This window comes from Mesorhizobium sp. M1C.F.Ca.ET.210.01.1.1 (assembly GCF_004791585.1).
Classification (GTDB): Bacteria; Pseudomonadota; Alphaproteobacteria; order Rhizobiales; family Rhizobiaceae; genus Mesorhizobium.
This window is the reverse complement of sequence record NZ_SRUU01000001.1, coordinates 331381-412500: the sequence shown is the minus strand read 5'-3', so window position 1 is coordinate 412500 and position 81120 is coordinate 331381. Positions and strand designations below refer to the sequence as shown.

Annotated in this window: 79 protein-coding genes, 1 tRNA gene and 1 riboswitch (2 of these 81 cut by a window edge); of the genes, 41 read left to right on the top strand and 39 right to left on the bottom strand. The window is 65.1% G+C overall.

Features of this window, described 5'->3' with window-relative positions:
* Positions 1-1958, top strand: partial view of a M23 family metallopeptidase gene (locus tag EN853_RS02075; RefSeq protein ID WP_127857635.1) — the 3' portion only. The gene continues 22 nt to the left of window position 1, outside the view; only the last 1958 of its 1980 coding nucleotides appear in the window; the start codon falls outside the window, past its left edge; the stop codon is at positions 1956-1958.
* Here EN853_RS02075 and EN853_RS02070 read toward each other — a convergent pair.
* Positions 1955-3511 (bottom strand): MFS transporter, encoded by a 1557-nt coding sequence (locus EN853_RS02070; protein ID WP_127857601.1) that lies wholly within the window; start codon positions 3509-3511, stop codon positions 1955-1957. The genes EN853_RS02075 and EN853_RS02070 overlap by 4 nt on opposite strands.
* Before the next feature lie 155 nt (positions 3512-3666).
* On the opposite strand from EN853_RS02070, the gene EN853_RS02065 reads away from it, so the two are divergent.
* Positions 3667-4299 (top strand): TMEM175 family protein, encoded by a 633-nt coding sequence (locus tag EN853_RS02065; RefSeq protein ID WP_127857600.1) that lies wholly within the window; start codon positions 3667-3669, stop codon positions 4297-4299.
* Here the strand turns inward: EN853_RS02065 and EN853_RS02060 are convergent.
* From EN853_RS02060 to EN853_RS02015, 10 genes are all read right to left on the bottom strand, one after another.
* Positions 4273-5790 (bottom strand): L,D-transpeptidase family protein, encoded by a 1518-nt coding sequence (locus EN853_RS02060; RefSeq protein WP_127857599.1) that lies wholly within the window; start codon positions 5788-5790, stop codon positions 4273-4275. The genes EN853_RS02065 and EN853_RS02060 overlap by 27 nt on opposite strands.
* A 139-nt stretch (positions 5791-5929) precedes the next feature.
* Positions 5930-6289, bottom strand: a complete 360-nt coding sequence (locus tag EN853_RS02055; protein ID WP_127857598.1) for an MmcQ/YjbR family DNA-binding protein — start codon at positions 6287-6289, stop codon at positions 5930-5932.
* A 135-nt stretch (positions 6290-6424) separates the two neighbouring features.
* Positions 6425-9031, bottom strand: coding sequence for an ATP-dependent chaperone ClpB (clpB, locus tag EN853_RS02050; protein ID WP_127857597.1), 2607 nt, complete (start codon positions 9029-9031; stop codon positions 6425-6427).
* A 258-nt stretch (positions 9032-9289) separates the two neighbouring features.
* Positions 9290-9811: an SRPBCC family protein gene (locus EN853_RS02045; protein WP_127857596.1), complete on the bottom strand. Its 522-nt coding sequence runs from the start codon at positions 9809-9811 to the stop codon at positions 9290-9292.
* Positions 9789-10154 (bottom strand): metalloregulator ArsR/SmtB family transcription factor, encoded by a 366-nt coding sequence (locus EN853_RS02040; RefSeq protein ID WP_127857595.1) that lies wholly within the window; start codon positions 10152-10154, stop codon positions 9789-9791. Before EN853_RS02040 ends, EN853_RS02045 begins: the two co-directional genes overlap by 23 nt.
* Before the next feature lie 194 nt (positions 10155-10348).
* The gene (locus EN853_RS02035; protein ID WP_245517036.1) at positions 10349-11392 is read right to left on the bottom strand and encodes a DUF4167 domain-containing protein; all 1044 of its coding nucleotides are present in this window, start codon (positions 11390-11392) and stop codon (positions 10349-10351) included.
* A gap of 309 nt (positions 11393-11701) precedes the next feature.
* Positions 11702-12571, bottom strand: coding sequence for a peptide chain release factor N(5)-glutamine methyltransferase (gene prmC, locus EN853_RS02030; RefSeq protein WP_127857594.1), 870 nt, complete (start codon positions 12569-12571; stop codon positions 11702-11704).
* The gene (gene prfA, locus EN853_RS02025) at positions 12564-13643 is read right to left on the bottom strand and encodes a peptide chain release factor 1 (protein WP_127857593.1); all 1080 of its coding nucleotides are present in this window, start codon (positions 13641-13643) and stop codon (positions 12564-12566) included. Before prfA ends, prmC begins: the two co-directional genes overlap by 8 nt.
* Positions 13644-13782: 139 nt before the next feature.
* Positions 13783-16053 (bottom strand): phosphoenolpyruvate--protein phosphotransferase, encoded by a 2271-nt coding sequence (ptsP, locus tag EN853_RS02020; RefSeq protein ID WP_127857592.1) that lies wholly within the window; start codon positions 16051-16053, stop codon positions 13783-13785.
* Positions 16054-16136: 83 nt separating this feature from the next.
* On the bottom strand, positions 16137-17390 hold the full coding sequence (locus EN853_RS02015) for an aspartate kinase (protein WP_095804440.1): 1254 nt from the start codon (positions 17388-17390) through the stop codon (positions 16137-16139).
* Positions 17391-17612: 222 nt separating this feature from the next.
* Between EN853_RS02015 and EN853_RS02010 the strand changes: the two genes are divergently transcribed.
* Positions 17613-17927 carry a hypothetical protein gene (locus EN853_RS02010; protein WP_127857591.1) on the top strand — a complete coding sequence of 105 codons (315 nt, stop codon included), beginning with the start codon at positions 17613-17615 and terminating at the stop codon, positions 17925-17927.
* Between the two features lie 6 nt (positions 17928-17933).
* Here EN853_RS02010 and EN853_RS02005 read toward each other — a convergent pair whose 3' ends face one another.
* Positions 17934-18494 carry a putative glycolipid-binding domain-containing protein gene (locus EN853_RS02005; protein ID WP_348631555.1) on the bottom strand — a complete coding sequence of 187 codons (561 nt, stop codon included), beginning with the start codon at positions 18492-18494 and terminating at the stop codon, positions 17934-17936.
* A 225-nt stretch (positions 18495-18719) separates the two neighbouring features.
* Here EN853_RS02005 and ubiG point away from each other — a divergent pair, with 225 nt between their 5' ends.
* Positions 18720-19469, top strand: a complete 750-nt coding sequence (gene ubiG, locus EN853_RS02000) for a bifunctional 2-polyprenyl-6-hydroxyphenol methylase/3-demethylubiquinol 3-O-methyltransferase UbiG (protein ID WP_127857589.1) — start codon at positions 18720-18722, stop codon at positions 19467-19469.
* A 24-nt stretch (positions 19470-19493) separates the two neighbouring features.
* Here the strand turns inward: ubiG and EN853_RS01995 are convergent, their stop codons facing one another.
* Positions 19494-20408, bottom strand: coding sequence for a DMT family transporter (locus EN853_RS01995; protein WP_127857588.1), 915 nt, complete (start codon positions 20406-20408; stop codon positions 19494-19496).
* A gap of 106 nt (positions 20409-20514) precedes the next feature.
* Here EN853_RS01995 and EN853_RS01990 point away from each other — a divergent pair, with 106 nt between their 5' ends.
* On the top strand, positions 20515-21000 hold the full coding sequence (locus tag EN853_RS01990; RefSeq protein WP_127857587.1) for a MarR family transcriptional regulator: 486 nt from the start codon (positions 20515-20517) through the stop codon (positions 20998-21000).
* A gap of 7 nt (positions 21001-21007) precedes the next feature.
* On the opposite strand, the gene EN853_RS01985 is transcribed toward EN853_RS01990, so the two are convergent.
* From EN853_RS01985 to EN853_RS01970, 4 genes are all read right to left on the bottom strand, one after another.
* Complete coding sequence (locus tag EN853_RS01985) at positions 21008-21433, bottom strand: DUF1178 family protein (protein WP_127857586.1); 426 nt, start codon at positions 21431-21433, stop codon at positions 21008-21010.
* A complete protein-coding gene (locus EN853_RS01980; RefSeq protein ID WP_127857585.1) occupies positions 21430-22296 on the bottom strand; it encodes a carbon-nitrogen hydrolase family protein in 867 nt (288 codons plus the stop codon). Before EN853_RS01980 ends, EN853_RS01985 begins: the two co-directional genes overlap by 4 nt.
* Positions 22297-22298: 2 nt before the next feature.
* Positions 22299-22568, bottom strand: a complete 270-nt coding sequence (gene grxC / locus EN853_RS01975) for a glutaredoxin 3 (RefSeq protein WP_041000426.1) — start codon at positions 22566-22568, stop codon at positions 22299-22301.
* 77 nt (positions 22569-22645) lie between these two features.
* Positions 22646-23446, bottom strand: a complete 801-nt coding sequence (locus EN853_RS01970) for a ComF family protein (RefSeq protein ID WP_127857633.1) — start codon at positions 23444-23446, stop codon at positions 22646-22648.
* A gap of 64 nt (positions 23447-23510) precedes the next feature.
* On the opposite strand from EN853_RS01970, the gene EN853_RS01965 reads away from it, so the two are divergent.
* Positions 23511-24383, top strand: a complete 873-nt coding sequence (locus tag EN853_RS01965; protein WP_127857584.1) for a methyltransferase domain-containing protein — start codon at positions 23511-23513, stop codon at positions 24381-24383.
* 14 nt (positions 24384-24397) lie between these two features.
* Here the strand turns inward: EN853_RS01965 and EN853_RS01960 are convergent, their stop codons facing one another.
* The 5 genes from EN853_RS01960 to argJ all read right to left on the bottom strand — a co-directional run bounded on the left by EN853_RS01960 (position 24398) and on the right by argJ (position 27560).
* Positions 24398-24583, bottom strand: a complete 186-nt coding sequence (locus tag EN853_RS01960; RefSeq protein WP_127857583.1) for a Flp family type IVb pilin — start codon at positions 24581-24583, stop codon at positions 24398-24400.
* Between the two features lie 105 nt (positions 24584-24688).
* Entirely contained in the window at positions 24689-25006 is a 318-nt protein-coding gene (locus EN853_RS01955) for a hypothetical protein (protein WP_127857582.1), read from the bottom strand.
* Positions 25007-25120: 114 nt separating this feature from the next.
* Positions 25121-25543, bottom strand: coding sequence for a (deoxy)nucleoside triphosphate pyrophosphohydrolase (locus EN853_RS01950; RefSeq protein WP_127857581.1), 423 nt, complete (start codon positions 25541-25543; stop codon positions 25121-25123).
* The gene (locus EN853_RS01945) at positions 25540-26289 is read right to left on the bottom strand and encodes a GNAT family N-acetyltransferase (protein WP_127857632.1); all 750 of its coding nucleotides are present in this window, start codon (positions 26287-26289) and stop codon (positions 25540-25542) included. The genes EN853_RS01950 and EN853_RS01945 overlap by 4 nt, the downstream gene beginning before the upstream one ends.
* A 29-nt stretch (positions 26290-26318) precedes the next feature.
* Positions 26319-27560, bottom strand: coding sequence for a bifunctional glutamate N-acetyltransferase/amino-acid acetyltransferase ArgJ (argJ, locus tag EN853_RS01940; RefSeq protein WP_127857580.1), 1242 nt, complete (start codon positions 27558-27560; stop codon positions 26319-26321).
* A gap of 187 nt (positions 27561-27747) precedes the next feature.
* Here argJ and EN853_RS01935 point away from each other — a divergent pair, with 187 nt between their 5' ends.
* Positions 27748-28341, top strand: coding sequence for a TetR/AcrR family transcriptional regulator (locus EN853_RS01935; RefSeq protein WP_127857579.1), 594 nt, complete (start codon positions 27748-27750; stop codon positions 28339-28341).
* Between the two features lie 110 nt (positions 28342-28451).
* Here the strand turns inward: EN853_RS01935 and EN853_RS01930 are convergent, their stop codons facing one another.
* The gene (locus EN853_RS01930) at positions 28452-29369 is read right to left on the bottom strand and encodes a peptidylprolyl isomerase (RefSeq protein WP_127857578.1); all 918 of its coding nucleotides are present in this window, start codon (positions 29367-29369) and stop codon (positions 28452-28454) included.
* A gap of 263 nt (positions 29370-29632) precedes the next feature.
* Between EN853_RS01930 and secA the strand changes: the two genes are divergently transcribed.
* A complete protein-coding gene (gene secA, locus EN853_RS01925) occupies positions 29633-32365 on the top strand; it encodes a preprotein translocase subunit SecA (RefSeq protein WP_127857577.1) in 2733 nt (910 codons plus the stop codon).
* A 97-nt stretch (positions 32366-32462) separates the two neighbouring features.
* On the opposite strand, the gene EN853_RS01920 is transcribed toward secA, so the two are convergent.
* A complete protein-coding gene (locus EN853_RS01920; RefSeq protein ID WP_127857576.1) occupies positions 32463-35078 on the bottom strand; it encodes a LuxR family transcriptional regulator in 2616 nt (871 codons plus the stop codon).
* Positions 35079-35324: 246 nt separating this feature from the next.
* Between EN853_RS01920 and EN853_RS01915 the strand changes: the two genes are divergently transcribed.
* The 6 genes from EN853_RS01915 to EN853_RS01890 all read left to right on the top strand — a co-directional run bounded on the left by EN853_RS01915 (position 35325) and on the right by EN853_RS01890 (position 40630).
* Complete coding sequence (locus EN853_RS01915; protein WP_059187931.1) at positions 35325-35597, top strand: DUF4242 domain-containing protein; 273 nt, start codon at positions 35325-35327, stop codon at positions 35595-35597.
* Positions 35598-35652: 55 nt separating this feature from the next.
* On the top strand, positions 35653-35862 hold the full coding sequence (locus tag EN853_RS01910) for a hypothetical protein (protein WP_127857575.1): 210 nt from the start codon (positions 35653-35655) through the stop codon (positions 35860-35862).
* A gap of 120 nt (positions 35863-35982) precedes the next feature.
* Complete coding sequence (locus tag EN853_RS01905; RefSeq protein WP_167524343.1) at positions 35983-36486, top strand: hypothetical protein; 504 nt, start codon at positions 35983-35985, stop codon at positions 36484-36486.
* 225 nt (positions 36487-36711) lie between these two features.
* Positions 36712-38115 carry a lipopolysaccharide biosynthesis protein gene (locus EN853_RS01900; RefSeq protein ID WP_127857574.1) on the top strand — a complete coding sequence of 468 codons (1404 nt, stop codon included), beginning with the start codon at positions 36712-36714 and terminating at the stop codon, positions 38113-38115.
* Positions 38115-39395 carry a GNAT family N-acetyltransferase gene (locus EN853_RS01895; RefSeq protein WP_127857573.1) on the top strand — a complete coding sequence of 427 codons (1281 nt, stop codon included), beginning with the start codon at positions 38115-38117 and terminating at the stop codon, positions 39393-39395. The genes EN853_RS01900 and EN853_RS01895 overlap by 1 nt, the downstream gene beginning before the upstream one ends.
* A gap of 71 nt (positions 39396-39466) precedes the next feature.
* Complete coding sequence (locus tag EN853_RS01890) at positions 39467-40630, top strand: YncE family protein (RefSeq protein ID WP_127857572.1); 1164 nt, start codon at positions 39467-39469, stop codon at positions 40628-40630.
* 44 nt (positions 40631-40674) lie between these two features.
* On the opposite strand, the gene EN853_RS01885 is transcribed toward EN853_RS01890, so the two are convergent.
* Positions 40675-40759: transfer RNA gene (locus tag EN853_RS01885), tRNA-Leu, on the bottom strand.
* A gap of 264 nt (positions 40760-41023) precedes the next feature.
* Here EN853_RS01885 and EN853_RS01880 point away from each other — a divergent pair.
* Together EN853_RS01880 and EN853_RS01875 are read left to right on the top strand one after the other, a co-directional pair.
* Positions 41024-41614, top strand: a complete 591-nt coding sequence (locus EN853_RS01880) for a YqaA family protein (RefSeq protein ID WP_127857571.1) — start codon at positions 41024-41026, stop codon at positions 41612-41614.
* A gap of 22 nt (positions 41615-41636) precedes the next feature.
* Positions 41637-42155: a disulfide bond formation protein B gene (locus tag EN853_RS01875; RefSeq protein WP_127857570.1), complete on the top strand. Its 519-nt coding sequence runs from the start codon at positions 41637-41639 to the stop codon at positions 42153-42155.
* A gap of 161 nt (positions 42156-42316) precedes the next feature.
* Here EN853_RS01875 and EN853_RS01870 read toward each other — a convergent pair whose 3' ends face one another.
* Both EN853_RS01870 and EN853_RS01865 read right to left on the bottom strand, forming a co-directional pair.
* On the bottom strand, positions 42317-42874 hold the full coding sequence (locus tag EN853_RS01870; RefSeq protein ID WP_013892845.1) for an HNH endonuclease: 558 nt from the start codon (positions 42872-42874) through the stop codon (positions 42317-42319).
* Between the two features lie 111 nt (positions 42875-42985).
* A complete protein-coding gene (locus EN853_RS01865; RefSeq protein WP_127857569.1) occupies positions 42986-43645 on the bottom strand; it encodes a DNA-3-methyladenine glycosylase in 660 nt (219 codons plus the stop codon).
* An 80-nt stretch (positions 43646-43725) separates the two neighbouring features.
* Here EN853_RS01865 and gluQRS point away from each other — a divergent pair, with 80 nt between their 5' ends.
* Positions 43726-44595, top strand: a complete 870-nt coding sequence (gluQRS, locus tag EN853_RS01860; RefSeq protein WP_127857568.1) for a tRNA glutamyl-Q(34) synthetase GluQRS — start codon at positions 43726-43728, stop codon at positions 44593-44595.
* A gap of 152 nt (positions 44596-44747) precedes the next feature.
* Here the strand turns inward: gluQRS and EN853_RS01855 are convergent, their stop codons facing one another.
* The gene (locus EN853_RS01855) at positions 44748-45035 is read right to left on the bottom strand and encodes a hypothetical protein (RefSeq protein ID WP_127857567.1); all 288 of its coding nucleotides are present in this window, start codon (positions 45033-45035) and stop codon (positions 44748-44750) included.
* A 161-nt stretch (positions 45036-45196) separates the two neighbouring features.
* Between EN853_RS01855 and EN853_RS01850 the strand changes: the two genes are divergently transcribed.
* Positions 45197-46072: a DMT family transporter gene (locus EN853_RS01850; protein ID WP_127857566.1), complete on the top strand. Its 876-nt coding sequence runs from the start codon at positions 45197-45199 to the stop codon at positions 46070-46072.
* Between the two features lie 18 nt (positions 46073-46090).
* On the opposite strand, the gene EN853_RS01845 is transcribed toward EN853_RS01850, so the two are convergent.
* Positions 46091-46942 carry a YihY/virulence factor BrkB family protein gene (locus EN853_RS01845; RefSeq protein ID WP_127857565.1) on the bottom strand — a complete coding sequence of 284 codons (852 nt, stop codon included), beginning with the start codon at positions 46940-46942 and terminating at the stop codon, positions 46091-46093.
* A gap of 38 nt (positions 46943-46980) precedes the next feature.
* Here EN853_RS01845 and EN853_RS01840 point away from each other — a divergent pair, with 38 nt between their 5' ends.
* From EN853_RS01840 to EN853_RS01810, 7 genes are all read left to right on the top strand, one after another.
* Positions 46981-47862, top strand: a complete 882-nt coding sequence (locus EN853_RS01840; protein WP_127857564.1) for an SDR family oxidoreductase — start codon at positions 46981-46983, stop codon at positions 47860-47862.
* Positions 47863-47886: 24 nt separating this feature from the next.
* A complete protein-coding gene (locus EN853_RS01835) occupies positions 47887-48078 on the top strand; it encodes a twin transmembrane helix small protein (RefSeq protein WP_127857563.1) in 192 nt (63 codons plus the stop codon).
* Between the two features lie 23 nt (positions 48079-48101).
* Positions 48102-48683 (top strand): cob(I)yrinic acid a,c-diamide adenosyltransferase, encoded by a 582-nt coding sequence (locus tag EN853_RS01830; protein ID WP_127857562.1) that lies wholly within the window; start codon positions 48102-48104, stop codon positions 48681-48683.
* A 25-nt stretch (positions 48684-48708) separates the two neighbouring features.
* Positions 48709-49518, top strand: a complete 810-nt coding sequence (locus EN853_RS01825) for a rhomboid family intramembrane serine protease (RefSeq protein WP_127857561.1) — start codon at positions 48709-48711, stop codon at positions 49516-49518.
* Positions 49519-49683: 165 nt separating this feature from the next.
* Positions 49684-50433, top strand: coding sequence for an electron transfer flavoprotein subunit beta/FixA family protein (locus EN853_RS01820; protein ID WP_040989245.1), 750 nt, complete (start codon positions 49684-49686; stop codon positions 50431-50433).
* Between the two features lie 23 nt (positions 50434-50456).
* Entirely contained in the window at positions 50457-51386 is a 930-nt protein-coding gene (locus EN853_RS01815) for an electron transfer flavoprotein subunit alpha/FixB family protein (RefSeq protein ID WP_127857560.1), read from the top strand.
* A gap of 214 nt (positions 51387-51600) precedes the next feature.
* Complete coding sequence (locus tag EN853_RS01810) at positions 51601-52479, top strand: 3-hydroxybutyryl-CoA dehydrogenase (RefSeq protein ID WP_127857559.1); 879 nt, start codon at positions 51601-51603, stop codon at positions 52477-52479.
* Positions 52480-52617: 138 nt separating this feature from the next.
* Here EN853_RS01810 and EN853_RS01805 read toward each other — a convergent pair whose 3' ends face one another.
* The 3 genes from EN853_RS01805 to EN853_RS01795 form a co-directional block, all read right to left on the bottom strand.
* Entirely contained in the window at positions 52618-54534 is a 1917-nt protein-coding gene (locus EN853_RS01805; protein ID WP_245516791.1) for a PAS domain S-box protein, read from the bottom strand.
* Positions 54535-54719: 185 nt separating this feature from the next.
* Complete coding sequence (locus tag EN853_RS01800; protein ID WP_127857558.1) at positions 54720-55358, bottom strand: NrsF family protein; 639 nt, start codon at positions 55356-55358, stop codon at positions 54720-54722.
* 1 nt (position 55359) lies between these two features.
* Positions 55360-55896, bottom strand: a complete 537-nt coding sequence (locus tag EN853_RS01795; RefSeq protein ID WP_127857557.1) for a sigma-70 family RNA polymerase sigma factor — start codon at positions 55894-55896, stop codon at positions 55360-55362.
* Between the two features lie 304 nt (positions 55897-56200).
* A riboswitch (guanidine-I (ykkC/yxkD leader) is annotated at positions 56201-56316 on the top strand.
* A 99-nt stretch (positions 56317-56415) separates the two neighbouring features.
* Between EN853_RS01795 and EN853_RS01790 the strand changes: the two genes are divergently transcribed.
* The 9 genes from EN853_RS01790 to EN853_RS01745 all read left to right on the top strand — a co-directional run bounded on the left by EN853_RS01790 (position 56416) and on the right by EN853_RS01745 (position 65933).
* Positions 56416-57480, top strand: a complete 1065-nt coding sequence (locus tag EN853_RS01790; RefSeq protein WP_127857556.1) for a putative urea ABC transporter substrate-binding protein — start codon at positions 56416-56418, stop codon at positions 57478-57480.
* Positions 57481-57491: 11 nt separating this feature from the next.
* A complete protein-coding gene (locus EN853_RS01785) occupies positions 57492-58394 on the top strand; it encodes an ABC transporter permease subunit (protein WP_245516790.1) in 903 nt (300 codons plus the stop codon).
* A complete protein-coding gene (locus EN853_RS01780) occupies positions 58391-59200 on the top strand; it encodes an ATP-binding cassette domain-containing protein (RefSeq protein WP_127857555.1) in 810 nt (269 codons plus the stop codon). Before EN853_RS01785 ends, EN853_RS01780 begins: the two co-directional genes overlap by 4 nt.
* A gap of 12 nt (positions 59201-59212) precedes the next feature.
* Complete coding sequence (locus EN853_RS01775; protein ID WP_127857554.1) at positions 59213-60421, top strand: agmatinase family protein; 1209 nt, start codon at positions 59213-59215, stop codon at positions 60419-60421.
* A 2-nt stretch (positions 60422-60423) separates the two neighbouring features.
* Positions 60424-60960, top strand: coding sequence for a hypothetical protein (locus tag EN853_RS01770; protein WP_127857553.1), 537 nt, complete (start codon positions 60424-60426; stop codon positions 60958-60960).
* 47 nt (positions 60961-61007) lie between these two features.
* On the top strand, positions 61008-61601 hold the full coding sequence (locus EN853_RS01765; RefSeq protein WP_127857552.1) for a HupE/UreJ family protein: 594 nt from the start codon (positions 61008-61010) through the stop codon (positions 61599-61601).
* Positions 61602-62098: 497 nt separating this feature from the next.
* Positions 62099-63106 carry an iron ABC transporter substrate-binding protein gene (locus EN853_RS01755; RefSeq protein ID WP_127857550.1) on the top strand — a complete coding sequence of 336 codons (1008 nt, stop codon included), beginning with the start codon at positions 62099-62101 and terminating at the stop codon, positions 63104-63106.
* A gap of 173 nt (positions 63107-63279) precedes the next feature.
* Entirely contained in the window at positions 63280-64854 is a 1575-nt protein-coding gene (locus EN853_RS01750; protein WP_127857549.1) for an iron ABC transporter permease, read from the top strand.
* Complete coding sequence (locus EN853_RS01745; protein WP_127857548.1) at positions 64851-65933, top strand: ABC transporter ATP-binding protein; 1083 nt, start codon at positions 64851-64853, stop codon at positions 65931-65933. Before EN853_RS01750 ends, EN853_RS01745 begins: the two co-directional genes overlap by 4 nt.
* A 15-nt stretch (positions 65934-65948) precedes the next feature.
* Here the strand turns inward: EN853_RS01745 and EN853_RS01740 are convergent, their stop codons facing one another.
* The 5 genes from EN853_RS01740 to EN853_RS01720 all read right to left on the bottom strand — a co-directional run bounded on the left by EN853_RS01740 (position 65949) and on the right by EN853_RS01720 (position 71239).
* Entirely contained in the window at positions 65949-66746 is a 798-nt protein-coding gene (locus tag EN853_RS01740) for a phosphodiesterase (protein ID WP_127857547.1), read from the bottom strand.
* A gap of 55 nt (positions 66747-66801) precedes the next feature.
* The gene (ugpC, locus tag EN853_RS01735) at positions 66802-67902 is read right to left on the bottom strand and encodes a sn-glycerol-3-phosphate ABC transporter ATP-binding protein UgpC (RefSeq protein WP_127857546.1); all 1101 of its coding nucleotides are present in this window, start codon (positions 67900-67902) and stop codon (positions 66802-66804) included.
* A gap of 13 nt (positions 67903-67915) precedes the next feature.
* Positions 67916-68830, bottom strand: a complete 915-nt coding sequence (locus tag EN853_RS01730; protein ID WP_127857545.1) for an ABC transporter permease subunit — start codon at positions 68828-68830, stop codon at positions 67916-67918.
* A 7-nt stretch (positions 68831-68837) separates the two neighbouring features.
* On the bottom strand, positions 68838-69722 hold the full coding sequence (locus EN853_RS01725) for an ABC transporter permease subunit (protein WP_127857544.1): 885 nt from the start codon (positions 69720-69722) through the stop codon (positions 68838-68840).
* A 164-nt stretch (positions 69723-69886) separates the two neighbouring features.
* Positions 69887-71239 carry an extracellular solute-binding protein gene (locus EN853_RS01720; RefSeq protein ID WP_127857543.1) on the bottom strand — a complete coding sequence of 451 codons (1353 nt, stop codon included), beginning with the start codon at positions 71237-71239 and terminating at the stop codon, positions 69887-69889.
* A 240-nt stretch (positions 71240-71479) separates the two neighbouring features.
* On the opposite strand from EN853_RS01720, the gene EN853_RS01715 reads away from it, so the two are divergent.
* Both EN853_RS01715 and EN853_RS01710 read left to right on the top strand, forming a co-directional pair.
* Positions 71480-72541, top strand: a complete 1062-nt coding sequence (locus EN853_RS01715; RefSeq protein WP_127857628.1) for an endonuclease/exonuclease/phosphatase family protein — start codon at positions 71480-71482, stop codon at positions 72539-72541.
* A 113-nt stretch (positions 72542-72654) separates the two neighbouring features.
* Positions 72655-75096 (top strand): EAL domain-containing protein, encoded by a 2442-nt coding sequence (locus tag EN853_RS01710; RefSeq protein WP_127857542.1) that lies wholly within the window; start codon positions 72655-72657, stop codon positions 75094-75096.
* Here the strand turns inward: EN853_RS01710 and EN853_RS01705 are convergent.
* Positions 75088-75777, bottom strand: a complete 690-nt coding sequence (locus tag EN853_RS01705; protein WP_127857541.1) for a TlpA disulfide reductase family protein — start codon at positions 75775-75777, stop codon at positions 75088-75090. The genes EN853_RS01710 and EN853_RS01705 overlap by 9 nt on opposite strands.
* 36 nt (positions 75778-75813) lie before the next feature.
* Here EN853_RS01705 and argH point away from each other — a divergent pair, with 36 nt between their 5' ends.
* The 3 genes from argH to lysA all read left to right on the top strand — a co-directional run bounded on the left by argH (position 75814) and on the right by lysA (position 78814).
* On the top strand, positions 75814-77214 hold the full coding sequence (gene argH / locus EN853_RS01700) for an argininosuccinate lyase (protein ID WP_127857540.1): 1401 nt from the start codon (positions 75814-75816) through the stop codon (positions 77212-77214).
* 73 nt (positions 77215-77287) lie between these two features.
* Positions 77288-77494 carry a lipoprotein gene (locus tag EN853_RS01695; RefSeq protein WP_127857539.1) on the top strand — a complete coding sequence of 69 codons (207 nt, stop codon included), beginning with the start codon at positions 77288-77290 and terminating at the stop codon, positions 77492-77494.
* A gap of 51 nt (positions 77495-77545) precedes the next feature.
* On the top strand, positions 77546-78814 hold the full coding sequence (gene lysA / locus EN853_RS01690) for a diaminopimelate decarboxylase (protein WP_127857538.1): 1269 nt from the start codon (positions 77546-77548) through the stop codon (positions 78812-78814).
* Between the two features lie 83 nt (positions 78815-78897).
* Here lysA and EN853_RS01685 read toward each other — a convergent pair whose 3' ends face one another.
* Positions 78898-79200, bottom strand: a complete 303-nt coding sequence (locus EN853_RS01685; RefSeq protein WP_127857537.1) for a metalloregulator ArsR/SmtB family transcription factor — start codon at positions 79198-79200, stop codon at positions 78898-78900.
* Between the two features lie 50 nt (positions 79201-79250).
* On the opposite strand from EN853_RS01685, the gene EN853_RS01680 reads away from it, so the two are divergent.
* Complete coding sequence (locus EN853_RS01680; RefSeq protein ID WP_127857536.1) at positions 79251-80228, top strand: threonine/serine dehydratase; 978 nt, start codon at positions 79251-79253, stop codon at positions 80226-80228.
* Between the two features lie 108 nt (positions 80229-80336).
* Positions 80337-81120, top strand: partial view of a TIGR02302 family protein gene (locus tag EN853_RS01675; RefSeq protein WP_127857535.1) — the beginning only. It continues 1808 nt past the right edge of the window; the window shows 784 of its 2592 coding nt (coding positions 1-784); the start codon lies at positions 80337-80339; its stop codon lies off the right edge, out of view.

The following is an 81120-nucleotide window of genomic DNA, read 5'->3' as shown; positions in this document are numbered from 1 at the left end:
TAGCCGAACTCGGCAACGAGCCGCCGCTGATCGCGGACGGCCGCAGCGGTCCGCCTGACCGCCGCGAAGTCTCGGCGCGTTGGCTTTCGGGTACTTTCCTGACCGGCGTGACCTCGAGCGTGCTGATGGGCGTGGCCTTGTTCGCGGCGCTTGACGGGCGCCAGCAGCTGGCGACGCCGCCGGAAATCGCCGAGCTCATCAACCTTGCCAGCGGCGGCGATGATTCCGGCGAGCAAGCCAAGACCACCAGGCTAGTCGCGCCGCGCCAGATTGCCAGGGCCAAGGACCGCCGGCGCATGGAAGTGTCGATGGTCACCAAGGTCGGCGACCGCGATGTTATCCACACCATGCCGTTCGTGCAGATCAAGATGGCGCTTGCGGCCGGCCACACCACCAGCCGCCCCTATCCGCCATTCGACCCTTTGCAGGTCTTTGGCGACGATGGCGACGACAATGCCCAGCCGGCCACCGCCGCGGCGGTCGCCGGCCAGATCTACGGCGCCAAGGTCGAAAGCGAGATGTCGCTGAAAACGGTCGATTTCCCGATCGAGACTGCGTCGTTCGACGAGAAGAGCGACCTCTCCGCCGACGAAGTCGAAAAAGTGGTGCGCGAAGCCGGCAACGGCTTGAGCGACGGCGCCGTCCAGGTGGCGGCGCTTCACTATGTCGATCCGCAGCGATTCGGCGACGCCTTCGCCGAGAGCATGGCCGGCTCCTACGACGTCAAGATCACGCCGGAAAACGTCTCGGTTGCGCCACGCGCCGCACTGGAAGACCAGACGCCGGCCTTTGCCGAGGAAATCATCCCTTTCACCAGCGATACGGACATAACCGAGGCCTTCGCCGATTCGGGCTATACCGGCGACGACGCCACCGGCATGTCGGAAGCGATCGGCAAGCTCTTGAACGCCACGGCGCTCAAGGCCGGAACGGTGCTTCGCGTCGGACTCGAGATACGCGGCGACATCGCCAAGGTGGTCCGCACCAGCGTCTATGACCGCACCACCCACATCGTCACCATCGCGCTCGACGATCGCGGACAGTTCGTGCCGGCGCAGGAGCCGGACCCCAATCCCGAATTGCTGACGGCGTTCGACGATTCGCAGCCCGTGGTGGTGCGCGGCAACCTGCCCAACGTCTATGACGGCATCTATCGCACCGCCTATTCCTACGGCATGTCGAAAGCGATGACCCAGAAGCTGATCAAGCTTCTAGCCTCCGACGTCGACTTCCAATCGCGGCTTTCGCCTTCCGACCGCCTGGAGGTCCTGTTCTCGCAGCCTGACGGCGACGACCAGACCTCCGACAATTCCGAGCTTCTCTACGTTTCGGCCAATTTCGGCGGCCAGACGCGCAACTTCTACCGCTTCCAGATGCAGGACGGCAGCACCGACTATTTCGACGAGAACGGGTCGAGCGCCAAGCAATTCCTGCTGCGCAACCCGCTGCCCAACGGCCGCTTCACTTCCGGCTTCGGCGCGCGGCGGCATCCGATTCTCGGCTATGTCCGCATGCACACCGGCACCGACTGGGCCGCACCGATCGGATCGCCGATCATCGCCGCCGGCAACGGCGTCGTCGAGAAGGCCGGCTGGGCTGGCGGCTACGGCAAGCAGATCATCATCCGCCACGCCAATGGCTACGAGACCTCCTACAATCACCAGAGCGCTTTCGCCAAAGGCATCGAGCCTGGCGTTCATGTCCGGCAGGGCCAGGTGATCGGCTATCTCGGCCAGACCGGCCTCTCGACCGGCCCGCATCTTCACTACGAGCTGATCGTCAACGGCACCAAGGTCGATTCGATGCGCGTCCGCCTGCCGGTCGGCAAGGTGCTGAAGGGCGACGACCTCGTCGCCTTCAAGCGCGAGCGCGAGCGCATCGACGACCTGCTCAAGCAGGAAGACGGCAACTCGCTGAAGGTCGCCAGCGCCAAGACTGATTCGCAGCTGCCGAATTAATCGCCCGAATCGCTCGTTTGCTGCGGCCAGGGCAACGCCTGGCCCGGCACGGTGAACCAGGCGATGGCCGACGACAGCAGGCAAAGCAGCGCCGTCACGGCGGCGACCGCGGCAAAAGCCGAATCGCTCGCAGCAATCCTCAGGTGGTCGAGATCGGCCGCAAGCCCGGACGCCGGCGGCTCGCCGAAACCGGGGATGCCGGCAGGGTTACCGGTCGATCGCGCATAGACGAAAGCCGCGAGCGAGCCCATCGCCGCCACCGCGATCAGCCCGCCGATGCGCGAGACGGCGTTGTTGATGCCTGACGCCGCGCCGGTGTCCTTGTCCTCGACGGACGTCATGATCGCGGTCGACAAGGGGGACACGACCAGCGCCATGCCGAGTCCCATCAGCGTCATCAGCGGAAAGGTCCCGGTCCAGAAATGATGGATGCCGGCATCGGCGAGCAGCGCCAGACCAGCAAACGCAATGGCGACCACAAAACTGCCTGCGGCGATCGGCAGGCGCGGACCGATCCTGTCGGACCACCGGCCGACCGGCCCCGACAACAGCGCGATCGATGTCGACAGCGGCAGGAAGATGAAGCCGACCTCGGCCGAGCTCAGTCCCCAGCCCGCGATCAGGACCATCGGCATGTAGAAGAGGTTCGCCGACAGCGCGAAATAGAGGAAGAAGGTCGCGAGATTCGCGCCGGCGAAAGCGCCGATGCGAAACAAGCCGAGATCGATCATCGGCTCGCGCTGCCAGCGCTCGTAGAGGATGAAGACGAAAAGCAGGACCACGCCGGCCACGATCGCCGGCCCGGCCATCATCCCGCCGCCCTCGGCGTTCATGGCCGTTAGTCCATAAGCCAGCGATCCGAAGGCGAGCGTGGCGAGCGCGGCGCCGCCAAGATCGAGGCTGCGCTTCTCGGTCGGCTGGTCGGCCGGGATCTTGACGAGCAGCAGATAGATCGAAACCAGCCCGAGTGGCAGGTTGACGGCAAAGATCGCGCGCCAAACGCCGTTGCCGAAAGTCGACAGGACGAAACCGCCCAGCACCGGACCGAGCGCGGTCGTCAGCGCCGAAGCGGCGGCCCAGATGCCGATTGCACGGCCGCGCTCCTTTTTCGGATAGGCCTTGGCGATGATGGCGAGGCTGCCCGGCACCATGATGGCGGCGCCGATGCCCTGGATGGCGCGGAAGCCGATCAGCACTGCCGGATTTGGCGCCAGCGCGCAGGCGAGCGAAGCGGCGATGAAGAGCGCGATGCCGGTCACGAAAGCGTGCCTGAGGCCGAACCGGTCGCCGGCAGCGCCCCCAGCTAGAATCAGCGCCGAAAGCGTCAGCGCGTAGGCATTGGAAATCCACTGCGCCTCCGCCAGGCTGGCGCCGAGATTGACGCGCAGCGCCGGCATGGCGATCGCCAGGACCGACCCGTCGATGAAGCCGAGCGCCGAAGCCAGGATCGCCGCCACCAGCACGAACTTGCGCCGCATCTGCGGGCAGAACGTTCCGTTCGCGCGCGTCGCGGTCGAAATCGAATCGGCGGTGGCTTCATTCGAGGAAGGCATGAAAACTTGCTTAGCTTTCCGGCGCGTTCGTAACAACGAGCCAGAAGATTGCAGTTCTTGAAACCAGCTTGCATGGTCAGGCGGATGCCTGCCCTGATGCAAACCGCTAGTTGCGTGATAGGTTCCCGCCATCATGCGCCAAAGGGGGAAAAGTCATGAAGCGGCCGCTTGAGCCATCAGCAGAGGGGCGCGGACGCATCGTCGGCATAACCGACGGCGTCTTTGCCATCGCGCTCACCTTGATCGTGCTGGAGATCAGGGTGCCGTCGCATGAAGCGGTGCATTCGGAAAGCGAGCTGCTTGCCGCGGTCATGGCTCTCGCGCCGCGTTTCCTGACCTATGCGCTGAGCTTCCTGACACTGACCATCTTCTGGTTCGGCCAGCAGGCGCAGCACGGCCTGATCGCAAAATCGGACCGGCGGCTTGCCACGCTAAATCTCTGCTTTCTTGCCTTCATCGCGCTGTTGCCGTTCTCCACCGACCTTCTGGCCGATTTCCTCGAATTCCGGGTCGCGGTGCTCGTCTACTGGCTGAACCTGCTTTTGCTCGGCGCCACGCTGTTCGCGAGCTGGTGGTACGCCGACAGGAACGGCATGCTGGGGCAGGACGTCGATGCGGATACGAAACGCGTCGTCTATCAGCGCATCATCAAGGCGCAGATCCTTTGGGCGATCGGCGCAGCGCTTTGCCTCATCACACCGCTGGCAAGCATCGCCTTCATCCTGCTGGTGCAGCTGATCTATGCCGCCGCGCTGCGCGGCTCACTGCTGAGCAAAATCATCGGCTGACGATCCGCCGACAAACTCCACGGTGACGCCCGGCGACACGATCTTGGCAAGCTCACGCGCGTCCCAGTTGGTCAGGCGCACGCAGCCATGGCTCTCGGTCTTGCCGATCTTGGAAGGGTCGGGCGTTCCGTGGATGCCGTAAGTCGGCTTGTCGAGCGCGATCCAGACCGAGCCCACTGGACCGTTCGGCCCGGGCGGAATGGTCAGGATCTTGTCATTCTGGCCCTGCTTGAAATTGATGTTGGGGTTGTAGGTGTAGTTGGGATCGAGCGCGATGCGCGACACGGTGTGGATGCCCGTAGGCGACGGCGTGTCGGCCGAGCCGATGGTGGCCGGATAGGACGCGACCAGCTTGCCGCCCGCGTCATAGGCGAAGACTTCCTTCTTGTCCTTGTCGGCAACGATGCGAGCGACCGGCGTCGACACCAGCATGCCGAAATTGGCGACCTTGACGATCGTGCCCGGCCGGTTGAAGTCGAGCCCCTTGTTGATCGACTTCAGATAGCCTTCGTCCATGTGGAAGCGCTCCGCCAGCGCCTCGGTGACCGAGGTGTAACCCATGCGATCGAGCTTGGCCTTCTGGCTGTAGTCTTCCGGGATCGAAGCGACATAGGGCCCGGCCGCATCCTCCGGCGTGATCGTGTAGGAGGCGAAGGCCTCGCCGCCCGACTGGGCGAGCGCCGTCTTGATGCCGACCGCGTCGGTCGATTTCAGATTGCTGCCGGTGATCTGGTTGTAGGCGGCCAAGGCCTTGTCGACATTCGAGCCGAAGCGCCCGTCGATGACGCCCGGCGAGGCGCCGGCGCGGTCGAGAAGCACCTGAAGTTCGGCCACGTCCTGACGTACGCCGAGCGACAGCGACGGGTCGACGGTGGCCTTGCCGCCCGTGTCCGGCGGCAGCGCGAACTGCGTCTCCGGGTTGGTCTGCAGCACTTCCCCCTGCCCAGGCTGCTCCTGATCGATCGATGCCTCATCCAGCGGCTGGCGCTTGATGGTGTTCGGGCTCGGCGTCCCCGGATAGGTGGTGGCATAGCCCTCGTCATTCGGCGCCGGCGGATAGGCGTCGATGGAGTTGTCGTTATAGGGGTCGTTCTCGTCGACCGGCGGCGGAATGACCCGGCCTTCCTCTTCGAGCTGGCGCCTGCGGAAGCGGGCCATGTCATCGGGATTGTCGAGATAGTAGCGGTCGTCGTCCTCGACCGGCGCGCGCCCGAGCTCCTGCATCCGCTGCTGGCGGCGCAACGCCCGGCGGTCGAGCCTGCTTCTCGGCGGCTGGATAGCGATCACCTTGCCGGTGTCGGCGTCGACAAGCACCCGGTTGCCCCTGGCATCGTAATAGATGTCGATATTGCCGTCCTGGGCGAGCACGAGCGCGCCGTGTTGAGCGGGCCGGGCCGACTTCTGCACATCATCGCCGCTCGGTGCCGCGAGCGCACCGGAAGACACCAGCCCGGCCGCGAGTGCCGAAAGGGAAAAGATGGTGCGCAGCATGTGGGTCAGGCTCTCCGGTCGACATGGGTCTTGCCAGGCGACCCCTTCGCCAGCAAACCAGTTACCAAGGTTAAGGTTCCAATATGAACCGGGCATGAAGATGGCGGATTTCCGGCGTTTCATCATTGCGAACCGAATGTCAGCCCAGCCCCAGATCGCTGCGCGCAAGTTTCGTCAGCTTCAGCGTGACCAGGCGGTGGCTTTCGCGCAGATAGTCCTTCAGCGCCGCATCATCCACGCTTTGGCTTGTCTGGCGCTGGATCCATTTCATGCCGCGTGAGGCGAGATAGGGCGCGGGTCGGCAGCCCAGTTGTTCCCTCAGCACGTCAAAAGCCATGTCGGAGCATTTGAAGGTGACGAAGACCTGGCCCTCCCGATCGTGCCCGCCGATCGCGAACACCTTGCCGCCGACTTTCCAGACATGGGCGCCCCCCCATTGCACGACATGCGTCGCGGCGGGCAGCGAGCCGCAGAAGCCGTTGTAGTCCTCGAGCTTCAACGAATCGGTCCTTTCCGACAACCGAGATCGGTACCGGTTTTGCGGCAAGGCCCGGTCAAAAAGCAAGAGTGTCGAAAGCAAGAGCGCGCCGCACCGGCCGGGTGCGACGCGCTGCCGTTCAATGCTCCGGCCGAATCAGGCGGCGGCTTCGGCCGCCACCACGGTCGGCCTCGAGCGGAAGTTCAGACGATCGGAGCCGGCGCTCACCTTGACGGTCGAGCCGTCGAGGATTTCGCCGAGCAGGATCTTCTCCGCCAGCGGGTCCTGCAGTTCCTTCTGCATGACACGCTTCAGCGGCCTGGCGCCATAGGCCGGATCGTAGCCCTTGGAGGCCAGCCACTCGATCGCATCGTGATCGAGCGACAGCGTGATCTTGCGATCGACGAGCAGGTTCTCCAGCCGCTTGAGTTGGATCTCGACGATACGGTCCATGTCCTGACGGCGCAGCCGGTGGAACAGGATCACCTCGTCGACGCGGTTGAGGAATTCCGGACGGAACGAAGCCCTCACCATGCTCATCACCTCGTCACGCACGGCATCGACATCCTGGTCGTCGCGAAGATTGACTAGATATTCGGCGCCGAGGTTCGACGTCATGATGATCAGCGTGTTGCGGAAGTCGACCGTGCGGCCCTGGCCGTCGGTGAGCCGGCCGTCGTCGAGCACCTGGAGCAGCACGTTGAACACGTCCGGATGCGCCTTCTCGATCTCGTCGAACAACACGACCTGGTAGGGCCGGCGCCGCACCGCCTCGGTCAGCGCGCCGCCCTCCTCATAACCGACATAGCCGGGAGGCGCGCCGATCAGCCGGGCGACCGAGTGCTTCTCCATGAACTCCGACATGTCGATGCGCACCAGGGCGTTCTCGTCGTCGAACAGGAAGGCGGCGAGTGCCTTGGTGAGCTCCGTCTTGCCGACGCCGGTGGGCCCAAGGAACATGAACGAGCCGATCGGCCGGTTCGGATCCTGCAGACCTGCCCGGGCGCGCCGCACGGCCTTGGAGACCACCTGCACTGCCTCGCCCTGGCCGACGACGCGCTTGCCGATCTCGTCTTCCATGCGCAAGAGCTTCTCGCGCTGTCCCTCCAGCATCTTGTCGACCGGAATGCCGGTCCAGCGCGACACGACATGGGCGACGTGGTCGGGCGTGACCACCTCTTCCACCATGCCGGCCTTGCCGTCCTGGGCTTCGGCTTCCTTGAGCTTCTTCTCCAGTTCCGGGATCTTGCCATAGGCAAGCTCGCCGGCGCGCTGGAACTCGCCCTTGCGCTGGGCAATGGCGAGCTCGTTGCGCATCTCGTCGAGCTGCTTCTTGAGGTCGGCGGCAAGGCCAAGCTTCTGCTTTTCGGCCTGCCACTTCGCGGTCAGCTCGGTCGATTCCTCCTCCAGGCCGGCAAGCTCCTTCTCCAGCCGGGCAAGCCGGTCCTTCGAGGCCTCGTCCTTCTCGACCTTCAGCGCCTCGCGCTCAATCTTGAGCTGCATGATGCGGCGGTCGATCTCGTCCAGCGCCTCGGGCTTGGAATCGACCTGCATCCTCAGCCGCGACGCGGCCTCGTCGACCAGGTCGATCGCCTTGTCCGGCAGGAAGCGGTCGGCAATATAGCGGTTGGAAAGCGTCGCAGCCGACACCAGCGCCGAGTCGGAGATGCGCACCTTATGGTGCTGCTCGTACTTCTCCTTCAGGCCGCGCAGGATCGAGACGGTGTCCTCGACCGTCGGCTCGTCGACGAAGACGGGCTGGAAGCGGCGGGCAAGCGCGGCGTCCTTCTCGACATGCTTGCGGTACTCGTCGAGCGTGGTCGCGCCGACGCAGTGCAGCTCGCCGCGCGCCAGCGCCGGCTTCAGGAGGTTCGACGCATCCATCGCGCCGTCGGCCTTGCCGGCGCCGACCAGCGTGTGCATCTCGTCGATGAACAGGATGATGTTGCCGTTGGCCGAGGTAACCTCGTTGAGCACGGCCTTCAGCCGCTCCTCGAACTCGCCGCGATATTTGGCGCCGGCAATCAGCGCGCCCATGTCGAGCGCCATCAACTGCTTGTCCTTCAGCGATTCTGGCACGTCGCCATTGACGATGCGCAGCGCCAGGCCCTCGGCGATGGCCGTCTTGCCGACGCCGGGCTCGCCGATCAGCACGGGATTGTTCTTGGTGCGCCGCGACAGCACCTGGATGGTGCGGCGGATCTCGTCGTCACGGCCGATGACCGGATCGAGCTTGCCCGCACGGGCATCCGCGGTGAGATCCCGCGCATACTTCTTCAGCGCGTCGTAGCCCTGCTCGGCATTTGCCGAATCGGCGGTGCGGCCCTTGCGGACGTCGTTAATGACCTGGTTCAGCGCCTGCGCGGTGACGCCGGCCTTGGCCAGGATATCGGCGGTCTTGGCCGACTTCTCCATGGCGAGCGCCTGCAGCAGCCGTTCGACGGTGACGAAGCTGTCGCCGGCCTTCTTGGCCAGTTCCTCAGCGGTCGAGAACACCTTGGCGAGCGGCTGGGCGAGGTAGAGCTGGCCGTTGCCGCCTTCGACCTTGGGCATGGCTTCGAGCGCCGCCTCGACGCCGAGCTTGACGTCGCGGACACGGCCGCCGGCGCGCTCGATCAAGGATGCGGCGAGGCCCTCGTCGTCATCGACGAGCACCTTGAGCATATGTTCTGGGGTGAATTGCTGGTGGTTGCGCGAGAGCGCCATGGTCTGCGCGGACTGGATGAAACCGCGCACGCGCTCCGAGTATTTTTCAAGATTCATACCTGTCTCCTTCCGTCACCGGCCCGCTTTGCGGCACCGGATCAGATTGCGGTGACGGACCCGCTCATTCGAGCCGAGCCCTGTTCAGCCGAGATATGGTGTATAGGTTCTGGTCTCTCAAGACGCCTTGATATCGGTCAACGCAGAATATTCTAATGCGTGTCGCCCAAAGCGCGCAGCGGTTTTGGGCGAACGACATGGGTCAAAACAAGCCGTGCGGCTGAATCCGTTTTTGCGTGACGCGCGAGATCGATGGCTTCATGAGCCTCCCACGCTCGAGCCCAGCGCGACGAGAAGCTCGTCCAGTTGCTCGAACGTCTCGCCCATCGCATCCGCCGCTCCGGTGCCGGCAGCGTCGAGAGCTTCCTTCGAGGGATAGAGCTCGTGCAGGACCAGCAGCGTCTTGCCGCCTTTTTCCTCGAAGGTCACCGTCGTGACGGGTCCACCGTCACCACCTTCGTCATTGGTCCAGACGAGGCGCGAGTGCGGCGTCACTTCGACATACCTACCGAAGAACTCGTCAGGGTTTGAGGCATCGTGGCCGAACACCAAACGATACCGGCCCCCCACACGAACATCCATCTCGCAGGAACGCAGGAACATGCCCATCGACTTCGGCGCCCACCACCGCTTGAACAACTCAGGCTTGGTCCACGCCTCGAACACGATGCGCGCCGGAGCATTGAAGGTTCGCGTGACGACGAGCTGACGGTCGGACGTCCGTTCCACAGTCAAGCGGTTCTTCGTCGGTGTAGCCTCACTCTCTCTTCTTGCGCCCATCGACCTTCTCCTTTCGTTTCAGTTCCTCGACTACCTTGTCCAACTCGTCGAAGCGTGCGTCCCAGAGCTGGCGGTACTTCTCGATCCATACCGCCTCTTCCTCCAGCCCGCTTAGGCCGAGCTTGCAGGTCCGCACGCGCCCGACCTTCTCGGTGGCGACGAGCCCCGCTTGCTCCAAGACACCGACGTGCTTCTTCATGCCCGTGAGGGTCATGTGGAACTTTTCGGCTAGCTCCGTGATCGAAGCGTCTCCACGTCCGAGCTGCTCCAGAACGCCGCGTCGGGTGGCGTCCGAGAGCGCGGCGAATGAGGCATCGAGACGGGCTTTCATATACTGAACCATATGGTTCAGTATATGACGCATGGATTGCCGGCATGCAAGGGGAGACCGGCCGCGCTCCGGTGCCGGTCGCCTTCCCCCAGACCGACCCATCTCGCCGCATTAACTCACGATGAGTCTCAACACGCCCTGGGTCGCGCAAACGAAAACGGCGGAGATTTCTCTCCGCCGTTCGAATGCCTGAAAATGGACCTGGATCAGTTGTTTGCGTCGGCGACCGCCGGCTCGCCGGTGCCGCCAGCCGGCTCGCCGGTGCCGCCAGCCGGTTCGCTGGCGACGCTCTCGCTCGGCGCCGCGTTCGCCTCTTCGGCGGCAGTGACGACCGCGTCGTTGCCTTTGTCCGCGGCGTTGCCGTCATCGGCGGGGCTGTCCGCCCGGCCGGCATTGCTCTCATCGGCATTGCCCTGCTCGGCGCTATAGCCCTGCTCCGCACTGCCGCGACCGCGGCGCGGACGCCTCTGCCGGCGCCCGCCGCCATTGTCGGTTGCGGCTTCATTGCGTTCGGCCTGGGCAGCGAGGCCTGCCGGCGAGAAACTGTCGTACACCGGGGCCGGCTCTTCTGATGCTGACCCGCCTTCTGCGGAAGCCTCTGGCTGCGCCTGCGCCTCGCTGCGGCGGTTCTGGTCGAACTGGCCGCCATGTTCGCCGCGTTGGGCCTCCGCGCGTTGGCCCCCATCACGCTGGCCTCCGTCGCGCTGGCCATTCTGGCCGTATTGGCCATAGCCGCCATTGCGGCGGTCGCGGTGCCTGTCGCGGCCACTGTTGTCGCGCCGGTTGTTGTCGCGCCCGTTTTCCTGGTTGAAGCCGGGCTCGGCCGGCGTGCCTTCGATCACCGGCTGCGGCCCGGAGCCGTTCGCGGCGGCCTGCGGCTCGCCGACATTGGTATTGCCGATGGCGTCGAACTCGTCGCGATCCTCGTCGACGTCGTCGTCGAAGTCGTCGCGGTTCTGCTGGGCGTTCTGGATCGGCATCTGCGCCTGGGCGGCGGCAATGATGCGATTGTAGTGTTCGGCGTGCTGGAGATAGTTCTCCGCCATCACCCGGTCGCCGGAGCTTTGCGCGTCACGGGCGAGTGCGGCGTATTTTTCGGCGATCTGCTGAGCCGATCCGCGGATCTTCACGTCCGGGCCGTTGCTCTCATAGTTGCGCGTCAGGGGATTTGGCCCCTTGCGGTTGTTGTTGCCACCGCCGCCATTGTTGTTGCGACCGCGCATGCGCCTGTTCTGCTGTTGTGGCCTCATTCGACTCTCTTCATGTGAAATTTTCTAAAGCTCTTTGCGGACGGTGGCGCTCATGCAGCCAACCGTTTCGCTTTTCCACCGGCGTTCGCCCGCATCGATTGCGTTGGCGCCACGTGCCATCCTGTTCCGGTTACATCACTTGCCGGACGATTCCCGCACGAAGCTTGGGCGTCGTTTGCGCAAGGAGGCAGCTATTTCCAAGGAAAACCGAATCGCTAAGAGCACTGCCTGCTTCGTCTCATCCGGTTAAGCCGGACCCTAGCTGCATTCCCTAATGTTGCCAAGCGTTTTTTCGCACTGCATCAGGGTTCAACGCTCGAACACCAGAACCCTGTCGTTTCCGCCGAGATCGCGACGTGCCTCCGCCAGCCTGTAGCCTGCCGCGGCGAAGATCGCTGTGACCTCGCTTTGCTGCGTGTGGCCGATCTCGACCGCTACCTTGCCTTGCGCTTCAAGAAACCCTTCCGCCTCGCCGGCGATGACCCTGTAGGAGACCAGACCGTCCACCCCGCCATCAAGCGCCCTGCGCGGATCGAAACCGCGGACCTCATCCTGCAGATTTCCAACGTCTTGACTGGGTATATAGGGAGGGTTCGCGGCAATTACATGGTATCGGCCCGAAACATTTTCGAACCAGTTGGAATGCAAGGCTTTGAAGCGCCCTGCGAGGCCCAGATCCTGGGCGTTTCGCGTGGCGGTCGCCAGCGCGCCGGGGGAGACATCGACGCCGGTCGCGGTGGCGGCCGCAACGGCGCTCAGCAGTGCCAGCGCGATGGCGCCGGTCCCGGTGCCGAGATCGAGGATACGGCATTCGCCGAGCCTTTCGGCCGTTGCCGTGGCGAAGGGCAGGATCGCGTCGACCAGCGTCTCGGTATCCGGGCGCGGCTCCAGCGTGTACGGCGACAGCGACAGCCGCAGCCCGTAGAATTCGCGAAAGCCCAGGATGCGGTGCACCGGCTCGCCTGCGACGCGACGTCTCAGGGCCGCCTCGATGGCCGCCAGCGCCGCAGAATCCACAGTTCGGCCCGGCTCCGTGATGGCCTGGATGCGCGTGGTTTCTGAAAAATGCTCGACGATCAGCCTGGAATCGAGCGCTGGATCGGCAATTCCTGCAATGGCGAGCCGTGCCCTCGCCGCGCGCAGCAGCTGCCCGAGCGCGGCTGGCAAAAGATCAGCCATCGACGGCCATGTCGGCGAGCAGTTTCGACTGATGGTCGGCGATCAGCGCGTCGATCACCTCGTCGAGCTCGCCCATCATCACCCGGTCGAGCTTGTAAAGCGTCAGGTTGATGCGATGGTCGGTGACGCGACCTTGCGGGAAATTATAGGTGCGGATGCGTTCCGACCGGTCACCCGAACCAACCTGCGATTTTCGCGACGACGAGCGCTCCTCATCCGCGCGGCTGCGCTCGAGGTCATAGAGCCGCGCCCTCAGGATCTGCATGGCGCGCGCCCGGTTCTGGTGCTGCGACTTCTCCGCCTGCACCACCATGATGCCGGTCGGCAGATGGGTGATGCGCACCGCCGAGTCCGTGGTGTTGACGTGCTGGCCGCCTGAACCCGAGGCGCGCATCGTGTCGATGCGGATGTCTTCCGCGCGGATCTCTATATCGACCTCCTCGGCCTCGGGCAGCACCGCGACTGTGGCCGCCGAGGTATGGATGCGCCCGCCGGCCTCGGTTTCCGGCACGCGCTGCACGCGATGCACGCCCGATTCGAACTTCAGATGCGCGAAAACGCCCTTGCCCGAGACAGAGGCTATGATTTCCTTGTAGCCGCCGACTTCGCCTTCGCTGGCCGACACGACCTCGAAACGCCAGCCGCGCGATGCCGCATAGCGCTCATACATGCGAAACAGATCGCCGGCGAACAAGGCCGCCTCGTCGCCGCCGGTGCCGGCACGGATTTCGAGGATGGCGTTCCTGTCGTCGGCCGCATCCTTGGGCAGAAGCAGGATCTGGATGTCCTTTTGCAGCGCCTCGATCCGCTCCTCGACCTCCGGCAGGTCCGCCTCGGCCAGCGCCCGCATCTCGGCGTCGGTGGCCTTGTCGGCGAGCATCGCTTCGAGGTCGGCCTGCTCCTGCTCGGCGGCACGCAACGCCCTGATCTTGACCACCATTTCCTGGATGTCGGCATATTCCGAGGCCATCTTGACATAGGCGTCGGCCGACGGCCCGGCCGACATCTGCGCTTCGAGCACGTCGAAACGCTTGACGACTTGATCCATGCGGTCGCGGGGCAGGTTGATCATGGGCTTAGAACTTCGATGGAATTCACGTCAGGGTGAGTCGAAAATGGCGAATTTCGAGACCCGAAGCGGAATGTACATTTAGGTATATGAGCACCGGAAGCGCAGAAAATCGACATTTGCAGACCGCCCTCACGTGAATCTAGAGCGGAATGGAGCGGTCGTCGGCAAACGCCTGCAGCAGCGCCCGCATCGGCGTTCCCTGGACGGGCGCCATCAGATTGTCCTTGAAGAAGTCCTCCAGCTCCTGCAGCGGCAGCTCGGTCAGCATTGCCTTGACCGGGCCGATCGAGGCCGGCGACATCGAGATCGAGCGGAAGCCGAGACCGATCAGCGCCATCGCCGAGATCGGCTTGCCGGCCAGCTCGCCGCAGAGCGTCACCGGCGTATGGTTGCGCGCGCCGGCGTCGGCGATCATCTTCAGCACGCGCAGGAACGGCGCAGACAATGTGTCGAACCGGTCGGCAAGCTGCGTGTTGCCGCGATCGACCGCCATGATGAACTGGAAAAGGTCGTTGGAACCGACCGACACGAAGTCGACCGCCTTCATCAGCTCGTCGAGCTGGAACAGCAGCGACGGGACCTCCAGCATCGCGCCGAGCTTGAGGCTGGTCGGCAAATGATGCGCAAAACGCGACAGATGCCTCACTTCGCGGTCGATGATCTCGCGCGCCTGCGCGATCTCCGAGAGCTCGGTCACCATCGGCAGCATCAGCTTCAGCTCGCGCCCGCCGCAGGCCTTGAGCAGCGCGCGGATCTGGGTCCTGAGCAGGCCGGGGCGGTCGAGGGTAAGCCGGATCGCCCGCCAGCCGAGCGCCGGGTTCTCCTCCTGCACAACCCCCTTGAAATAGGGCAGTACCTTGTCGCCGCCGATGTCGATGGTGCGGAAGGTGACCGGCTTGCCGCGCGCGGCATCCAGCACGTCGCGATAGAGCCGCTCCTGCGCCTCGGCGCGCGGGAAGGTTGAAGCCACCATGAACTGCAGTTCGGTGCGGAACAGACCGATGCCGGCCGCTCCCGATTCCGAAAGCTGCGGCAGGTCGACCGCCAGGCCTGCATTCATCAGGAGATCGACCTGGACGCCGTCCTTGGTCACCGACGGCTTGTTGCGCAGCTCGCGGTAGATCTCCTGCCGCCGCGCCCGGAAGCGGACCTTTTCGGCATAGGCCGCCTCGAGATCGGACTGCGGCCGCAGATGGATGGTGCCTTCCTCGCCGTCGACGATGATGGCGTCGCCGTTCTCCGCCATGGAGACGGCGCCCTTGACCTGGCCGGCGACCGGGATGCCCATGGCGCGCGCGACGATGACGACATGGCTGGTCGCCGTGCCGTCCTCCAGCACCAGGCCGCGCAGCTTGTCGCGTGGATAGTCGAGCAGCTCAGCCGCGCCCATCGAGCGGGCGACGATGATGGCGTCCTTGGGCAGCGAGGCCGCGACATCCTCCGGTCCGCGGCCCATGAGCTGGCGCAAGAGCCGGTTGGCGAGATCGTCGAAATCGCTCATCCGCTCGCGCAGATAGGGGTCCGTCATGTGCAGCATGCGCGCGCGCATGTCGCTCTGCACCTTTTCCACCGCCGCTTCCGCCGTCAGGCCGTTGCGGATCGCCTCTTCCAGCCGGCGCACCCAGCCGCGGTCGTTGGCGAACATCCGATAGGCCTCGAGCACCTCGCGATGCTCACCCTCGAAGGCGACGTCGCGGCGCTCGAGCATGTCGTCGATGGACAGCCGCAGCGAACCGAGCGAGCGGTCGAGGCGGCGCACCTCCTCCTCGCTGTCCTCGTTGAACAGATTGGTGACGACGATGCGCGGCTCGTGCAGCACGACATGGCCAAGCCCGACGCCTTCGTTGAAGGAAAGCCCTGTGAAGCTTGCCGGACGGGTGAGGTCCAGTTCGAGCCCCGGCCTGGTCAGGCGGGCGAGATCGCCGGTGGCGATCATCTCGGCGATCACCATCGCCGTCGTTTCCAGCGCCTCTATCTCGTCTTCGCGATATTGGCGCATGGTCTTGTTCTGCACGACCAGGACGCCCAGCGTGCGCCCTGCCCTCAGCACCGGAACGCCGAGAAAGGAATGGTAGATCTCTTCGCCGGTCTCCGGCAGATACTGGAAGGCTGGGTGTTCCTGCGCATTGGAGAGATTGAGCGGCCGCGCGCTGGCGGCGATCGTGCCGACGAGGCCCTGGCCCAGCCTCAACTGCGCCAGGTGGACGGCCTTTGGGTTGAGACCCTCTGTGGCGTAGAGCTCCAGCACCGAATCGGCGCGCAGCACATAGAGCGAGCACACTTCGGCGACCATGTTGGAGGCGATGTCGCGCACGATGCGGTCGAGGCGCTCCTGCGGCTCCAGCGGCTCCTGCATGAGCTCGCGGAGCCGTTTCAGCAGAACGCGCGGGCCACCGGCCGTATCACGCATCGCGGCTTCTTCTCCAATGGGCACTTTGCCCGCCGCAGTTTCTCCCGCGGCCGGCGCTCACGCAACAACTGACTCAGTTCTTGCTATTGCTTATCGAGCCCGTAGACGGAATGCAAAGTACGAACTGCAAGTTCCGTATAGGGACCGTCGATCAGTATCGAGATTTTGATCTCGGACGTCGTGATCGCCCGGATATTGATCGCCTTGTCAGCCAGCGCCTTGAAGGCGGTGGCGGCAACGCCAGCATGGCTTCTCATGCCGATACCGATGACAGAAACCTTCGACATGCCGGCTTCCGACTGCACCACGTCGTAGCCGACATCGGCCTTCAGCCGCTCGAGCACGGCCAGAGCCTTATCGACGTCGCCCGAAGGTACGGTAAAGGTCATGTCGGTGAACTTGCCGTCCTCGGAGATGTTCTGGACGATCATGTCGACATTGATGTTGGCCTCGGCCAGCGGCCCGAAGATGCCGGCGGCGACGCCCGGGCGGTCGCCGACGCGGCGCAGCGAAATCTGCGCCTCGTCCTTGGCATAGGCAATTCCGGTGACGACCTGCTGTTCCACGATCTCTTCCTCGTCGCAAATAAGCGTTCCGGGCGGATTGAGCAAATCCCCCATTCCGGGCGCGTCGGGATCGTCGAATGACGACCGTACAAAGGTACGCACCCTGTGCACCATGGCAAGCTCGACCGACCGCACCTGCAGCACTTTGGCGCCGAGCGAGGCCATTTCGAGCATTTCCTCGAAGGAAATCTTGGCCAGCCGCCGCGCCTTCGGCTCGATGCGCGGGTCGGTCGTGTAGACGCCGTCGACGTCGGTGTAGATATCGCAGCGGTCAGCCTTGACCGCAGCGGCGATCGCCACCGCGCTGGTGTCGGAGCCGCCGCGACCGAGCGTCGCGATGCGGTTGTCCGGCCCGATGCCCTGGAAGCCGGCGATGACAGCTACCTGGCCCTCGCCGAAGCGCTTGATCAGGAAGGCGCCATCGATGTCGAGGATGCGCGCCGCGCCATGGGCGTTGTCGGTCTTGATCGGGATCTGCCAGCCCTGCCAGGAGCGGGCATGCACGCCCATGTTCTGCAACGTGATCGCGAGCAGGCCGGCGGTGACCTGCTCGCCCGAGGCGACGACGGCGTCGTATTCGCGCGCGTCATGCATGGGCGAGGCCTCGCGGGTCCAGGCGACCAGCTCATTGGTCTTGCCGGCCATCGCCGAAACCACCACGGCGACCTCGTGGCCGGCGTCGACCTCGCGTTTGACATGGCGCGCCACATTGCGGATGCGGGCGATGTCGGCGACCGAAGTTCCGCCGAATTTCATCACGATGCGCGCCATGGGAGCGAAATGCCTTTGACTGAAGCCGGCTTGACGCCGGAACGGAACGGAGCGCCCGGCTATGCCGAGCCGCGGAAATGCGCGGCCTCCTTAGCCAAAACATCAAGGCTTCGCAAGCGATGGCGGGGATAAGGGGGACTCTGGCCGCTCTGAGGTCTCCTGACAGATTCCGGCGCCCTTCGTGCGATAAGGCCGAGGCAAACGCATCGCATGGAGGAATTGGTGGCCGAGACCCTGGAAATCGTCAGCTTTCGCCTCAAGCCGCAAGCAGCGGCCGGCTTTGTCGCCAACAACGGCGTTGTCACCGACTGGCTCGCGCGCCAGCCCGGTTTTCTCAGCCGCCATCTCGGCAGGCGCGAGGACGGAAGCTGGGTCGATGTCGTGCGCTGGCAGAACCGCGAGCAGGCTCTCGCCGCCGCCGGGCGCGTCATGGCCGAGATCGGCGATTGCGAGGCGATGCAGGCGATCGAGCTGGCCAGCGTCGAGATGGGGCATGCCGCGGTCGCGCTGTCGAGGTTCGAGCCTTCTGGCCATTGAGCGGTTTCAGCGCAGCGCGATGGTCGTCCAAAGACCTGGATAGTCGACAACGAAGCCGGACGGCGCGACCTCAAGCACCTCGTCGTAACCGAATGCTGGCGCGGCATAGGCATAGCGGGTGTCGTCGAGGCGGCGGTAGGTCTGGTCGAGACGCTCAAGCTTCAGCTCGGGAAAGGCCAGATAGGCCGCGGGAGCAGGCGTCGCAATGCCAGGCCTGAGGCCGAGGCGCCGGATCGGCAGAAGGTTCGTGGCGGGTGTGAAACCAAGGTCGAGGTCGACAAGGCCGGCCACATGTGTCTGCTTCTTGCCGTTGAGCGCCCAGCCGCCGTCAAGCCACTCGAAACGATAATCCAGCGTGTCGCCGCCGAAAAGCCCCGCCACGCGCGCGGTACGGGCCAGCCATCCGGCATCGCAGTCGATCTCATAGGAGAGGCCGCACGGCGCGCCTTCCTGCAGGAACGCCGCCTGTCCCTTCAGGCTCCAGCCGTCCCCCGCCCTGGAAAGCGAACATGAATCATGCCCTTCCTGGTCAAGCCGGCGCCAGAGGATCGAGGCTATGGTTGGCATTGTCATGCTCCGGTTGATGTCTTTCCTTCGCTCGCAAGGCGGTTCTGTTTCATCGCTGGAGCTATCAAGCCGCCACGTGCTGACAAACAGCGGACGGTTCGGGAAAAGCTTGGCTGTCCGGCCTCCTTCCTGCCGGCGATGGAAAAAACCTGCCTTGACTTTCTCCACCGGGGACCCGACTTCCTAACGTTCCCCGACTTCCCAGGTTTCGAGGAGACCCGCTTCATGCCAGAGCCCCGCCGATCGACCATAGATGCCGGAGAAGTCGAGCGCTTTTCCGCCCTTGCCGCCGAATGGTGGAACCCGAACGGCAAGTTCCGGCCGCTGCACAAGTTCAACCCGGTGCGGCTTGCCTATATCCGCGACCAGGTGGCAAGCCGCTTCGGCCGCGATCCGCGCGCGGCCAGGCCCTTCGAGGGTTTGCGCTTCCTCGACATCGGCTGCGGCGGCGGGCTTTTGTGCGAACCGATGGCGCGGCTTGGCGCCGAGGTGGTCGGCGCCGACGCCTCGGCCACCAACATCGAGGTCGCCAGGCTGCACGCAGCGGAGGCCGGCGTCAGCATCGACTATCGCGCCACAACGGCCGAGGCGCTGGCCGACGCCGGTGAGACCTTCGACGTCATCCTCAATATGGAGGTGGTCGAGCATGTCGCCGATGTCGATCTGTTCGTCGCCAAGTGCAGCGAGATGGTCCGGCCTGGCGGCATCATGTTCGTGGCCACCATCAACCGCACGCTGAAGGCGCTCGGCCTTGCCATCATCGGCGCCGAATATGTGCTGCGCTGGCTGCCGCGCGGCACGCATCAGTTTGGCAAGCTGGTGCGGCCTGAGGAACTGGCAAAGGCGCTTGGCGCGGCGGGCCTCAAGATCATCGACCGCACCGGCGTGATCTACCATCCGCTGGCCGACCGCTGGCAGAAGTCCAAGGACATGGACGTCAACTACATGGTGCTGGCCGAGAAGGCTTCGGTCTGACTGGCCGCGCCGCCGCGTTCGTCCTCATGCTGCTTGCGTCTGCAGCCTCGCGCGTGGCTGGCTCTGAGCCTTGGTGGTGATGAACACACCGGCGGTGATGATGGCGGCGCCCAGCCAGGTCAGCAGCTGATAGTGCTCGCCGAGGAAGATCGTGCCGGCGAAGAGCCCGACGGCCGCCGCCACATAGCCGATCTGGCTGAGATAGACCGGGCCGCCGACCGCCTGCAGTCGGAAGAAGAAGGCAAACATTGCCGAAGCCGAGGCGACCTGGCCCGCGACCACCAGCGGCACGCCGCTGAGCGGAGCAAAGGCTCGCCAGCCGAAAAGCGTCAGGATGCCGAGGAGAAGCAAGGTCGCCGACGCCAGATGGCTGCCGACTGCGAGCTCGATCGGGCCTGTTTCCTTTGGCCAGTCGACGGTGCGGTAGATGTTGCCGGCGGCGAGGCTGACCGGGATCAGCAGCCCGATCGCCACCCAGAAATAATCGGCCGGCTGGCCGGCCTCGCCGCGCGTGAGCGCGACCATCGCGGCGCCGACAAAACCGACGGCAATGCCGACGACGCCGAGCAGGTTGGGACGCCGCACGCCGAGCAGGATCGAGAACACCAGCGTGATGACCGGCGACAGCGTGAACATGATGCCCGTATATCCCGCGCCGAGATGCGGAATGGCCGAGAACATCAAGAGATTGGGAAACGCATAGGATACCGCCGCGGTGACGAAGAAATAGCGCAGCTTGTGCGCCGTCAGCCGGATGCGCTGGCCAAGCAGCAGAAGCGCGATCAGCAACACGCCGCCCGCGCCAAGCGAGATGACGAAAGCCCAGACCATGGCCGGCACGCCGGCGCCGGTCGCAAGCTTGCCGAAGGGCAGCGTCATGCCGAGCAATCCGCCGGTGACGATCAGAAGGCCGAATGCCGAATCCCAGACAACTTTCATCGGATGGTTCCATGCTTCTATCGGCTATCGGCGCTTGGCCGTTAGCTTATCTTGAGGTAAGATAACGTAAAGATTCTTGATGTCAAGATACTTTATGGTGAAACACATGGATCGCGCAGGCAAGGCCATCGAACAGTGGCGGAAAGAGCGGCCGGATCTCGACGTGTCGCCGATGGGAGTGATCGGCCGGCTGAATGAAGCCTCCTCGCTAATCGCGCGCGATCGCCTGGCCCCGGTCTTCGCCCGCTTCGGCCTGCAGCATGGTGAATTCGACGTGCTGGCGACGCTGCGCCGCTCCGGCAAGCCATACGCGCTGACGCCAACCGATCTCTATGAAGCGACGATGGTCACCTCCGGCGCCATGACCGCCCGGCTCGACCGCCTGGAAAAGGCCGGCCTGATCCGGCGCGCCCCGCACCCGAGCGACCGGCGAGGCGTTGTGGTGCAACTGACGGAAAAGGGCCTCGCGCTCGTCGACGAAGCGCTTGCCGCCCACGTCGCCAACGAGCACGAAATCCTCGCAGGGTTGACGCGCGAGGAGCGGGAAACGCTGGCAAAATTGCTGGAAAAGTTGATCGGAAGCCTGGGCTAACCGCGGTTCAGTTCCGATCCTCCGGAAAGCTCGGGATCGGCATGAATTCGACGCCGTCCTCGGCGAGACCCTTGGCCTCCTCGGGCGTCGCCTCGCCATAGATGCCGCGCGGATCGGTCTCGCCGAAGTGGATCTTGCGCGCTTCCTCGGCGAACTTGTCGCCGACATAATCGGCGTTCTCGCGCACCTTGTCGGCGAGCGCCTTGAGCTGCGCCAGCGCCTGCTTTTGCGCCTCGCCCATGGCAAGCGCTACCTTTTCCTGGTTGCGCGAGGTCGAGACGGCCGGCGCCATCAGCGCCTTTTCTATCTTGCGCGAGCCGCAGGTCGGGCAGTCGACGAAACCGCGCTTCTTCTGCTTGTCGAAATCGCTATTGCTGCGAAACCAGCCTTCGAATTCGTGCTCGCGCTCACAGATAAGCGAAAAACGGATCACGAGGCTGCACCCCTGAGGCGCGGCGCCTCGCCCTCGCCGGCATTGACGGTGAAGTCCCGCGCGTTCTTCAGATTGGGGACCTTGCGGCGCGCCGCTGAAGACTGCGCCGGATCGATCTCGGCGACGATCACGCCCGGCTCGGCATGCGCGGCCTCGGCGACGACACGCCCCCACGGATCGACGATCAGCGAGTGGCCATAGGTCTCGCGGCCATCCTCATGCACGCCGCCTTGCGCGGCGGCGATGACATAGGCGCCGTTCTCGATCGCGCGCGACCGGAGTAGCACATGCCAGTGCGCCTCGCCGGTCTGCCGGGTGAAGGCGGCAGGCACCGAAAGCACCTCTGCCCCTGCCAGCGCCTCGGCGCGGAACAATTGTGGGAAGCGCAGGTCGTAGCAGATGGCAAAGCCCAGTTTTGTGCCGCCGATTGCGGTGACCACGGCCTCGGTGCCCGGTTCGTAGGCGGCGGATTCGCGCCAGCTTTCGCCATTGTCGAGATCGACGTCGAACATATGGATCTTGTCGTAGCTGGCTATCGAGGCGCCGTCAGGCGCAAACAGGAACGCGCGGTTGGCCAGCTTGCCGTCGGCGCGACGGATGGCTGTCGAGCCGACATGGACGTAGATGCCAAGCTCCTTCGCCAACTTGCCGGCTGTCGAAACGACAATGTCCTTGTCCTCGGTGGTGAAGGCGGCGGCGCCCGCTTCCTTGTCGCGCACGAGCGCGCCGGTCATCTCCGGCGTCTGGACATAGGTGGCGCCCCGGTGTGCCGCCTCGCGCACCAGCCTTTCCATGTCGGCAGCGTTGCGCTCCGGGCTGGTCCCCGAACGCATCTGCACCGCAGCCGCCTTGAAAACGCCCATGATCAAGCCCTCGCGCCGTTGGCAAGCAGCACGTCCAGCCGGCCCTGCGACTCCAATTCATGGAGGTCGTCGCAGCCGCCGACATGCGTGTCGCCGATGAATATCTGCGGAAAGGTGGTTCGCCCATGCGCCCGGGAAATCATTTCCTGGCGCAGCTCCGGCGAGAACGACGCGTCATGCTCAGTATAGGTCACACCCTTGCGCTCGAGGAGCCGCTTGGCGGCCGTGCAGTAGCCGCACATCATCCGGGTGTAGATCGTCACATCGACCATAGGTCTGTAATCCAGCTTGTGCACGTCGCCCACTGGTTGTGTGAAAGCGACCTGCACCAAAAACAACACTTACGTTTCTATATAGTCGCGGACTCATCGGCCCGAAAGTCCCCCGGCAAGACCCGGGCGAAGGTCAGCACGTCGACCGCCCCGGCGCCGCCCTTCTTCAGCGCCTTGGCCACCGCACGCACGGTGGCGCCGGTGGTGAAGACGTCATCGACGACGAGCACCCTGCGGCCGGCGATCTCGATCTCGGCCTCAGGCGGGACGCGGAAAGCGGCGCGCACATTCTCCTCGCGCTCGTGCCGCTCCAGCCCGACCTGCTGGCGGGTGAGCTTGACGCGCCGCACCGCCGCCGGCGAGAAAGGCAGACCGCTCAGCTTCGATACCGACCGCGCCAGCTCCGCCGACTGGTTGAATTGCCTGCGCAGGAAGCGCCGCCAGTGCAGCGGCACGGGCACCACCACGTCGGCTTCGGCGATCAGCTCCGCGCCGGCGCGCGTCATCCAGCGCGCCATCCAGGGCGCGAGATCCGTGCGATCCTGGTATTTCAGCCCTTGCACCATCTGGCGCGCGACCCCGGAATAGACGACAGCTGCCCGCGCCCGCTCGAAGGGCGGAGGATCGGCGATCGCCTCGGCTGAGAGAAAACCCTCGCCCATGTCGTGGGTGAAGGGCGTGCCCATGACCGGGCACCAGGGCTTCTCCAGCAGCCGAAGCTTCGGCCAGCAGGCGCCGCACAGCACGCCGGGCTGCGAGACGTGACGGCGGCAGCCGGCACAAACCGGTGGAAACAAAAGGCGCGCCGGCCAGCCGAGCGCCTGACGCGCCATGTCCCTGACCGCGATGGTCTTGATCTTGTGCAGCGGATCGGCCACGTGATGGAAACCCCCGCGCCACCATAACACCGGTCCGGCATGAGCGGACAACAGGAATAGTCCATTGCAGCCCTTGATCGACACGGAGCTCTGGCTTGCGCACAAGCGCCGGGCGCTCGCGCACCCGGTCGACGGCGCCGATTTCCTGATGCGGCGGGCAGCGGAGGACCTTGCCGACCGGCTGGCCGCGGTCGAGCGCAGGTTCGGCAAGGCGGCAGCGCTGTTTTGCCAGACACCGGCGGCAGCCCAAGTGCTCGCCGGTAGCGGCAAGGTGGCCGACATTTTCCGCGTGGAGATGGATGATGCCTTCCTTGCCGGTGAAGCTGGCGTCGTCGCTCCGGCCGAAACCGTGCCGTTCGAAGCCGAAAGCCTTGATCTCATCGTCTCGCTGCTGTCGCTGCAGGCGATGAACGACATTCCGGGCGTGCTGGCGCAGATCCGTCGCGCGCTGAGGCCCGACGGTCTGTTCCTCGGCGCGCTGGCCGGCGCCGGCACGCTTGCGGAGATGCGCGAAAGCCTGCTTGCCGCCGAGACGGAGCTTCATGGCGGCGCCAGCCCCCGCGTCCTGCCGTTCACCGATGTGCGAGACGCCGGCGCGCTGCTGCAGCGTGCCGGCCTGGCGCTGCCGGTCGCCGACGTCGAGACGGTCACGGTGCGCTACGATTCGCTGTTCGGCCTTGCCGCCGATCTGCGCGCCATGGGCGAGACCAGCCCGCTTTTCGACCGCAGCCGGCGACCGGCCACCAGGCGGCTGTTTGCCCGTGCCGCCGAGATTTATGCCGAACGGTTTTCAGACCCGGACGGCCGCGTCCGGGCGAGCTTTTCGATCGTGTGGATGTCCGGCTGGGCGCCCGACGCCTCGCAGCAGAAGCCGCTCAGACCCGGCTCGGCCAAGGTCTCGCTGAAGACGATTCTGGAAAACCCGAAGGAGCACTGATCGCGCTGTTGCGATCAATGCGCAAAGGCGTTGGCAAGTCTGCTTGCGTTGTCGGAGAACAGCCATTGGATCGCGTCCGCGGCCTTGCCGACGCCGCCGATGATCGCAAGCGACAGCACGGCGGCGATCAAACCATATTCGATGGCCGTGGCGCCCGAGTCATCCCTTATGAATTGCTGCAGCAGGTTTTTCATGGTCATCGATCCCTCTTGTCGGGAACCATAGAGCCTACCCGTTAAGAAAGGTTAACGGCAAAAGCTTAACGGCGGGTGAAACGGCCGCTTCTCACTGAATTTATTAACCAATTAGCAATCCCCATAGCGGCTGCCGTCATTGCGGATCACGCAGATGGAACTCGGCAGTGGCTGCAGCACGCTTCGCCGCAGCGTGTAGGTGTTGCGGTGGCCGATCGAGCCGGTGCTTGTCATGTCGAGCCCGCTGGCCAAACCGCCACGCGCGCCCTGCGAGCGCGTCTGGCTGTCGAGGAGAGGCGTCGCGATCAGCGCCAGCGCCACCGCGGCCGACCCGAAAAGCAAGGCGATCCGCAAAACGCCCATGCCGGCATCGGCGGCGCGGAACGTGCGGTCGGGCCGGATCGAGTCCCAGTCTCTCTCGAGGCTCATGGAATGGCTCCAAACAAAATCGGCATGCCGCCGCGCGGGACGACTTCGCCTCAGTCTTCCATGTCGAGATAAATCTTCCATTAACGCTGCCTAAAACAGGCGGCAGGTTGATGGTTACAAAAGATCGATGAGGAACTGGATCAGCGGCGCGTCCGCTGGCGGCATCGGGTAGTCGCGCATCTGCCGTGGCCTGACCCATTTCAGCCCTTGCCCTTCCTTCGGCTCCGCGATGCCGCGAAACCGCCGGCAGATATAAAGCGGCATCAGCAGGTGGAAATCATCATAGCTGTGGCTGGCGAAGGTGAGCGGCGCGAGGCAAGGTATCTCGGTCTCGATGCCGAGCTCTTCGTGCAGCTCGCGGACCAGGCATTCCTCTGGCGTCTCGCCGGGCTCGACCTTGCCGCCTGGAAACTCCCAAAGGCCGGCGAGCTGCTTGCCCTCGGGGCGCTGCGCCAGGAGCACGCGCCGGTCGGCGTCGACCAGCGCGCAGGCCGCGACGAGGAGCAGGCGCTTTCCGGTTGGCTTGATCCCGCTCATGCGCCCGGCGGCCGGCGATAGTGGTAGCGGTAGACTTCCTCGAAGTCGAGCGACCGGTAGAGCGACAGCGCCGCAACATTGCCGGCCTCGACCTGCAGCCAGGCTTCGCGCGCGCCGCGCAGCCGCGCCCACTTCAGCGCCGATAGGATGAGGTTGCGGCCATGGCCCTTCTTGCGCGCCGACTTTTTGGTGGCGACCTCGAACAGTCCGGCGAGATCACCGTCATGCACGCAGATCAGCGTCGCCACCGGCTCATTGCCGTCTTCGAGCGCAAACAGCCCCGCTTCCGGCTGGATGGCGCCGATGACCTCCGACAGGCCGGGACGCAGCGAGACGTCCGAGCCGTTCGTCTTGATCGCCGCGCCGATGAAGCGGCTGATGTCCTTCAAAGGAATCTGGTCCATGGCCGCGTCGAGTTGCGCTTCCTTGAGCGGCAGCCGCATCACCAGCGATTCGTCGAACCGGTTCCAGCCCGCCTCGTCGAGATGCTTCGACAGCACCTGCCCCGAAAGCGGCGACATGCGAAAGGTCAGCGGCCTGCCATAGGCGTCGAAGCGGCGACTGGCGCGCGCGATGCGTTCGGCGATGTGCTGGATGTCGCCCGGATCGAGCGGATTGACCGAGTTCAAGCGTTTTGCCGGATGGCCGGCCGTCAGCCGCACCACCCATGTCCCGTCATAGTGGACGGCCGCTGCCGGCCAGGCACGAAAGCCCGCCGCCTCGTAACGGCGCACGACCGCGAGCATGCTTGCCGGATGCTTCGACACTGGCGCCATCAGCTCCGATAGTCGCCATTGATGGCGACATATTCCTTGGTGAGGTCGCAGGTCCACACCGTCGCCTTGCCGCGGCCGATGCCGATGTCGGCGCGGATGCGGATGTCGTCCCGCCTCATGTAGGCCGAGGTCGCTTCTTCCGAGTAGGCCGGATCGCGCTCGCCCTCATGCGCCAGACGGTTGTCGCCAAACCAGATCGACAGCCGGTCACGGTCGGCCGGCTCGCCCGCCTTGCCGACGGCCATCACGACGCGGCCCCAATTGGCGTCCTCACCGGCCACGGCCGTCTTGACCAGCGGCGAGTTGGCGATCGAAAGCGCGATGCGCTTGGCCGAACGGGCGGACTTGGCGCCGGTGACGGTGACCTCGACCTGCTTGCGCGCGCCCTCGCCGTCACGCACCACCTGCAGCGCCAGGGACTTCAGCACCTTGCCGAGCGCGCGGCGGAAAGCGCCAAGCCGGGGGTCCTTGGGATCGCTGATTGCCGGAGCGCCGCGCGAGGCGGCCTTGCCGGTCGCGAAGAAGAGCAGCGTGTCGCTGGTCGAGGTGTCGCTGTCGACGGTGACGGCGTTGAAGGTTTTGGCCGTGCCGCGCGACAACAGATCCTGAAGCACGGGTGCCGCGATCGGCGCATCGGTGGCGATGAAGGAGAGCATCGTCGCCATGTCGGGCGCGATCATGCCGGCGCCCTTGGCGATGCCGTTGATGGTCACGTCGGCGTCGCCAAGCTTGACCATCTGGGTTGCCACCTTCGGATAGGTGTCCGTGGTCATGATGGCCTTCGCCGCCTCGGTCCACAGGTCCGGCTTGCCATCCTTCACCAGCCCGGCAAGCAGGTGGCTGAATCTGTTGGTGTCGAGCGGCTCGCCGATGACCCCGGTCGAGGCCAGGAACACCTCGCTCTCGGAACATCCGGCGGCCTTCGCCGCCGCCTCGCCCGTCAGCGCGGTCGAAGCCTTGCCCTTCTTGCCGGTGAAAGCGTTGGCATTGCCGGAATTGACCACCAGCACGCGCGCCTTGCCGGCGGGCAGGTTCTGGCGGCAGTAATCGACCGGCGCCGAGGGGCATTTCGACTTGGTGAAGACGCCGGCGACGGCCGTGCCCGGATCGAAGACCATGGCGAGCAGGTCGGTACGGTTCTTGTACTTGATCCCGGCCTCGGCGGTGGCGATGCGCACGCCCTCGATGACCGGCATCTTGGGATATTTCTTCGGCGCGAGCGGCGAAATCGTTGCGGACATGGGTACCCCGGAGCGGCAGGAACGCGAAAGGAAGGCCGGTTTGCCCGATAGCGCGCGCTGGCGCAAGAGTGTTCTGGCCCCGCTTCGCGGGCGTCGCGGAGGCGTTGCAACTCAAAACGGTCCGTTTCGTTTCAGCCTCGGACTCAATATGATCGGCAAAGAGATTCATCGGCTAAGGACGCAGAAAATGGGCGAAGTCGCCGCCCCGGGGCGCAAATCGATCGGCGCGAAGCGAAACCCGGAAAGCGCCGATGCCATCCTCGACGCCGCCGAAGCGGTGCTGCGCGAGGCCGGCTATTCCGGCTTCTCGATCGAGGCCGTCGCGCGGCGAGCGCGGGCCGGAAAGCCGACCATTTATCGCTGGTGGCCGAGCAAAGCGGCGCTCCTGATCGAGGTCTATCAGCGGCAAAAACGCGTCGAGACGCCCGACACCGGCAGGCTCGAGGATGATCTTGCCGGCTTCCTTGTGAACCTATTCGCGCACTGGCGCGACACTTCGTCCGGTAACGTCTTCCGGTCGCTGGTCGCCGAAGCGCAGTCCGACGAGGCCGCCGCGGCGGCGCTTGCCGACTATGCAAAGGGGCGGCGCAGCCATACCGGCCGGATGGTTGAACGCGCCAAGGCGCGTGGCGAGGTGGCGGCGGACGTCGATGCCGGGATCGTGGCCGACCTGATCGCCTCCTTCGCGTGGCGGCACCTTTTGACCAACCGCCTCGATGAAGACGAGGCGACGATCCGGACCGCTGTCCGCTACGTGGTGCAAGGCATAACGGCCGCCTAATGCACGTCGCCCCAAAAGCGCAGGGGAGAACGACATACATCAAAACAAAGACTTAAACGCGAAAGGGCGCCCGAAGGCGCCCTTTGCAACATATTCTGGCCTGTGCCGGATTACTTGCCGTTTTCCATCGTGTCGACCGCCGCCTTCAGCTTGGCGTCCGGGATCTCGACCTTGGCCGCACCACGCAATTCCTTGACCATGGCGAAGTACTTGTCGCGGATCACCGCCTGCTTGGCCTGGTCCTTGACGTCGTCGAAGGCCGGCGGCTGCTTGGCGCGCTTGTCCTCGACCTTGATGACGTGCCAGCCGAACTGCGACTGCACCGGCTCCTTGGAGTACTTGCCGACATCCAGCGCGAACGCCGCCTTGTCGAACTCCGGCACCATCTGTCCCGGGCCGAACCAGCCGAGGTCGCCACCGTTCGACTTGCCGCTTGGGTCGCTGGTGTGCTCGTTGGCGAGCTTCTGGAAATCGGCGCCACCGTCGAGCTGCTTGATGATCGCCTCGGCCTCTTCCTTCGTCTTCACGAGGATGTGACGGGCATGGACTTCGTTGACCGGCGGCGTGTTGGCGATTTCGTGGTCGTAGCGAGCGCGGACATCGGCGTCCGTCACCTTGTTGACGACCTCCTTCTCGACCACTTCGCCGTGCAGAGCGCGCTGCTGCAGGAACGCCATGCGGCGCTGGAAATCGGCGTTCTTGTCGAGGCCGCTGTCGATCGCCTTCTTGGCCATGACGCGGATTTCGATGGCCGCCGAAAGGGCGGCGGCGCGGCGCTGTTCCGGCGGCAGCTGGGCGAACTGCTGCGACAGCTCGCCTTCGGCGAGGGCGAGGTCAGCCTCGGTCAGCTTCTCGCCGTTGATGGTGGCGACCACGGCGTTCGGATCGACCGGAGCAGCGGCGGGCGCCGCGGCGTCCGGCTGGGCGGGCTTGGTTTCCTGCGCCATCAGCGGCGACAGCGAAAGAGCCGAAAGCCCGAAGGCCAGGCCAAGGCTGGCGAGCGACGCGCGGCGGAACAACAGGGACATCAAGATAAACTCCAATGGGGATTGCCAATAAGGATCGCTTGAGCGGAAGGTTCCAGATCAGTCCGATTGTGGCGGAATTTGGCGCTGCCCATAGGGCTAACGCGGCGTTGACATCGATTGAGCCCCCTCTTATCTGTCCAACGACTTGGCGTCCAGAACCGTTTTCCGGGCGCTTTTTGCGTTTGTCCGCATTCACGCGGATTTGATGGGCCCGCCAGGCGTCCGTCGCAAACGGCTAAAATTGCTATCGAAAGGGCCATTGGATGGTCAGTCTCGGCGCTCTCGCGCGTAAGGTTTTCGGCTCCTCCAACGACCGCCGAGTCAAGGCGACCAGGCCCCGGGTCGAGGCCATCAACGCCATGGAAAACGAGATGCGGGCGCTCTCGGATGCCGAGCTTGCCGGCCGCACGGAAAAATTCCGTCAGGATCTCGCTAACGGCGCCTCGCTCGACGACCTGCTGATTCCGGCCTTCGCCACCGTGCGCGAGGCGGCCCGCCGCGTTCTGGGCATGCGCCCCTTTGACGTTCAATTGATCGGCGGCATGGTGCTGCACAATGGCGGCATCGCCGAAATGCGCACCGGCGAGGGCAAGACGCTGGTCGCCACCTTGCCGGTCTATCTCAATGCGCTCGCCGGCAAGGGCGTCCATGTCGTCACTGTCAACGACTATCTCGCCAAGCGCGACGCCGAATGGATGGGCCGCATCTACAAGTTCCTTGGCCTGACCGTCGGCATCATCGTGCACGGCCTCTCCGACGACGAGCGCCGCGAGGCCTACGCCTGCGACGTCACCTACGCCACCAACAACGAGCTCGGCTTCGACTATCTGCGCGACAACATGAAATACGAGCGCTCGCAGATGGTGCAGCGCGGCCACGCCTACGCCATCGTCGACGAGGTCGACTCCATCCTGGTGGACGAGGCGCGCACGCCTCTGATCATTTCCGGTCCGCTCGAGGACCGTTCGGAGATGTACAACACCATCGACGCCTTCATGCTGAAGCTCGGCCCGGCCGATTATGAGGTCGACGAGAAGCAGAAGACCACGATCTTCACCGAGGACGGCACCGAGAGGCTGGAGAACATGCTGCGCGACGCCGGCCTCTTGAAGGGCGAGTCGCTTTACGACGTCGAGAACGTCGCCATCGTCCACCACGTCAACAACGCGCTCAAGGCGCACCTCCTGTTCCAGAAGGACAGGGACTACATCGTGCGCAACGGCGAGATTGTCATCATCGACGAGTTCACCGGCCGCATGATGCCCGGCCGCCGCTATTCGGAAGGCCTGCACCAGGCGCTCGAGGCCAAGGAGCATGTGACGATCCAGCCTGAGAACCAGACGTTGGCCTCCGTCACCTTCCAGAACTATTTCCGCCTCTACAAGAAGCTCGCCGGCATGACCGGCACGGCGCTGACCGAGGCCGAGGAATTCGCCAACATCTACAATCTCGAGGTCACCGAGATCCCGACCAACCTGCCGGTCGTCCGCAAGGACGAGGACGACGAGGTCTACCGGACGGTGGACGAGAAGTACAAGGCGATCGTCAAAGAGATCAAGGAAGCGCGCGACAAGGGCCAGCCGATCCTGGTCGGCACCACCTCGATCGAGAAGTCCGAGCAGCTGGCCGAACGCCTGCGCAAGGACGGTTTCAAGAATTTCGAGGTGCTGAACGCCCGCCACCACGAGCGCGAGGCGGCCATCGTCGCCCAGGCCGGCAAGCCTGGCGCCATCACCATCGCCACCAACATGGCCGGCCGCGGCACCGACATCCAGCTTGGCGGCAACGCCGACATGCGCATTGCCGAGGAGCTGGCAGACATGCCGGACGGGCCGGAACGCGAGGCACGGGAAAAGCAGATCCGCGACGACGTCGCGCAGTTGAAGGAGAAGGCGCTCGCCGCCGGCGGCCTCTACGTCCTGGCCACCGAACGCCATGAATCGCGCCGCATCGACAACCAGCTTCGCGGACGCTCCGGCCGCCAGGGCGACCCGGGCCGCTCGAAATTCTTCCTGTCGCTGCAGGACGACCTGATGCGCATCTTCGGCTCCGAGCGCATGGACGGCATGCTGCAGAAGCTCGGCCTCAAGGAAGACGAGGCGATCATCCACCCGTGGATCAACAAGGCGCTGGAAAAGGCGCAGAAGAAGGTCGAGGCGCGCAACTTCGACATCCGCAAGAACCTCCTGAAGTATGACGACGTCTCGAACGACCAGCGCAAGGTGGTGTTCGAGCAGCGCATCGAGCTGATGGATGGCGAAGGGCTGTCCGAGACGGTCACCGAGATGCGCGAGGGCGTCATCGAGGAAATCGTCGCCAAGAACATCCCCGAAAACGCCTATGCCGAGCAGTGGAACGTCGCAGGGCTGAAGGAGGAAGTGGCGCAGTATCTCAATCTCGACCTGCCGGTCGAGGAGTGGGTCAAGGAAGAAGGCATCGCCGAGGACGATATCCGCGAACGCATTTCCGCCGCAGCCGAGGCAGCCGCCAAGGAACGCGCCGAGCGCTTCGGCCCCGATGTGATGAGCTATGTCGAGCGTTCGGTGGTGCTGCAGACGCTTGACCATCTGTGGCGCGAGCACATCGTCAACCTCGACCACCTGCGCTCGGTCGTCGGCTTCCGCGGCTATGCCCAGCGCGACCCGCTGCAGGAATACAAGGGCGAGGCGTTCGAGCTGTTCCAGGGCATGCTCGGCAACCTGCGCCAGGCCGTCACCGCGCAGCTGATGCGCGTCGAGCTAGTCCGCCAGGCGGCGGAAGCGCCGCCGCCGGCTGCGCCCGACATGTTCGGCAGCCATATCGACGGCACCACCGGCGAGGACGATTTCCAGGGCGGCGAGACCGCGCTGCTGGTCCGCCAAGATCAGCACGCCATCGTTGCGCCGGAAAATCGCGACCCGAAGAACCCGGCGACCTGGGGCAAGGTCGGCCGCAACGAGGCCTGCCCCTGCGGCTCCGGCAAGAAGTACAAGCACTGCCACGGCGCATTCGCTTGAGGCTCTTTCCCTTCTCCCCGTTCAACGGGGAGAAGGTGGCCCGCAGGGCCGGATAAGGGGCAGCGCAGACTTTCGCCGTCTGCCTGGTAGACCAACCTCACAACAATCCCGACGCTCGCGCCGCGGCCGTCGCCTCGCCGCGCGAGACGGCTTCCAGCTTCTCCAGCACCGCCGAGACATGGTGATCGACCGTCTTCGGCGAGATCGTCAGCTGCGCTGCGATCTTCTTGTTGGAGAAGCCGCGCTCGATCAGTTGCAGGACCTCCATCTGGCGCTGGGTCAGTCCGGCAAGGTTGGCGCGCGTTGCCTGCCTTGGTCCTCGCGCGATATGGCTGACGCCGCTTTGCCGCATCACGCCGCGCACATGCTGCGCCACCGGCCTCGCGCCAAGCCCTTCAAGAATGTCGAGCGCCTCGCGCAGCGCCGCCTCATCGCCTTGCAGCAGCGCGAGCGCGCGCTCGAAGGGAGCGTCCGCCCCTGCCCAGAACGCCGCGGCGCCGCGCCAGTCGCCGGCAAGCAGGAGGCGATGCGGCTCGGCCATGCCGCCGGTCTCGCCGGGATCGCAGTCGGGTGACAGCAGTTGCCGCCAGGTCGCAAGCTCGCCGAACACCGCGCGCGTCGGCCACAGGCTCTCGGCAAGATCGATCAGGCGCAACGCTTCGTCCCTGTCGCCTTGTCCGAGCCATGCAAGCTCGGCCATCACGGATGCGTAAGGCACCAGCCGCTGCAGCTCCATGCCCTTGTCCAGGAAGCGTCTCATCTCATCCAGCACCGGCTCGGCCGATGGATCGCCGCGCCGGATGCGCAGCCTCGCCAGCGCCACCAGCGAGGGGTAGCGCACGAGGGCGGTCGTTGCCTCGTCGTCGATGACGTCATGCGCCACCGCCGCCGCGTCGTTCCACAGGCCGCGCCGCAGCAGCAGCTGCGCCTGCACGCCGCGCATGTAGTCGCGCCAGGTGGCGAGATCGTTCTCGACGCAATAGGCGATGCCGCGTTCGAGGAAGGCCTCCGCCTCGGCGAGACCGAACCGGTTCATCTCGACGCAGGCGCAATTGGTGAAGGCGCGCGCCGCATGCTCCTGGAAATTCCCCGCAAGGGCGATTCCCAGGCTGCGGGCGAGATCGCGCCGCCCCTTTGCTAAATCCAGCCATTGCCCGGCGGCGCCGACATTGTTGAGCGCGTGGCAGAAGATGTCCGGACGGTTCAGGCGCTCCGCCAGCTCGGCGGCCTTGCCGCCCAGCAAGAGCGTCTCGTCGAGCCTTTCGGCCAGCATCGCCAATTGCGAAAGGTTGGAATAGGCCATGGCAAGCTCGGGACTGTCGGGCGCCGTTTCCAGAAGTTCGACGGCCTGCGCGCCGAACCGGTCCGCCGCCGCGCGGTCGCCGAGCAGATAGGCGAAGCGCGACAGGCATCTGAGGCTGTCGCCTTCCTTCAGCCTGTCGCCCAGAGCCTGCCACAGCCGGCGCGCCTCGCCCTGCGCCTCCATGGCCGCGTCGATGCGGCCGATGAGATGGCATTCGAAGGCATGGCCTTCATGCAGCGCCGCCTGGCTTTCCATCGGCAGGCCATCGCAATACCGCAAGGCGACCTCGTAGTGGCCGGCGGCGTCGCGATGCGCACCGACGCGCGAGGCTTCGCGCGCGGCGAGCGGCGCAAGCTCGCGCACGGCCTCCAGGTTCTGCGCCTCGACCGCATGATGCACCAGCCTCGCTGTGGCGACATCCGGATTTTCCTGCAGCGCTGCCAGTGCGCGCTGATTGTACTCGCGCCGTCTGCTTGGCGTCAGCGCCATCTCGATGGCGCGGCGCGCGATCTCGTGCCGGAAAGCGTAGCCGTCGCCGAAATCCTCGAGCAGGCCCTGGCTGACGCATTCGGCGAGCTGGCCGGCAGCCGCGATCCCGCACAGGCCGCTGAGCGCCCAGGCATCGGCGCGGCGCGGAAACACGGACACCGCATCGAGCATCGAGCGAGCGCCGGGCGACAGCCGCTCTGCCCGCGCCAGCACCGCGTCGCGAACGCTGGCCGGGAGCGCGGTATCGCCTTCGGCGGCGAGCAGCTCGGTGACGAAGAAGGCATTGCCGGCGGTGGCCCGATAGATGGCGCCGCCGTCGCGGCCGGCCTGTCCCGCGAGCGACGACACCGCGGCCTCGCTGAGCAGCGGCACCTCGATACGCATGACATTGCCAGCCGGGATCTCGCCAAGCGCCCGGCGCACGCGCATCTGTCCCTCGCTGCGGTCGGTGCGCGCCGTGACTAATAGCAGGATATGGGAGTTTGCAATGCGCCGGCCGAGGAAGCGGACGAAATCGAGCGTCGCGTCATCCGCCCAATGCAGGTCCTCGATGATCAGCACGCTTGGACCTTTCGCCTCGAAGACGTCGAGCGCGTCGGAAAACAGCGGCAGCCTCTGCCCCTGCCGGTCATCGATCGCGCGCGGCAGTTCCCATTGCGCCTCGCGGGCGAGGTCGTAGAGCGGCCCCAGCGGGTCGGGGATCGACAGGTCCTCGCAGGCGCTGCGCAGCAGGATCACGCCTTGCACTGGCCGATCGACGCCCACCCGATCAATGCCCATACGGTCCACAAAAGCCTCGACCAGCGCCGTCTTGCCGGCGCCCGCCTCGCCTGACAGCGCCGCCACGCGGCCGCGGCCCTGCATCGTTTCCGCCAGCAGGGCCTCCAGTTGCCGCAGCTGCGTCTGCCGTTCCAGAAGCATTCTCATCTCTCTCGCGAAGTCATGAATTTCACCGCGGCGGGCGTGCCGCCTCGATAGTCCAGATGAGCGCGCCAAAATGTGACCTTCCACACATTTGGGTGTCGCTCTCCACAAACAACGTTTCCAACATGGGCAATCGTCCCGCCCAATATGGGGAAAGGTTCCGATGCGCGGCATTTGCGGGCGTGGTTTTAGTGCGGCCGCGCTCGGACCGAGCGTCAATCAATCACGAAAGGAAAACTGATCATGCCTCGCTATCTGGTTGAACGCACATTTCCCGACGGCCTCAACGTGCCGATGAACGATGCCGGCGCGACCGCCATGGGCGGCGTCATCGCCCGCAACGCCGAAAAGGGCGTGACCTGGGTGCAGTCCTATGTGTCGCCCGACAAGGGCAAGAGCTTCTGCATCTACGATGCGCCCTCGCCCGAGGCGATCCGCAGCACGGCGCAGAAGAACGCGCTTCCCGTCGACAAGATCACGGAGGTGCGGGTCCTCGACCCTTACTTTTATCGCTGATCAACCACACCACGATGCGCTTCAGATCGTCTCCGCCGACGGCGGACCTGCTGGCGTGCCGGACAGCGAGAGTGCATCCGCCCCGGCGGATATCCTCGCGCCACGGCGCGGCGTCATTCGGCGGGCCGTGTCGGCGCTGCTCTCGCCTCTGCGAAACCGGCGCCGCCTTTTGCCCCCGCAGGACGACTATCTGAGACGCGACATCGGCCTCGAGGAGCGCGAGATGCCGCGCGAATACTGGGAATATTGGTGGCATCAGCGCTAATTTTGACCGGCGGGCCCAGGGCGACTCCGCCCGGCAATCGCAAGGCGTCGCATGCATTACAGGGCCGACCCTCAAGCGGCCGGCTCCGCCTTGCGCGCCGCAACCGAATTGGAGAGGAAAATGAGCATCCGCAATTGGAACAGACGCCTAGTCGCCGCATCGGCCCTGGTTGTCCTGGCGGCCGGCGCTGCCAGGGCCGAGGCCGTCAATCCGCTCGCCGAGAAGGTGCGGGCGGCCGACAGCCGCTTCGCCGACGTCGCGGCGGCGAAAGCCGAAGGCTATGCGCCGATCCCCTGCGCCAGCGGCCTCAGCGGCGGCGCCATGGGCATCCACTACGTCAATGCCGCCTATCTGAAGGACGACGCCGTCGATGTCGGCAAGCCCGAGGCGGTGATGTACGAGCCGATGGCCGACGGCACGCTGAAGCTGATCGCCGTCGAATACATCACCTCGAAGGGCCCCGCCTCGCTCGAAGGCCACCTGTTCAACTTCAACACGGCGCCCAACCGCTACGGCCTCGGCCCGTTCTATGAACTGCACGTCTGGGCCTGGAAGCAGAACCCCACCGGCGCCTTCGCCGACATGAACCCGAACGTTTCCTGCGATGCCACGAAGGGGATGTAGGAGCGTTTCTGAGGAACTTGGGACATCGGCGCCGCGTCCGGTGTCCACCCTTCCCCTGGCGGGGAAGGGCGAGCGCAGCGCCGGCCGGCTCCCCTTGCCCCCGGGCAATCCCCGGCGCTCGCTCGCCTTTCGCTGTCTGGAGCACCCTTCCACCCAACCGTTTCTTAAGGTGTTTCGGATAGACCGGAACGCCGAAAAAGGGGCGGGAAACGGAGAGTATTCGGGGTGCGCTTTTCCGCGGCGACGACTGCCGGGCGGTTCCTGCCGCAGCGCTGGGCGCTGCGCATGCGGCCGCTGCTTGGCCGCATCGATGCCGTGCTGTTCACCGCCGACGAGCGCGGCGAAGCCGGCCGCATGTCGCTGATCGCCTTCTCCATCCGCATCGTCAGCGCCGTCATCGCCTTCATCAGCCAGGTGCTGATGGCGCGCTGGATGGGCTCGTTCGAATACGGCATCTTCGTGCTGGTCTGGGTGACGATGGTGATCGTCGGCAACCTCGCCTGCCTCGGCTTCCACACCTCGGTCATCCGCTTCATTCCCGAATATCGCGAGCGCGGCATGCTCGCCGAATTACGCGGCATCGTGCTGGCGAGCAGGCTGTTCGTGCTGGTCGCCTCGACGGTGATCGCGGGCATCGGCGCCCTCGGCGTCTGGCTCGCCTCGCCCTGGATCGAGACCTACTACGTCGTTCCCTTCATCCTCGGCGTCATCTGCCTGCCGATGATTGCGATGGGCGACCTGCTGCAGGGCCTGGCCCGCGCCAATTCATGGGCACTGTTCGCGCTGTCGCCGACCTATCTGGTGCGGCCGGTGCTGATCCTGGTTCTTATGGCGGCGATGCTCGCCATGCACTACGCGCCCGATGCCAAGACCGCGATCTTCGCCTCGATCGCCGCCACCTATGTCACGTCACTCGGCCAGCTGATGGGCGTCACCTCGCGCATGGACAAGAAGATCCCGGCCGGACCGATGACGGTGCATTTCGGCCAGTGGTTCCTCGTTTCGCTGCCGATCTTCCTCGTCGAGAGTTTCTTCTTCCTGCTCACCAATGCCGACGTGCTGATGGTCGGCGCCTATCTCGACCCGAATGACGTCGCCGTCTATTTCGCCACCGTGAAGACGTTGGCGCTGGTGCATTTCGTCTATTTCGCCGTCAAGGCAGGTGTTGCCCAGCGCTACGCGCAATTCACCCATGGCGAGCCGGAAAGGCTCGCCGCCTTCGCCCGCGAGACGGTCTCCTGGACCTTCTGGCCCTCTCTGGCGATGGCGCTGCTGGTGCTGGCGCTGGGCGAGCCGATGCTGATGCTGTTCGGCCCGGAATTCACCGCCGGCTATCCGCTGCTCTTCCTGCTGGTCTTCGGCGTCGTCGCGCGCGGCGCCGTCGGCCCCTGCGAAAGCCTGCTCACCATGAGCGGCAACCAGAACATCTGCGCCGCCGTCTATGCCATGACGCTTGCCCTGAACATCGGTCTCAACGTGATCCTGATCCCGCTTTTTGGCCTCTGGGGCGCGGCGATCGCCACCAGCCTGGCGATGGTCTTCGAGGCCGGCGCGCTGTCCTTCACCGTCTGGCGCAAGCTCGGCATCGTCATGGCGATTTTCGTGCCCGCGAACAAGGAAATCGCCTGATGGCCGCCGTTCCGTTGCTCGAGGAGACCAGCGGCGGCACTGCCGGCGCCATGGTATCCGGCCTCGCCGGCCTGGCGCGAGAGGTCGATCCCGCGCATATCGAGCTCTTCGCCAACAACCGGCCGGAGCGCAAGCTCGCGATCTATCCGGCCTCGGCCGGCTTCGACCTCGTCGAGGAGCTAGACTATCTCAGCGCCCGCACGATCGAGCACAACGTGTTCTTCAACCCGCGCTTCCTGGCGCCCGCGATGCCGAGGCTCGAGGACCGCGAAGTCCGGCTGGCCGTGATCCGCGACGGCGACGAATACCGCAACCGGCTGCGGCTTCTGGTGCCGTTCTCGGTCGAGCGCCCCGCGATCCCGCTTACCGTCCCGGTCATGCGCACATGGTCGAGCCCGTTCGGTCCGCTCGGCACCCCGCTGGTCGACCGCGACGATCCGGTCGGCGTCATCGAGGATTTCTTCTCGATGCTGGGGAGGCCGCATCTCAAATTGCCGAAAGTGTTCGTGCTGCCCGACATGCGGCTGGACGGCCCGGTGGCGAGCCTGCTCACCTCCTTTGCCGACAGCCGCGGCCTGACCCTGGTCACCACTGGCAAGGTCGAGCGCCCGGTGCTGGAAAGCGACACCGACGGTGACGACTACCTCAAGGCCTCGCTGCGCTCGCACCATCATCGCGAATTCCGCCGGCTGAAGCGGCGCCTCGCCGACCTTGGCAAGCTCGAGCACGTCGTGGCGCGTGGGCAGGATGAGATCCGCCATGCCATCGAGAGCTTCCTGACCTTGGAAGCCGCGGGCTGGAAAGGCCGCGAGCGCACGGCCATGGCGATCGACCGCTACCGCGCCGCCTTCGCCCGCGAGGCCGTGCATCGGCTGGCCGAGCACGACATGTGCCGCATCCATTCCCTGAAGCTAGACGGCCGCACCATCGCGTCCCTGGTCGTCTTCGTCGAGGCCGGCGTCGCCTATACCTGGAAGACGGCCTATGACGAGACGCTCTCCGCCTATTCGCCGGGCACGCTGCTGATGATCGAGGTGACGAAGCAGCATCTCGACGATCCCAACATCGGCATGACCGATTCCTGCGCGGTGCCCGACCATCCGGTGATGAGCCGGCTGTGGAGCGAGCGCAAGCCGATGGGCACGCTGGTGGTCGGCTTGACGCCCGACGCCGACCGGCTGGCCCGCCAGGCGGCTTCGCAGATGCACCTCTATCGCGAGACCCGCAACATGGCGCGCCTCCTGCGCAACCGCATGCGGAGCCTGTTGAAAAGGCGCTAGATGGAGAGCGTTTCACAGGCTATGGCATCCCACGGCCGGATCCGGCCCGCATCAATCACAAAGCAATCCAGATGATCAGAATACTTCCGCGCCACGCCGGCTCGCCAATCGCGCTGCTTGCCCTGCTGCTCGCCCTGTTGCCGACGGGCGCCTTCGCGGACACCTGCCCCGAGGATTGCTCCGAGCCTGCGCCACCGCCCGTCAACATCTACAGCCACACGACCGCTGGTCTGAGCCCCGCCACGGCAGGCGCGTTGCCGCGCGTCTATGTGCCCAACCGCTCCTCGAACAGCGTTTCCGTCATCGACACGGCGACGCTCAAGGAGGTCGACAGGTTTCCGGTCGGCAGCAAGCCGCAGCACGTCGTCCCGTCCTGGGACCTGAAGACGCTCTGGGTGGCCAACAACGGCACCGGCAAGAACGGCAGCCTGACGCCGATCGACCCGATGACGGGAAAACCCGGCAAGCAGGTGCCGGTGGACGATCCCTACAACGTCTATTTCATGCCTGACGGCAGCGCCGCCATCATCGTCGACGAGGCCCTGAAGCAGCTCGACCTGCGCGATCCGCAGACCATGGCGTTGAAGTCGATCATCCCGACGCCGACCTGCCCCGGCATCAACCATGCCGATTTCTCGGCCGACAATTCCTATGCGATCTTCACTTGCGAATACGGCGACGGCGGCCTGGCCAAGGTCGATCTCAAGAACCAGAAGGTGCTCGGCCATCTCGATCTTTCGAAGATGGGCATGCCGCAGGACATAAGGCTCTCGCCCGACGGCAAGGTGTTCTACGTCGCCGACATGATGAATGACGGCGTCTTCCTCATCGATGGCGACAGCTTCAAGGAGATCGGCTTCATCCCGACCGGAATAGGCGCGCACGGGTTCGTCGTCAGCCGCGACGGGAAGCGGCTCTATGTCTCGAACCGCGGCTCGCACAAGATGGAGCAGGGCCGCGCCGACGGGCCTGGCAGCGTGACGGGGATCGACTTCGCCACGCGCTCGGTCGTCGCCCAATGGCCGATCCCCGAGGGCGGCAGCCCCGACATGGGCAATGTCAGCGCCGACGGCAAGCAGCTATGGCTCTCCGGGCGCTTCGACAGCGAAGTCTACATGATCGACACGACCTCGGGCGCCGTGACCAAGATCCGCGTCGGCGTCGAGCCGCACGGGCTGACGGTATGGCCGCAGCCGGGGCGGTATTCGCAGGGGCATACGGGGAATATGCGCTAACGCGCTTCGGATAGCCCGCCGCCCGAAGCTCGCGGAGCGAAGGGTGGTGCCCCTAGCCGGGATCGAACCAGCACTCCTTGCGGAACTCGATTTTGAGTCGAGCGCGTCTACCAATTCCGCCATAGGGGCTCAGGCCGGGCGGCCTGGATGGGCGCGGACTATACGGTTGGAGCGCCTTTCGTCAACTGGCCTGTTGCCGATTTGCCAGCGCGGCTAAGGCGCGCCTTTCGGTTTCGTGACCGCGCCGCCATTGTGCGGCGCGGAAAATCTTTCTAGACAGGCTGCGTGCCTGCCCCGAAACCCTTTGCTGCGGCGCTTTGGGTCCTTGTCTTCCTGCCTGTCGTTGCCCAAAACCGCTCAAGTGCCTCGGGGTGGCATTGATTAGGAGAGCCGATGCTTCGCGGACTTTACGACTGGACCCTGTCGCTGGCGGCACGGAAATCGGCCCAATGGTGGCTGGCCTTCATCGCTTTCGTCGAAAGCTCCGTCTTCCTGGTGCCGGCCGACGTGCTCTTTCTGCCGATGGCTCTTTCCAGGCCCGACCGCGCCTATCGCTACGCGCTGATCGCAACGGTCGCCTCGGTGCTGGGCGGCATTTTCGGCTGGTTCATCGGCCATTATGCCTATGAGGCGGTCGCCAAGCCGATCCTCGAATTCTATGGCAAATATGACCAGTTCGAGCAGATGCGGGCTTCATCCGGCGTCGGCTTCATCATCCTGATGCTGGTCACCTCGGGCGCGGCGCATTTGCCGCCGATCAAGGTGGTGACGATCCTGTCCGGCGTCATCGGCGTCAACCTGCTGCTCTTCGTCGGGCTTGCGATCGTCGCGCGCGGCGCCCGCTTCCTGCTGCTTGCCTGGCTGCTGCGCCGCTACGGCGAGTCGATCAAGGAATTTATCGAAAAACGCCTGGGCATGATCGTCAGCGCCGGCGCCGCTGCCCTTATTTTGCTCTATATCGCGGTCAGATACGCCCACGGATAAAGCCACGCAGACGGACCCATCGATGACAGCGACCACGACTGCCGATACCGGACACCAGCGGACGCGGACCGCGCTGTTCCTCGCCGTGGCAATGGCCTTGACCGTCGGCTCGGCACTCGCCTTCCAGTACATAGGCGGCTACATCCCCTGCCATCTCTGCCTGGAGCAGCGCACGCCCTACTATGTCGGTGCGCCGCTGATGCTGCTGGTGGCCGTCGCATCGATGCTGCGCGCGCCGGCCTGGGTGACGCGCGGCCTGCTGGCGATCGGTGGCCTGTTGATGCTCTACGGCCTCTATCTCGGCGTCTATCACTCCGGCGTCGAATGGGCCTGGTGGCCAGGTCCTGCCGACTGTACCGCCGGAGCCGGTCCGGTCGACACCGGCGGCAAGGGCGTGCTCGACGCGCTCGACAAATTCGTGCCGCCCTCCTGCGACAAGGCCGCACTCCGCATCCTCGGCCTGTCGCTCGCCGGCTGGAATGCCATCGCCAGCCTCATCCTGGCCGCCGTCGCCTTCCGCAGCGCCCTCGCGCGCGATTGACCCTGATTGAACGGCACAACGCAGAGTTCGTCCAGAAATTCGCCAACCCGAGTTGGCTGGCGCGGCTTTCGAGAACCGGAGCGGAGCGCACTTATGTACGTGAGCACCGGAAGCGCAGAAAGCTGCGGCAGACGGCCTGGCTCGCGGATTTCTGCCGAACTCTACGGTTCCAGTTCGACATCCCAGTAGAGATAATCCATCCAGCTTTCATGCAGATGGTTGGGCGGGAACAGGCGGCCGTTGTTGTGCAGGTCGTGCACCGTCGGCTGATAAGGTTTTTGCAGCGGCCACATCTTGGCCTGCGCCGGCATCATGCCGCCTTTCCTCAGGTTGCAGGGCGAGCAGGCGGCGACGACATTCTCCCAGGTCGTCGCGCCGCCGCGATGGCGCGGGATGACATGGTCGAAGGTAAGATCGTCCGGCGTGCCGCAATATTGGCACTGGAAGCGATCGCGCAGGAAGACGTTGAAGCGGGTGAAGGCTGGATGCCTGGACGGCTTCACATAGGCCTTCAGGCTCACCACGCTCGGCAGCTTCATCGAGAAGGTCGGCGAGGAGACGGCGTGCTCGTATTCGGCGACGATGTTGACCCGGTCGAGGAAGACGGCCTTGATGGCGTCCTGCCACGACCAGAGCGACAAGGGGTAATAGCTGAGCGGACGGTAGTCCGCATTCAGCACCAGCGCGGGAAGCCCATCCGGAGATACGGCAACCGTCACGTCCTCAGCCTCCTTGGTTCTAGAACCGAACGGCGCGGATACTGTAAGCCCGACATGACAGGGATGTGAAGCGGATTGTCGTTCGGCGAAACGGTCAAAAACGCATGATTTTCATGCTTTTTTGGCCATTTCGACCGGGGGCGCCGCGTCCCTGCCCTTCAGTTCGCGATAATAGGCCCAGAAAAGCCGCGATGCGACCCCTCGCCACGGGCTCCATGATTCGGCCAGCCGAATCAGTATCTTCTCCGGTGGACGGGGGTCGATGCCCAGCGCATGGCCGACCGCGCTCTGGAGCGCGACGTCGCGCGCGGGGAAGACATCGGGGTGGCCGGCGGCGAACAGAAGGTAGCACTCCGCCGTCCAGGGCCCGATGCCGGGCACCGCCGTCATCGCCGCGATCGCCTCGCCGGCGTCGAGCGAGCAGAGGTGGTGGAGATCGAGCCCGCCGGCCATGGCTTGCGCGACCGCGATCAGCCCGCGCTGCTTCGGCCGCGACAGGCCTGCCTCGCGAAAGACATCCTCGCCGGCGCAAAGTATCCCCTCGGGCGTCAGCGGATCGACCAGCCTGGTCAGCCGGCCGAAGATGGCATCGGCGCTGGCGCGCGATACCTGCTGCGAGACGATGATGGACGCGAGGCTCCCGAACCCCGGCTCGGAGAGCCTCAGCGGCACCTCGCCGGCCAGGCCGCGCACCTTCTCCAGCCGCGGATCGATCAGGCAGAGCGCGTCGAGCCCTGCCGCAATGTCGTCGAGCGAGGCGATGCGTTGCACGTTGCTTGTTCCCAGATCGACAATTGATGGCTAACTATCAACCGCCCGAAGCGCCTTTCAACCCGAATGCCGCCTGAGACATGACGCTCCTGACATTTCGCTTCGCGCCGAGCCCCAATGGCGAGCTGCATCTCGGCCATGCCTATTCGGCCCTGCTGAACCAGCAGATGGCGACACTGGCGGGGGGACGGTTCTTGCTGCGCATCGAGGACATCGATGTCACGCGCTGCACGCCGGAGTTCGAGGCCGGCATATTTCGCGACCTGGTATGGCTGGGGCTGAGCTGGCAGGAGCCGGTGCGGCGCCAATCCGAGCATTTCTCCGAATACAGGGCGGTGCTCGACCGGCTGATCGCCGAGGAGCTGGTCTATCCCGCCTTCATGAGCCGGCGCGAGATCCGCGCCTTCATTGCCGAGACCGGGGGGCGCGACTGGCCGCGCGACCCCGACGGCGTGCCGCTCTACCCGCCTCTCGATAAGGCCTTGCCAACGAGGGAACGCAAGCGGCGCATTGCCGAGAAGGCGCCTTTCGCCTGGCGGCTCGATGTCGACGCGGCCATGGCGCGCGTACCCGGCGCCCTGTCATGGATCGAGTTCACCGACGAGACGATGGCCGAGACGCGTACGGTCGAAGCAAGGCCGCAGGCCTGGGGCGACGTCATCGTGGCGCGCCGCGACATCCCGACCAGCTACCATCTCGCCGTGGTTGTCGACGATGCGCTGCAAAAGGTCAGCCATGTCGTCCGCGGCCAGGACCTTTATTCGGCCACCGGCGTGCAGCGTCTGCTCCAACAGTTGCTGGGCCTCTCGCCGCCGCGCTATTTCCACCACCGCCTGCTCCTGGGGCCCGACGGCCGAAAGCTGTCGAAGAGCCTGAAGGACACCGGCCTCGCAGCGCTTCGGGATGCAGGCGTGTCGCCGCAGGAAGTCAAGCGGCTGACCGGGCTTTGACTTGCCCTGACGGGGTTGTTGAGATTCACGTCACGCCGAGCCGAAAGTGGTGGTTTTCGAGAACCGGAGCGGAGCGTACTCGAAGTAGGTGAGCACCGGTAACGCAGAAAACCGGCACTTGCAGGCCGACATGGCGTGAATATCGACAATCCCTAAAGGCGTGCCAGCCCGGCCTTGATAAGCGCCATCACGCTGATGAGGACGAAGGCGCCGCTCAAACCCCATGCCACCGCAAGTCTGAGATCCCTGAAGGCGATGCCGTGCTCATTGGCGACCATCACCGCGACGAAGAAGCCCAGCGTGAACAGCAGCGTGTTGCCGGTCGAGCCGAAGCCGTCGTCCTTCATGATGGCATCGAGCGCGGAGCCGAAAAAGAATCCGAAAACCGCGACGGTCGCGACCGCGAACAGCAGCCACGTCGTACCGAGATGCAAAAGCATATCCGCCCATGGCGTGCCTTAACGCCATGCCCTCGTTGGCACCGGTTGTTGAATTCGAATGAGCTTATGGATCAACCGTTTCGTTTTGCTTGCCGAATTGAACGGCATTAGAGCAATTGCCGTCATCAACTTTTCACCCGCAGCCAGAGCCCTTCCCCAAAATGCGCAGCATCAAGCGGTTCATCCCCGCCTCCTTCGTCGTCCTTTGGGCGACCGGCTTCATCGGCGCACGCTATGCCATGCCGTGGGCGGAGCCTTTCACCTTCCTCGCCATCCGCTTCGTGGCGGCGGCGATTCTGTTCGCGGGACTGACCGCGCTGCTCGGCTCGCGCAGGGCAAGCCGCGAGGAGGCGTTTCACGCGACGGTGGCCGGCGTCCTCATGCACGGCGTCTATCTGGGCGGTGTGTTCTGGGCGATCCATCATGGCATGCCGGCCGGGCTTTCGGCGCTGATCGTCGGCCTGCAGCCGCTGATCACGGCGGTGCTTGCCGGGAAGTTCCTCCACGAGGCGATCCTGCCGCGCCACTGGGCAGGCCTTGCCGTCGGGCTGTTGGGCGTCGTCATCGTGCTTTGGCCGAAGCTCGGCATGATCGGCGGCGGCGTCACCGCGGCAACGTTGGCGGCCTCGCTCATCTCGGTGCTTGGCATGGCCGCCGGAACGATCTGGCAGAAGCGCTTCGCCTCAGGCGGCGACCTCGTCTCGGCAACGATGTGGCAGTATGTCGGCGGCTCGGTCCTGACGATCGTGGGGGCACTCGCCTTCGAGACGCGCGCGATCACCGTCAACGGTGAGCTCATCTTCGCATTTGCTTGGCTGGTCCTGGTGCTGTCGGTCGGCGCCATCTTCCTGTTGATGGTGATGATCCGGGACGGCGAGATGTCGAAGGTCGCGTCGCTGTTCTACCTGGTGCCGGCCGTCACCGCCGTCATCGCCTGGGCCCTGTTCGGCGAAGAGCTCAGTCTGCTACAGATCGCCGGCATGGCGATCGCCACGCTGGGCGTCGGCCTGGCGACCGCCCGGCCAGCCAAGGCATAGCCCGCCCAAGGTTCCGCTTCACCCGACTCTGGCGCGCGCCTCGAGATAGCGGCTGATCGCGGCATTGAGCTCGCCGCCGAGAATGAAGATCGCCGAAATGATGTAGAGGAACACCACCGCGATCATGATCGAGGCCAGCCCCGCATAGGTCGTCACATAGGACGAGAAGTGGTCGAGATAGGTGGCGAAGATGGTCGAGCCGGCCAGCCAGGCGATCAGGGTGAAGACGATGCCGGGCACGATCGAGACAAAACGGCGCTTGCCGGCCGGCAGCCAGATATGCACCGAAAACAGGCCGATGACGATGACCGTCGAGGCGATCACGTAACGCCATATCGTGATGGTGCCCATATAGGGCTTGATCCATTCGAGATGCGCCTCGGCCAGCCGCGCGAGCAGCGGCGCGAACACCAGAAGGACGCTGACGGCGAGGAAACAGGCGGTTGCGATCAGCACGAAAATGATGCTCTGCACCCGGCGGTGGATGATGCCGCGCGTCTCGGTGACCCGATAGGCGCGGTTGAGCGACGTGCGCAGCGCCTCGATACCGTTCGAGGCAAAGTAGGCGGCGAGCAGCACGCCGTAGGTCAGAAGGTCGGTTCGCCGTACGGTGAGCACGTTCTGCACCTCGCGCGCGATCGGCTTGGCGATCTGCTCCGGCCAGGTGTCGAAGACCAGGTGCACGGCCGTCTCGGCGAAGGCGCGCGCGCCGAGGAAGCTCGCCAGCGTCGTGGCAAAGATCAGGAACGGAAACAGCGCCATCAGCGAGGTGATCGCCAGATGGCTGGCCATCGCCCAGCCGTCGTCGGTGGTGAAATGGCCGATCGCATCGTAGAGCACGCGCTTGACGGCGACGATATTCCTGAGCAAGGACCCGCGCTCCGCTCGATTGTGTCGACGCGGCGAATATGGGAAGGGATTGCGGCAAATGGCAAGGTCAGACAACGTTGCCCACCGCTGAACAGTTGCGCAGCATCATCGTCACCGGCGCCTCTTCCGGCATAGGCGCCCATTGCGCGCGGGCCTTGAAGACGGAAGGCTGGCGCGTGTTCGCCACCGCGCGCAAGCCGGCCGACATCGCCGCGCTTCAGGCGGACGGCATCGAGGCCTTCTATCTCGACTATCGCGAGCCGGAATCCATTGCCGCCCTGGTCGATGCCGTGCTGGAGCGCACGGGCGGCACGCTCGACGCGCTGTTCAACAATGGCGCTTACGCACAGCCCGGCGCCGTCGAGGACCTGCCGGTCGAGGCGCTGCGCGAGCAGTTCGAGGCGAACTTCTTCGGCTGGCATGACCTGACGCGGCGCCTCGTGCCGGTCATGCGCAGTCAGGGCCACGGCCGTCTCGTGCACTGCTCCTCGATCCTGGGCCTCGCCCCGGTTCGCTTTCGCGGCGCCTATTCGGCCTCCAAACACGCCGTCGAAGGCTTGATGCTTTGCATGCGCCAGGAACTCGAAGGCAGCGGTATCCACCTCTCGCTGATTGAGCCAGGTCCGGTGACCTCGAAGATCGCCAGCAACGGCCTTGCGTGGTTCCTGAAAAACATCGATGTCGAGAACTCCGTCCACCGCGCCGACTATCAGGATCAGCTTGCGCGGCTGCGGGCCGGCGGCAGCGTCTCGCGGCTGAAGCCCGGACCGGAAATTGTCCATGTCGCCTTGCGCCACGCGCTTCTGTCACAGCGCCCGCGCCCGCACTATGTGGTAACGGTGCCGGCCAGAATCGGCGTGGTGCTCAAGCGCATCCTGCCGGCATCAGCGCTCTACCGCGTGCTTGCCAGGCGCGCCTGACCGAAACCGAACTGGAGCCCGCCCATGGCAACCACCGTCAAGATCCTCGCCTTGGTCGTCATGGCCGCCGTCGTCGTCGTGCTGATCCGCGGCCTCGTCAACATGATGCGGGGCGGGTCGGGTATGACCTCCAACAAGCTGATGCAGGCGCGTGTGCTGTTGCAGGCCGTGGCACTGGCGCTGATCCTGCTGGCGGTCTGGTTCACCCGCAAGTGACGCGCGCTGCAAGGAGGTGAGGCGTGGTCAAGCTCAACAAGATCTACACCCGCACCGGCGACGACGGCACAACCGGCCTCGGCAGCGGCGAGCGGCGGCTGAAGTCCGATCTGCGCGTCGAAGCCTACGGCACGGTGGACGAGGCCAATGCCTGCATCGGCATGGCGCGTCTCCACACCGAAGTGGAGCACCCTGCGATCGACACCATGCTGTCGCGCATCCAGAACGACCTTTTCGACCTTGGCGCCGACCTGGCGGTGCCGGACGAGGGCAAGCCGCTCGACTATGAGCCGCTGCGCATCGTGGCGGCGCAGACAGGGCGCGTCGAAAAGGACATCGATCTTCTCAACAAGGACCTGCAGCCGCTGAAGTCCTTCGTGCTGAACGGCGGCTCGCCGGCCGCGGCCGCCCTGCATCTGGCGCGCACGGTGGCGCGGCGCGCCGAGCGCGTCATGGTGGCGCTGGCGCAGGACCCGGCCGAGCACGTCAATCGCGAGGCGCTGAAATACATCAACCGCGTCTCGGACTTCCTGTTCGTCGCCGCGCGAGCAGTCAATGACAATGGAAACGCCGACGTGCTATGGGTGCCCGGCAAGAACCGCTGACAATCAGGTATGGCGGGAGGATCCGATGTTTATCCCGCTCTACGACACCAACAGGCTGCGCCACATCCGCCTGCAATATGTGACGATCGGCCTTATCGCGGCGAATGCCCTGGTCTATCTCGCGACCACCCTCGGCGGCGAGAACTTCACCAACGCCGCGGTGCTTGGCCTCGGCTTCATCCCGTCCGTCGTCCATGACAAGGTCGAGCTGTCGCCCGAATTCGTCATCATTCCCGAAAGCCTCAGCTATCTCACCTATTCCTTCCTGCATGCCGATATCTTCCATCTCGGCGGCAACATGCTGTTCCTGTGGGTGTTCGGCGACAATGTCGAGGATGCGCTCGGACATGTTCGCTACCTGATCTTCTATCTCGCCTGCGCGGCGGCGGGCGCGTTCGTTCAAGGCTTGGTAGGCTGGGATTCGCAGGTGCCGCTGATCGGCGCCTCGGGCGCCATCGCCGGCGTGGTCGCCGCCTACCTGATCCTCTATCCGAGGGTTAAGGTGTGGGTATTGGCCTTTGCGCGCATTCCGCTGCGCATTCCCGCCTTCATCCCGCTCATCCTCTGGATCCTGTTCCAGATCGTGATGTTTGCCGCGGGCGGCGAGGACCAGATTTCCTGGGCCTGCCATATCGGCGGCATCATCGCGGGATCCGTCCTGGTGCTAGTCCTGCGCAGCCGCGGCGTGCCGCTGCTTGCCGGCGCCGACGGCGAGCCGAGCCCCACGCCGACGGTTGAGCAGGCGCCCGTCCCGACCGAGCCTGGCGCAAGTCACGAAACCCCGGCGAGGCCGGCGCCGCAGTGGGGCCGCGGAGCCGCGTCGCCTCAGGACTGAACCGATTTGAATGCGCCATGCATATTGACGCGCCGGATCGCCGCCACTACGGAAACGCCACCACACCGGGCGGATAATCCGCCCCGGAATGTCGGCTTTCGACAACTCTGACAAGGCGCACGCTGCTATAGCGCGCCCGACGATCTCAGGAGAGGTGACAGGAAAATGAAGATCCTTGTGCCCGTGAAGCGGGTTGTGGATGCGAACGTCAAGGTCCGGGTGAAAGCCGATGGGCTGGGCGTCGAGCTTGCCAACGTCAAGATGGCGATGAACCCGTTCGACGAGATCGCGGTCGAGGAAGCGATCCGGATCAAGGAAGCCGGCAAGGCCGAGGAGATCATCGTCGTCTCGATCGGCCCGCAGCAGGCGCAGGAGACGCTCCGCACCGCGCTCGCCATGGGCGCCGACCGCGCCATCCTAGTCAAGACCGACGAGCAGACCGAGCCGCTCGGCGTCGCCAAGGTGCTGAAGGGCGTGGTCGAGGCCGAGAAGCCGGGACTCGTCATCCTCGGCAAGCAGGCGATCGACGACGATAGCAATCAGACCGGCCAGATGCTGGCGGCGCTGCTTGGCTGGGCTCAGGGCACCTTCGCCTCCAAGGTTGAGCTCGCCGGCGATCATGCCAAGGTGACGCGCGAGGTCGACGGCGGTCTGCAGACGGTGGAGCTGAAGATGCCGGCGATCGTGACCGCCGACCTCCGCCTCAACCAGCCGCGCTATGCCTCGCTGCCAAACATCATGAAGGCCAAGAAGAAGCCGCTCGACGAGAAGAGCCCTGCCGACTACGGCGCCGACGTCAAGCCGCGTCTCAAGGTGATCAAGACCGAGGAGCCCGGCGGCCGCAAGGCGGGCGTCAAGGTCAAGAGCGTCGCCGAGCTGGTCGAGAAGCTCAAGAACGAAGCCGGCGTTCTGTAAGGGATCGGGAAAGGACAAGAAAAATGGCAATTCTCCTCATCGCCGAACACGACAACGCAAGCCTTTCCGACCAGACCGCCAAGGCGCTGTCGGCGGCCCTCCAGATCGGCTCGGACGTCGACGTGCTGGTCGCCGGCAAGGGCGCCAAGGCCGCCGCCGACGCCGCCGCCAAGCTGAAGGGCGTTCGCAAGGTGCTGCTGGCCGAGGCCGACGAGCTGGCCGAGCGCCTGGCGGAGCCGCTGGCCGCGCTCGTGGTCGCGCTGGCTGGTTCCTACGACACGATCATTGCCCCGGCGACCTCGTCGGGCAAGAACGTCGCGCCGCGCGTCGCCGCGCTGCTCGATGTCGCGCAGGTGTCGGAGATCATCGAGGTGGTCTCGCCCGACACCTTCAAGCGACCGATCTATGCCGGCAACGCCATCCAGACCGTGCAGTCGACCGACGCCAAGAAGGTGATCACCGTGCGTACCGCCTCCTTCCAGGCAGCCGCCGAGGGCGGGTCGACCTCGGTTGAGACTGTTGGCGCCGCGGCCAATCCGGGCCTCTCCACTTTCGTCGAGAACAAGCTCTCGGAGACCGACCGTCCGGAGCTGACCTCGGCCAAGATCATCATCTCGGGCGGCCGCGCTTTGGGCTCGTCGGAGAAGTTCCAGGAAGTGATCCTGCCCGTCGCCGACAAGCTCGGCGCCGCCGTCGGTGCCTCGCGTGCCGCGGTAGACGCCGGTTACGCCCCCAACGACTGGCAGGTCGGCCAGACCGGCAAGGTGGTCGCCCCCGATCTCTACATCGCCGTCGGCATTTCCGGCGCCATCCAGCATCTGGCCGGCATGAAGGATTCGAAGGTCATCGTCGCCATCAACAAGGACGAGGAAGCGCCGATCTTCCAGGTTGCCGACTACGGTCTCGTCGGCGATCTCTTCGTCATCCTGCCGGAGCTGCAAAAGGCGCTTTGACGTCATCAACTCCGGCATATTAAAATCCGAAGGGTGGGGTAGACGAAGTCGCCCCGCCCTTTTAGTTTGCACTGCACAAAAAGCAGGCCGCCATGGCTTAAAAAAGCAATTCCGGGAAAAGTGCCTAGCGGTCTTCCGTCCGGAATTGTGAGAAACAAAAGGAAGCGTCTCCATGTTTCGCAGAAGCGGAGAGGCTTCAGACGGGATCGGGGTAATGAGCAAGATCGAGACGATCGGTATTGTCGGCGCGGGCCAAATGGGTGGCGGTATCGCCCATGTCTCTGCGCTGGCCGGCTACAAGGTTCTGATCCATGACCTCTCGTCAGACCGGATCGAGAAGGGCATTGCCACCATCAGCGGCAACATGGCCCGCCAGGTCGGTTCCGGGAAGCTCGAGGAGAAGGCGCGCAACGAGGCGATGGCGCGCATTTCGTCGGCCGACGCCATGGCCGATCTCGCCGCCGCCGATCTCGTGATCGAGGCGGCGACGGAGGACGAGACGGTCAAGCGCAAGATCTATGCGCAGCTCTGTCCGCAGCTCAATCCGGAAGCGATCCTGGCGACCAATACCTCGTCGATCTCGATCACCCGGCTCGCCGCCCAGACCGACCGGCCGGAGCGCTTCATCGGCATACATTTCATGAACCCGGTGCCGGTGATGAAGCTGGTCGAGCTGGTACGCGGCATCGCCACCGAGGACCAGACCTTCGAGGCGGCCAAGACGTTCGTGAAGCAGCTCGACAAGACGATCACCGTCTCGGAGGATTTCCCGGCCTTCATCGTCAACCGCATCCTGCTGCCGATGATCAACGAGGCGATCTATACGCTCTACGAGGGCGTCGGCACGGTCGACGCCATCGACACCGCCATGCGGCTCGGCGCCAATCATCCGATGGGCCCGCTGCAGCTTGCCGATTTCATCGGCCTCGACACCTGCCTGTCGATCATGCAGGTGCTGCATGAGGGCCTGTCGGACTCGAAGTATCGCCCCTGCCCGCTGCTGGTCAAATATGTCGAGGCCGGCTGGCTCGGCCGCAAGACCGGCCGCGGCTTCTACGACTATCGCGGCGACCACCCGGTGCCGACGCGCTGATCCCTCGCTGACCAGAGCAATTTCCGGGAAAAGTGTGAAACGGTTTTCCGTCCGGAATTGCGTGAAAACAAAGAGAGCAAAGCGATAGAGCGGTTCGTCGTTTCCGTGAACGATGGAACGCCCTGGCGCTTTCGGCGCTCAGGATGCCGCGGCAAGCGCTAGAGGCGCCGCCTCGTCTTTCGCGACGTCGTCCGGAGCCGCCGAAACGCAACCCCTTCCGGCTGCCTTGGCCGCATAGCAGGCGGCGTCCGCCCGGGCGATGATCTCGTCCACCTCGCCGCAACCGGCGCGGATCGGTGCGAGCCCGATGCTGGCGCCGATCGAATGCGAGCGGCCATCCCAGCTGAAATTCAGGTTGCGGATAGCATCGATGATCGAGCGCGCCGCGATCTCGGCCCGCGCTGATGCGCCCGATTTCAGGATGACGGCGAACTCGTCGCCGCCAAGGCGGGCGACGATATCCTCCGGCCCGAGCACGTTGCGGATGGCGTCCGCGACGCGCTTCAGCAGCGCATCGCCGGCGGCATGCCCGCCGGTATCGTTGACCGCCTTGAAATGATCGAGGTCGACGAACATGAACTGGTGCTCGCCGCCGTCGGGACGGCACTGATCGACCAGCTCCTCCATCGTGCGGATGAAGCTCGAACGGTTGGCGAGCCCGGTCAGCGCGTCATGGGCCGCGGCATAGGCCAGCTGACGCTGCAAGGCGCGCGCGTCGGTGAAATCCTGGAAGACGATCACGAGCCCGCAGAACTCGTTGCGGTCGTTGATGATCGGCGACACCATTTGGCGGATGCTGCAGCGCGTGTCGTCGCGCCGGACGAGCACGGCGCGGGCGTTCTGGTCGCAATGGTGGCGGTCGCCGGCGGAAGGCTGCGTCAGGCCGATCCTCTGCCCTGTTTCCTCGTCGACCGCCCAATAGACATGGCCGAGCCCCTTGCCCAGCGCTTCGCCGGCGGCAACGCCGGTCAGCTTTTCGGCGACCGGGTTCATGAAGGTGATGCGGTTGGCGGCATCGGTGCAGATCACCGCGTCGCCGATCGACTGCAGCGTCACCCTGAGCCGTTCCTTCTCATCGGCCAGCATGGCCGCCGAGACCTTGAGACGTTCTTCGGCTTCCTTGCGCTCGGTGATGTCGGTCAGGCTGCCGATGGCCCGGATCAGTCGGCCCTCGCCGTCGCGCTCGATCGCCTTGCCGCGGTCGAGGATCCAGACCCAGTGGCCGTCCTTGTGGCGCATCCGGAACTCGGCCTCGAAGAACGGCGTCTCGTCGGCGAGATGCACCCGGTCCGCCTCGGCGACGCGCCCGCGGTCGTCCGGGTGGATCATCGTCAGCCAGAGGTCGGGATCGCCATCCAGCTCGCCATCGTCATAGCCGAGCATCCTCACCCAGGTTTCGGAGTAGGTCGTGCCGCCCTTGCGCATGTCGAGGCTCCAGACGCCCTGCCCGGCGCTGGTCAGCGCGAAGTTCCAGCGCGTTTCGGCTTCGGCGACGCGCGCTTCGGCCTGTTTGCGCGCATCGATGTCCTCGATCTGCGACACGAGATAGAGCGGGCGACGGGTCTCCTCTTCGCGGATGACCGACCCGGCAAGCTGCGCCCAGACCGGAGTGCCGTCCTTCCTGAGGTAGCGCTTCTCGAAATGGAAGGAATCGATCTTTCCCTCCTTCAGCGCGATCATCGTCTCGCGGCCGATCTGCAGATCATCGGGATGCGTGATCTGGAAGAAGGTGAGCGCCTCGATTTCCGCCCGGCTGTAACCGAGCATCGCGGCGAAGGCGGGATTGGTCTGGAGGATGCGGCCGTCCAGGCCGACGATGGCGACGCCGATCGCCGAATCCTCCATCGCGCGCCGGAAGCGCTGCTCGCTCTCGGCGATCTGCCGATGGTCATCCGCAATCCGCCCAACGAACAGTGCGAAAAGGAAAAGCGACGCCCCGACGACGGCCATCGACAGCTGCAGGCCCAGCCTGAGGGCCTCGACGCTGAGCTGAAAGCCCGGTGACAAGATCGATGCCGCCACGGCAACGATGCCGGCTGTCATCAAGACGGGCACGGCGCTTTTGCCAGCCCGCGGACCTTTCCAACTCAACCACGCCACAATGCGATCCCACCCAGTGCGCAACTGCACGCCGCCACAACCCTGTAGAATCGATTTTAAGGAATGGTTGCATGGGCGGCAGCGGCCGCACCGCTAACCGGCAAACAATTGCCGGCATGATTAAGGATCGGTGTGCGAACCTACCAGCGGACGAAAAGCCGCCCGCCTACGGCGCCGAGCATCGCGAGGATGGCGACGGCGATCGTGTACCAGGTGGCCACGAACAGCGGCGAATCGTCGAAGCAGTGCGCGGCATAGAAGGTCGCCGCCAAGCCGCCCGATAGCAAGCCTGCAACCGCGCCGGCCAGCACCGGCCGCGTCGGCGCGCCGTGACGCAACGCCGCGAGAAAGACGGCGAGCGGACCGATGCCGATCAGCGGGATGAAAGTCAGGCAGATGTACCAATTGGAGCCGACGAGGCGCCTGCCCCATTCAGCGGAGGGCACGGCAAACAGTTCCAGAACGACGGCAACGCCAACCAGCAACGGCGCAACGACCATCCAGGCGGACGCCCGGGCCGCCGATGCGCCGGGCGTCGACAGGACGCGAATCAGGGCAAAGGCGCTGGCGGCAAGCGCCAGCGTGAAGACGAATTTGGAAAGGAAGCGCATGGTGTGCATGGCCGGCATGATGTCGGGGCGCGGGCCGATGGTCATGAAGAAGGCCGCCGCCGCGACAACCGCCGCGGCACCGAAGGCCACCCACCAGGCCGACGCCAGCGGCATCTCCTTGCTGCGGGCGTCGGCGTCGAGCGCCTTGATGAGATCCTCGGTTCTCATGTCACTGCCGTCCGAACCTTTTGGCGATCGCGGCAAGGCCGCGATGCAGCGACACGCGCACCGCGGTCTCGCTGACGCCGAGCTTCGCTGCCGTCTCGCCGATCGAGCGGCCATCGACCGAAATCGCCGAGACCACGGAGCGCTGCGCCGGCGGCAGGCCGTCGAGCGCCCGGTTTATGTCGCGCTCGCTGACTGTCTCGACCTCCGGCTCGGCGAAAGTCTCGGCGATCTCGTCGATCTCGATCTCGATCCGACGCCCGCGCCTGCGGAACGCGTCGATCAGCTTGAAGCGGGCAATCGCATAGACCCATGGCAGCACCGGCGCATCCTCGCGCCAGGTGTGACGTTTGACGTGAATGGCCAGCAAGGTTTCCTGCACGACATCCTCGGGGTCGACCCCGCCCTGAACGATCTTGCGCCGGACGAAGCCGCGAACGAGAGCGGCTGTCCGGTGCAGAAAGTCGGCATAAGCCCTTTCGTCTCCCGCGATCGCGGCCCTGAGCAGCCGGGAAAGTTCGGCCTCGTCCTTGCCGGTCACAAGAAGTTTACCCCCGATGTTCGCGTCTCGGCCCCGGTTTGTTACGTGGCCGGCGAAATAATGTCCAAGCCAAAGTACCGGAAAATCACGAAAGTTTGCGGCGACCGCCGAGCGCCTTTTCAAATTTCGCGAAGAGGCGCGGTCCCATGCAACATCCGAGACGGTCGCACGACACGATGCTGCTTATTTCGGCGGCACTGATGATTTTTGCGCCATAGGCATACCGCGGTCGCCTTCAGAATCCGGGAAAACAGCCCCAGGCCGCCGCTTTTCAGATTGGCATGGCCCTTGCTTCGTACCTGGCGTGCAGAGCGTCTAGGGTTCCGGCCGTGCCGATCACGGTGCTGGTCCGAGAGACGCAACCGCCATGGATGCATTGAGGCATCCGGCGGAACACGGCGGGCCAAAATCCCGGGAGAACCCTGCACGGGTTTGCTGGCGCGAACCTCTCCCGGATGCGCGCTCCGTGAACCCCCAACAAAGTCCGGACGCAATCCGGACCGCAAACAGGGGCACGCAATGCTTCGCAAGCTGGCTGCAATCATCCTGGCCGCGTCACTCAGCCTTCCCTTGATCCCGGCCGCGCAAGCGGCGCCCAAGAAAGACTTCAAGATCTGCTGGTCGATCTATGTCGGCTGGATGCCGTGGGGCTATCTCGCCGACAGCGGCATCATGAAGAAATGGGCCGACAAATACGGCATCGATGTCGAGATCACCCGCATCAACGACTACGTCGAGAGCATCAACCAGTACACTGCCGGCGGCTTTGACGGTTGCGCGATGACCAATATGGACGCGCTGTCGATCCCCGCCGGCGGTGGTGTCGACACCACCGCGCTGATCGTCGGCGACTTCTCCAACGGCAACGATGCCGTCATCCTCAAGGACAAGACCGCGCTCAAGGGCATTGCCGGCCAGAAGGTCAATCTCGTCGAGCTCTCGGTCTCTCACTACTTGCTGGCACGCGCGCTGGATACGGTCGGGCTCGCCGAGAAGGACATCACCGTGGTCAACACCTCCGATGCCGACATGGTCGCCGCCTATGGCACTGGCGACGTCACCTCGGTTGTCACCTGGAATCCGCTGGTTTCGGAAATCGTCGCCATGCCGGGTGCCCACAAGGTGTTCGATTCGACGCAGATCCCCGGCGAGATCATCGACCTGATGGTCGTCAACACCGCGACGCTGAAGGACAATCCGGCGCTCGGCAAGGCGCTCGTCGGCGCATGGTATGAAGCGATGGGCCTGATGACCTCCGGCACGCCCGAAGGCAAAGCGGCCAAGGAAGAGATGGCCAAGGCATCCGGCACCGATCTTGCCGGCTTCGATGCCCAGCTCGCCTCGACGGCGATGTTCTTCGAGCCGGCCAAGGCGGTCGAGTTCACCAAGGGCGCCGAATTGCCCAAGACGATGGATCTCGTCCGCAACTTCCTGTTCAGCCACGGCATTCTGGGCACCAATGCGCCCACTGTCGACGTGATCGGCATGAGCTTCCCCGACGGCTCTACGCTGGGCGATGCCGGCAACATCAAGCTGCGGTTCGACCCGGCCTTCATGGCGGAGGCGGCGGCCGGAACGCTCTAGGACGGATCGTCATGCTGGCCAGAGGAACCGGTGCCGTGCAGACCGGGGCAGGCGCGAACGCAGCCAGCCCGCCCCCCGGCACGCCGAAGACACGGCTTCGCCTGATCAACGCCACGGTCTCGCGCGGCGGAGCGGTGTTGCTCGGCACGCTGCCCTTCGCGGCCGTTGCCGTGGCCTATCTGTCCACTTCGGCGCAACGCCTGGCCGTCAACGCCAACGACAAGCTGCTGCCGTCCCCGGCACAGATGTGGTCGGCGTTCTTCGAACTGGCGACCGTGCCGGACAAGCGCTCCGGCGACCTGATCCTGTGGGCCGACACTTATGCCAGCCTCGTCAGGCTGTTCGCGGGCGTCGGCTTGGCGACGCTGGCGGCGCTGCTGCTGGGCATCGCCATCGGCTTCATCCCGCGCGTCAGGGCCTTTCTCCTGCCCTTCGTCACCGTTGTCTGCGTCATCCCGCCCCTGGCGCTGTTGCCGATCCTGTTCATCGCGCTCGGCCTCGGCGAAACGGCCAAGATCACCTTGATCGCCATTGGCGTGGCGCCGGTCATGGTGCGCGACATCGCCAACCGGGTCATGGAACTGCCGCCCGAGCTCATCGCCAAGGCACAGACACTCGGCGGCAACAGCTGGACCATGGTCCTGAGGCTGGTGCTGCCGCAAACCATGCCGCGCCTCATCACCTGCGTGCGGCTGGCGCTCGGACCGGCCTGGCTGTTTCTGATCGCGGCGGAGGCCATCGCCTCGACCGAGGGGCTGGGCTACCGCATCTTCCTTGTCAGGCGCTACCTGTCGATGGACGTCATCCTGCCCTACGTCGCCTGGATAACGCTGCTCGCCGTCGCCACCGACTGGCTGCTCGCGCGGCTCTCGCGCGTGGTTTCCCCCTGGGCTCATCCGGGGTCCGGCAAATGAGCCGCATCGTCGTCCACGGCCTGGAAAAGAGCTACGGCGACGCCCGCGTGCTGGAGCGCGTGAGCGTCACCGCCGAGCCTGGCGAATTCCTGTCGCTGGTCGGCGCCAGCGGCTGCGGGAAATCGACCTTCCTGCGCATCCTGCTCGGCCAGGAGCGGCAGAGCGGCGGCGTGGTCGTCATCGGAGATCGGCCGATCGTGCCGGAACCGACGCCGCAGCGTGGCATCGTCTTCCAGCGCTACTCAGTATTTCCGCATCTGACCGCGCTGCAGAACCTGCTGCTGGTGGAGGACTTCCGCTCCGGCGGACCTTTCGGCCGTGTCTTCGGCGCCAGCCGCAGAAGCGCGAGGCAGCAGGCCGAAACCATGCTGGAGCGCGTCGGCCTGGCTCATGCGCGCGACCTCTATCCGGCTTCGCTCTCCGGCGGCATGCAGCAGCGGCTGGCGATCGCCCAGACCCTGCTCGGCCGGCCGCAGATCCTGCTTCTCGACGAGCCGTTCGGGGCGCTCGATCCTGGCATCCGCGCCGAAATGCACGAATTGCTCATCGAGCTGTGGGACGAGCATGGCATGACCGTGGTCATGGTCACCCACGACATCGGCGAGGCCTTCAAGCTCGGGACCCGTGTGCTTGTCTTCGACAAGGTGCGCCACGATCCCCAGTTTCCGTCCGCCTACGGCGCGACGATCACCTACGATCTGAAGCTCGACCGCAAGAGCCGAGCTTCCGCACGAGACGTGGCCGAAGTGGCCGCGATGGTCGGGACGACCCGACTGGACAGCGCAATCGCGACGACGGCGTCGTAACGGAGGTTTTTCATGCACAGAGACATTCCAGCGCGCCGGCACCGCCGGGCCGGGCTGTTTGATCGCCAGCCGCGCCAGCGCTTGCATCATCCCAATTTCGAGATCCGCGACATGCAGGGCTGGAAGTCCATCGAAGCGGAAGGAAAGCTGCCCGAGGACGGCTGGCGCAAGGAACAGAAATGGGCGCTGGACATGGGTTTGCCGGGATCGGATTCGATCACCGACAAGTCAATCCCGACCTTCGCGCGCGGCGAGCTGCCGCATTTCGCCGGCATCAACACCTTCCTCAAGGCACCCTATGTCGAGAATGTCCGCGATGTCGGCCGATATGACGCTGCAGTCATGGGCATTCCCTTCGACAGCGGCACAACCTACCGTCCGGGAACCCGTTTCGGGCCGCAGGGCATCCGCCGCATCTCGGCGCTCTACACGCCTTACAACTACGAGCTTGGTGTCGACCTGCGCGAGCAGATGACGCTGTGCGACGCCGGCGACGTCTTCACCATTCCGGCCAATCTCGAAAAGAGCTTCGACCAGATCACCAAGGGCGTCAGCCACGTCGCCTCCTCGGGCGCGCTGCCGATCATGCTGGGCGGCGATCATTCGATCGGGTTCCCCTGCGTGCGCGGCATCGCCGACGTCACCTCGAAACGCATCGGCATCATCCATTTCGACCGCCACATCGACATCCAGGAAAAGGATCTCGACGAGCGCATGCACACCACGCCCTGGTATTGGGCGACCAACCTGCCGAACGTCTCGGCCACCAATCTGGTGCAGCTTGGCATCGGCGGCTGGCAGGTGCCCCGCTATGGCGTGGCCGAGGCCAGGAAGCGCGGTACCAACGTGCTGACGATTTCGGACATCGAGCAGATGGGGCTGGAGAAGACGGCGGAGATCGCGCTCGAGTTGGCGTGGAAGGACGCCGACGCCGTCTACATTTCCTTCGACGTCGACAGCGTCGACTGCGGTTTCGTCCCGGGCACGGGCTGGCCCGAGCCCGGCGGCTTCCTGCCGCGCGAGGCGCTGAAGCTGCTCGGGCTGGTCTCGGCGCCCGGCATTTGCGGGCTGGAGGTGGTCGAGGTTTCGCCGCCATACGACACCTCGGACATCACCGCGCTGTTCGGTGTGCGGGTCGTCGTCGAGGCGCTCGGCTCGATGGTCGCCCATGGCACGCTGGGCAAGCACCGATCCATCATCGACAAGCCGACGAGCTTTTAACCATGCACGATGATCATCGTCACCACAGCCATGATCATGGCGACGGCCACCACCATCACGGCCCGATCGGCCACCATCACCATCCGCACCCCGTCGGCCACAACGGGCCGGCAGGCAAACCGTTGCAGTGGCAGACGCCGCATTTGCCGCACGAGCATGCGCCCGAGCCGGCCGACCCGCGCGCAACCGATCTTGATCTCGTCGAGACGGCCTTTCTCGACGGGTTCGCGCGGGCACCCGATCCATCCAGCTTCCTGCGGCTCGCCGGCATTCCTTTCCTCGGCGAAACCGCCGACGGCAGGCGGCTGCACCTGCTGCGGGTCGAGACACAGGATATCGTCGATGTCGGTGCCGTGATGCCGCTGATCGGCGGCGCCGGCGTGGCCTACAACCCGCTGCCCGCGAAGCTGACGTCGCACCGGCGGCACCTGGCATTCGTCTACCACGACGGCAAGGGCCAGCGGCCTCTGGATTTCAACGAGGCACGGCTTCTGACCGACAGGTCCGCGGCAGCCGAAATCGCCATGCCCGGACATTGAACCCCGGCTTTGACCCGGACCCACCCCTCTCAGACAGGTTCAGACCCATGAACAGAATGCTTTCGATCCTCACCAGGCTTGCTCCTGCCGCCGCGGCGGCTCTCATGCCGTCACTGGCCTTCGCTCACAGCGGCGGCTCTCATGTCCACGGACTTCTGAGCGGCCTTCAACACCCGCTGGCCGGCATCGACCACCTGCTTGCAATGCTGGCGGTCGGCGTCATTGCGGCGCGGACAGGCGGCAGGTCCGCCATCCTCGTGCCGGCGTGCTTCGTTGCGGCGATGGTCGCGGGAGCCGTGCTTGGGACCGCCGGCATCGGCCTGCTATCGCTGGAGTCAGGGATCGCGCTGTCTCTGGTGGTCTTCGGCGCCATGGTCGCGCTCGCCAAGCCTGTTCCACCTGCCTTCGCCGCAACGCTGGCGGCGCTCTTCGGCCTCTTCCACGGCAACGCCCATGGTCTCGAGATTCCGGAGATGGTCGGTGGCATGGCCTATGCGATCGGTTTCCTGGCCAGCACCTCGGCCTTGCACGCCACCGGGGTGCTGGCCGCCCTGACGTTGCGGAGCCGGCCGGCGGCCATCCGCGCGGCAGGGATCGGCACCTCGCTGGTCGGAGTGGCGCTCACCGCGCAGCTGATCTGAACCGCGGCTCAAGGATCGCACGAACAGGAGGCGGCCATGCCCAGGCCATTGACGATCTGGCGGCGCATTCGAGAGCTGCTGTACCAGATCCTGAAAGTGCGAGCCGAACGGCTCTGACCGCATTCGCCCGGCAACTCCGCCGCACGGGACCTGGCATTGCGGGCTCCGTGCGACCGGAGATTGCTCGGCTTGAAACCACGAATGGCCATCGAGTATCGCCAGAGCCGGATGATTTCAGGTCGAATCGACCTGAAATCTGAATCCGGCTCTAAATCGAAGAGAAAGTCGTCCGAAAACCGGTTCCCACTTTTCGGCATCATGCTCTAGGCGCTTCGCAGGATCCCACGGCACCCAATTCACATGGAATTGTCCGCCCGGCGTTGGCATTCACGCCTCCGCGACGGAATGAGCCACCTTCACAATGTTGACTATTGCTATCAGGTATTGGTAGGTGCAGCCGTATCCCGGGGCGGATCACCAAGATCAAGGACCATGCCATGAAATATGCACTTTCCACCCTTGCCGGCGCTGTTGCATTGACAGCCAGCCTGGTCGCCGCGCCGGCCCTGGCCGAGAATGCCGGCATCATCGTCTACAATGCCCAGCATGAGAGCCTTGCCAAGGAATGGGCAGCCGGCTTCACCAAGGAAACCGGCATCAAGGTGACGCTTCGAAATGGCGGCGACAGCGACTTCTCCAACCAGATCGTCGCCGAAGGCGCTGCCTCCCCGGCCGACGTGTTCCTGACCGAGAACTCGCCGGCGATGACGCTTGTCGAGGCGGCCGGCCTGTTCGCGCCGGTCGACGCCGATACGCTCGCCCAGGTGCCGAAGGAATACCAGCCCTCGAGCGGCAAATGGGTGGGCGTCGCCGCGCGCAGCACCGTCTTTGTCTACAACAAGGACAAGCTCAAGGAAGACCAGTTGCCCAAGTCGCTGCTCGACCTTGCCGATCCGAGCTGGAAGGGCCGCTGGGCGGCCTCGCAGGCGGGCGCCGATTTCCAGGCCATCGTCAGCGCCCTGCTCCAGCTCAAGGGTGATGCCGCGACCGCCGACTGGCTCAAAGCCATGAAAGAGAACTTCACCGCCTACAAGGGCAACAGCACGGTGATGAAGGCGGTCAATGCCGGCGAGATCGAAGGCGGTGTGATCTACCACTATTACTATTTCGGCGATCAGGCCAAGACCGGCGAGAACAGCAAGAATGTCGGCCTGCATTATTTCAAGAACGAGGATCCGGGCGCCTTCGTGTCGATCTCCGGCGGCGGCGTGCTGGCTTCGAGCAAGCATCCGAAGGAAGCGCAGGCGTTCCTGAAGTGGGTCACCGGCAAGCGCGGCCAGGAGGTGCTGAAGAACGGCACGTCGTATGAATACGCGGTCGGCAAGGGTGCCGAGTCCAACCCGAAGCTGGTGCCGCTGGCCGACCTGCAGGCGCCAAAAGTCGATCCGGCGACGCTGAACTCCAAGAAGGTCATCGACCTGATGACGCAAGCCGGCTTGCTTTAGTCCGCGTTCGTCCTAAAAGGACAACCGACCGTGCTCCTGCGGGAATTCGCTTTCCGCGGGGGCGTTTTTGTTTTGGAGATGGCCTCGTCGATGACGATCAGCTGCCTTTCCGGCCGCATCAGCGGTTCATTGGATCGCCTTCGTCCGTCGAGCCTGGCGAAGCATTGCCTCTGATGGCATCCGCGATCGACCTCACGCCTTCAGGCCTGCCGGCTGCCGCAAAGCGGGACCGACGGTCCGCGTCGTGGATCACGCTTGCCGCCGCCCTCATCTCGCTGATCGCGCTGCTGCCGCTCGCCTTCATCGTCTGGACCGCGATCCAGACCGGCTGGGAAACCGTGATCGCGCTGATCTTCCGGCAGCGCGTCGGCGAGCTTTTGGTCGACACCATCCTGCTCGTCGTCGTGACCGTCCCGATCGCCGTCGTGCTGTCCGTGGCGCTCGCCTGGCTGACCGAGCGCTCAGACCTGCCCGGCAACCGGCTGTGGTCGTGGCTGTCGGTGGCGCCGCTGGCCATCCCGGCCTTCGTCCACAGCTACGCCTGGATCAGCCTGGTGCCTGGCCTGCACGGGCTGTGGGCCGGCGTGCTGGTCTCCGTCATCGCCTATTTCCCTTTCCTCTATCTGCCGATCTCGGCGGCGCTGCGCCGTCTCGACCCGGCACTGGAGGATGCCGCTGCCGCACTTGGCCTTGGCCCGTGGCGGGTCTTCGCGCGCGTCGTGCTGCCGCAATTGCGGCTGGCCATCTGCGGCGGTTCGTTGCTGGTCGGCCTGCATCTGCTTGCCGAATACGGCCTCTATGTCTTCATCCGCTTCGACACCTTCACCACGGCGATCGTCGACCAGTTCCAGTCGACCTTCAACGGCCCGGCTGCCAACATGCTTGCCGCCGTCCTGGTCGCCTGCTGCTTCGTGCTGCTCGCCGTGGAGGTGATCGTGCGCGGTGAGGAGCGTTACGCGCGCGTCGGCTCCGGCGCCGCGCGCAAGCAGCAGCGCGCCCGGCTCGGTCGCGCCACGCTGCCTTGCCTGCTGCTGCCCGCCGTCACCGCGCTGCTGGCGCTCGGTGTTCCCTTTGTGACCGTCGGCCGCTGGCTGCTCGCAGGCGGCGCGGACGTCTGGCGCTGGGACGAGATCGGCCTGGCGCTCGGCCAGACGCTGTTCCTCGCCGTCGCCGGCGCGCTGCTTGCCACGATTGCGGCGATGCCGATGGCCTGGATCTCGATCCGCGCGCCCGGCCGCCTGCAGCGCCTGCTCGAGAGTTGCAACTACATCGTCGGCTCGCTCCCCGGCGTGGTGGTCGCGCTGGCGCTGGTGACCATCACCGTGCGCATCGCCTTGCCGCTCTATCAGACGCTCTTCACCATCCTTTTCGGCTATTCGCTGATGTTCCTGCCGCGCGCGCTGGTCAGCCTGCGCGCCTCGATCGCGCAGGCGCCGGTGGAGCTCGAACGCGCCGCCTCGAGCCTCGGCCGGCCACCGCTCAAGGCGCTGTGGTCGACGACGATCCGCTTGTCGGCGCCGGGTGCGGCGGCCGGCATGGCGATGGTTGCGCTCGGCATCACCAATGAACTGACCGCCACCCAGATGCTGGCGCCGAACGGCACCCGCACGCTGGCGATGGCGTTCTGGTCCTATAGCGGCGAGATCGACTACGCCTCCGCCGCGCCCTATGCGCTGATCATGGTGGCGATGTCGCTGCCGATGACGTGGGTGCTCTATGTCCAGTCGAAGCGGATGGCGGGACGATGAGCTTCCTCGAACTCAACGGCGTGGTGAAATACTACGGCAAGCTGGCGGCGCTCGCCGGCGTCGACCTCACCGTCGAAAGCGGCAGCCGCACCGCGATCGTCGGCCCATCCGGCTGCGGCAAGACCACCTTGCTGAGGCTGATCGCCGGCTTCGAGGCGCCTGACAGCGGCCGCATCGCGCTCGACGGCAAGGTGCTCGCCAATGGCGGCGCGGCCGTGCCGGCGCATCGCCGCGGCATCGGCGTGGTGGCCCAGGACGGCGCGCTGTTCCCGCATCTCACCATCGCCGACAATATCGGCTTCGGCATGCCTCGAAATGCCGACAAGCGCGCCGAGCACATTGTCGAGCTCGCCTATATCGTCGGGCTGGACAAGGCGATCCTGAAGCGCCGGCCGCACGAGCTTTCCGGCGGCCAGCAGCAGCGCGTGGCGCTTGCCCGCGCCATGGCCATGAAGCCCAGGCTGATGCTGCTCGACGAGCCGTTCTCGGCGCTCGACACCGGCCTGCGCGCCTCGATGCGCAAGGCCGTGGCTGAGCTTCTCGAGGAGGCGGGCATCACCACCATCCTGGTCACCCACGACCAGGCCGAGGCGCTGTCCTTCGCCAGCCAGGTGGCCGTCATGCGCGACGGGCTTTTCTCGCAGGTCGGCACGCCGCGCGAGCTCTATTTCCAGCCCAAGGACAGGATGGTTGCCGAGTTCCTCGGCGACGCCATCATCGTGCCGGCCAGGATCGCCGACGGCTTCGCCATCTCGCCCCTCGGCCGCATCGCCGTCGACACCGCCGAGCGGCGCGACGTCGCCCGCATCATGCTGAGACCCGAGCAGGTGCTGCTCAAGCGGACGTCGCGCGAGGGCATGTCGGGAACGCCGGAGATGCTGTTCGGCGAAGTGACGGACTCCGAATTCGCCGGCTCGGTCTGCACCGTCGCGGTGCGGCTGCTCAACAGTCCCGATCCGCCGGATGCCGCCGCGATCGGCAACACGCCGCTCATCCTGCGCAAGACAGGCATGGATGCCCCGTCCGTCGGCGAGATCGTGCGCCTCACAGTCACCGGCAAGGCGCACGTGTTCGCCTGAACCGCAGGCGGCTCTCTACCGTACGCGCTCGCCTGTCTGCGGCGACCACAGCGGCCAGCTCTCCAGAAAATCATGGCTGTGCACGACAACGCGCTGCCCATCGATCAGGATGATCGAATAGGCGGGCGGCGCCTGCTCGACCACCTCGTCGCCGACAAGGTCGAGCATGAAGCGGGCATGCAGGCCGCGTTGCGCCGAGAACGGAATGCCGGCGACCGTGCCGGCGATGTCGCGATGAACATGGCCGAAGAAGAGGTAGCGGACATTGCCGCGGCGCGTCAGCACGTCTAGCAGCCGCTGCGGTTGCTCGAGGCCGAGCGGATCGAGAATCGTCAGGCCGAGTTCCAGCGGCGGATGGTGCAGGAAGAGATAGGCAGGCTTGCCTGCGGCCTCGGCGAGCCGCGCATCCAGCCAGGCGAGCCGCTTGTCGCACAACTCGCCGGTGACCCGGCCTTGCGCCAGGCTGTCGAGGAAGACCAGCCGGCCCTCAGGCGTATCGAATGCCGATTGCACGAAGCCGTTGCCGTCGGTTCCGTTTTCGGGGAAGGCGGCGACGAGATTGGCGCGCCGGTCGTGGTTTCCGGGCAGCAGCCGGTACGGCACGGTGAGCCGGCTCAGCGCCACCTTCAGGTCGGCATAGCTCTCGGCCTCGCCGTCGTCGGTCAGGTCACCGGTGAAGACGCAGAGCGTCGCATCGCTGTGGCGCTGATTGATGTGGTCGATGCAGCGGTCGAGCCGCTCATGCAGGTCCGCGCCGAAGCGGACTTCACCCCGACGGCCGAGATGGACGTCGGTCACCTGGATGATCTTCATCGCGCGAACCCTCTATCGATCTTGCAAGGGACAGTGCAGCCAACCAAAAAGGCGCTTACAGCGCAGCCTCCGGCACCGAAGCCTTGAACACGTCGAGCCGGCCTCCGGTCTCGGACGAGAAGAAGTGCAGGTCGCTCTCGGCGAACTGCAGGCCGACGGCGCTGCCCGGTTCGGGATGCACGGTCTCGGAGGTCACCACCGAGAACGAAGCGCCGTCGAGATCGACATAGACGACCCGGCCGGCGCCGAGTTCCTCGACGAGGTCGACCGTTGCATCGAGCGCGCCGGGCGTGCCCGGCGCCACCATGCGCACGGCCTCCGGCCGGACCCCGACGGCCACCTTCGAGCCCACGGGCAGGCCAGCGCGCGACACGTTGAGCTTGCGGCTGCCGCCAAGCAACGACACGCCGTCGAGCGCGACCGTGCCTTCAAGCATGTTCATCGCCGGCGCGCCCACGAAGGTCGCCACGAAGCGGCTCGCCGGCCGGCTGTAGACTTCCGCCGGCGTGCCGACCTGCTCGACGCAGCCGCCATTCATCACCACCAGCCGGTCGGCCAGCGTCATCGCCTCGACCTGGTCGTGCGTGACGAAGACCGAGGTGGCGTTGAGCCGCCGGTGCAGCTTGCGGATTTCCGAGCGCATCTGAACGCGCAGCTTGGCGTCGAGGTTGGAGAGCGGCTCGTCGAAGAGGAAGACCTTGGGCTCGCGGATCATGGCGCGGCCCATGGCGACGCGCTGGCGCTGGCCGCCGGAAAGCGCCATCGGCTTGCGGTCGAGCAGGTGCTCGAGCTCCAGGATGCGGGCGACGGCCTGGATGCGTTGCGTGCGCTCGGCGGCAGGAACCCCGGCCACCTTCAGCGAATAACCGATATTCTGAGCAACGCTCATATGCGGGTAGAGCGCGTAGTTCTGGAACACCATGGCGCAACCGCGCTCGCGCGGCTCGAGCCTGTTCACCACCGCGCCGTCGATGGCGATCGTGCCGTCGGAAATTTCTTCCAGCCCCGCGATCATCCTGAGCAGCGTGGACTTGCCGCAGCCTGACGGCCCGAGGATGACGACGAACTCGCCGGACCTGATGTCGAGATTGACGCCATGCACGACCTGCATCTTGGCATAGCTCTTCCTGACGTCGCGGATGGTGATGGAGGCCATTTTTTGTGTCTCCCTATTTTTCGGTGGCGATCAGGCCGCGCACGAACCAGCGCTGCATCAGCACCACGACGATCAGCGGCGGCAGCATGACGATCAGCGTGCCGGCCATGGCGATATGCCATTCCGGCGCGCCGCCGACGTTGGGGATGAGCTGCTTCAGCTCTGTCACCGCCGTCGCATGCGACTGATCCGTGGTGATGAGCAGCGGCCACACATACTGGTTCCAGGCCCACAGGAACATGATGGTGCCGAGCGCCGCCATGTTGTTGCGGGACAGCGGCAACAGGATGTCGACGAAGAAGCGCAGCGCGCCGGCGCCGTCCATTCGCGCGGCTTCCGTCAGCTCGTCCGGCACCGTCAGGAAGAACTGGCGGTAGAGGAAGGTGCCGGTGGCGGTGGCGATCAGCGGCATGATCAGGCCGGTATAGGAGTTGAGCAACCCGAGGCTCAGCGAGACTTGCACGCCGGAAATCTTCTCGATCAGCCAGCTGATGCCGGTCACGTCCATGATCGCCTGATAGGGCGAAAGCACGTTGGCGACCACCGCGTAGGTCGGCACGATGCGCACCTCGAGCGGCAGCATCAGCGTGACGAAGATCAGCCAGAAGATCAGCATCCGCCCGGGATAGCGGAAATAGACGATCGAGAAGGCGGTGAGCGCCGAGATGATCACTTTGCCAGCGGCGACCCCCGCCGCCATGACGAAGCTATTGAACAGTTTCGGTCCGAGGTCGGCCGTCGTCCAGGCGGTCTTGATGTTGACCCAGAAGTCGCTGCCCGGCAGCAGCGACATCGGCACGTCGTTGACGTCCTTGAGATTGTGCGACGCCGCGATCGCCACGATGACGAACGGTGCCACGCAGAAAACGAAGCCGGCGAACAAAATCACATGGGTGAAGAAGTTGAGGATCGGGGTGCGCTCGACCATGGCCGCCTCAGCGATAATGCACGCGCCGCTCGATGAAGCGGAACTGGACGATGGTGAGCAGGATGATGAGCAGCATCAGGATGATGCTCTGCGCGGCCGCACCTGAGTAGTCGAGGCCCCTGAAGCCGTCGGAATAGATCTTGTAGACCATCAGGTTGGTGGCGTTCGCCGGGCCGCCGGCGGTCATGATGTCGACGATGCCGAAGGAGTCCTGGAAGCTCTCGGTGATGTTGATGACCAGAAGGAAGAAGATCGTCGGCGTGATCAGCGGGAACTGGATGTCCCAGAACCGCCGGATGACGCCTGAGCCGTCCATCGCCGCCGCCTCGATCAGCGAGCGCGGGATCGCCTGCAGGGCGGCGAGGAAGAAGATGAAATTATAGCCGACATATTTCCAGGAGAACGCGACGATGACGGAAGCCATGGCGTCGGCGCCGTTGAGGCCGGGGTCCCAGAAGCCCGGCCAGAACTTGTTGACGGCGGCCATGAAACCGGCTTCCGGGGCCAGGATGAAGCGGAACGCCAGCGCCAGCGCGGGTGCTGCAATGCCATAGGGCCAGATCAGCACGACACGGTAAAGACGCGAGCCGGCAAGCTGGCGGTCGGTCAGGGTGGCGAGCACCAGCGCGATGACCATCGCAAGACCGGTGCTGATCGCGGCAAAGGTCAGGCTGGCGGTGATCGAGTTCCAGTAGTCGGCGTTGGCGAGGATCGAGCGGAAATTGTCGAGCCCGACCCAGATGTTGCCGCCGCCCCAGGGCTGCTGCAGCGTCAGCGACCAGTAGACCGCTTGTCCGGCCGGCCAATAGAAGAAGGTGAAGATCAGGATCAGCTGCGGCACCGCGAACAGGATGCCGATCGTCCATTTGCCGAAAGTGACGCGTTTTTCCATCGATCCGCTGACGCCGTTGAACCGCCAGCCCGCCTTGCCGTGAACAGACTAAAGCATGTCTCCCGAAAGTGGGAACCGGTTTCGGGACAAAGACATGCGCGATCAAGAACCTATGTGAGATGGCCGCCCGTCGATGTCGCCGGGCGGCCTGGCAACGCTTGAAATCAGGGCAGCGTCTTGTTCGGATAGGTCTGCTGGAAGCGGTCGAGGATCGCGTCGCCGTTCTTGACCAGCGCGTCGATGCCGTCCTGCACGCTTTCCTTGTTGGCGAAGATCGCCTGCATCTGCGTGCCGAACTCGGCGCGGATCTGGGTGAAGTTGCCGAGACGGATGCCGCGGGTGATCTCGGTCGGTTCCGAGGCGGTGAGGCTTTCGATTGCCACCTCACGGCCCTTGTAGGGCGCCTTGTCATAGAAGCCGCTGGACTTCATGTACTCGAAGCCCGACTTCGTCACCGGAATGTAGCCGGTGTTGGTCGACCAGAACAGGGCGGTCTTGGGATCGTGGATGAAGTTGAGGAAGGCGGCCGCGCCCTTGTATTCGGCGTCCGATTTGCCGGACAGCACCCATAGCGAAGCGCCGCCCACCAGCGAGTTCTTGCGCTCGGTGCCGGCATAGACGGGCAGCTCGGCGACATCCCACTTCATGCCTTCCTTCTGGGTCTTGCCGACCGTGCCGTGGTCGCCGACCGAGGTCATGATGACCTGGCAGGTGCCGGTGGCGAAGGCCTGCACCATGTCCTGGCCGAGGTCCTTCGACTTGATCTTGATCAGGCCCGCGTCATACCACTTCTTCAAGTCGGTGACGTACTGGACGAACTTGGTCTTGTTCATTTCCAGGCGGGCGTCGAGGCCGTCATAGCCGTTGTTCTTGCTGGCGATCGGCTGGTTGTGAATGGCCGAGAACTGCTCCATCAATTGCCAGCTTTCATTGCCGGAGATGTTGATCGCCATCGGGCAATCATAGCCGGCGTCCTTCAGCGCCTTGAGGTCGGCGCCGACGTCTTCCCAGGTCTTCGGCGCTTCGGTCTTGCCGATCTTGGCGAAGGCGTCCTTGTTCCAGTACATCAGCGCCGTCGACGAGTTGAACGGGAAGGACAGCATCTCGCCCTTCGAGGTCGCGTAGTAGCGGGCGATGCCGGGGAAATAGTCGCTGTAGTCGATCTTGTAGCCGTTTTCCTCCATCAGCTTGTCCGCGGGCTTGTAGGCGCCCGACAGCATCATGGTGGCGGTGCCGACGTCATAGACCTGGACGACGGTGGGCTGTTTGCCGGCGCGGAAGGCGGCGATCGTGTTCTGCAGCGTGGCGTCGTAATTGCCCTGGCTGGTGCAGACCACCTCATAGTCGGATTGCGAGGCGTTGAAGTTCTTGCACAGCGTGTCGACGACGCGCGCGAGATCGCCCGACAGGCCGAACCAGAAATCGAATTTCACCGGCTCTGCAGACGCGGGTGCCGCGAGCGCGGTGCTGAGCGCGCCGGCGGCAAGGGCAGCGAGGCCCCGCTTGATGATGGTCATGGTTTTTCCCTCTTGAGTGGCAGTTTGACAAGGTTTTGTGCAAATCCTTGCCCGCTCTCTTAGAGAAGGTATGTGACAGTTCTGTTGTGGGCTTTGCGGCCTGTGGACAGCCAGTCTCTCCTCCCCCTCGGCGGTCGCGCCGGCATGAAAACGTCATATCGGCGGTCTAGGAAGCTAGGGCGCCGAAAAGCGGCGTAAAGACCCGGCTAAATTCGATGCCGGCTCAATTGGATGAATGACATGCTTGTCCCGCAATTGACCCATGTGCCGATGGCCGAACGCCAGGCGATGCGGGAAGGTCCGCGCGACAGCGCCACTCATTTGCGCCACGCCGCGGCCATTCCGGCATTGGGCGAGATCGAGATCGGCGGCAGGACGTCCCGCGACGGCGCCAGTGAAAGCCTGACGGTGATGGCCTGGAATGTGGAGCGGCTTCGCCATGTCGAAGCGATCGCCGCGACGATCGCCGCCCAGGCGGCGGACGTGGTGCTGCTTACGGAGGTCGACAAGGGCATGGCCCGCTCCGGCAACGGTCATCCTTTGAGCCGGCTTGCCGACCGGCTCGGCCATGCCTTTGCCTACGGCGTCGAGTTCGTCGAGCTGGGGACCGGCAACGAGACGGAGCAGATCGCGGCCGGCGAGGCCTGCAATGAGGAAGGTTTTCACGGCAACGCCGTGACCAGCGCTGTGCCGCTCAACCGGCCATTCCTCATCCGCCTGGATGCCGCCGGCGGCTGGTTCCGGCCTGAGCGCGGCCAGCCGCGCATCGGCGGGCGCATGGCGATCGGCGGCCAGGTGCGGCTCGGCGAACGCCGGGTGACCGTCGTCTCGGTGCATCTCGAGAACCGCACCGACCCCGCCGGCCGGGCCGACCAGACACGACACCTGCTCGATGCCATCGACAGATACGATGCCGACGCGCCCGTGCTGATCGGCGGCGACTTCAACACGCTGACCGCGACCTATGAAGAGCGTCACGACGATCCGGCTGCATGGCGGGCACGCGTCGCCGCCGAACCGGACCGGCTGATCAAGGTCGATCGCCACGAACCGTTGTTCCAGGTGCTTGCCGAGCGCGGCTACAGCTGGCGCGATGCCAATACGCTCGACCAGCCGACCCAGCGGCGCGCCGCCGGCGATTCGGCGCCGGTCGGCCGCATCGACTGGTTCTTCACCCGCGGTCTTGCGGCAAGCGCGCCGGCCACCCTGCCGGCGCTGTTGCCGGACGGCAGCCCGAGCGCCGATCACGAGGCGATCGTCGTGACGGTTCGCCTCGACTTGAGCCGCTCAGCCGCCGGCTAATGCAACCTGAGAAGCACGCCTTGGTTGCAGGCGCGCTAATCGATTTTTCAGCCGTCGGGTCCTAATCAATCCCCATTGCCCTTGATTGATGCGGGAAGATCAGGTGAAGCAAGATGTTGACCGTCTATAATTGTATTGTGCATCAGCATGATCTGAGGTTGGTCGTACTTGCCGCGCTCATCTGCGGGATTTCCTCTTTTTCGGCGGTCAATCTTCTGCGCCATGTCCAGCAATCGACCAGTCGAAATCGCTATGCGTGGCTGTTGATTGCGGCCACGGCGACCGGCTTCGGCATCTGGGCGACACATTTCATCGCCATGGTCGCCTTCACGCCCGGAATACCCAACGCCTATAACGCGGAGCTTTCCGCACTTTCGCTGGCCGCTTCCGTCATCCTGACGGCGGCAGGGATGTGGATTGCCACCGCCCGCGGCGGCATCGAGCACTATCTCGTCGGCGGCGCCGTGCTCGGCGCCGGCATCGCCACGATGCACTATACCGGCATGGCGGCGTTCGAGGTGCAGGGCAGGATCGTCTGGAACCAGTTGCTCGTCGCCCTTTCGCTGGTGGCGGGCATCACGCTTGCCGCGCTCGCGCTGCTCGTGGTGCTGCGCCGTCCGTCAACCCCGGCGACGATAACCGCCGCCATCCTGCTCACGCTGGCCATCTGCACGCTGCATTTCATTGCTATGGCAGCCGTCTCGATCTACCCGGATTCGTCGATCGAGATCTCCCAGTTCACCATCGCACCGATGTCGCAGGCCTTCGCCGCCGCAGCGGCGAGCCTTGTCATCCTGGTGCTCTCGGCCGCGGCGCTGCGCATCGATCTGCGCTTCCGCCGCCACAAGGTCGAGGCCGAGCGGATGCACGGCTTGGCCAATGCCGCCGTGGAGGGGCTCATCGTCTGCGACGGCAGCCGCATCGTCAGCGCCAACGACAGCATCGCGGCGCTGAGCGGCATCGCCGCCACGACGTTGAACACGATGACGCTTGGCGAGCTTTTCGGCGAGCGCGTCGCCTCCTGCATCGCCGGCGGCAACAGGCAGGCGCAGGAAGCAGAGCTCAAAAGCCATGACGAAAGCCGAATCCCCGTCGAGCTGATCGCCCGCAGCATCGACTATTGCGGCAAGCCGCACGACGTCGTCGCTGTGCGCGACATACGCGATCGCAGGAAGGCCGAGCAGGAGATCCTTCGGCTCGCGCATTTCGACCCGCTGACCGGGCTTGCCAACCGCCGCAGCTTCACCAGCCGGCTCGAGGCCGAGATCGCCGCGGCGGACCGTAGCGGCGAAGGCGGGCAGCTCGCGCTCATTCTTCTCGATCTCGACCGGTTCAAGGAAGTGAACGACCTCTTCGGTCATGCCGCCGGCGACGCCCTGCTGCAAAGGGTGGCGCAATGCGCTTCGAGTGTGCTCCGGCAAGGACAGATGCTCGCCCGTCTCGGCGGCGACGAGTTCGCCATCATCGCCCCGAACCTTCCCGACCCTCAGGCCGCCGGCCGGATCGCCGAGGCGGTGCTTTCAAAACTGCGCCAGGAGAGCCAACTGTCGCCCGGCGGCGAGCTGGTGTCGGCCAGCATCGGCATAGCCCTTTTCCCTTTAGACGCTGACGAGCAGACGTCGCTGGTCAGTCATGCCGACACCGCGCTCTATCGCGCCAAGGCCGAAGGCAAGGACACCTACCGCTACTTCGAGGCTTCGATGGGCGCGGAGACGCGCGACCGGCGCGCGATGGAGTATGACCTGCGCCAGGCGGTGGCGCGCGGCGAGTTCAGCCTCGTCTACCAGCCGCAGAAGGAGATCAGCAGTGGCCGAATGATCGGTTTCGAGGCACTGATCCGCTGGCACCATCCAGAGCGTGGAAACATCCCGCCGTCCGTTTTCATCCCGGTGGCCGAAGACAGCGGTGCCATCGCACAGATCGGTGAATGGGTTCTGGCGACGGCCTGCGAAGAGGCCGTGCGCTGGAAGAACCCGCTGATGATCGCCGTCAACGTTTCGGCGGTGCAGCTTCATAATCCGAACTTCAGCCGCAAGGTGCACGAGATCCTGCTGAAGTCAGGACTTCCTGCCGGGCGGCTCGAACTGGAAGTGACCGAGACGGCGCTGATCAAGGACATGCCGCGGGCGCTGGCCACCTTGCGGCAGGTCAAGGCGCTTGGCGTCCACGTCGCGATGGACGATTTTGGAACCGGCTATTCATCCCTTTCCAACCTGCGCGCCTTCCCCTTCGACAAGATCAAGATCGACGGCTCGTTCATCAAATCGGTCGACAGGAACGGCCAGGTCGCGGCCATCGTGCGCGCTGTGCTGGGGCTGGGACGCGGACTTGGCCTGCCGGTTCTGGCCGAAGGCGTCGAGACGCTGGACGAATTGCGCTTCCTCGATGCCGAGGACTGCGAGATCGGCCAGGGATACTATCTCGGCAGGCCGGGCCCGATCGAGACCTTCAGCGAGCTGACCGGCGTGCCGGCGCCGACGGCCAACGATAGCGTCACGCCGCGTGGCGGCAGCATCCTGATGCTGGAGCCGGCCGCAGCATCGCGCTCAGCCTGACGGTCCGAGCGCCGCCTCCACCAGCCGCTTGGCATCCGGGCTCGACCATTCCGCCGGCCCGTTCATATGCGCGATCAGGCAGCCTTCGCCGTCGATCAGCATCGTCACCGGCAAGCCCAATGCCAGGCCGCGCGTCTTGGCTTCGTTGAACAGCCCCATCGTCGCATCCCGGTAGTAGACGAGCGTCTCGATACCGATCTCCTTGAGGAATTTCTTCGGCTTGGCGTCGTCGCCCGTGTCGACATTGACCGCGACGACCTCGAAGGCGTTGCCGCCCTTTTCCTTCTGCAGCGCATCAAGCGCCGGCATTTCGGCGCGGCAGGGCGCGCACCATGTCGCCCACAGATTGAGCAGCACCGTCTTGCCGGCATGGTCGGCAATCGTCATCGGCTTGCCGTCGGGGCCGTTGAAGGCAAGGCTCTTCAGCGATTGCGGCGGGTCGGCCGGCTGCAGCGCCGCGACCTGGCCGACCGCCTTTGCCGCGACCTGCTTGGCACGCTCGGCCTTGGCCTTGCAGGCGACGTCGTCCTTGCTGCCGCCGGCCGCGGCAAGCTGATCCGGGGCGTTGTTGCCAGAACCGCTCTCGCTGACATATACCGCGACCGCGCCGGCCACCACGCCCGCCACCAGGGCGGCGAGGATAAGGCGCGGGGCCGGGAAGAATTTATTGCCGTCTGCCATTTTCTTAAGAACTGCTCCGGAGCACGGGTTATAGCGATGAGTGATAAGAAGGCCAGCAACCAGATGTGGGGCGGACGTTTTGCCTCGGGTCCGGCCGCGATCATGGAAGCGATCAACGCGTCGATCGGCTTCGACCGCAAACTCTACGCGCAGGACATCCGCGGATCGATCGCCCATAGCGAGATGCTGGCGCAAACGGGCATTATTTCGGCGGCCGATCAAGAAAAAATCGCTCACGGGCTGAACACGATCCTGAAAGAGATCGAGGCAGGCAGGTTCGAATTCTCGACGAAGCTTGAGGACATCCACATGAATGTCGAGGCACGCCTTGCCGACCTGATCGGCCCGGCCGCGGGGCGCCTCCACACCGCGCGCTCGCGCAACGACCAGGTGGCCGTGGATTTGAGGCTCTGGGTCAAGCAGGAATGCCAGCGTGTCGCCGAGGCGCTGAAAGGCCTCATCGCCGCGTTCCTCGAGCGTGCCGAGGAGCACGCAGCGACGGTGATGCCCGGCTTCACCCACATGCAGGCGGCGCAGCCGGTGACCTTCGGCCACCATTGCATGGCCTACGTCGAGATGTTTTCCCGCGACCTCTCGCGCGTCCGCGACGCCATCGAGCGCATGGACGAGAGCCCGCTGGGCGCCGCCGCCCTTGCCGGCACCAGCTTCGGTATCGATCGTCACATGACGGCAAAGGCGCTCGGCTTCCGCGAGCCGATGCGCAATTCGCTTGACAGCGTGTCGGACCGTGACTTCGCGCTCGAGTTCTTGGGCATCGCCGCAATCTGCGGCACGCATCTGTCGCGGCTCGCCGAGGAGATCATCATCTGGTCGACGCCGCAATTCGGGTTCATCCGGCTGTCAGATTCCTTCTCCACCGGCTCCTCGATCATGCCGCAAAAGAAGAACCCCGACGCCGCCGAGCTGGTGCGCGGCAAGACCGGCCGCATCAACGGCCATCTGGTCGGCCTGCTGACGGTGATGAAGGGCATGCCGCTGACCTACGGCAAGGACATGCAGGAAGACAAGGAATCGGTCTTCGACGCCGCAGAGACGCTCGACCTGATGCTGGCGGCGACCACCGGCATGGTGCGCGACATGACGGTGAACGCCGCCGCCATGAAGAAGGCCGCCGGCGCCGGTCACGCCACCGCCACCGACCTTGCCGACTGGCTGGTGCGCAACCTCGGCCTCCCCTTCCGCGAGGCCCATCACGTCACCGGCCGCGCCGTGGCGATTGCCGAGGAGAAGAAGGTCGGTCTGGAAAAGCTCTCGCTGGAGGACCTGCGCTCGATCCACCCCGGCATCACCGATGGCATCTTCTCGGTGCTTGCCGTGCAGAATTCGGTCAGGAGCCGCACGAGTTTCGGCGGCACCGCGCCGTCCGAGGTGAAGAAGCAGGTCCGCTATTGGAAAAAGCGGCTCGCCAAGGCGTAATGCCTGGATGCAATGCGCCGAAAACTCGGCTAAAAGCGGCGCCTGGACAAAACAGTTTCGAACGGATGGATCGATGACCGGAAGCAGGATTTTGGTGACGCTCGCGCTGCTGGCGGCGGTTGTCACCGTCACGGCCTGCGGCAGGAAGGCCGGCCTCGATACGCCCTACGAGGCTGCCGTGCAGGCACGCAAGGACGCGGAAAAGGCCAAACAGCCGCTGCCGCCCGAGCCGGAGAAACCGGTCACGGACAAGAAGTTCATTCTCGACCCCTTGCTCTAGGCCGATGGGATCATCCGATCTCGCCGTGCTCCAATTTTCGGACCGTTTCCAGTGAACCATTTCGACTATCGCGACGGCGTGCTCTACGCCGAGGATGTGGCGACCCCCGATATCGCCGCGAGCGTCGGCACGCCCTTCTACTGCTATTCGACCGCGACGCTGACCAGGCATTTCCGCGTCTTCAAGCAGGCTTTTGCCGGCCTCGACGCGCTGGTCTGCTACGCCATGAAGGCCAATTCCAACCAGGCGGTGCTGAAGACGCTGGCAAGACAAGGTGCGGGCGCCGACGTGGTGTCGGAAGGCGAATTGCGCCGCGCTTTGGCCGCCGGTATCCCGGCCGGCAAGATCCTATTTTCGGGCGTTGGCAAGACCGCGCGGGAAATGGACTTCGCGCTCACCGCCGGCATCCTCTGCTTCAACGTCGAATCGGAGCCGGAGCTGGAATTGCTCTCGGCGCGTGCCACCGCGCTCGGCAAGGTGGCGCCGATCTCGCTGCGCATCAACCCGGACGTCGACGCCAGGACGCACAAGAAGATCTCGACCGGCAAGGCAGAGAACAAGTTCGGCATTCCGTGGCAGCGGGCGCGCCAGGTCTATGCTCGCGCGGCCGAGCTGCCGGGCATCAAGGTGACCGGCATCGACACCCATATCGGCAGCCAGATCACCGAACTGCAGCCTTTCGACGACGCCTTCGCGCTTCTGGTGGAACTGGTCGGCGTGCTGCGCGCCGAAGGCCACGCCATCGAGCATGTCGATCTCGGCGGCGGCCTCGGCATCCCGTACCGTGTCGACAACAGTCCGCCGCCGCTGCCCGACGCCTATGCCGAGATCGTCAGGAAGCATGTCACCCGCTTGGGCCTGAAGGTGATGTTCGAGCCGGGCCGGCTGATCGTCGGCAACGCCGGCATTCTCGTCTCGGAAGTGATCTATGTGAAGGAAGGCGACGCCAAGAACTTCCTCGTCGTCGACGCCGCCATGAACGACCTGATCCGGCCGACCCTCTATGACGCCTTCCACGACATCAAGCCGGTTGTGCAGCCGCCGGCTTCCACGCCGCGCATGAAGGTCGACGTCGTCGGCCCCGTCTGCGAGACGGGCGATTTCATTGGCCTCGACCGCGACCTGCCCAGGCTGAAGGCCGGCGACCTCATCGCCGTCGCCACCGCCGGCGCCTATGGCGCGGTGCAAGCCGGCACCTACAACACCAGGCTCCTGGTGCCGGAAGTGCTGGTCGACGGCGACCGTTTTCATGTCGTGCGGCCGCGCCAGACCTATGAGGAACTGATCGGACTGGATTCGCTGCCCGACTGGCTGAAGTAGCCTTTCTCGCGCTCGGGCGGCGCCAAACATTTGTTTTACGCAATTCCGGACGGAAAACCGCTACGCACCGTCCGGGAAATGCGTCAGATCTTCTGCACGAGCAGTGCCTTCGCTTCGGCTATCCTGTCCTCGTCGCGGCGATAGAATATCCATTGCTTGGTGCGCTTCGTGCTGAGCAGACCCGCCTGGGTCAGCACGCGCATATGTTCGCTGAGTGTCGCCTGGGTGATGCCGAGCTTTTCGGCGATCAGCAGCGCGCAGACGCCGTCCTCGACCAGATCGCCATCGGCCTGGCGCGGGAAATGCGCGCGCGGATCCTTCAGCCAATCGAGGATCTGCAGCCTGCGCTCATTCGCAATCGCCTTGAAGATGTCGACCTCTTGCATTTAGCTATTTTGCTAAGTTACTAATTGAAGTCAATCCCGAGGAGCAATTCATGCTGAACACAGGCACGCCGGACACAAGCACGTTGGGCAAAGGGACGATCACGCGCGAACGCATCGCCGCCGTGGAGCCGCGCATCCGCCCCTATGTCCGCCACACGCCCGTGATGCGTATCGACATGGCGGATTTCGGCCGCCCGGCTTTTCCGGTCGACCTGAAACTTGAATGCCTGCAGCATTCCGGCTCGTTCAAGGCGCGCGGCGCCTTCACCAACCTGCTCGAGCGGCAGGTGCCCGAGGCAGGCGTGGTCGCCGCTTCCGGCGGCAATCATGGTGCCGCCGTCGCCTACGCCGCCATGAAGCTCGGGCACAAGGCCACCATCTTCGTGCCCGAGGTCAGCCCGCCGGCCAAGCTCGAGCGCATCCGCGGCTATGGCGCCGAACTGGTCGTCGGCGGTGCGCGCTATGCAGAGGCGCTGGCGGCCAGCGAGGATTTCGCCGCCAGGACCGGCGCCCTGCAGATCCATGCCTTCAACCAGGAAGAGACGCTGATCGGCCAGGGCACGCTCGGCCTCGAGATCGAAGCCGATCTGCCCGGGATCGACACGCTGCTGGTCGCGGTCGGCGGCGGCGGGCTGATCGGCGGCATCGCCGCCTGGTTCGCGGGCCGCATCCGCATCGTCGCCATCGAGCCCGAGGGCGCGCCGACGCTTTACCGCGCCTTCGAGGCCGGCAAGCCGGTCGATGCGCCGGCCGAAGGCATCGCCGCCGATTCGCTGGCGCCGAAGCGCGTCGGCGAAATGATGTTTCCGATCGCCGAGGCCTTCGTCGAGCGCTCGATCCTGGTCAGCGACGACGACATCGTGGCCGCGCAGAAAGCGCTCTGGGACCGCGCGCGAATCATCGCCGAGCCCGGCGGGGCCGCGGCCTTCGCCGCGGTGCTTTCCGGCCGCTACGCGCCGGCGCCTGGCGAGCGCGTGGCCGTCCTGGTCTGCGGTTCCAACACAAATCCCGCGAATTTCTGGCCATAACCGGGGCGAGGCTCTTCACGATTTGGCAACCCGCCTCGCCTTTGCCGTGTTTGCTGGTATTCTTCCGCTCATGAGGTTCGGGCTATCCCGCCCGGGCAGGAAGGGCCGATGACGGAACCCATTTCCAGCGGCGAACGCGGTCTGGCCGGGCGCCTTGCCTTGAGCCGGCTGGCAACGCGAGCCTCGATGATCCTCGAGCGCGGCTGGCCGTTGCTGCTGCCGCTGGCGGTGGTCGTCGGTCTGTTTCTCAGTGTTTCGTGGTTGGGCCTGTTCCAGCGCCTGCCGGATCTGGCGCGGATCGGTCTCCTGGTCCTGTTCTCCATCTCGGCGCTGGCGGCGCTCTATCCGCTGCGCTTCTTCCGCATTCCCTCCGCCGCCGAGGTCGACCGGCGCATCGAGGCCGCGAACGAGCTGCTGCACAGCCCCGTGCAGGTGCAGAGCGACCGGCCGAGCGGCGCGGAGAGCCTTTTCTCGCAGGCGCTGTGGCGCGAGCACCAGAAGCGCATGGCCGAGCGGCTCTCCAGCCTCGGCGCCGACAGGCCGCGCACAAGCGTGCCGGATTACGACCGCTGGGGCCTGCGGGCCCTGGTCGGGCTGCTGTTCGTTACCGCCTTCGCCTTCTCGTTCGGACCATTCGGCGGCAGGATCAGCGACGGCTTCGTCGCCAGTGCCGCGCGCGACGCCGTGCCGCCGCGCATCGACGCCTGGGTGACGCCGCCCGCCTATACCGGCAAGCCGCCGCTGTTCTTGACCGCCGACGTCAATCAGGCCGACCAGACCTTCAGCGTGCCGCAGGGCAGCGACATCTCGCTGCGCGTCACCGGCGGTACCGGCGAGGAAACGTTGAGCTATGCCGATACAAACGGCAATGACCGCGCCATCGAGCCGGCCG

Coding starts and splice junctions, on each gene's coding strand:
- EN853_RS02070 (WP_127857601.1), bottom strand. CDS start 3,511: ATGCCTTCCTCGAATGAAGCCACCGCCGATTCGATTTCGACCGCGACG.
- EN853_RS02065 (WP_127857600.1), top strand. CDS start 3,667: ATGAAGCGGCCGCTTGAGCCATCAGCAGAGGGGCGCGGACGCATCGTC.
- EN853_RS02060 (WP_127857599.1), bottom strand. CDS start 5,790: ATGCTGCGCACCATCTTTTCCCTTTCGGCACTCGCGGCCGGGCTGGTG.
- clpB (WP_127857597.1), bottom strand. CDS start 9,031: ATGAATCTTGAAAAATACTCGGAGCGCGTGCGCGGTTTCATCCAGTCC.
- EN853_RS02045 (WP_127857596.1), bottom strand. CDS start 9,811: ATGGGCGCAAGAAGAGAGAGTGAGGCTACACCGACGAAGAACCGCTTG.
- EN853_RS02040 (WP_127857595.1), bottom strand. CDS start 10,154: ATGGTTCAGTATATGAAAGCCCGTCTCGATGCCTCATTCGCCGCGCTC.
- EN853_RS02035 (WP_245517036.1), bottom strand. CDS start 11,392: ATGAGGCCACAACAGCAGAACAGGCGCATGCGCGGTCGCAACAACAAT.
- prmC (WP_127857594.1), bottom strand. CDS start 12,571: ATGGCTGATCTTTTGCCAGCCGCGCTCGGGCAGCTGCTGCGCGCGGCG.
- prfA (WP_127857593.1), bottom strand. CDS start 13,643: ATGATCAACCTGCCCCGCGACCGCATGGATCAAGTCGTCAAGCGTTTC.
- ptsP (WP_127857592.1), bottom strand. CDS start 16,053: ATGCGTGATACGGCCGGTGGCCCGCGCGTTCTGCTGAAACGGCTCCGC.
- EN853_RS02015 (WP_095804440.1), bottom strand. CDS start 17,390: ATGGCGCGCATCGTGATGAAATTCGGCGGAACTTCGGTCGCCGACATC.
- EN853_RS02005 (WP_348631555.1), bottom strand. CDS start 18,494: ATGCCAACCATAGCCTCGATCCTCTGGCGCCGGCTTGACCAGGAAGGG.
- ubiG (WP_127857589.1), top strand. CDS start 18,720: ATGCCAGAGCCCCGCCGATCGACCATAGATGCCGGAGAAGTCGAGCGC.
- EN853_RS01995 (WP_127857588.1), bottom strand. CDS start 20,408: ATGAAAGTTGTCTGGGATTCGGCATTCGGCCTTCTGATCGTCACCGGC.
- EN853_RS01990 (WP_127857587.1), top strand. CDS start 20,515: ATGGATCGCGCAGGCAAGGCCATCGAACAGTGGCGGAAAGAGCGGCCG.
- EN853_RS01980 (WP_127857585.1), bottom strand. CDS start 22,296: ATGGGCGTTTTCAAGGCGGCTGCGGTGCAGATGCGTTCGGGGACCAGC.
- grxC (WP_041000426.1), bottom strand. CDS start 22,568: ATGGTCGATGTGACGATCTACACCCGGATGATGTGCGGCTACTGCACG.
- EN853_RS01960 (WP_127857583.1), bottom strand. CDS start 24,583: ATGACCATGAAAAACCTGCTGCAGCAATTCATAAGGGATGACTCGGGC.
- EN853_RS01955 (WP_127857582.1), bottom strand. CDS start 25,006: ATGAGCCTCGAGAGAGACTGGGACTCGATCCGGCCCGACCGCACGTTC.
- EN853_RS01950 (WP_127857581.1), bottom strand. CDS start 25,543: ATGAGCGGGATCAAGCCAACCGGAAAGCGCCTGCTCCTCGTCGCGGCC.
- EN853_RS01945 (WP_127857632.1), bottom strand. CDS start 26,289: ATGCTCGCGGTCGTGCGCCGTTACGAGGCGGCGGGCTTTCGTGCCTGG.
- argJ (WP_127857580.1), bottom strand. CDS start 27,560: ATGTCCGCAACGATTTCGCCGCTCGCGCCGAAGAAATATCCCAAGATG.
- EN853_RS01935 (WP_127857579.1), top strand. CDS start 27,748: ATGGGCGAAGTCGCCGCCCCGGGGCGCAAATCGATCGGCGCGAAGCGA.
- EN853_RS01930 (WP_127857578.1), bottom strand. CDS start 29,369: ATGTCCCTGTTGTTCCGCCGCGCGTCGCTCGCCAGCCTTGGCCTGGCC.
- secA (WP_127857577.1), top strand. CDS start 29,633: ATGGTCAGTCTCGGCGCTCTCGCGCGTAAGGTTTTCGGCTCCTCCAAC.
- EN853_RS01920 (WP_127857576.1), bottom strand. CDS start 35,078: ATGCTTCTGGAACGGCAGACGCAGCTGCGGCAACTGGAGGCCCTGCTG.
- EN853_RS01915 (WP_059187931.1), top strand. CDS start 35,325: ATGCCTCGCTATCTGGTTGAACGCACATTTCCCGACGGCCTCAACGTG.
- EN853_RS01905 (WP_167524343.1), top strand. CDS start 35,983: ATGAGCATCCGCAATTGGAACAGACGCCTAGTCGCCGCATCGGCCCTG.
- EN853_RS01895 (WP_127857573.1), top strand. CDS start 38,115: ATGGCCGCCGTTCCGTTGCTCGAGGAGACCAGCGGCGGCACTGCCGGC.
- EN853_RS01890 (WP_127857572.1), top strand. CDS start 39,467: ATGATCAGAATACTTCCGCGCCACGCCGGCTCGCCAATCGCGCTGCTT.
- EN853_RS01880 (WP_127857571.1), top strand. CDS start 41,024: ATGCTTCGCGGACTTTACGACTGGACCCTGTCGCTGGCGGCACGGAAA.
- EN853_RS01875 (WP_127857570.1), top strand. CDS start 41,637: ATGACAGCGACCACGACTGCCGATACCGGACACCAGCGGACGCGGACC.
- gluQRS (WP_127857568.1), top strand. CDS start 43,726: ATGACGCTCCTGACATTTCGCTTCGCGCCGAGCCCCAATGGCGAGCTG.
- EN853_RS01855 (WP_127857567.1), bottom strand. CDS start 45,035: ATGCTTTTGCATCTCGGTACGACGTGGCTGCTGTTCGCGGTCGCGACC.
- EN853_RS01850 (WP_127857566.1), top strand. CDS start 45,197: ATGCGCAGCATCAAGCGGTTCATCCCCGCCTCCTTCGTCGTCCTTTGG.
- EN853_RS01840 (WP_127857564.1), top strand. CDS start 46,981: ATGGGAAGGGATTGCGGCAAATGGCAAGGTCAGACAACGTTGCCCACC.
- EN853_RS01835 (WP_127857563.1), top strand. CDS start 47,887: ATGGCAACCACCGTCAAGATCCTCGCCTTGGTCGTCATGGCCGCCGTC.
- EN853_RS01825 (WP_127857561.1), top strand. CDS start 48,709: ATGTTTATCCCGCTCTACGACACCAACAGGCTGCGCCACATCCGCCTG.
- EN853_RS01820 (WP_040989245.1), top strand. CDS start 49,684: ATGAAGATCCTTGTGCCCGTGAAGCGGGTTGTGGATGCGAACGTCAAG.
- EN853_RS01815 (WP_127857560.1), top strand. CDS start 50,457: ATGGCAATTCTCCTCATCGCCGAACACGACAACGCAAGCCTTTCCGAC.
- EN853_RS01810 (WP_127857559.1), top strand. CDS start 51,601: ATGAGCAAGATCGAGACGATCGGTATTGTCGGCGCGGGCCAAATGGGT.
- EN853_RS01800 (WP_127857558.1), bottom strand. CDS start 55,358: ATGAGAACCGAGGATCTCATCAAGGCGCTCGACGCCGACGCCCGCAGC.
- EN853_RS01790 (WP_127857556.1), top strand. CDS start 56,416: ATGCTTCGCAAGCTGGCTGCAATCATCCTGGCCGCGTCACTCAGCCTT.
- EN853_RS01785 (WP_245516790.1), top strand. CDS start 57,492: ATGCTGGCCAGAGGAACCGGTGCCGTGCAGACCGGGGCAGGCGCGAAC.
- EN853_RS01780 (WP_127857555.1), top strand. CDS start 58,391: ATGAGCCGCATCGTCGTCCACGGCCTGGAAAAGAGCTACGGCGACGCC.
- EN853_RS01775 (WP_127857554.1), top strand. CDS start 59,213: ATGCACAGAGACATTCCAGCGCGCCGGCACCGCCGGGCCGGGCTGTTT.
- EN853_RS01770 (WP_127857553.1), top strand. CDS start 60,424: ATGCACGATGATCATCGTCACCACAGCCATGATCATGGCGACGGCCAC.
- EN853_RS01765 (WP_127857552.1), top strand. CDS start 61,008: ATGAACAGAATGCTTTCGATCCTCACCAGGCTTGCTCCTGCCGCCGCG.
- EN853_RS01755 (WP_127857550.1), top strand. CDS start 62,099: ATGAAATATGCACTTTCCACCCTTGCCGGCGCTGTTGCATTGACAGCC.
- EN853_RS01750 (WP_127857549.1), top strand. CDS start 63,280: ATGGCATCCGCGATCGACCTCACGCCTTCAGGCCTGCCGGCTGCCGCA.
- EN853_RS01745 (WP_127857548.1), top strand. CDS start 64,851: ATGAGCTTCCTCGAACTCAACGGCGTGGTGAAATACTACGGCAAGCTG.
- EN853_RS01740 (WP_127857547.1), bottom strand. CDS start 66,746: ATGAAGATCATCCAGGTGACCGACGTCCATCTCGGCCGTCGGGGTGAA.
- ugpC (WP_127857546.1), bottom strand. CDS start 67,902: ATGGCCTCCATCACCATCCGCGACGTCAGGAAGAGCTATGCCAAGATG.
- EN853_RS01730 (WP_127857545.1), bottom strand. CDS start 68,830: ATGGTCGAGCGCACCCCGATCCTCAACTTCTTCACCCATGTGATTTTG.
- EN853_RS01725 (WP_127857544.1), bottom strand. CDS start 69,722: ATGGAAAAACGCGTCACTTTCGGCAAATGGACGATCGGCATCCTGTTC.
- EN853_RS01720 (WP_127857543.1), bottom strand. CDS start 71,239: ATGACCATCATCAAGCGGGGCCTCGCTGCCCTTGCCGCCGGCGCGCTC.
- EN853_RS01715 (WP_127857628.1), top strand. CDS start 71,480: ATGCTTGTCCCGCAATTGACCCATGTGCCGATGGCCGAACGCCAGGCG.
- EN853_RS01710 (WP_127857542.1), top strand. CDS start 72,655: ATGTTGACCGTCTATAATTGTATTGTGCATCAGCATGATCTGAGGTTG.
- EN853_RS01705 (WP_127857541.1), bottom strand. CDS start 75,777: ATGGCAGACGGCAATAAATTCTTCCCGGCCCCGCGCCTTATCCTCGCC.
- argH (WP_127857540.1), top strand. CDS start 75,814: ATGAGTGATAAGAAGGCCAGCAACCAGATGTGGGGCGGACGTTTTGCC.
- EN853_RS01695 (WP_127857539.1), top strand. CDS start 77,288: ATGACCGGAAGCAGGATTTTGGTGACGCTCGCGCTGCTGGCGGCGGTT.
- EN853_RS01685 (WP_127857537.1), bottom strand. CDS start 79,200: ATGCAAGAGGTCGACATCTTCAAGGCGATTGCGAATGAGCGCAGGCTG.
- EN853_RS01680 (WP_127857536.1), top strand. CDS start 79,251: ATGCTGAACACAGGCACGCCGGACACAAGCACGTTGGGCAAAGGGACG.